The following is a 113,857-nucleotide window of genomic DNA, read 5'->3' as shown; positions in this document are numbered from 1 at the left end:
ATGCCAGAGCTTGTCGGTGAGGAAGGCATGCGACCAGCTCGACGAGGCCACCAGGGCGACCCGCTTGTCGGTCGCGGCGAACGCGCGCGCCACGGCGGCGCCGAGGTCGAAGCAACGGTTCGGGGTCGGGCCGACCGGGTCGAGCTGTTCGTCGGCGATGTCGGCGAATCGAGCGAGGCCGCCCTTGCGGGCAATCGCGTGCTGGCCATAGCAATTGACGGTGATCGGCACGATCGGATAGGGGAGTTTCGATCCCGCGTTCTCGTAGTCGAGAAAGATCTGTGTGTTGAGGATGGCGTGCGGGAAGTGAGCCTCGGCGCGCTTGCGGTACGAGTAGGCCATGTCGAAGCCGTCCTCGATCAAGGCATTTGCCAGATTCCTCGCGGCGTGCGGGTCGCCGTGCAGGGTGATGGTGAAGTCGTCGGGTAGCCCCCAGGCATTGGGGCTGCCACGCTCGTTCATCACCTCGAACGCCGGGACCTCGAGGTCGTCGTAGGCCAGCACGCAGAACGGCGGCACCACCTCTTCGCGGAAGTTCTCGTACTGGTCGTCACCCCATACCACCACGAGATCCGGTTCGAACTCGTCGAGTGCGGCCCTGCACCGGGCGAGGTGCTCGACCAGCTCGGCGCGATGCGCGGCTGCGGCGGCTGTGCCGCCGTCGGCGTCCCATTCGCGGCGCATCCGGGCCGGCCAGTTCGCCGGATCCTTCAGGTCTTCCGGGATGTCCGGGTCGGTCAGGGTCCACCGCAGTAGCCCAGCCATGTGCTCGTCGGTGCCGGCGAGCAGGGGATAGTGAGTGATCCCCAACCCGAGGAATTCTGCCATGACTCCTCCTCATGCATTCGGCATCGCTGCCGAGACAAAACATTACGGAATCATGCATGCATAATTCAAGGGCTGGAGCGCAATCGTTGGCAACTATTCCGGCGCCACCGGTGAACGAGTCGGATCCACCGCCCGCACCAGGTCCTGACGGTGCAGGTCCAGGCACTTGTCCAGCGCCTCGCGGTCGCCGCCGCGGATCGCGGCCACGATCTCGGCGTGCACGGCGATGCTGTGCTGGTACATCTCCTCGTGATCGGGTAGCAGTTCGACGCGCGTGGCCGCACCTCCGATGATCGCGGCGATCGCCTCGTACATGCCCGCCAGCACGGGGATCCGGGCGGCCCGCGCGATCGCCAGGTGCAGCCTCAGGTTTGCATCCAGGAAATCGCGCGGCGTACTCGCCGACTGCATCGACTCCAGTGCCCATTCCATGTCACGGATGTCCGTCGGGCCCGCCCGCTCTACGGCAACCCTGGTCAGGACGTCCTCCAAGTGCATGCGGGCCTCGAACAGATCCAGTGGATCCGTTCCTGTTCCGGAGAACCACAGGTCGAGCGCTCCGAGCCGGACCTGCGGCGGCCGGCTCGCAACGAACACCCCGCCGCCGGGCCCGGGCTTGACCACCACGAGCCCGCGGTCGCGCAGGATCCGCAACGCCTCGTTGATCACCGTCGGGCTGACCCTGAAGCGCTCCATGAGGTCCGTACGTCGGCCGAGGGAGGTCCCCACCGGGGTGTGCGCGGCGAGCAGCTCGTTCTCCACTTCGACCGCGACCTGTTGTGCCCGCGACAGCGACCGCTGGGCCTGCCCCTTGTCGTGGCCGTCCACTGTCCGCGGGTGATTCCTAGTCGATGACGTCATCAGGTTCGACCTCTTCTCAGGGCTGTGAGCTGCGTATATACCGGAGACGCCGGCGCGGGGCCGTAGTCCGACCACAATCGTATCTGCAGGATTGGCGAGAATCGCACGGTACGAGCCTCCGGGTACGGGGTGTAGCGGGCGGGCCGGTTCGGGAAGGTGGACCGACGTAATCATCTTGAATCCTGTAGTCATGATTTGTTACGGTGTCGACCACACCGTCGGAACATCGACCCCGCGGGCGTCGTCGAGGGAGCCAGCATGAGCACGCACGTGAACGGCGACGCCGGATTGCCGCTTCCTCTCGGGGCGATCGACGTTCACACCCACGCGATCGGTACCCGGCTTCCGGACCTGTCCGGCCGACCGGGACGCTGGCCGTCCATCGAACTCCTCGATCCCCGACGCGCCCAGCTCCTGCTCGGCGGTCGTCCCTACCGCGAGATCGACCACCGGTGCTGGTCCGCCCAGCGCCGACTCGTCGACATGGACGCCGAGGGGATTGCAGCACAGGTCGTCTCGCCAATTCCTGTCACGTTGTGTCACGACCAGCCCGCCGACGGCGCACGGATCCTGGCTGCGGCGCAGAACGATGCCTTCGCCGCACTGGTCGCCGAGGCACCGGGGCGGCTGTATGCCCTCGGTGCCGTTCCCTTGCAGGACCCCGACGCCGCGGTCGCCGAGCTCTCCCGCTGCATCGACGAACTGGGTTTCCTCGGTGTCGAGATCGGCACTCGTGTCGGCACGCGGGAGCTGGCCGACCCCGCATTCGACGAGTTCTTCGCCGCTGCGGCCGAGCGCTCGGCACTGGTGCTGGTGCACCCGGTGGACACGACGCTCGACCCGCGGCTGTCGAAGTTGGGCCTGGAGTTCGGGCTGGGGATGCCCATGGAGACAACGACCGCCGCGGCGGCACTGCTCACGGGGCGGACCCGTACTCCGGGCGTGCGCCTGTGCCTGGCCCACGGCGGTGGCGCCCTGCCTGCGATCTTGCCCCGACTCGACCGAGGCGCCGTTCTCTCCGGCACGCCCGGACCGGCGCCGAGTGTGCGGGCCCGGGACCTGTGGTGCGATTCCCTCACCTACGACGCGGCGGCACTCGGCCAGGCCGTCGCCCGATTCGGCGGCGAGCACGTCCTGCTGGGCACCGACTACCCGTTCGCCGCGCGCGAGACACCACCCGGAGCCGTCCTCGGCGCCTGCTCCGACGACCTCGCGGCCGCGATCCGCCGCGACAACGCCGCCGAGCTCATTGCCACGGTTCGCCCGCTCACCGGACCGGCAAACGCCCGCTGACGACGAACTCCCGATATCGGGGTACACAGCAGGCACACTTCCACCCAGCGCCGGCGGAAGCTGCGTCGCGGCGAGACCGTGACCACGTACTGCTGTCCGGCCATCCACCGCCTGCCACGCGTGGGCACGCCTTGGTCGTTCGTGAACCAGGAGCTATCACAATGGGATTCGGTCCCGGAGACCTGCGACGGAACCAGGACTCGTTCAGGTGCGTTCGCGCACCCCGGGGCGCTTGCAGCCCCGGGGGACGTGACTCAGGACCGCAATTCGGGGAACTGGTCGTCGCGCCATTCACCGGCACCGGCGACGCCGGATTCCTCGCGGCCACGCAGTTCCACGCGGCGGATCTTGCCGGAGATGGTCTTCGGCAGGTCGGCGAACTCCAGGCGGCGTACGCGCTGGTACGGCGCGAGGTTCGCGCGGGCGTGCCGCAGAATCGCCAGTGCCGTCGCCCGCGTCGGCTCGTGACCCGGCGCGAGGCTGACATAGGCCTTGGGCACGGCCAGCCGGACTTCGTCGGGGGCCGGCACGACCGCGGCCTCGGCGACCGCCGGATGCTCGATCAGCACGCTTTCCAGCTCGAACGGCGAGATCTTGTAGTCACTGGCCTTGAACACATCGTCCGTGCGCCCGACATAGAAGATGTAGCCGTCGGCGTCCCGGGAAGCGACGTCGCCGGTGTGGTAGAAGCCCCCTGCCATCGCCTCGGCGTTGCGTTCGGGATCGCCCAGGTAGCCGGTCATCAGGCTCATCGGTCGCGCTGTCAGATCGACGCAGAGCTCACCCTCTCCGACTCCGTCGACCCGCGCGCCGGACAGCGGATCGACCAGCACGACCGGAACACCGGGCAACGGCAGCCCCATCGATCCGGGCTTGACCGGCATACCGGGTACGTTCCCGACAGCCAGTGGCAGCTCGGTCTGGCCGAACCCGTCGCGGATCGTCAATCCCCATTGCCGCCGCACCTGATCCATGACTTCGGGGTTCAGCGGTTCTCCCGCGGAAAGCAGCTCACGCAGCTGCCCGGGGCCGCCGGAGAGGTCGGCGTTGATCAGCATTCGCCACACCGTCGGTGGAGCACAGAACGTGCTCACGCCGGCCCGGCGGATCTGTCCGAGCAACGCGGCGGCATCGAAGCGGGAATAGTTGTAGACGAAGATCGTCGCTTCGGCGATCCACGGGGCGAAGAAGCAACTCCAGGCGTGCTTCGCCCAGCCCGGCGAACTGATGTTCAGGTGGACGTCCCCGGGTGCGGCTCCGACCCAGAACGAGGTCGCGAGGTGCCCGAGGGGGTAGGACACCTGCGTGTGCTCGACGAGTTTCGGCCGGCTCGTGGTGCCGGAGGTGAAATACAGCAGCTGGGGGTCGTGCGGAGCGGTACCGGGGTGCGTTGCACGGGGAACGTCGAGCGCGTACGCGCTGGCGAAGCGCACCCAGCCGGCCGGCGCGTCATGCCCGCCGCCGACCACGAAACGCGTGTACTCACCCTCGATCTCGTCGAACTTGGCGGTGTCGGCGACGTTGGCGACGACGTGCCGGGCACCGCCCCGGCCGATGCGATCGGCCAGATCCACCGGGCCCAGCGCGGTGGTCGTGGGCATGATGACCGCACCGAGCTTCATGACCGCGAGCATGGCCTCCCAGAGTTCGACCTGGTTGTTCAGCATGAGGACGACTCTGTCGGCCCGGGCCACCCCGTGGGCGGCCAGATGGGCGGCGACCTGATCGGACCGGCGTGCGAGCTCGTCGAAGGTGTACTTCGCCTCGGCGCCGTTCTCCTCCACGATCCACAGGGCCACCCGGTCGTTGCCCCGTGCGATCGCGTCGAACCAGTCCACGGCCCAGTTGAACCGCTCCCCGAGATCCGGCCAGGTGAACTCGTCGACCGCCTTGCGGTAGTCGCGGCCGAGATCCTGGAGCAGATCGCGGGCCGACCGGTAGAGTTCGGTTGCTGTGCCGGGGGTCGACAGTGGTTCGGGAGCAGAAGCATCCGTGACACGAGATGTGTCGTCGACGTGGGATACGCCGGTCATGGCTCACCTTTCGGGGTAGGGACGCTGGGTGCGGGTCGGTCTGTGCCGCGGCGGAGCGGAGAGGTTTCAGCCCATGCTGCTGCCGCCGTTCACACTGATCACCTGGCCGGTGACGAAGCCGGATTCCGGGCGAAGGAGATAGGCGACGGCGCCGGCGACTTCGTCGGGAACGGCAGGGCGTCCCATCGGAATGAGCCGCACCGCGTCCTCGACGACCGGCCGCAGAACCTCGGGGAGGCGGTTCGCTTCGATCGCGGCGGCCAGCTCCGCGGTCAGGGTGTAGGCCGGCGCCACGGTGTTCACGGTGATGCCTGCGGGCGCGAACTCGCGCGCCAATCCGACGGCGAACGCGTGCACCCCGCCCTTTGCGGCGTTGTAGACCGCGTGGGCGGTGAGCCCGTTGCGCACGGACTCGGCGCCGATGTTGACGATGCGTCCCCCGCCGTTGTCGACGAGATGGGGGAGCAACGCCATGCTGGCCCGCAGCGTGGTCCACAGGTTGTTGTCGATGGTCGACTTCAGCGTCTGCTCGGTGTGCTGGAGCGTCGGCGCGATGACGCCCCCGCCGGCGTTGTTGACGAGTCCGTACACCGGGCCGAACGCGTCCGTGGCCGCGGTGAGCATCGCGTCCGCGGCGCCCGGGAGCGCCAGATCACCGACGAATCCGGTGGGCTCGGGAACGCCGGGGGGTGCGCTCAGCGCCCCGAGCCCGCGATGGAGTTCGTCCTCGTCCCGGGCAGCGACGAGCAACGACGCGCCGTCGGCGAGCAACCTGCGGGTGATCGCGAGACCGATGCCGGTCGCTCCTCCCGTGACGACCACGGTGCGGCCCCGCAACGGTGCCCCGTCCAGTTCGGCGTTCACAGGATGATCGCGACGTCGGACACCTGGCGCAGGCTTCCCATGCGCAGCACGCACCGCTTCGACGCGATCCGCAGGTGCCCGTCGACGACGCGCAGTCGATAGTGGTAGCGGCCGGCGTAGGTGTAGGAGCGTTCGCCGCGGAAGCGCCAGACGACGAACTCGGCGACCACCGGAAGCTCGGCTGCACCGCCGGTGCCGTCGACGACCGGGCGCAGCCGCACGTTGGACACCTGGTGGCTGGTGGCCGAGTGCGGGTATTCCCGGTGTGCCCGGCGGGAATTGAGTCGCTCCACGCGGCAGGACAGACGCAGGTGGTCGTCGTCGACGAGCACCAGGTCCCGGGCCGGGTCGGCGTCGGGGGTGTCGTTGCAGGGCACGACGTAGCGGCAGTCGTCGGTGTAGAGGGTGATCCAGGTGTCGAGGTCCCAGTCGTCGAGCAGTTCGGCCTCGAGGTAGAGCAGGTCCTCGACTCGGCTGCGGGTGACCTGCCGAAGGTCGCCGACCTGCGGGGAGGGCGCCGGCGCGGCCTTCGGGGTCTCGGGTGCGGTGGTGGTCATCGGGCCTCTCCGATCATCTGCTCGTTCCAGCGTCGCCAGAAGGCACGCATCTGCTCTTCGTCATTGGCCTCGGGCGTGCGCGCCATGCCGCGTGAGATGTCGTTCCACTCCACTCCGCCGCTGTGGAAGCCTTGCTGGCAGGACTCAAGGGCTTCGATGTCGTCCGGGGTGGCGAAGCCACCGGGCCCCAGGAAGGTGAGGAAGCTGTCGAGACGGCGCTGCCGCAGCTGGGATTGCTCCTGACTCGGAGCGAGCTCCCAGGCGGTGATCTCCATCCGGTCCGCGGAGACAGGCATGAAGGTGCGTACGGTGACAGCCATGATGTCGTTGATCACCAGGTTCGGGTAGATCAACAGGTTGCGGTTGACGTCGGCCATGCGCGCGGCGCGCTCTTCGCCGTGCTTGGCCACGAGTTCGGCGCGCAGCCGGCCGATCTCCTCGCGCGCGCCCTCACCGAACAGCGGCTCCCACTTCGCCACCGGTCGGCCCCACGGTGCGGTGTATTCGAGTACCGCGTGCCCGTTGCCGAGCGCCTTCGCCGTGCCCTGGACCCCACCTGCGAGGTCGGTGCCCAGCGCTACCAGGTACTTGAAGTAGGTGTCGTGGGTGCTGACCGCGTGGTAGCCGTCGATGCTGTTCTCCGCCAGGAGTTTCCAGTTGGCATTGATCGCGTACTCGTTGGTTCCGGAGATGATTTCCGCGTCCTCGACCGCGTCGACGACGAGGTCGAGGTACTCCGTGGCGCCCGCCAGGTAGTCGACCAGGGGCACGATGTCGGGATCGTAGGAGAGGAAGACGAAGCCGCGGTAGCTGGCGACCTTGGCGGCGGGCCGGAGCCCGAGTTTGCCGAAGTCGAGGTCGTCGCCGTAGGCCTGGCGGTCCGGGATGCCCACCAGTTCGCCGTCGGTGTTGAACGACCAGGCATGGTAGAAGCACGAGAAGATCTTGGCGTTGCCGCGTTCGGCGCGGCAGACCATGGCGCCGCGGTGGGTGCAGGTGTTGTGGAAGACGTTCACCTGCCCCGATCGTCCGCGGACCATGAAGACCTGGCGTCCGCCGACGGGGCGGCGCACGTAGTCGCCCTTCTTGCGGATTTCCGACTCGTGGCCGACGTAGAGCCAGCTGTGCGCGAAGACCCGCTCGAGTTCCATCGCATGAATCTCCGGTGAGGTCATGGTGGAGCGGTGGACACGGAAGCTGTGTGCTTCACGATCGTCCTCGACGAACGGTCCGTGGGGTGTCGGTAGCTGGGTGGTCGGGTCGTCTGTGACGGTCATCGGTGCCTCTCTGGGATTGGGCCGAGGTTGGTGCGGGGAGGGGATCCGAGGGGCCGGATCGGCGCAGTCGTGCGGTCGCTAGAACCGGATGACACCGCGGATGTTGGTGCCTGCACGCATGTCGTCGTATCCCTGGTTGATGTCGTCGAGGGCGTACTCGGTGGTGATCAACTCGTCGAGCTTCAGATAGCCGGCCTGGTAGAGGTCGAGCAGCTTGGGGATGTCTGCGCGCGGGCTCGACGAGCCGAACAGCGAACCCACGATCTTCTTCTCATAGAGGATCAATTCGAGGATCGGTACCGGGATGCCGACGGCGGTGGCGTTTCCGAGGGCAGTGACAACGACCGTGCCCTGCTTGCGGATCCCGGCGAATGCCTGCGCGATGTGGTCGCCGGTGATGACGCCGACGGTGACGATCGCGACGTCGGCGCCCTGGCCGTTGGTGAAGCTCTTCGCGGTCTCGATGGCCTCCTCGACGGTGGCGAATGCGTGGGTGGCACCCAGCGAGAGCGCCATGTCCCGCTTGAAGGCGACCGGGTCGACCACGATTACCCGTGCCGCGCCGGCGTGCACGGCACCCTGGACGGCGTTTGCGCCGATGCCGCCGACACCGAGGATCAGCACGGTGTCGCCGGGTTGCACCTTGCCGGTGTTGACCGCCGAGCCCCAGCCGGTCCCGACTGCGCAACCGAGCAGGCACGCCTTTTCCAGCGGGGTGTCCGCCGGGACTTTGATGGCGGAGTCGACGGCGACCGTCGTGTATTCGGAGAAGGTGGAGATGCCGAGCGCCTGGGCGACGGGGGTGCCGTCCTCGAGTTGCAGCCGGAAGCTCGTCGGATCTTCCCAGCGCGAGCCGACCAGGACATTGGCGCCGAGGTCGCAGAGGTTCTGGTGCCCGGTGGAGCACCAGCGGCATTTTCCGCAGGCAGGCAGGAACGAGAAGATGACCTTGTCTCCCGGTTCGAAGCCGGAGGTGTTCGGGCCGACCGACTCGACGATGCCGGCGCCCTCGTGTCCACCGCAGACCGGGTAGACAGCGACGGGGAGGTCACCGGTGGCCATGTGGTCGTCGGAGTGGCACAGCCCTGAGGCGACCATCCGGACTCGGATCTCGTTCTGTCGGGGTTCGTCGACGACGAGGTCGACGATCTCGAACTTGCCAGGGGCTTGGCGGAGAACGGCGCCGCGGCTTTTCATGAGGACTCCTCGGTTGTGGGTCGGTGTGACGGGTTCTGCTCAGGCCTGCGCGGCCGAGGCGTCGAGATAGACGGTCTTGAGGACCTGGTAGCTGTGCAGGGCCTCGGGTCCGAGTTCACGGCCGATGCCGCTGGCCTTGATTCCGCCGAAGGGGGCGACGGGGTCGTTGACGTAGCCGTTGATGCCGATGCTGCCGGTGCGCACCCGGCGGGCGACGGCCTCGCCACGCTCCGGGTCGGCGGTCCAGACACTGCCGCCCAGGCCGTAGTCCGAGGCGTTGGCGATGACAACGGCCTCGTCCTCGTCGGTGTACGGGATCACCGACAGGACCGGCCCGAAGATTTCCTCCTGGGCGATGGTGTGGTTGTTGTCGACATCGGCGAACACGGTCGGCTGCACGTACCAGCCGCGGTCGAGGCCCTCCGGCCGGCCGCCGCCGACGGTGAGCCGGGCCCCCTCGGCCTTCCCCTTGGCGATGTAGGACTCGACCCGATCGCGTTGCCGTGCCGAGACCAGCGGACCGACCTGAGTGGTCTCGGCCAGGGGGTCGCCGATCCGCAGGGAGGACACGAGTCCGCTGACGGTGTCGACGACCTCGGCGTATCGCGATCGCGGCGCCAGTACGCGGGTCGAGAGCCAGCAGATCTGGCCGTTGTTGAGAAGTGTCGAGGCGAAGAAACTCTCGATCGTCGAAGCCAGGTCGGCGTCGTCGAGGACGATCGCGGCGGACTTGCCGCCGAGCTCGAGGGTCACCGGGCGCAGCAGGCGCCCGCACGTCTCGGCGATCGTCCGGCCGGCCGCCGTCGACCCGGTGAACGAGACCTTGTCCACCTGCGGATGGGCTACCAGGTAGGCCCCGACATCGCCTCCGCCGGGCACGACGTTCAGCACGCCCGCCGGCAGTTCTGCCTCGGCGGCTGCCTCGGCCATCAGCATGGCGTCGAGGACCGTCTCCGGAGCAGGCTTGAGCACGACCGTGCACCCGGCGGCCAGGGCGGGGGCGAGCTTGAGGAAGGTGATTCCCTGCGGGACGTTCCACGGGACGATCGCGCCGACCACCCCGATCGGCTCACGGATCACCCGCGCCTGCCCGCCGAGCATGCCCTGCCGGGTCTCCTCCTGGGGGGTGTCGGCGACCAGGCCGGAGTAGTAGCGCAGCAGCAGGGCCGGGAACCCGCCCTCGAACTGCTGAGCGAGCCAGATCGGCATACCGTTCTGCGAGCTCACTCGGGTCGCGGTTTCGGGGGCGCGCTTCTCCAGTGCCACCGCGAAACGCTCGAGCGCCTCGCGGCGGCGCGCCGGATCCCAGCGGGACCAGCCCTGAGGGTCGTCGAATGCCCGGCGGGCGGCGGCAACGGCGTCGTCGATGTCCCGCTCGGTAGCCTCCGGGACGCTGCCGAGGCGTTCCTCGGTGGCCGCGGCCCGCACCTCGAGGGTGCGTGAGGACGACGGGTCGGCCCAGCCGCCGTCGATGTAGAACTGCCGATAGTCGGTGGTTCCGGTGAGTGCGGTCATTGGTGTGGTTCCTTTGTGCGGTATCTCGGGATGCGGGCAGGCAGGCGAGCAGGGTGGGCAGGGTAGGCAGCGCCGGGTCAGCCGTTGGAGTCGGGCACGATCACTCGGACGCCTTCGCATGCGGCGTTCACGATGAGCTGGCATGACAGTCGGGAGCGTTCGTCGACGTCGTCGGCGTATTCGAGTAGGTCGCGCTCCTCGTCGGTCGCCTCGCCGAACAGATCGGCGAACTCGGAGTCGACGTGTACGTGGCAGGTCGCACAGGAGCAGCTGCCGCCGCATTCGGCGACGATGCCGGGCAGGTTGTTGCGCACGGAGCCGTCCATAATGCTTTGTCCTGCAGGAACATCGACGATGTGGGTGGTTCCGTCGGGGACGAGATAGGTGATCTTCGGCATGATATTCCTCGGGTCGTACGTGGGGTTGGCGGGTGTCGTTTCAGCGGACGGCGTCGCGCAGGGCGATACCGGGGTCGGCCAGCCGAACCGGATCGACGCTGGTGCCGGCGCCGATCCACTTCTTGCCTGCCATGAAATCCGGTGAAGCGTTGGCAGACTCCACCGCCACCGGCACGCCGTCGCGTAGGTGAAACAGTGCGAATCGGCCCGTCTCCGGGTCACCGCGGCGGACGACGTCCGCTCCCGGCCGCACGACGCCGGCGATCTTCAGCTTCAGATCGAACTGGTCGGACCAGAACCATGGCGTCTCGGGCTGCGGCGACGGTGTGCCCAGGATCGCGGCTACCGCCTGCCGGGCCTGCTCCGTCGCGCTCGGGATGCTCTCGAGTCGCCCGATGCCGTCGAGTCCGGGCACACGCCGGCAGGTCACGTCTCCGATGGCGAGTATCGCGGGATCGCTTGTGCGAGCGAACTCGTCGACGACGATGCCGCCGGCCGGGCCGCGCTCGAGGTCGCAGGCTGCGGCCAACTCGTCGCACGGCAGGGCACCGATTCCGACCAGCGCCGCGGTGCAGTCGATTGTCTCGCCGCCTTCGAGCACAACGCTCTGCACCTGCCCGGCGGCGCCCTCCAGTCCGGTGACTCCGACACGGGTCCGCACTACCGTGCCCTGCTCGGTATGTCGCGCGGTGAGAATCGCCGACAGCTGGGGGCTCGCGACGCGGGCCAGCACTCGGTCCTCGCGTTCGAGAACCACGGCCTCCGCGCCCGCGGCGCGGGCCACCGCAGCGACCTCCAGTCCGATGTAGCCGCCACCGATGATGGCCAGCTTGCGCCCTTCCCCGACCCACTTGCGCAGGGCGCGGGCGTCGCCGAGATTGCGTAGCGCACCGACGCCGGCCAGGCCGGCGCCCGCCACCGGCAAGGGACGGGGACGGGACCCGGTGGCCAGGACCAGCACGTCGTAACCGATCCGCTCGCCAGAGGCCGTGACAATCCTGCCGGCTTTACGGTCGATCTCGGTGACCTGTTCGCCGAGGCGCACCTCGACGTCCTGCTCCCGGTAGAACTCCGGGGGTCGCAGCCACTGCTCGAGCTCTCCCTCGGCGAACTTCTTCGACAACGGCGGCCTGTGGTACGGGTAGTCGAGTTCCTCACCGAGCATCGTGATCCTGCCGGTGTGTCCCTCCTGTCGGAGCAGGCCCACGAGTGAGGCCGCGGCATGCCCTGCGCCCACGACCACCACATTCCGGTCGGCCGCCGACAGCGTGGTGGTCATGTGAGTTCCAATCGGACGGGAAGGTTCTTCAATCCACCGACAAAGTTGGTCTGCACGACTTTTCGCTCACCGGTGACCTCGATCGTGTGGATGCGCGGGAGCAACTCCTCGAACATGATCCGCAATTCCTGCTTGGCCAGATGCTGCCCGGTGCACATGTGCGGTCCGTATCCAAAGGCTATGTGTCGATTGGGCTTCCGGTCGAATCGAAACTCGTCAGGCGCGTCGAAGACCTCGGCGTCACGGTTGCCGGACTGGTACAGCATCATCAGCCTGTCACCGGCTTTGATGTGCCGACCCCGAAGTTCGTAATCCTCGGTGGCCTGGCGCATGAAGTGCTTCGCCGGTGAAATCCAGCGCAGACCCTCGTTGACCAGGTCACCGATCAGCGACGGGTCTCGCTGCAACGCGGCGAGTTGCTCGGGATGATGAGCAAGTGCTTCGAGGGTGCCGGCCAGGGTGGAAGCGGTGGTGTCGTGCCCGGCGGTGGAGATCGTCACGAACCAGCTGTAGGCAAACTTCTTGGGCCAGTACTCCCCATCGGCCTGCCGTGCGTTGGCGATGAGGGAGGCGAGATCATTTCGGGGATTGGCGCGGCAATCTTCTACCAGTACATCGAAATAGGCGAAGAAGTCCGAAAGGGCGTTGGCCCACTGCTTGGCCGCAGCTTCCGGGCTGAGCGGTTCGACGTCGTCTCTGGCTTCGTCCGGGTCGGCTGTTCCGAAGAACTCCTGCGTCAACGCCAGCATCCGTGGCTCGTCTTCCTCCGGAACTCCGAAGAGGGTCATGATGACGTGTAACGGGTAGAACATGGCGAAATCCTTGACGAGATCGATCTCGTTCACTCCCGGTCGCAGCCGCCGCGCAATCTCATCCACGGCCAGCGTTCGGATCCGGTCCTCCCAACGCTTGAGGTTGGCCGGACGGAACCAGTCCGCCGCGACATCCTTGACCGCGGTGTGCTCGGGCGGATCCAGGTAGGGCAGGGCATCGAAGATGCGGAGGCTCCCACCGGTGAGGCTTTTGGTGAAGGCATCGCCGGCCTGGTTGGTCAGGATCGGATTGTGCGAGCCGGGTTCGGACCCGCCCCCGTTGGAGAAGAGTTGCGGTTGGCGTTCGATCTCCATGATGTCGGCGTGCTTGCTTACCAGCCACAGCGGGTCGTAGCCTTCCACGTGCACCTTGGCGAGCGGATTGTTTTCCCGGAGCCATTTGTAGGCTGCGAACAGAGTGGTTTCGTCTCGGTGACCCTCGGGAAGAACGATCTGGCGGGCAATTTCGTCCGGTACGGGTCGGGTGGGACCCGTGATGGCCTCGATGGTGGTCACAGTTTTCCTCCGATGGGTGGCAGCAATGTCGCGGAGACGTCGCGGTCCGGCCGTCCGTTGCGTGACGCCGATCACTCGAGTCCCGATAATCTTCGATCCCGGGCGGGGTGATGCGCATCACTCCCTGGGCGCACGTTTCTCATCCCAACGGCTGACTCGGCCTCGACGACCACCTGCGCCCAAGGGGGACGAGCGCGTCGCCACGCCTATCGTTCGACGGACAGGAGGAAGATTCGAAAACATGCATCCATGTCTCACCCCGCGGTCGAGTGGCTCGGCGGACGGGCTCCTGGGCGCGGTCGGCGCGGGCGAGCGAGAAACGCCACCAGTCCGGGCTCGAACGAACTACGCCGATCGGATTCCTTCAGAAAACCCGGAGTATTGAGACATGCATGCATGATTTGCTAACGTTTCTCTTATCTGCTCTGGCAATATGGCCGGGAAGGAGCACCGAATACGTGGTACCGACGATGCCTTTCGGGTCGACCGCGGCCGGCCGCGCTTCTTCGCCTGCGCTACGCCCTGTCGGGAGTGTCGGCGAGGAGTTGGAGCGGGCCCGGGGCGTGCTGGCACTTGCCCACGAGCTCCTGGGACGGGGCGCCCCGGCGGATCCGCGCACTGCGGCCGACCTCGACGAGGCCGATATCGCCCTCGAGGTCGTCGAGGAGGCCCTCACGCGCAGGCTCGGTGAAACAGCGCCAGGCGCGGAGATCGCACGTCTGCTCGGATTGTCTCAGCAGGTCGGTCACGCGCGGGTGATGTTGCGCCAAGCCGAGTTGGCGCAGCGATCGGAGGCGATCGCCGGAGTCGGGCGGGCGCTCGATGCGCTGCGGACCGTCGGGTCGGTAGCCGACCTCGTCCGGTTCGCCCCGACCCATGTCGGCGAGCTGGGGTATCAGCGGTGCATGCTGTCCCGCGTCGAGGGCAACCGCTGGGTGGCGAAGTCGTGCTACGTGCGGAACGATTCGGCGCTCGCTGCCGAGATCCTTGAGGTCGGCAGTCGCAGCAGAACCCTGGGCCACCGGCTCATCGAAAGCGAGATCGTGCGGCGCCGTTCTCCGGTGCTGGTCCCCCGGGCGCAGGCCGACGACCGCGTGGATCCGGGCTTCAAGCAGGTCACAAGCACATCCTCCTACGTCGCCGCTCCCATCATGGTCGGCTCCGGAGTGTTCGGCTTCGTCCACGCCGACAGCCCGAGCGACGGGCGGGAGGTCGGCGAGTTCGATCGGACGCTTGTCCGCACGTTCTCGGAATGTCTCGGCTATGCCCTGGAACGTCTCTACTACCAGGAACGCCTCCGGACGATCCGGCGGCAGGTCACCGCCGTCATGGATGCCTCGCCGGACATGCTGGACGAAATGATCGGTTCCAACGAAGAGCCGGCGAACGATTCGGTCGTTGCGCTTCCGGGATATCGCCACCCGATGCAGTCTGGCCACCCTGCGGGGAATGTGGACCTGCTGACCCGGCGGGAGCTCGAGGTCCTTGCGCACATGGCCGAGGGCGACTCGAATGCCCGCATCGCGAACCGGCTGTTCATCTCGGAGGCCACCGTCAAGGCCCACGTGAGGCACATTCTGCGCAAACTCGGTGCCGCCAACCGAGCCGAGGCGGTCTCCCGCTACCTTCGGGCGGGGTAACTCCCTCCGGCGTCGAGGAATCCGACGCGAGCGGGGGCGGGGTGCCCTGCGGTCCCGGCTCCGGCTCCAGGAATCGGGGATCGCCGAGTCCGGTCTTCCGATGCTCCGGGGCCCGCTGTGACCGGACTCGAGCCGGGCGGCATGTTTTCACCGATGGTTCTGTGGCACGCCGAAATCGCTTCTCCCGTGCTGGAATTAGACAACCGCGCGATCGCCGCGCTCAGCATCGCAGGTGCCGTCGACCGATTCGGGCCCGAGCTCCACGCCTCCTCGGTCCGGGCGGGGGCAACCGGGGCGGCCGCCACCATCGCGAATCGGGCGCACATGCCGGAAGACACGTGAGATGTGGCGCCATGAGTGCGGGACGGGTCTGCTCCGACTTCCGTTACTCTCGCCGGCCTCGACTCCCGCCTCAGTCTGTGCCGGTAAGGCTAGAATGAGGAACCAACCCCAGGTAGAGCCATGAGTAACCATGATCCGACCGGAGACAGTCAGTGGCGTAACAGTCGGTGAGGACGAACCGTGTCCGACGAAGCCGTCGAGCATCCCTCGAATCAGTTCGAGGCAGAGATAGCGAACGAGCTGGCTGCTGTCGGATTCGACGAGCCTCGGGTGCTGGGCCGCGGCGGGTTCGGCATCATCTACCGTTGCCGTCAACCTGCCCTGGACCGGGTAGTGGCGATCAAGGTCTTGAGCTCGAGCCCCGGTGAGTCCGACCGCACCCGCTTCCTGCGTGAGCAGCAGGCGATGGGCCGGCTGTCGGGGCATCCGAACATCGTGCACGTGCTCGAGGCCGGCGTCACCCATACCGGGCGTCCCTACATCGTGATGCCGTTCCACCGCCGCGACTCGCTCGAAGCGTGGATCACCCGACGCGGGCCCCGCACGACCGCCGAAGTTGTCGACATAGGCATCAAGCTGGCCGGAGCCCTCGAGACGGCGCATCGGGCCGGAGTGCTGCACCGGGACGTCAAACCGGCGAACATCCTGATTTCCGAGTACGGCGAACCGCAACTCGCCGATTTCGGGATCGCCCGACTGTCGGACCGGCAGGACACCACCCGGGGGCTCATAGTGGGTTCTCCCGCCTACACCGCGCCGGAGGTGTTGCACGGACATCCTCCATCGGTTGCCTCGGACGTCTACGGGCTCGGCGCGACCTTGTTCACCGCCCTGGCCGGTCGACCGGCCTTCGCGCGCCACCGGGGTGAGGAACTGGTGGCGCAGCTGCTGCGGATCAGCACCGAACCGATCCCCGACCTGCGCGAGAACGATGTCCCGGAGGGCGTCCGGGTGGTGATCGAGCAGGCGATGGCCCGCGCCCCTGCCCACCGCTTCGGGACGGCGGCGGCGCTGGGGGAGGCGTTGCGCCGGGCCGGGACGGATCTGGGATACCTCATTGCCGACCTGCCGCTGCCGCTGGCGTGGGACGAGGAAAGCTCACCGCAGCGGGAAAAGCGTGAACCTGCGGGCACCGCGGCGTACCTGCGCCTCGATCCGTCGGCCGGGGCGTCCGGGCCCGTCCCTCCGCCCGCCGTGACCACCAAGTACCGCCCCCCCGGTCACGGCGCACGCGATGGTGCCGCGCGCCCGGCTGCTCGGCAGGCTCGGGACCGGAACCCGACCCCGGTTGATCTTGATTCATGGTCCGGCCGGATACGGCAAGACCACCGTGGCCGCCCAGTACGTGCAGATGCTCGAGCGCACCGGGGGGACGACCGCCTGGTTGTCGATCGACGAGGACGACAACACCCCGGCGTGGTTTCTCGCGCATCTCGTCGATGCGGTCACGGTGACCCTGCCCGGGTTGGGCAGAGAGCTGACCCGGGCGCTGGAGGGACACGGGGAGGGTGCCGAGCGGTTCGTGCTGACGACGCTGATCAACCGGGCGCACACGGGTGGACAGCACATCGCGGTGGTCCTGGACGACTGGCACCGGGTGACCAACCCTGCGAGCCGAGCCATCGCCCGGTTCCTGCTCGAACACGGCTGCCACCACCTGCAGCTGGTCGTCACCAGCCGGACCCGGCAGGGTCTGCCGCTGAGCGGCCTGCGGGTGCGCAACGAGTTGATCGAAATCGACTCGGCCGCATTGCGATTCGACCTCGACGAGTCCCGGGAACTACTCACCGGCGCCACGGATCTGCAACTCGAGGACGAGGAGGTCGTCGATCTGGAGGAATCGACCGACGGGTGGGTGGCGGCGCTGCAATTGGCCTCGTTGGCCCTGCGCGAACACCGCGATCCGCGTGCGGCGATCCGGCACCTGTCCGGCCGGCACCGGGCTATCGGCGAATACCTCGCCGAGAACGTCCTCGACACCCTCGAGCCGGATCTGCTCGACTTCCTGCTTGCCACGTCGATCACCGAGCGCACGTGCGCTGCCCTGGCCACCGCCTTGACCGGTCGGGGGCATACCCAGACGGTGCTCGAAGACATCGAGGCGCGGAACCTGTTCCTGACGCGTCTCGACGAGGACGGGCAGTGGTTCCGCTACCACCACCTGTTCGCCGAATTCCTACGCCGCCGACTCGAGCGTGACGATCCGGAACGCCTGATCGGTTTGCATCTCACTGCCGCCCGGTGGTTTCTCGGACAGCATCTACTCAGCCCGGCTGTGGATCACTTCCTCGCCGCCGGCAGCGACGACGACGCGATCGATGCCGTCGAACACGAGGCGATACCGCTGCTCGAGCGCTCCCAGATGAGTACCCTGCTCGGGCTGGCCGCAAAGCTCCCCGGCACATCCAGCGCGCGTCGGCTGCGCCTGCAGACCGCGCTGGCCTGGGCGCACGCCGTCCTGCATCATCGCGCTGCCGCTGCCGAGGCGCTCGGCAACATCGCGGCAACTCTGCCGTCGGCAAGTGCCGACGAAGCTGACATCCGAGCCGAAGCAGCGCTCATCCAGGCCACGGTCAACGCCTTCGACGACCGGCTCGACGGTATGGATGCGGCGGTCGAGGCCTGCAGTGCCCGTTCCGACCGGCTACGCCCCTGGGTCGTGTGCGGCACCGCTGACGTCGCGTCGTTTCGCTCGATCCATCGGTTCGACTTTGCCGACGCCCGGCGTTGGCAGCAATGGGTACGTCCATACCATCGGCGGTCTTCCGGGCCCTTCAGCGTCATCTACGGGTACTGCCTCGACGGGCTGGCCGCAAGAGAACAACTCGACCTCGACGGTGCCGAGGCCAGTTTCCGCCACGCCATGCAGCTGGCAACCGAGCGAGGAGAGGAACTGTCCTACGGCTCCCGGCTCACCGGGGCCCTTCTCGGAGACCTGCTGTACGAACAGGGGAACCTGGCCGAGGCCGAGCGATTCCTCGACCAGAGCTACAGTCTCGGGGCAGAAGGCGGCACGGTCGATTTCATGCTGTCCACCTACGTCGTCGGTGCGCGCCTGAAGCACCGGCTCGGCAGGTACGACGCCGCTGCCGAGCGATTGAACGAAGGCGAACAGCTGGCACGCACCCTGCACCTTCCGCGCCTGTCGGCGCACCTGGTGAACGAGCGCATTCGCCTGGGAATCGGATCCGGGTATTTCAGCCCGGACAGCTTTCCTCGGCAGCTCTCGCAGGAACCGCAGGACGGTATCAGTCGGGTCACCACCGAGATCGCAGAAGAATCGGTCATCCGGCTCCTTGTTGCCGGCTCGCCCGGCGCCCGGACACAAGCCTGTGACAGGGCTCGCGTGCTTGCAGAGTCGATCGACGCCACCCAGCGGCCGAGAGCATCCCTCTATGCGGGCGTCTTGCTGACCGAGTGCCTCGCCACTGCCGGGTCGAGCCGTGAGGCGGAGCGCGTGGTTCTTCCGTTGCTCGAGCAATGCGCCGGGGTGAGGATCGTCCAGCCGTTGCTGGATGCAGGATCGGCCCTCCGCGCCCTTCTACACCGCCTCGCGCAGGAGGGAAGCGCCCACGCTCTCAGTCCCGCCACGGCTCTCTACCTGGACCGATTGCTGGAGAGCCCGTACCACCCACCGGGCTGATGTGGCTGTCCCGGGTCGCGTATCGGATCCGCCGTGCATGTCACCGTCGTCGGCTGCGCGACATCGGCTTCTGCTGGACGACTGGTGGATAGCCGAGTTTGCGTGTGCAGAGGTTCTTCAGACGGCGGCGGGTCCCGGCGTCGATCTTCGGTTGCGCGTCGAGGAGACATCGCAATCGGTGGTAGAAGTCGGTGGGGACGAGTCCGAACTCGGGAAGGATATGCTCGTCGCCGCCGCCGTAAGGTGCCCACTGCACCGCGAAGTCGAGCAGCGCGACTTCATCTTTCGTCATTGTGTCTCCTTTCCTGACACCTACCGCCGCGGGCGCGGTCGCATGCACGTGCATGCGACCGCGCCCACGCCGGGGTCATCGCATGTCGAGGTAGATGCTCTTGAGTTGTTGGTAGCTTGCCAGTCCTTCGGGTCCGAGTTCCCGTCCGAGTCCGCTGTTCTTGATGCCGCCGAAGGGGGCGGTGGGATCGTTGGCGTAGCCGTTGATGCCGACGGTGCCGCTGGCGATGTTGCGGGCGAACCGGGTACCGCGGTCGGGGTCTGCGGTCCAGACCGAACCGCCGAGGCCGTAGTCCGAGTGGTTGGCGATGGCCACGGCCTCGGCCTCGTCGGTGTAGGGGATGACCGACAGCACCGGGCCGAAGATCTCCTCTTGGGCGATGGTGTGCCCGGTCTGGACGTCGGCGAAGATGGTGGGCTCGACGAACCAGCCGTGCTCCGCGCCGGCGGGACGCTTGCCGCCGGTGGTGATGCGTCCGCCGTCCGACTTGCCCTTCTCGATGTAGCCTTCGACGCGGTCGCGTTGGCGGGCCGAGACCAGCGGTCCCATCTGGGTCGTGTCGGAGAGCGGGTCGCCGACCGCGATGCCCTTCGCGAGATCGGTGATGGTGTCGACGATCTCGTCGTAGCGTGAGCGCGGCGCCAGGACGCGGGTGCCGAGCCAGCAGATCTGCCCGTTGTTGAGCAGAGTCGCCGCGTAGAAGGATTCGACGTTCGCGGCGAGGTCGGCGTCGTCGAGGATCACGGCGGCGGACTTGCCGCCGAGTTCGAGGGTGACCGGGCGCAGCAGTTCACCGCAGGTGCGGCCGATGGCCCGGCCGGCGGCGGTGGAGCCGGTGAACGAGACCTTGTCGATGCCCGGGTGCGCCACCAGGTAGGCGCCGAGTTCGCGGCCGCCCGGGACGATGTTGAGCACACCGGCGGGCAGTCCCGCCGCGATCGCTGCTTCGGCCATCAGGAAGGCGTCGAGCACCGTCTCCGGAGACGGCTTGAGGACCACGGTGCAGCCGGCGGCGAGTGCCGGAGCGAGTTTGAGGAACGTGATGGCCTGGGGGACGTTCCACGGCACGATCGCGCCCACCACGCCGATGGGGGCGCGGGTGACGAGGGTCGCTCCCCCCAGCATGCCGGGACGGATCTCGTCCTCCTGCTGGGCCGCCATCTCGGCGTAGTAGCGCAGCAGGAGGGGCGGGAAGCCGCCCTCGAACTGCCGGGCCAGGCCGATGGGCATGCCGTTCTGGCTGCTCACCCGGGTTGCGGTGTCCTCGGCGCGGGCTTCGAGTTCGTCGGCGAACCGGCCCAGGACTTCGGCGCGCCGGGCGGCGCTCCAGGACGCCCAGCCGTCCGGGCCGGTGAATGCTGCGCGGGCGGCGTCGATCGCATCGTCGAGGTCGGACTCGGTACCGTCCGGGACCGAGCCGATCCGCTGTTCGGTGCTCGGGGAGATGACCGGGATCGTGGCATCGCCGGACGGTCGTACCCATCCGCCGCGGATGTAGAGCTCGGTGTAGTCGATCGTCATCGGGGTGTCCTTCTCGGGAAGTGTGTCGGGGTGGGGTGGTCAGTCCTGCACGAGCACGGGTTTGAGCACCTCGCCCCGGTGCTGGGCCGCGATCGCGTCGTTGATTTTCGCGAAGGGGAAGGTGGTGACGAGCTTGTCGAGCGGGAACCTGCCCGCCTTGTAGAGCTCGACCAGTTCGGGGATGAACTCGTCGGGGACACTGTCGCCTTCGATGATCCCGGTGATCGTCAGTCCCATGGCGAGGGAGTTGATGATGTTCAGCGGTACGGAGGCCGCCGGGTCGGCGGGCACGCCGATGAGGCCGATCTTGCCGTGGAAGGTCATGGCGCCGACGAGCGACTCGATCACGGCCGGGACGCCGGAGGTGTCGATCGCGTAGTCGACACCGGCCGGGACGATGGCACGGACCTGCTCGACGAGGGGGCCCGCGGCCGGATCGACGACGTGGGTGGCGCCGAGTTCGAGGGCGAGGTCGCGCCGGGACCGGTGGGGTTCGACGGCGATGATGGTGGTGCAGCCCTGCACGACGGCGCCCATGACGGCGGCCAGGCCGACCGAGCCGGCGCCGGCGACCAGGACCGCGGAGCCGGGCCGGCAGTCGAGGGAGCGCATCACCGCGCCGGCACCGGTCTGGATGCCGCAGCCGAGGGGGGCGAGGAGTTCGGCCGGGAGGTCGTGGGGAACCTTCACGACATTGCGTTCGAAGGCGAGGCTGTGGGTGGCGAAGGAGGACTGTCCGAAGAACAGGCCGGTGAGGCGTTCGCCGTCGGTGGTGGACAGCGGGCCGGTGCCGTCCTCGCGCACCCCGTCGTAGGCGAGGTGCATGAACTGGTGGCAGTAGGAGGGTGCCCCCGTGGTGCACGACGGGCAGGTCCCACAGCTGTGGAAGGTGATGCCCACGCGGTCGCCGGGTGTCACCTTGGTGACGCCGGAGCCGACTTCTCTTACGATGCCGCATCCTTCGTGGCCGAGGACGGCGGGCAGCGCGGTCGGGAGGGCGCCGTCGCGCGCGGCGAGGTCGGTGTGGCAGATGCCGACGGCCTCGATCTCGACGAGGACCTCGCCGGCCCTCGGTCCCTCGATGATGATGGGCTCGAGGGTGAACTCGGCGTGCGGCTCTCTTGCGACTGCTGCGAGTGCTTCCATCGTCACGTACTCCATGTCTTGTGGGCCGGCCCGGTCGGGGCGGCGGAAATCGTGATGCTCTGCAGAACGGCGTCCCGCATCGAGGTCGCGGGATCGGCGAGTGCAGTGGGATCGAGCTTGGTGCGGTTACCGATGAAGCGTTTGCCGGCCATGAATTCGGCTGCGGCGTTCACGGTCTCGACGGCGACAGGCACGCCGTCGCTGTCGAGGTGGAACAGGGCGAAGGAGGACTCGGACGGATTCCCGCGCAGGACTGCCCGGGTCTCGGGATCGACCATCCCCGCCATCTTCATCTTGAGGTCGAACTGGTCCGACCAGAACCACGGCACCTCGTGCGGTGGCAGTGGCGCACCGGTGATGACGGCTGCCGCCTGCTTCGCCTGCTCTACCGCGCTGGGAATGCTCTCCAGTCGCACCATCTTGCCCAGTGTGTCGTGCAGGCGGTAGGTCACATCCCCGATGGCGAGGACATGCGGATCGCTGGTGCGCGCGGAACCGTCCACCACGATCCCGGTGAGACAGTCGATGCCCGCGTCCCGAGCCAGCGCGTCGTTGGGGATCGCTCCGACGCCCACCAGCACCAGGTCGCAGTCGAGGTGGGTGCCGTCGGCGAGGGTGACTCCATCGACTCGACCGGCTGTCCCGGTGATCTCCCGGACCTCGGCTGCCGTGAGGATGCGTGTGCCGCGGTCGCGGTGGAACCGGGTGAGGACGGCCGACAGCTCCGGGCTGGCGACCCGCGCCAGCACCCGATCCTCACGCTCGACGACTGTGACTTCGCAGCCGCGGGCGCGGGCCGAGGCTGCGACCTCGAGTCCGACGTACCCGCCGCCGACGATGGCCAGGGAGGAGCCGGTGTGGACCGCCGCGCGCAGTTGTGTGGCGTCGGCGAGGGTGCGCAGGCTCAGGACACCGTCGAGGTCGCTTCCGGGGAGTGTCAGTGTCCGCGGTGTGGCGCCGGTGGCGAGGACGAGCGTCGTGTACTGGAGGATCTCGCCGGATGATGTCGTCGCGGTTCGCGCGTCCCGGTCGATGTGCACGACCGGATCGCCCAGCCGGGTCTCGATGGCGTTGTCGGCGTAGAAGGAATCCGGCTTGAGCCATTGCACGAACTCGTCGTCGGCGTACTTCTTCGACAGCGGCGGCCGGTGATACGGCAGATGTGCTTCCTCCCCGCACAGGACGATGCGGCCGTCGAACTTCTGTTGCCGCAGCATGCCGGCGAGTGTGCCGCCGGCATGCCCGGCCCCGACGATCACCACGGTGGGTGACGGGTGTGGCGTGAGCATCGTGTTACCCGGTGAACTCGATCTTGACGGGCATGTTCTTGAGTCCACCGACGAAGTTGGTCTGGATCATCTTGGTCTCGTCCACCAGCTCGAGGGACTCGATGTGGGGGAGCAGTTCCTCGAACATGATGCGCAGTTCCAGCTTCGCCAGATGCTGGCCGATGCACATGTGCGGGCCGTAGCCGAAGGCGATGTGCTTGTTGGGCCGGCGGGTGATGTCGAAGCGATCGGGGTCGGGGATGACCTCCGCGTCGCGGTTGCCCGACTGGTACAGCAGCATGAAGCGGTCGCCCTTCTTGATGTCGCGGCCGCGCAGCGTGTAGTCCTGCGTCGCCTGACGCATGAAGTGCTTCACCGGCGAGGCCCAGCGCAGCGACTCGTTGACGAGGTGCGGAGCGAGCGCCAGATCGGCCTTCACCTTGGCGAGCTGGTCCGGGTGGCGGCCGAGCTCGAGCACGCCGCCTGCGAGGGTGCTCGAGGTGGTGTCGTGGCCCGCGGTCGCGATGGCGATGAACCAGCCGTAGGCCATCTCGTTCGGGTAGTACTCACCGTCCTTGTCGCGGGCCAGGGAGATGATCGTCGCGAGGTCGTCTTTAGGGTTGGCGCGGCGATCCTGGAGCAGCCGTTCGAAGTACGCGTAGAAGTCCTGGATCGTGGCCACCCACTGCTTGGCGGCGGCGTCCGGGGTGAGCGGTTCGACATCCTCACGGACGGCGTCGGGGTCGGCCGTCCCGAAGAACTCCTGTGTCAGGGCCATCATGCGGGGCTCGTCCTCTTCCGGCACCCCGAACAGGCTCATGATGACGTGCAGCGGGTAGTTCAGGGCGAAGTCCTTGACGAAGTCGATCCGGCCGTCCGTATCGAGGAGTCGGGCGACGGACGCCTTGGCGAGGTCACGGATGGTGGCTTCCCACTTTGCGAGGTTGGTCGGCCGGAACCAGTCGATCGCGATGTCCTTGATCTCGGTGTGCTCCGGCGGATCGAGGTAGGTGAGGGTCTCCAGGATGCGGAGACTGCCGTTGTTGATGCTCTTGGTGAACTCGTCGCCGGCCTGGTTCGCCAGGATCGGGTTGACGGACCCCTTGTCCTCGCCGCCCGCGCTCGTGAAGATGTCGGGCTGGCGCTCGATTTCCATGATGTCGGCGTGCTTGCTCACCAGCCACAGCGGGTCGTACCCCTCGACCACGGCGCGGCCGAGCGGGTTGTTCTCGCGCAGCCAACGGTAGGCGTCGAACAACGCGTCGTTGTCCCGGTGTCCTTCGGGAAGGACGATCTGACGGGCGACGGTGTCCGGGATCAGCTCCGTGACCTGCTCTGTAGTGCTCATCGATTCCCCTTCGTGGTGCAGTGAGATCTTCGTGGTGCGGTGAGATGTAGCGCCGTACGTTGCGGCGCTCACGCTGACTGGAGTGAGTTCAGCCTGTCAGCCGTTAGGGTGAGGGGCATCACACCAGCGAACGAAAGTTGTCCACCTAACGGGGGATGTGTGCCCGGTCACCCCCGCTGCCCCGTGCCGGTCCGGCCGCAACTTTCACCCTCGGGGAGGGGGGTAATCGGTCGATGTGGTGATGCGTACGCCGAGTGACCGGCGACACAATGTGGACATGGAGAACGCGCCGCACCTTCCGGGTACGGCACTCGGCCCCGCGAGGCGGCCGCGCAGATGTTCACCGGTCGAACCTGAAGGAGATCGCCATGCCCACTGTCGTGTACCAGCTTCCGGACGGCTCGACGTCGTCCGTCGACGTCCCGGCCGGCCAGAGCGTTATGGACGGATCGGTACGCAACAACCTTCCCGGCATCGTCGCCGAATGCGGCGGCAGCTGCTCGTGCGCCACCTGCCACGTGTACGTGGACGAGGACTCCGCCGCGGTGTTCGGGCAGCCGACGGCAGAGGAGCAGGATCTTCTCGAGTTTCTCGACGGCGTCCAGCCGTGCTCTCGCCTCGCCTGCCAGCTCGTGCTGACCCCCGAGGTGGACACCATCACGGTGACCGTGCCACCTTCGGACGCCTGACGACGCGGCGCAGTGGGCCTGCATCGCCGGGCCCACCACGCCTGGACGAGTCACGGTGTCGGAGACGCCGAGTCACCGCGGGGTGGACTGATACTTCGCGATCAGTTCGGCGCGGTTGGTAGCGCCCAGTTTTCGGAGGATGCGTTTCACATGCGACTTGACCGTGTCAACGGTGATGACCAGCTCGGCGGCGATCGCGGCGTTCGAAGCGCCGGTGAGGATCAGCCGAACGACGTCCGCTTCGCGCTCGGTGAGCGGATCGAGCAGGCGCCGGTCCACGTCGTCGTGTTCTGTGTGGGACGGCGCGCTGTCGGGCGTGTCGCGTGGGAGCAGCGCGTCGAAGTCGGTGTCGCTGCCCCACCGCCGGGCGCTCTCGCGGAGGAGAAGGTCCTGGCGTTCGCGTCGCGATTCGAGGCCGACCCGCTCGAAGCAGCCGCCGAGCATTTCCGCGAACACGCTCAGGGCGTGGCGTCGTGGACCGTCCAGCACTGTGTCGACGTGCACGAGCGCAGTTGCCTTCCCGTCGACGACGACCGGAGCGGTAGAGAAACCATTGTCGCCCAGGGCATCTCGGAACGACTCGGCAACCACTTCGTCTACCGTGACCGTGTTCGTCGCGAGCGCGTGCGCTTCGGGCGAACCCGGCACGAGGTCGAACCCGGGGGGCAGCGACGGCGACGTGCCGGGGTCGGTGCTGAAGGAGATCACGGGAACGATTCGATCTCCCTCGAGCCGAGACAGGAGGACCTTCCGCGCAGAGCAGAGTTCGGCGACACGCTCGCACGCGCGTCGCAGGAGTTCCGCACTCGAGGCGGCATCGTCCAGGGCATGGACGGCACGATCGATGCCTGACGCAAGTGCACCGATCTCGGCGGACCGCTTCTCCGCGAAGGCCTTTCTGTGATCGAGGAGAACGACGAGGCGCCGGCCGAGCTCGGTGGCGCGTTCGGTGGTCGCGGTGCGCATGTCGGTGAGGATGTCCGAGATGGCGCGATCGAGCTCGGCGTCCCCGGTGTTCATGTCCGGATGTGCATGCGCTTCGGGTACGTCAGGCGCCACCGGTCACCGTCTTGGCGTTGGCGTACAGCGCTGCCACCTCGGCGCGCGTCGATACCCCGAGCTTTTTGAAGATCCGCTGGACATGGCTCTTGACGGTGCCGTCGGAAATGCAGAGCCGCCGGGAGATTGCCGCGTTGGTCGCCCCGGTCGCCAGGAGGGTGAGCACTTCGCGCTCGCGAGTGGTCAGCGACTGCGCGCGCGGAACGCCCGGGTCCCGCGACCCACTGTCCAGGGCCGCTACGTCGGAGCGGGACAGTTCACGGGTACCAAGTTCCGGCATCGTGACGGGTGCCTGCTCGAGGTGCCGTATTGCCCGGGTGAGACGTTGGATCTCGGCCTCGACGTGCTCGTTGCGCGCATGGATCTGCTGCCGCAGGTCGGCGCGTTCCTTCGACGAGGCGCACATCGCGGCGAGCGCGCCGACGATGTGGACGTCGGTGTCGGACAGTCCGTCGCTCTGCCGGTCGACGTGGATCATCGCCACTGCGCGGGAGCCGACGACGACGGGAACGGCGATGTATCCCGCCGGACGCGACAGGTCTATGAGGGGGCGGTACGTGTGCCGGTAGGTGTCGGCCGCCTCCACTGCGTACGGCCGGCGACGTCGGACCAGTTCGGCTTCCCGCGGGGCTTCCCGCAGGGAGATCTCCCGACCGTCGATGGCCTCGAGAAGTGGGTGGAAATCCCCTGTCAGTTCCGGATGGACGGCGAGCGCGATGGGTGACCAGATGGAACCGCGGACGACGGAGAACATGGCCTTGGCGTATCCGAGGTTCGTGCACAGTTCCTGCGTCACGGTCCGTGCGATCTGGTCGGCTCCGGCGTCGATGGTGCGCATCGCGTGTTGGAGCGCCTCGAACTGCTCGGTGTGCACGCGCAGGCGACGCGCAATGTCGTCACGTTCGGCGGCGTCGAGTCGTATGACGAGTTCGGCGAGCCGCACCGCCTGCTCGGGGGAGTTGGCGCCCTCCCGGAGTGTGCGGGCTGCGAATGCGCGGATCACCGCGGGGTCGGGCGCGCCACCGGCCGGGCGAACCAGGTTCGACTCGCTTCCGAGTAGTTCCTGCAGTTCTGCAATTGCCTGCTCGGCAAGCTCGAACGAACTCGTCGAAATGACCACTCACTACTCCTCGCGCCACGGCGGCCACACGGACGGCGGCGACGCCGTCGCGCCTCCCTGTGGCACAACACACAGTATAGAGAGTTGCATCGCCGGGACGTCCGGTCGCCGTCTGCGGCTCCCCTTCAATGTATATGGTCAGTCCAATCCCGTCAACCCCTTGGCGGGAATCGCTGCGATCGGCTCTTGTCTCCATCTGATCGCGACGCTAGGGTCGAATGGTAAGACCAAAATGGAAGGATGGGCAGTATGGCTCACCCCGTGCGATACGACGTCGACGAGCACGTCGCCGTCCTCACTCTCGACCGCCCGGAAACCCGCAACGCTTTGTCCGACGACCTGTTGGACGAACTCCTGGCCGCGCTCGAGCGCGCGCGGGCGGACGACGATGTGCGGGTTGTCGTGCTGGCCTCGTCGCACGAGAAGGTCTTCTCGGCGGGCGGGGACCTGAAGGCGTTCGCGAGCGACACCCCGACGATCGTCAAGTATGCGGGCCTGGACCGCTTCCCGCGGTTGTACCGACTCATCGGCGGTCTCGGGAAACCGGTGATCTGCGCCGCCGGTGGCGACGTGCTTGCGGGTGCGTTCGGGCTCGCGCTCGCCTGCGACTTCGTGCTGGCCAAGGAGTCGGCTCACTTCGGGTGCCCGGAGATCAATGTCGGCGTCTTCCCGTTCATGATCTCCGCGCTCATCTACCGGAACGTCGGCCGGCTCAAGGCCAATGAGCTGATGATGTATGGAGAGAAGCTCACCGCCGCGGAAGCTCGCGAACTGGGACTGGTGAATCGCGTGTTCCCGAACGGCGACTTCGATGCGGAGGTGTGTGCGTGGGCGCGCCGACTGGCGAGAAAGTCACCGCTGTTGATGCGCCTGGGCAAGGATGCGATCAACAACACTCGTGACATGTCGCTGCCGGACGCACTTGCGACGCTGCAGTCTCAACTGGCCCTTGCATTCACTACCGAGGATCTCGTCGAAGGTGTCACGGCTTTTCGTGAGAAGCGTTCGCCTGTGTGGAAAATGCGATGAAGGCTCCAGGGTCGTCTCCTGCGGTGCCGCCGTCGACAGGAACCGCGCTTATTGCCGGCCCGGCGACGGCCTCGAGGGATGCGGACGGCATGCGACATCGGTTGAACAGTGTGCCGTCGATGGTGAACATCTCTGGGCCCCTTTGCTTGCCGATCGACCGACGGGTGCGATGAGCGCTCGCGAATGTCACCGAAGGTGGTTGCCACTTCGGTCTAACCATTCTAATCTTTACGTGAACGTGTGGCAGAGCAAGAAGGACGGAATCCTCCATGACGCGCGAACGAAACCTCGGCCGATACACCCCTCAGCAGGTAGAGGAGTTCTATGCCAGTGGCCAATGGGCCGACGAGAACCTCACCGAGCTTCTGCGGGCACGTGCCGAGAGCAGTCCCGACAAGATCTTCGTCACCGACGGCACGCAGGAGCTGACTTTCTCGCAGCTCTACGACAAGTCGCAGCGGCTGGCGCTCGGCCTCCACCGAACAGGGCTCCGGGCCGGCGACCGTGTCGCCGTTCAACTGCCCAACTGGGGGGAGTTCGTCGTCGTCGCAGCTGCGCTCGCTCGGCTCGGCGTGGTGACGGTGCCGATCATGCCGATCTACCGGGCGGATGAGGTGTCACACGTTGTCGCCGACGCCTCGATCCGGATGGCGATCGCGCCGGCACAGTTCAAGGGCTTCGACTATGTGTCGATGTTCGACGGTATCCGGCGGTCGTCGCAGACGCTGGAGACGATCATCGCGGTGCGCGCTTCGGACGGGAGCCGTCAGACACTTGCCGAGCGGGACATCGAGGTTCTCGAGAGCCTCGTCGTGGACGCGGACCTGGACGTCATCGACACGGAGCTCGACTTCCGTGCCCACCCCGACGATCCGTTCGTCATCGTGTACACGTCCGGAACCACGTCGCGTCCCAAGGGCTGCCTCCACACCTTCAACACCTACGCTTCGGGCGCACGTGCGCTGAAGACGGCCTTCGGGCACACCGAGGCGGATGTCCAATTCGGGCCGTCCCCGATCACGCACACCACAGGGCTCGTCACCAGTGTGCTCATCCCTCTGCTCAGCGGCGCGGCGACCCACATCATGGCGGAGTGGGACCCCGAGCGCGGGTTGGCCGAGATCAAGAAGTTCGGATGTACGGCCGCGGTCACGGCCACCACCTTCCTGCAGACGTTGTTGGCTGCGGCCGAAGAGGATCCGGACGCCGATCTCTCCTCCCTCCGGGTCTGGGTGTGCGCCGGCTCCCCGATCCCGGCGGCCGTGGTGGAGAAGGCGAAGTCCGACCTGCCCACCACCGCCATCCTGTCGCTGTACGGGAGGAGTGAGAACCTCACCACGACGACCTGCACCGTCGAGGACGACCCGAGCCGGGCGGTCACGTCCGACGGCGCCGCGCTGCCGGGGGCAGAGGTCAAGGTTGTGGGCGAGAACGGCCTCGAGGTGGCACGGGGGAGTGAGGGCGACATCGCCTATCGCGGGCCCTCGCATATGATCGAGTATCTGAACCGGCCCGAGGACACTGCGGAACTCTTTACTCCCGAAGGATTCTCGAGGTCCGGAGATCTCGGAGTCATGGATGCCGATGGGTTCGTCCGGGTTACCGGCAGAACCAAAGACATCGTGATCCGCGGCGGCATGAACATCAGTGTGCGTGAGGTCGAGGACAAGTTGGCAGAGCACCCCGATATCCTCGCTCTCGCCGTAGTGGGGATGCCCGACGAGCGGCTCGGGGAGAAGGTGTGCTGCTACGTGGTGCCCAAGGAGGAGCAGAATGCTCCCACCCTGGACCATCTCCGCAACTATCTGCTGGAGCGGGGAGTTGCGATTCAGAAGGCCCCTGAACGCGTCGAGGTGGTCGCCGAATTGCCCATGACCGCCACCGGGAAGATTCAGAAACACCTCCTCCGCAAGCGCATCGCGGCAGAGTTGGCTGCCGGTGCCCAACGCCCATGAAGGTTGAAAGGCAGGTGAACTCCTGGTAGCTCGTCGAGTGGCTTACGCCACGACCGACCAGGAGTTCACCTGCGCTCATCGCGCCATGCCCGTCCTGCCCCGACGCTGACACGGTGCCCGGACACGGGGGTGCGATGTACCCGTCGTCGCCGACCGACCCCCGGTGGCGGCAACTGCCGGTGGAATTCTCCGCCGGCGACGACGGTGTACGCGATCGTCGCCGGCTGCGTGCGGGCCGCGTCGCGGCTGCGGATCCACGACGTCGTGTGCGGGATCCGGGTCGCCGAATACGCGGCCTTGGAATCCGGTCAGCGAGCTGTCAGGCCTCGGCGACGACGACCGTCGCCGACCCGGTGACCACCGGCCCCTTCGCTCCGGAGACGACGAGATCGAGCTCGGCCCGCGCCTCCCCATCGGTCTCGGTGATCGCCGTGATCGTCCCACCGACGGTCAGGGTGTCGCCCAGGAAGACCGGCGCGACGAAGCGGACGCCGAAAGCCCGGACGTGCTCGACGCCGAAGATGTCGGAGAGCCAGCCGGCCAGGATCCCGGCCTGCATCTGGCCCATCGCGATGACGCCCGGAAAACCCGACGTCGCGACGAACTCCGGATCGTGGTGCAGGGGGTTGAAGTCGCCTCCGGCGCCGGCGAATCGCACGATGTCCGTCTGGGTGATCGGGCCGACGACACGCGTGTCGACGACCGCACCGATGCGGGCCTTCGTAGGTGCTCTCATCGTTGTTCTCCTCGTTCGATCAGCATTTCCTCCAGTCGCACCACCGGATCACCGTCGGCGTCGACGTATTCGGTCTCCAGCGTTACGACGCGCATCGATCCGCCGCGCTTGCCCTCGCGCCGCGCGTCGTCGACGACGCGCCGCGTGCCGACGACGTGGTCGCCTGCAATCAGGGGTCGAAGGTATGTCCACTTCACCGAGCCGACCACCACTCGTTCGAGCGCCAGGCCGAGCGTTTCGACAAACCTGCGCTGGTCGCGCTGGTGTCCGGCGACGACCGTGTGGGTCAAAGTCGCGGGGACATCGGCGAATCCGGCGGCGTGCGCGGCGGCCCGGTCCGTGTGGGCGGGATCGGTGGTGAACGTCGCACGGGCGAACTCACGAATCTTGCCGCGCTCGACGTCGTACTCGACTCGGTCCACCTCGCCGCAGTGGAGTGGTTCTGGCATCACGGTCCTCCTCTTTTGGACTGACCTATAGTATCATTTGGCCTAAATATGTGAGGAGGGGTTCTATGGAGCTCGCTGATTCCCCGGACGAAGCCCGGTTCCGCGCAGAAGTCCGAGAATGGGCCGAGAACGCAGTCACGACGTTGCCCTGGCCCGAACCGGTGGATCTGGTCGACAAGGTCCCGTTCTGGCGACAATGGCAGCGGTTGCTCTTCGACGCCGGCTACGGAGGAATGTCGTGGCCGAAGGAGTACGGCGGGCAGGCTGCCGACCCCATTCGCAAAGCCATCTTCACCGAGGAGATGGATCGCGTGGGCGCGCCGGAGCGACTGAACACGATCGGTGAGGACTTCGCCGGTCCCACCATCATCGACTTCGGCACACCGGCCCAGAAGGAACGGTTCCTCCGCCCGATCCTCACCGGAGACGAGATCTGGTGCCAGTTGTTCTCCGAACCGGAGGCCGGGTCCGACCTCGCGTCACTGCGCACCAAGGCCACGAAGGTCGACGGCGGATGGAAGATCAACGGGCAGAAGATCTGGACCAGCCGCGCTCACATCGCGGCTCATGCCATCCTGCTCGCGCGCACGGGCGGGGGGCCACGTCACAAGGGCATCACCTTCTTCCTCGTCCCCATGGACAGCGAGGGAATCACGGTTCGCCCGCTCGCTCATATGCTCGGTGAGGCCGAATTCAACGAGGTCTTTCTCGACGACGTGTTCATCCCCGACGATCTCGTCGTCGGCGACGTCGACGGCGGGTGGAAGGTGGCCATGGGCACGCTCGCCTACGAGCGAGTGGCGATCGCCACCGGCCGGGTCAACACCAAACGGGCCGTCGACGACATCGTCGGCGACATCGCAGAGATGACCGACGAGTCCGGCCGCCCGCTCGGTTCGGATCCGGTGATCCGGCAGAAGGTCGCGGACCTCTACGGCCGCGCGCTCGTGCACTATCTCATCGGCCAGCGCGTGATCACCTTGGCGGCGAACGACGGCCCACCCGGTCCGGTGACGTCGATCGGCAAGCTGTTCTTCTGCCCGCTCGTCGAAGAACTGGCGGATTTCCGTCTGTCCCTCGAGCCCGCCGGCGGCCAGTTCGCGCTCGACGACGAGCAGCAGCGAACGTCGCGCTGGCTCCGGCTGGCGTATCAGGCGCGCGGCACCGCCATCGCCGGTGGTTCCACCTTCATCCAGCGCAACATCGTCGCCGAGCGCATGCTCGAGATGCCGAGGAGCTGACAATGTCCGACTACACGTGGGTCCCCACTGCCGACTACGTCGACAACGCCAACGTCACGCGGCTCGCCCGCGCGCACGGCCTCGGCGGCCTGGACGAGTTGCGTGCCCGTTCCGTCGCCGACGTGCGGTGGTACTGGGATGCGGTGGTCCGTGATCTCGAGCTGCCGTTCCACGTGCCGTATCGCGAAGTTCTCGACACCTCGCGCGGCATCGAGCATCCCGACTGGTTCGTCGGCGGACGGACGAACGTCGTCGATGCGTGCCTGCGGCGCTGGGCCGCGGATCCGGTGGCCGCCGATCGGCTCGCCGTCGTGCACGAGGCGGAGGACGGCACTGTCCGCACGCTGACATATCGCGAGCTGGAGGCGGAGGTGGAGCGTGCGGCCGCGGGACTGCGGGAGCTGGGAGTGGGCCGGGGCGACGCTGTCGCCTTGTTCCTGCCGATGATTCCGGAGGCCGTCGTGTCGGTGTACGCGGTCGCCCGGCTCGGTGCGGTTCTCGTGCCGCTGTTCTCGGGGTTTGCGCCCAGCGCGATCGCGTCCCGCATTCAGGATGCGGATGCGAAAGTGGTGGTCGTTGCGGACGGCACCGTACGCCGGGGCAAGTCGGTCGCGATGAAGCCGGCCCTCGACGAGGCCCTGAGGACCTGCCCCACGGTGAAGTCGGTGGTCGTGGTCGACAACCTCGGTGCCGGAGCAGGATCGGGTGAGCACGAGATGTCCTGGACCGGACTGCGCGCGAGCCGTGATGCGGGTCCGATCGAGGCGATGGACGCCTCCGAGCCGTTCGCGCTGGCCTACACGTCCGGCACGACCGGCAAGCCCAAGGGCGCCGTTCACACCCACGCCGGGTTCCTGGTGAAGACGGCGAGCGAAGTGGCGTACTCGTTCGATCTGAAGCCGGGCGGAGTGTTCTGCTGGATCACCGACATGGGCTGGATCATGGGTCCGTTGTCGATCGTCGGCACGCATGCCAACGGGGGGACGCTGCTGCTGTACGAGGGCTCACCGGACGTACCGGACCGGGACCGGCTGTGGCAGCTGACCGAACGGCATCGAGTGACGATGCTCGGAGTCTCGCCGACGCTCATCCGGACGCTGCGCGGGCAGGGAAGCGATGTCGCCGCACGGTACGACCTGTCCTCGGTGCACACGATCGGCTCGACCGGGGAGCCGTGGGACCCGGACTCGTACGAGTGGCTCGCACGCGAGGTGTTCGGTGGCCGCGTCCCGATCATCAACTTCTCCGGCGGTACCGAGGTCGGCGGATCGTTCCTCGCACCGTATCCGGTGCAGCCGATCCGCAGCTGCTCGCTGGGCGGTCCGTCGCTGGGCATGGACGTCGACGTCGTCGACGATGCTGGCCGTCCGCTGCGCGGTGAACAGGGCGAGCTGGTGTGCCGGCAGCCGTGGCCGTCGATGACCCGCGGGGTCTGGAAGGACGAGGAGCGGTACCTCGAGGCGTACTGGTCGACGTTCCCCGGTATGTGGCGGCACGGAGACTATGCGCTTGTCGACAGCGACGGGCAGTGGTACATCCGGGGCCGGTCCGACGACGTCATGAACGTGGCCGGCAAGCGCCTGGCTCCGGCGGAAGTCGAGGCGGTCCTGACCGCGCACCCGGCCGTGTCGGAGGCCGCGGCGGTCGGTGTCCCGGACCCGAAGAAGGGGGAAACGGTCTGGGCGTTCTGGGTGCCCCGCCCGGAGGCGGACGGGACGGACATCTCGGGGGAGCTGGCCGCCAGTGTGGCCGCAGAGCTGGGTAAGCCGTTTGCGCCCAGCGTGGTTCATCGGGTGTCGCGTCTGCCGAAGACGCGGTCGGCGAAGATCTTGCGCCGCGCGGTGCGAGCGGCGGCGTTGGGCACCGATCCCGGTGACTTGTCCGGTGCCGAGAATCCGGAGGCGGTGGAGGAGATCCGCGCCGTGGTGACCGGCGCCGAGCCGGGCGCCGTACGAACGTAGGCAACACGATGGCCGCCCGTACCGAAGTGGTACGGGCGGCCATCGTTTCTGTCCGGTGAGGGGACGCCCGCGAGCCTGGGCAGGGGCGTCGCTCAGGACTCCTGGTCCAGTGGAATGTCGGTTCGCTCTTCGAACTCCCGGATCGACTCGGCGTACGAGTGGACGTGGCGGCTCATGCGACGGACCGCAGCATCGGGGTCGCGGTCTCGGATCGCTCTGGTGACCGAACGATGCGCCTTCACGGTGATCTCGCGGACCTTCTCGTCGATGAAACCCTCGTTCTCGGTGGCAGCGTAGATGGCACGGGACAGCGAGATCATCAGACCCGACAGCAGTTCGTTGTGGCTCGCGCTGGCCACGGCGATGTGCCAGTCGACGTTGGCCTGGAGGAACGCGTCGAGCTTGTCGCCGGCGGCCGCGATGTCCTCGTTCGCGGCGTCGAGCCGCGCGAGATCCTCGTCGGTCCGATGACGGGCGGCCAGTTGCGCGCAGAACGGTTCGATCGCCTCACGCGTTTCGAGCAGCGCACCCAGGCGGATCTGGCGTCCTCGGATGAGCAGCGCCACGGTGTCGGCCATCGACTGCTCGCCGGGTCGCTGGACGAAGGCACCCCCGGCGCGTCCCGCCTTGATTCGTACCAGGCCCTGTACCTCGAGGATGCGCAGAGCCTCGCGCACCGTGGTCCGGCTCATCTTCGTCTGGACGACGAGTTCGCGTTCCGGGGGAAGCGGGGTCCCTTCGGTGTATTCGCCGCTGAGGATGCGTTCGCGCAGCTCGTTGGCAAGAACATCCGACGCCTTGGGAACCTCCATCGGAGTCAGCTGGATGGAGGAACGTCCGGTCCGGGTCGTACTCGGTGCGGCTGGTGACATGACTCCCCGCCCTCTCTGGTCTAACGGTCAGACCTAATATACCATCGAATCGTCGCTGCATTCATCTTGCAGGGTATTCCCCGACTCATCGAGAGGACCAGTTCCATGCGTTGGGAGCTGTCAGAAGAGCAGGAAATGTTCACCGAAGCCCTCGGCGGCTGGCTCGAGCGATTCGCGGCACCCGCGAACGTGCGGAAGTGGGGCGAAGCGGGTGAACCTGCAGAGTTCGAGCGCAGGTTCGTGGACGAGGGGTGGTTCTCGGCCGGTCTGCCGGAGGACATGGGCGGACAGGGCGGCGGTCTGCTCGAGCTCGCGCTGACCGCCGAGGCGCTGGGCCGGTATGCCGCACCGGCGAGCGCGTGGACCGCCTCGGTGCTCGCGGCCCCTCTGTTGCCGCCTGATGTCGCCGACGCGGCACTCACCGGTGGCGAATTCGCTTCCCTGGCAGTCGATTCCAGTCGCCCCCTCGGGCTCCGCGATGCCGTGCGCGTCGACGAGCGAGGGGTGCTGACCGGTCGCGTGTCCGCCGTGCTCGGCGCCGAACGGGCCGCCCGGCTCGTCGTCCCCGCCGACGACGGCGACGGAACGGCCCTCTACCTCGTCCGGGTCGCAGACCCGGGCGTCACTGTCACGCCGCGGCGCTTCCTCGATCCGTCCCGGGGCGCGGCCGACCTCCGGTTCGAGAACGTCGTCGCGCAGCGCCTCGACGTCGACGCGCCGGCCGCGCTGACCGACGCGGGATTGCGCGCCGCCGTGCTCGTCTCCGCGGACGCGCTCGGCGCGATGGAGCGGATGCTGCACTTGGCAGTGGACTACAGCCGAACACGCCACCAGTTCGGTGTGCCGATCGGTTCCTTCCAGGCGATGAAGCACGCTGCCGCAACGATTCTCGTGTCCGTGGAGGCTGCTCGGTCCATCGCCTACTATGCCGCGGCCTCGGTGGACCTCGGGCTCGGGGAGCGCGCGATGCATGCGGCGATCGCGAAGGCGCAGGTGACCCGGAGCGCGGTCCAGGCCGCCGACAGTGCCCTCGTGATGCACGGCGCGATCGGCTACACGTGGGAGCACGACCTGCAGCTGTTCTACAAGCGCGCCAAGCTCGACGAGAAGCTGTTCGGTAGCCCGGAGGTGTGGAACGAGCGTCTCGCTCGGGATCTGCCTCTTCTGCCGGCGGCCGGCCGAGTCACCGTTGACTAAATGGTCTGTCCTTTAGTAACTTAATGCCAAACGGTAGCGACGACGACGGGACTGTGTTGTGGACTTCGATCTGACCGAGGATCAGGCAACGATCCGAGATGCGGTACGAGAACTCGCCGGCAAGTTCGACGAGCAGTACTGGGTGGAGAAGGATGCCGCCCACGAATTCCCCACGGAGTTCTACGACGCGTTCGCCAAGGGTGGCTGGCTGGGCATCACCACCCCCGAGGAGTACGGCGGACACGGCCTGGGCATCACCGAGGCCTCGATCCTGCTGCAGGAGGTCGCCGCGTCCGGCGCCGGTATGAACGGCGCCAGCTCGATGCACCTGTCGATCTTCGGCATGCACCCGGTGATCGTGCACGGCTCCGAGGAACTCAAGCAGCGCACCCTGCCGCGGATCGTCAACGGAGACCTGCACGTGTGCTTCGGGGTCACCGAGCCCGGCGCGGGCCTGGACACCACCAAGATCACCACCTTCGCGCGGCGCGACGGCGACAAGTACATCGTCAACGGACGCAAGGTGTGGATCTCGAAGGCGATGGAGTCGGAGAAGATTCTCCTGCTCACCCGCACCACCAAGTTCGAGGACGTGACGAAGAAGACCGACGGTCTCACGCTCTTCCTCACCGACCTGGACCGGACGAAGGTCGAGATCCGCCCTATCAAGAAGATGGGCCGCAACGCCGTCACCTCCAACGAGTTGTTCATCGACGGCCTCGAGATCCCCGTCGAGGATCGGGTCGGCGAGGAGGGCAAGGGCTTCAAGTACATCCTCGACGGGCTCAACCCGGAACGGATGCTCGTCGCTTCGGAGGCCCTCGGCATCGGCCGTGCCGCCCTGCACCGCGCCACCCAGTACGCCACCGACCGTGAGGTGTTCGGCCGCCCGATCGGCATGAACCAGGGCATCCAGTTCCCCCTCGCGGATTCCCTCGCCCACCTCGACGCCGCCGAGCTCGTCCTGCGCAAGGCGACCTGGCTCTACGACAACGGCCGCCCCTGTGCACGCGAGGCCAACATGGCCAAGTACCTGTGCGCCGACGCCGGCTTCCAGGCCGCCGACCGTGCCCTGCAGACCCACGGCGGCATGGGCTACTCGGAGGAATACCACGTCGCGCGCTACTTCCGTGAGGCGCGCCTGACCCGCATCGCACCGCTGAGCCAGGAAATGGTTCTCAACTACCTCGGCGAGCACGTGCTCGGCCTTCCCAGGAGCTACTGATGTTCGAACTCACCGGAAGATCCGCCCTCGTGACCGGCGCGGGCAGCGGCATCGGCGCCTCCGTGGCGCACGCCTACGCCGCCGCCGGCGCTGCCGTCCTCGTCACCGATGTCAACGAGGACGCGGCCGCCGCCGTCGCCGCGGAGATCATTGCCGCCGGCGGTACCGCCAAATCCGCCGTGCTCGACGTCCGCAACGCCGCGCAGGCCGCCGCGGCGGCGGAACAGGCCGCCGCACTCGGTGGCGGCGTCGTCCACATCCTGGTCAACAACGCCGGGGCCATCGCACCGGCGATGTTCCCGAATCTCGAGGAAGACGACTTCCGCCGCATCGTCGACATCCACCTCGTCGGCAGCTACGTGTGCAGCAAAGCCGTGCTGCCCTATCTGCCGAAGGACGGCACCGGGCGCATCATCAACGTCACCTCCGCCGCCGGCCTGCAGGGCACCATCGGCCAGGCCAACTACGGGGCGGCCAAGGCGGGCATCATCGGCCTGACCAAGTCGCTGGCCCGCGAGCTCGCCCGCAAACAGGTCACCGTCAATGCCATTGCGCCCCTTGCGGCCACGCCGATGACCGAGAACATCCGCAGCAACGACAAGCTCGCGGCCAAGACCCTCGAGCGTGTCGCGCTGAGGCGCTGGGCCGAGCCGAACGAGATCTCGGCCAGCTTCGTGTTCTTCGCCTCCGACGGCGCCTCGTACATCACGGGCCAGGTGTTGCCCGTCGACGGTGGAACGGTGATCTGATGACCAACGCAACCAACCCGTTCCAGCGCTCCGCGCGCGAGGTGATCATCGCCGAAGCGGCTCGTACCCCGATGGGCCGATCCCACGCCGAACGCGGGTGGTTCCGCGATACGCATCCGAACGAGATGCTCGGCGCGGTCTACACGGATCTGATCCGCCGCAGTGGTCTGGCCCCGGCGGCAGTGGAGGACCTCGTCGTTGGTTGCACCGCGCCCTTCGGTGAGCAGTCCCGCAACATCGGCCGCAACGCATGGCTGCAGGCCGGATACCCGCCCGAGGTGCCGGCCGTCGTCCTCGACCGCCGTTGCGGCTCCGCGCAGACCGCGGTCGAGATGGGTGCCGCCCTCGTCGGGTCCGGCACGCACGACCTCGTCATCGCCGGCGGCGTCGAGCACATGGGCCACGTGCCGATCAACTCCCCGGCCAAGATCTCCGAGCTCTACGGCGATCCGTGGCCGGCCGAGCTGCGGGAGAAGTACGACTTCGTGCACCAGGGCGAGAGCGCCGAGCTCATCGCCGACCGGTGGGGCATCACCCGGCAGGAGATGGACGAATTCGCCGTCCGATCCCATCGTCTGGCGACCGAGGCCATCGAGGCCGGGCGGTTCGACGAAGAGATGATCCCCCTCGAGCTCGACGGCGAGGTCCGCAGGACCGATCAGACCGTCCGGCCCGGCACGAGCCTGGACACCCTGGCCGGTTTGAGGACCGCGTTCCGGGAGAACGGCCGGATCACCGCCGGCAGTTCGTCGCCGATCTCGGACGGCGCGGCCGGTGTCCTGCTCGCGTCCCGGGACGCGGTCGATACCCACGGCCTGCGCGCCCGCGCCCGGATCCTCGACCAGACCACGGTCGGAGTCGACCCGATCATCATGCTCACCGGTCCGATTCCGGCAACGCAGAAGCTGCTCGACCGCAACGGGATGACGATCGACGACATCGACCTCTTCGAGATCAACGAGGCGTTCGGTTCCGTGGTCCTGGCCTGGGAGCGCGAGCTCAAGCCCGACCTGGACCGGGTCAACGTCAACGGCGGCGCGATCGCGCTCGGGCACCCGGTCGGTGCCACCGGCGCCCGTCTCATCGCGACGATCGTCGCCGAACTCGAACGTCGCGACGCCGAAATCGGGCTGGTCACCATGTGCTGCGGTGGCGGACTCGGAACCGCCACCCTGATTCAACGGATCGACTGATGATCGACCTCACGCCCCACGTCCGGGCCGGCGACGGAATCTGGTGGAGCCAGACGAGCGCGGAACCCACCCCGCTCGTCCACGCCCTGCTCGACCAGCTCCCGTCGATCGGCGCGGTCCGGGCGTTCGTGGGACTGACCTGGGACCGCCGACTCACCGAGCAGACCCCGGACGAATTGTCCGTCGTCTCCTACGGTGGGCTGGGTGAACTGCGCCGGCTCAGCCAACGGGACCGGCTCGAGGTCGTGCCCTGCCACTACGCGGCGTTGCCCCGGCTGTTCGCCGAGCACCGCCTGCCGTGCGACGTCGGGTTCGTGCAGGTCGCTCCTCCCGACGCCGACGGCAACTGCTCGCTCGGCGTCGGCGTCGACTACGTCGCCGACGCACTCGAGCACACCCCCGTCCTGATCGCTGAGATCAATCAGCGCATGCCGAGAACCCACGGTGCACCCGCGATCCCGCTGTCGCGGTTCGCGGCGGTCGTCGAGACCGACCGGCCGCTGCTCGAAGCGCCCGACCGTGAGCCCGCCGCCGTCGAGACGGCGATCGCCCGGCACGTCGCCGGCCTCGTCGAGGACGGTGACACCATCCAGGTCGGCGTGGGCACGCTGCCCTCGGCGGTGCTGGCGGCCCTGGAAGGACATCGGGACCTCGGTCTGCACTCCGGCATGATCTCCGATGCGGTGCTGCGGCTGATCGACAAGGGCGTGCTGACCGGTGCGCGCAAACAGATCGACGTCGGACGCCACGTCACCGGGGCGGCGCTGGGCACGGCCACCCTGTACGAGCGTCTGCCGCATCTGCCGGTGGAATTCCGTCCCGCCAGCTATACCCATGCGCCGCAGGTGCTCTCGCAGTTGACCGCGCTCGTGTCGATCAACTCCGCCATCGAGGTCGACCTCACCGGGCAGGTGGGGGCGGAGCAGGCCGGAGCCGCCTACGTCGGCGCGGTCGGCGGCCAGGTGGACTTTTCCCGGGCCGCGGCCCTGACCGGTGGCCGCTCGATCATCGCGCTGCGGTCCACCGCGCGCGGCCGCTCGTCGATCAAGCCGGCCCTCGAGTTCGGCTCCGTCACCACGGCGCGCGCCGACGTGGACTACGTCGTCACCGAGCACGGCGTCGCCGAACTGCGGGGCTGTTCGCTCGTGGAACGGGCCCGACGAATGATTGCGGTCGCAGCCCCGGAACATCGTGAGCACCTGGACATCGCACTGACCGAGCACGACCTTGCTTCGTAGCGGAGCGAGCGGAAACGAGGAGTGAACGCCATGACGCGTCCCCAACGGGTACAGATCCGAGAAGTCGGTCCGCGCGACGGCTTCCAGAACGAGCCGGAGACCATCCCGACCGACGACAAGGTGCGGCTGATCAACGCCCTGGGTCGTGCCGGCCTGAAGCGGATCGAGGTCGCCAGTTTCGTGCGGCCCGACGTCATTCCGCAACTGTCGGACGGGGTGGAGGTGCTCAGCCGCATCGACGTGCCCGACGACGGGAGGCTGATGGTCCTCGTGCCGAACAGCAAGGGCCTGGACAACGCGCTGAAGGTTCGCGACACCTTCCACGAGGTCGCGATCTTCGTCAGCGCGTCCGAAACCCACAACAAGAAGAACGTCAACCGCACCGTCGACGAAACCATGGCGGACAACGACATCATGGCTCGCCGGATCGTCGCCGAGGGCCTGCACTGCGCCGCGGTCATCGCGACGTCGTTCGGATGCCCCTTCGAGGGCAAGGTGGAGTTGAAGCGGGTGTTGGACCTGGCGGAGCGATTCGCCGAATCCGGAGCCACGGAGATCGGCTTCGGTGACACTACCGGCATGTGCAATCCGGCCTATGCCTCGGAGTTCTTCGCCGCGGCCATCGAACGTCTGCCCGGCGTCGAGGTCACCGCGCACTTCCACAACACCCGCGGCCAGGGCCTCGCGAACGCGTTCGCCGCGCTCGAGGCGGGATGCGCGAGCTTCGAGTCGAGCTTCGGTGAACTGGGCGGCTGCCCCGTCCCGGTGGGGTCGACCGGCAACATCGCCACCGAGGACCTGGTGAGCATGTTCCACGAAATGGGTGTGGACACCGGCCTCGACCTCGACCTGGTCATCGACGCCGCTCGCGAGGCTCAGCAGGTGCTGGGCCGCAAGCTCACCAGCCACTCGATCGTGGCCGGCCCGATCCAGTGGGCCGCGGGCGTGCGCTGACGCCCTCGTCCCCGGTACGACTTCGACATCAGAACCGACAACACGGAGTGAAATCATGAGCAATCGAGTCGCATTCGTCACGGGCGGCGCGCAGGGCATCGGCAAGGGAATCTCCGATGCGCTGGGTGCCGCGGGCTTCCGCGTCGCGGTCGCCGACCTCAACCTCGAGGCCGCGGAGGAGACCGCGGCCGCCATCCGCGAGGCCGGAGGCCAGGCAATGGCCGTTCCGGTCGACGTGACGGACACCGAGTCCGTGCAGGCGGCGGTCAAGCAGGTCGCCGAGCAGTTCGGCCCCGTCGAGATCGTCGTCAACAACGCCGGGTGGGACGACTTCATGCCGTTCGTGAAGACCGACGAGGCGTTCTGGGACCGGATTCTCGAGATCAACTTCAAGGGCCAGCTGCGAGTCGTCCAGGCGACCCTGCCGGGCATGGTCGAGCAGGGCTGGGGGCGCGTCATCAACATCGGTTCGGACGCCGGACGCGTCGGCTCGTCGCTCGAAGCGGTGTACTCGGGTGCCAAGGGCGGCATCATCGCGTTCACCAAGACCCTCGCGCGGGAGGTCGCCACGAAGGGCGTCACCGCCAACACGGTGTGCCCCGGTCCGACGGACACCCCGGCCCTGCGCAAGTTCGCCGACAACTCCGGCCAGGAAGCCGACAAGGTGATCGCCGGCATGACCCGCGCGGTGCCGATGAAGCGGCTCGGCAAGGCCACCGACATCGGCGCCGCCGTGGCGTTCTTCGCCTCCGACGAGGCGGAGTTCGTCACCGGCCAGACCTTGTCCGTCAGTGGTGGTCTGACGATGGCCTGACGGTCATCGGTCGGTTCTCACCCCGACAGCGCGGTCCGGAGCCTATCCGGCCGCGCTGTCGTGCGTCGCGGTCCGTTAACGATCGTTTGCAGGAGAGCTTATGATCGGTATATGACGAATAATTGCGATACAACGGATTTCGTGGAATGGACCTCGCTCGGCGAGTACGCGGACATTCGGTACGAGCACAGCGGCGACGGGATCGCAAAGATCACGATCTGCCGTCCGGAGGTGCGCAACGCGTTCCGGCCGCAGACGTTGATGGAGATCTCCGACGCGTTGGTCGATGCCCGAGAGGACTCCTCGATCGGTGTCATCGTGCTGACCGGGGAGGGGCCCGATGCATTCTGCTCGGGCGGGGATCAGCGGGTGCGTGGCGACACCGGCTACCTCACCGAGCCGGGCAAGGCCGGCGGCGTGGGGCGCTTCCACGTCACCGACCTGCAGATCCAGATCCGCCGACTGCCGAAGCCGGTGGTGGCCATGGTGGCCGGGTATGCGATTGGTGGCGGGCACATCCTGCATCTGGTGTGCGATCTGACGATCGCAGCGGACAACGCCCGCTTCGGCCAGGTGGGTCCCAAGGTCGGTTCCTTCGACGGCGGGTACGGCGCGGGTCTGCTCGCGGAGTTGGTCGGGGTGAAGAAGGCCAAGGAGATCTGGTTCCTGTGCCGCCAGTACGACGCGCAGCAGGCCCGGGAGATGGGGCTGGTCAACACCGTAGTCCCGTTGGCCGATCTCGAGCGCGAAACCGTCCAGTGGTGCCGCGAGATGCTCGAGCTCTCCCCCTTCGCGCTGCGCCTGATGAAGGCCAGCTTCAATGCGGCGGAGGACGGCATGGCCGGCATCCAGCAGCTCGCCCACGATGCGAATCTGCTGTTCTACTCCACGGAAGAGGCGAAGGAAGGGCGGGAGGCGTACAAGGCGAAGCGCCGGCCTGAGTTCGAGAAGTTCCCGCGTCGGCCCTGACCTTCCATTTCGGTCCAACAATTAGTATGGTTGGGTCATTGTTGGACCGAACAGGATGGTGTGCATGTCGGAAACCGCTACGCCCGCAGTCGCATGGAGTGACGTCGACGCCGGTGTCATGACGATCACGCTCCAGCGCCGGCCCGCGAACGCCCTGGGCCTGCCGATCATCGACGGCCTGAACGCGGCGCTGGACGCCGCCGATGCCGACGGTTCGGTGAAAGTGATCGTCGTCCGATCGGACATCCCCAGCTTCTTCGCTGCAGGGGCGGACATCAAGCACATGTCGTCAGTGGACGCGGAGTCGTTCACCGCCTACGGCGATCGGCTCCGCGGGGCGCTAGACCGGCTCGCGTCCGCCGACCGGATCACGATCGCCGCGGTGGACGGCCTCGCGCTCGGGGGCGGCCTCGAACTCGCAATGGCCTGCACCCTGCGGGTCGGCGGTGCGGACGCGAAGTTCGGGCTTCCCGAGGTCAAACTCGGCCTCATCCCTGGCGCCGGCGGTACCCAACGTCTCCCACGCCTCGTGGGCCGGGGCCGAGCGCTCGACATCATGCTGACCGCCCGCCAGATCTCCGCCGACGAGGCACACGCGATCGGGCTGATCGACCGGCTCGTCGACGCCGGCGGCGCGACGGACGCGGCGCTCGCCCTCGCGGCCGAGCTGTGCACGATGTCGCTGCCCGCGCAGCGCGCCGTCATCCGGACCGTCGACGCGTCCTTCGACACGCCGCTCGACGAGGGCTTCCGCTTCGAGGTCGCCCAGGAACAGGACCTGTTCGAGAGCGGGGAGGCGAAGGAGGGCATCACCGCGTTCCTCGAGAAGCGCACCCCGCGCTTCGCCTGAGCGCCGTGCCGTCCGGGTCCGCCGGGCGCGGAGCGATCGCACTCGCACTGTCGCTGGTCTACCTGATCTGGGGGTCGATCTACCTCGCGATCCGCCTGGTGATCGAGGAGGTGCCGCCCCTCGGCTCGATGGGTGCGCGCTTCCTTCTCGCCGCCCTGCTGATGGCCGTGTTCCTCGCCGTCCGTGGCGGCTGGAGGCGGCTGCTCGTCACCCGGCGTGAGGCCGGCGGGGCCGCGTTCCTCGGGGTCCTGCTGCTCGCGTGTGGAAACGGCTTGACGTCGGTGGGCCAGTTGCACGGTGTGCCCTCCGGAGTGACGGCGCTTCTCGTCGCGATGGTGCCCGTGTGGATCTGCCTCTACCGTTCCGTGTCCGGCGACCGCCCGCGAGCTCTCGAACTGGCCGGCGTCGGGGTGGGCCTCGTCGGCCTGGCCGTGCTGGTGCTGCCGACCGGAAGTGAGCGTTCGAGCCTTCCGCTGGTCGGTGTGGCGGTCATCGTGCTGTCGAGTCTGTCGTGGTCGTTCGGCTCCTGGATCAAGCCGAGGCTCTGGTTGCCGCAGGACGTGTACGTGGGCGCGACGTATCAACTCCTGGCGGCCGGTGCGGCGATGATGCTGGCGTCGGTGGTTACCCGCGAGCGCTTCGGAGGTGAGATCGGACTGCGGGCCTGGGGCGCGTTCGGCTACCTCGTGGTCTTCGGCTCGGTCGTCGGATTCACCGCGTACGCGTGGCTGCTGCACCATGCACCGCTTCCGCTGGTGGCCACCCACGCGTACGTGAACCCCGTGGTGGCCGTCGCCCTCGGATCCGTCGTCCTGTCCGAGCCGGTCACTCCTGCGCTGGTCGTCGGTGGCGTCGTGGTCCTGGTGTCCGTCGTGTTGGTGGTGAGTGCGCAGGCTCGGTCCCGGCGTGGGCGCGCTGCCGACCGCTCGGGGGAGACGAGCATGGTCCGCGACTGAGCTGGAGCATTCCGGGTGTTCTGGGAAGCTTCCCTGAACAACGCGAAGGTATTATTATCGGACCAAATTCGGGAAGGTGCAGCAATGACGCAGAACGGCACGAAACGCTCGTTCACGGGTCCGCTGTCGGGTCTGAAGGTGGTCGAAATCGGTTCGATCGGCCCGGGGCCGTTCTGCGCCATGCTGCTGGCCGATCTCGGTGCGGACGTGGTGCGGGTCGACCGCGCCACCGGCGCAGGGTTGGTCGGGCCGAATGCAGAGTTCCGCACCGAACTGCTGCACCGGGGACGTCGTTCGCTTGCCGTCGATCTCAAGCACCCGGACGGAGCGGAGGTGGTGCTGTCGCTCGTAGCGGACGCCGACGTGCTGATCGAGGGCTTCCGCCCCGGCGTCACCGAGCGGCTCGGGATCGGACCGGACGACTGTGCCCAGCGCAATCCGCGGCTGATCTACGGTCGCATGACGGGCTTCGGGCAGGACGGCCCTCTCGCGCAGCACGTCGGTCACGACATCAACTACGTGGCACTCAGTGGTGTCCTGTCGCTGATCGGACGCCACGGTCACCCGCCCACCCCGCCGCTCAGCCTGATCGGTGACTTCGGCGGTGGCGGAATGCTTCTCGCCATGGGAGTGCTGTCTGCACTCTACGAGAGGCAACGTTCGGGCACCGGGCAGGTGATCGACGCCTCGATGGTGGAAGGAGCCGCCCTCCTTGCGACGCCGTTCTTCGGCTTCACACAGAGCGGGTCGTGGAACCGTGAACGCGGCACGAACCTCGTCGACAGCGGCGCACCCTTCTACGACGCCTACGAGACCGCCGACGGCAAATGGCTCTCGGTCGGCGCGCTCGAACCGCACTTCTACGCCGACCTCGTAGCCCTGCTGGGCCTGCCCGACGATCTGCCGGATCAGAACGACCGCGCGCAATGGCCGCAGATGAAGAAGGTCTTCGCCGACGCCGTACGGGGCCGCGCCCTCGCGGAGTGGCTCGACGCGGCCGAAGGACACACGCCGTGCATCGCGCCCGTCCTCGACGTCGACGAGGCACCGTCGCATCCCCACCATGTCGCCCGCGGGACCTTCGTCGAGGTCGACGGACTCGTCCAACCGGCCCCCGCGCCCCGATTCAGCCGGACGGCGGCGGCAGTGGACCGCCGTCCGCCGACTCCGGGGGAGCACACCACCGAGATCCTGACCGACTGGGGAATCGACCCCGACCGCACCGACCAATGGCTGCGCTCGGGCGCGGTACGACACGCCCCCGCCGAAGCCTGACCGATCACACGAACTCACGGCGCCCACCTGGAACCGCCGGACCGAAGAAGGAGTGAACCCGTGACCGAGCCCACGACATGGGAAACGTTCACGCTCGAGCGACCCGAACCCGGGATCGCCGTCGTGACGCTGAACCGTCCCGAACGAATGAACTCGATGACGAACACGATGTTCGTCGAACTCGAGAAAGTGGCGTTGCACCTCGACCACGAGGACGACCTGCGGGTCGTGATCCTCACCGGAGCCGGCAAGGCATTCTGCGGCGGGTTCGATCTCGACGACGCCGAAGGGCTGTCGTCGTTGACGCCGATGGGGATGCTCGATCAGCAGGAGCTGGCGGCGCGGGCGCTCTCGGCGATCCGCAACATCCGCGTTCCGGTGATCGCGGCGGTCAACGGCGCGGCGGCCGGTGGAGGACTGTCCCTGTCCCTGGCTGCCGACATCCGGATCGGCTCGCCGGCCGCGCGGTTCAACGCGGCGTTCGTGCGAATCGGCCTCTCGGCTGGGGACCTGGGCGCCTCCTGGCACCTCACCCGGCTGATCGGCCCGGCGCGGGCCGCGGAGTTCGCCTACACGGGCCGATTCATCGAGGCCGTCGAGGCGGAGTCGCTCGGGCTGCTGAACGCGGTGGTTCCCGCCGAGTCGCTGCTCGACGAGGCGCTCGTGATGGCGCGCCTCATCTGCGCGAACTCGCCTGCCGGCGTGCAGCTATCGAAACGCGCACTGCACGCGAACATGGAGGTGTCGTCCTACGCCGCGGCGCTCGAACTGGAGAACCGTGGCCAGGCGCTGCTCACCCGTGGTGAGGACATGCCCGAAGCGCTGGCCGCGTTCAAGGACAAGCGCAGCCCGAAGTTCACGGGCCGGTGATCGACATGACGCAGATGGACACGCGGGAAAATACGTCCGTGCTGAGCAACTACGAGCCACCCCGGCTGGAGACCCTCACCCTCGAGGTGCTCGAGGGCAAGATCGCCGTTCTCACGATCAACCGGCCCGACCGGATGAACTCGATGGTCGTGAAGATGTTCGAAGAGTTCAACACGGCCGCCTACGCATTGCGCGACACCGACGCGCGGGCACTGATCATCCGCGGTGCGGGCGAGCGGGCGTTCTGCGCCGGGTTCGACCTGGACGAGATCAGTGTGATCACCGAAATGGGCGTGCGCGAGTTCCTGAAATTCCAGGAGACCGCGACCGGAGGCCTTGCTGCGCTGCGGCATCTGCCGTTCCCGGTCATCGCGGCGATCCACGGCGCTGCCTCCGGCGGCGGTATGTCGCTCGCCCTCGCCGCCGACATCCGGCTCGTCGCCCCGACCGCGAAATTCAACGCGGCCTTCGTCAAGGTGGGGTTGTCCGTCGGGGAACTCGGCACCTCCTGGCAACTGACCCGCCTTGTCGGGCCGGGCCGGGCGGCGGAGATCGCGTACACGGCGCGCTTCGTCGGCGCCGAGGAGGCGGTCCGGATCGGGCTGGCCAACCGCGTGGTGCCGAGCGAGAACCTCTTCGACGAAGCCGTCGCACTGGCCGAGACGATCGCGACGAATTCTCCCGGCGGGATCCGGATGTCGAAGCGCGCGTTGCAGCGGAACCAGGAGGTGACCTCGTACGCGGCGGCGCTCGAGTTGGAGAACCGGGGGCAGGCGCTACTGACCCGATGCGCTGACATGCCGGAAGCGCTGGCCGCATTCAAGGAGAAGCGCGCTCCGCGTTTCACCGGGGCGTAGACGTCGACGAACGACTGCGTGCAGCGATCGGGGCCGGGCGGCGCGGCCGGCGGCACAATCTGATGGAGGCGAGAATATGACCTGGGAATGGACTCCCGACACCCTCGGCGCGCTAGAACGATTTCTGCGTGAGCGGGGTATCACAGATGGACCGCTGACGACGTCGCGTATCGGTGACGGGCATTCCAATCTGACGTTCCTGGTGTCCGACGGGGTACGTCGGGTGATCGTCCGTCGACCGCCCCCGCCGCCCGTCCCGCCGGGTGCTCACGACATGCTGCGGGAGGCTCGGCTCGTCGGTGCACTCGCCGGCAGCGGCGTGCCGGTGGCGGCCGTTCTTGCCGTCGGTCAGACGGGCGACGTGCTCGACGTCCCGTTCTACGTGATGGATTACGTCGCCGGTCCGGTGGTCACCACCGAGACCCCGGCCGCGCTGAGCGCGCCGGCCGACCGTCGCCGGATCGGTGAGGCGCTGATCGACACCCTCGCGGCACTGCACGCGGTCGACTGGCGGGCCGCCGGCCTCGGTGACCTCGGCCGGCCGGACGGTTTCAACGAGCGTCATCTGCGCCGCATGGGCCGGTTGGTGGCTGCCGAGGACGGGACGCCGCCGCCGGAGTTCGCGGAGATCGATGCGTGGCTCGCCGCCCACGTTCCCGCCGAGTCCGGTGCGGCGATCATCCACAACGACTACCGCATCGGCAACGTCATCCTCGCTTCTGACCCGCCGGGACGTATTGCGGCGGTGCTGGACTGGGAGCTCGCGACGATCGGCGACCCGCTGTTCGATCTGGGGTATTTCCTTGCGTCGTATCCCGTCGAGGGGGAGGAACGCACGCCGACCGAAGATCTCGGTGTCGCGGTCCTCGAGGAGGGGTATCCGACCCGCGACGAACTGGCCCAGCGGTATGCGGCTGCCACCGGCGCGGACCTGTCGAACCTCGACTGGTACACGGCACTGGCCCTGTGGAAGCTGGCGGTGCTGTACGAGTACGGGCGGCGCCGGGCCGTGGCCGGCGTCGGGGATCAGTACTACCGCGACGGCGCCCTGGTGCGTGCCTTTCTCGACGCCGCGCACCGGGCGGCGGGGCTGACGGTAGCCGGGGTCTGATCGGGCCGGTACCAGCCGGGCTCCGACCCGGTGGCCCCTACCCGACGCCCGCGATCTCACGCCAGCGAGCGTGCGCTGCCGGCGTCCACTCGGTACGCAGGTCGCGCAGTCGCTTCGCCGCCCGCAGTCCGGCCCAGTCCGGCAGCAGGACCTCGGGCAGTCGGGGGTCCAGGTAGGGCATCCGGCGCAGGGAATCGGCCAGCTGCAGGTGGGTGATGAGCAACTCGTCGTCCGAGGCGAATCCGCGCACGTCGAACCGGGCGAGCAGCTCGTCGTAAACCTTCTCGGCCTCGTCGAGATCCCAGGACCGCCGCACGAGTTCGGCCTCGGTGATGCCCGGCTGGCCGATTGGGCCGACGAAGGTGACCGTGTTGTCGGTCAACCCCAGCGACTCGATCGTCCTGGCGGCCTCCGCGGCGCGATCGACGTGGGGGGTCACCCAGACCCCGGGGGTCGGGTTTCCGAAGCCGGCCCACCGCAATGCCGCATACAGTTTCTTGCGGCTCGAGCGGTGAGATTCGGGAACCGGGACGTTGATCACCAGCCAACGGCCGTCCCACTGGGTGACGTCGACATCGGGGGGAAAGACACGCATGTCGCCTTCGGCGAACAGTCGGTGCGCTTCGTCGGTCAGGTGCCACAACGTCTCCCGACCGACCCGCTCGGCGGCGATCAACCCGGACGATCCCGTGCGGGCCAGAGCCTGCCGTGCCGCGGGCTCACCGAATCCAAGTCCCTTCAGGACGTGGAGCAGTGCCGCGGTACGAACCGGTCGACCGTATGGTTCGACCAACTCGCCGAGCACCGTCACAAGCACGGATCGGGCGCTGCGGGTGGGGGTTGCGTCCTTGTCGGACGCGGATCCGATGTCGGGATCAATCATGGGTCCATCGTCGCGCAGGCGGTCGGAGCAACGCCACACCGGACCCCGGCGGGGCGGGGGCGGCGGGATGTCGCACATCAGTCCGCACCGTCGACACCCCAGTCGCGCAAGACGGCGTCGGTGTCCGCGCCGGGCACGCGAGGTGCCGAGTACGTGGCCGGCGCCGCGTTCGCGAAGCGTGGCGATGCCGCCGGCTGACGCTGTCCGAACGATTCGACGACTGTCCCGCGTGCGGCGATGTGCGGGTGCGCCGCGACCTCGTCCAGGGCGAGCACCGGCGTGAAACACGCGTCGAGGGGGGCGAAGTGCTCCACCCATTCGTCGCGATCGCGTCCGCGGAAGATCTCGGCGAACCGAGTGCGCACCGTAGGCCAGGCCGTGCGATCGTATTGATCGGGAAGGTGTGCCGGGTCGAGTCCGAGGCCCGTGAGCAGGTGCGCGTAGAACGCCGGCTCGACCGCGCCGACTGCGACGTACCGCCCGTCGGCACATTCGTAGGTGTCGTAGAACGGGGCCGCGCCGTCGACGACGTTGGTTCCCCGGTCGGCGGACCATAGGCCGTTTTCGGTCATCGTCCAGTACATCGTCATCAGCGTGCTGACGCCGTCGACCATCGCGACGTCGACGACGTCACCCTGCCCGGACCGCTCCCGCGCATAGAGGGCACCGAGGATGCCGGTGATCGCCAGCATCGAGCCTCCCCCCAGGTCGGCGACCAGGTTGAGCGGCGCCAGCGGGCGTTCGCCTTTCCGTCCGATCGCGTTCAACGCCCCGGTGAGGGCGAGGTAGTTGATGTCGTGCCCCGCGTAGGGGGCCAGCGGACCGTCCTGTCCCCATCCGGTGATCCGGGCGTAGACGAGTCGGGGATTGCGTGCTCGGCACACCTCGGGGCCGATGCCGAGGCGTTCCGCCGCGCCGGGGCGGTAGCCCTCGATGAGCACATCCGCATTGTCGACGAGGTCCAGCACGCGCTGCAGATCGTCGGGATCTTTCAGATCGGCGCGGACCGAGCGACGGTTGCGCAGGCCGGCGTCCTGCTCCACGGGCAGGAGTTGGCTCACCCCGCCGGGACGTTCGATCCGCACGACGTCCGCCCCGAGGTCGGCCAGCAGCATCGCGGCATGGGGGGAGGGGCCGATCCCGGCCAGCTCGACCACCCGCAGCCCGTCGAGTACACGCGTCATCTTCTACCTCCGAACGGCATCAATGTTTGACAACTCTGGATACTAACTACCAAATTAAGTATTATCTAGCTCGACGTCGCAGCGAAGCACCGACTTGTCGCTGTCGGCATCCATCGACGAATCCGAGGGCGAAACGTGAACAGACTCAGTCCAGAACTGATGGCGACGCTGCGCGCCGCGGCCGACGATCCGGTCACCTACGCGCAGACATGGAAGGCGACCCATGGCCGCAGCTTGATCGGTTCCTTCCCGATGAACTTTCCCTCCGAACTCGTGCACGCCGCCGGCGCCCTTCCGGTGCTCATCCAGGAGAACCGGACCCCGATCACCGAAGGCCGCAACCTGCTCGCCGAGTTCTACTGCGGATACACCCGCAGTGTCGCCGATCAGGCGGCGCTCGGTCAGCTCGACGTCTTCGACGCCTTCGTGGCGGCGGACCACTGCGTGCAATTGCTCGGCGCGGTGGACGTGATCCGATGGGCGCGACCCGAGAAACCTGTGCACTTCGCCCAGCTCACCAGCGCCATGGACGATACGTGGACAAGACCGCGGGTGGCGGGTCGCATCGGCGAACTCACCACCGAGATCGAAGCCGCCCTGGGTGTTTCGATCACTTCCGATACCTTGACCGCCAGCATTCGGATGTTCAACGCCAACCGGCGTCTGCTGCGCGAGTTCTATGAGCTGCGTCGCTCCGGCCGGCTCCGCATCACCGCAAGCGAAATGCAGGTGCTGGTGAAGTCGAGCATGGTGATGGACATCGTCGAACACACCGCTGCCCTCGAGCGCCTTCTCGACGCGATCGAGCCGGCTGCGGAAGCGCAGCCCGACGTGGTCAGGCTCTATCTGTCCGGCCACTTCTGCCACGCCCCGCGGCCCGAACTGCTGGACGTGATCGAGGAGACCGGGGTGATCGTGGTCGACGACGACCTGTACACCGGATACCGCTACATCTCCACCGATGTGCCCGAGAACGGTGATCCGTTCGAGGCGCTGTCGACCTGGTATCTGGAGCGAAACCTCAACACCCCATGCCCCACCCGAGTGACCACTCAGGTCGACTGGGACCGATACCTGATCGACGAACTCGCTCGAAGCAACGCGAACGGCGTGATCGTGATGATGGCGAAGTTCTGCGAACCTCACATGCTCTACTACCCGGAACTGCGGAAAGCGCTGGAGAGTAACCGAACCCCCGTGCTCCTCATCGAAACCGAACACGAGGGCAATCCTGTGGAAACACTCCGGACCCGGGTCGAGACCTTTGTGGAGCGAATCCGCCGGCTCCCCGCGCCGGTGCTGTCCTGAAACCTGCTCGACCACCCGAGGGAGATCGTGATGACTGTTGCACAACCGCGCAAGGACAAGGCCCACCGTCTGTCCAGTACCCGCGTCGGCGGCAAGCTGGTCGCCGACTACTGGGAAAACATTTTCACCGCGAAGGAGCGCGGTAAGCACGTCGTCTGGTACAACGGCGCAGCGTTGAACCCGCTCTTCCAGGCGGCCGGCCTCGAATGGTGCCACGGTGAGGCGTTCGCTGCACGACTGGCCGCCCAGCATCTCGAGGGTCCGGCTCAGGCCGCCGGGGCCGAGTACGGCTACATCAACGAGCTGTGCTCGTACGCCCGCACGCACCTCGGCTGCGCCGTGCTGACGCATCAGAACAGCGGGCGGAGCGAGACCGGCGTCGTGGGCCTGACCGATCAGCAGGAGCTCGCGAGCAAGCTGCCCGCTCCGGACTTCTTCGTGAACGGATATGCCGGCTGCAGCACCGGACAGCAGTGGGACGCCATGACGTACCGAGTGTTCGACCGCAAGTTGCCTCTGTTCAACGTCTCGCTCCCGATGCTGTGGGGCAACAAACCCGACGCGGGATACATGCGCGGGGAGGAGTGGGTCGAGGTCGGCAAGTACGTCGAGGGCCAGCTCCGGGAGCTGGTCGACTTCCTGGAGTACCAGACCGGCCGGCCGTTCGACTGGGATGCGCTCAGCGAGAGCATGTCATACATCAAGCGAGCTTCGGAGTTGCGTCTCGAAGGTATGGAACTTTGCCGGCAGGCGCCGACCCCGGCGACCTACTGGGACTGGGTGGCGAGCATCGCGCCGATCAACTTCCTGCCTGGCAACCAGGATCTCGTGGACTACTTCGCCGGGGTGAAGACCGAGATCGAACAGCGGATCGCCGACGGTGTCAGCGCCGTGGAGAACGAGCGCTACCGGGTCTACTTCGACGGGATCATGAACTGGAACAAACTCGGATTCCTGACCAGGAAGTTCGCCGAGTACGACGTGGCCGTGGTGGCAGGCCGGTACACCCACGAATCCTTCTGGCAGGAACCACAACTCATCGACGTCGACAATCCGCTGCTCGGTATGGCGCAACACTACCTGCTCTGCCCGCTCAACCACGGGCTGAAGAACCTGCAGGAGCTGTTGTTGCGTCGTCTCGACGAATATGCGATCGACGGCATCGCCTTCCACTCCACCCGGACCTGCCGGGCGATGACCAACCCGCAGTCGATGCTCGCCCGGGCCGCCGAGACCGGGCGAGGAGTCAAGTCGTTCTTCTTCGAGGGGGACGTTGCCGACGCATCGTTCTACAACGACGAGTTGTTCGACAGCCGCCTCGAAGCGATGCTGGAGGCGATCGATGTGCAGCGGATGAGGTCCGCGGTCTAGCGCGATACCGTACCGGAAGAGACGAGTGCGATGAGTACCGACAAGTGGTTCGTCATGGGCGTCGATCTGGGATCGACGACCGCGAAGGCTGCCGTCGTCGATCAGGACGGTGCGTTGTGCGGGACGGATGTCGTGCAGATGGGCGCTGTGAGCCGCGAAGCTGTCACCCGTGCGATCGAGGGTGCCGCCGTCGCGGCAGGAGTGCCACGCGAGGCCATTCGATGGACAGTGAGCACCGGGTACGGCCGCCGATTGGTTCCGGGCGCCGACCGCACCTTCACCGAGATCACCTGCCATGCGCGCGGCGCGGCAGCACTGCGTCCGGGGGTCCGGCTCGTCATCGACATCGGCGGCCAGGACAGCAAGGCGATCATCGTCGACGACGACGGATTGGTGGAACGTTTCGCCATGAACGACCGTTGCGCGAGCGGAACGGGTCGATTCTTCGATGTGCTGGCCCGCGCGCTCGAGATCGACATCGATGCGGTGGGGGATCTTGCGCTCGCCGGTGCCGACGGCCTCGAGGTCAGCAGTATGTGTGCCACATTCGCCGAAACCGAGGTGATTTCCCTGCTCGCACAGGGGCAGGACAAGGCCGACATCGCCGCGTCCGTGCACCGTGCGGTTGCGGCGCGCACCCTGGGGCTGGTCGGTCAAGTCGGCAGGGCCACACCGGCGGTGATGACCGGCGGTGTGGCCAAGAACCCGGCTGCGATCCGGTGTGTATCGCAGGCGTTGAGACATCCGATCGAGGTGCTCGACCAGCCGCAGATCGCCGGTGCCTACGGCGCGGGGCTGCTTGCACGCGACGAGTATCGCGGCGCCCGAACAGCCCTGCCCGCTCGCGATGCCGCGACGGAGACGAACATGGCATCGCGAATTCCGGGCGGTGGTCAGCACTGTGCGAGCTGCGACGGTGTCCTGGACGGTGATCATGCGCATGCCGGCCGACCGGTGATGCTCGATCTGCGGAGGAACGATTGATGATGAGAGAACCGAGTGAGTTCCGGGTGCCGGTACCGGCCGAGTCGACGATCTACATCGTCGGGGGGACGAGTGGTGTCGGGCTCGAGGTGGCGCGTCGGTTCGTGCGTGCGGGCGTCCAGCGGATCGGTCTGGTGGGGCGCAACGTCGAACGTGGCGAGAAAGCGGCACAGCACATTCGGACCCTCGCACCCGGCGTGTGGTGTCTGTTCGCTGCGGCCGACGTGAATGTTCCGGGGGAGGCCGTGCGGGTTGTGACGGAACTTGCGGATTCGCTGGGTGCTGCCGACATCCTCGTCAACAGCACGACGGGTTCGTTCAACCCGCGACTGTTCCACGAGATGGACCCCGAGGACATTCCGGGGGTGCTGTTGAGCCAGGCTCTCGGTCCGATCAACATGTGCCGAGCCGTCCTGCCCGCGATGCGACAGCAGCGCGGCGGGGTGATTGTGAACATTGCCTCCGATGCGGCGAAGCACCCGACGCCGGGCGAGAGTGTGATCGGTGCGGCCATGGCAGCGATCGTCATGTTCTCCAAAACCCTTGCAATGGAAGCCAAGAGGGACGGCATCCGAGTCAATGCCGTGACGCCGTCGCTCATCCGCGACACCGGTGGCTTCGATCGCGTCATGTCCGAGCCGTTCAGTGCGAAGCTGTTCGAGAAGGCGAGTCGGCTGGCGTCGTTGGGGGTGGCGGAGCCGGGCGATGTTGCCGACCTCGTGCTGTTCCTCTGTAGTGCGCAGGCGCGGCGGATCACCGGGCAGGTGGTCAGCCCGAACGGGGGGATTTCCGCGGGATAGTGGTTGCCGCGAGAAGCCGGCCGAGGTGGGAACCTCGGCCGGCTTCAGGTGCTTCGGGGATGGACCCGGAGGTGTCGTCTTCCAAAATGTTTGACAGATCTGTAGCGGAAGGCACCTGACGCGTACTATATTTTGTGTGACCGCGATTACAATTCGGGGTGCCCGGTCCAGGGCCCTGGTCGGTCCCTGCAGTCTTCCTTTCTTCCATCTCGCGCAGCCGAAAGCAGGAGCACACCATGTCGCTACAGATGTCCTATTGGCCGGCGGCCACGAGCACGGGCATTCGAGACATCACGTTCAGTGATCTTCTTCGGGAGGGGGCCGCGACCGTTCCCGACCGCGTCGCGCTCGTCGACGGCGTTGCCGACCCGGCGGACCGGAGAGAATGGACCTACCGCCAGTTGCTCGCCGACACCGAATCGACGGCCCACGCGTTGCTCACACGCTTCTCCCCCGGGGATCGGATCGCGGTGTGGGCGCCCAACAGTGCCCACTGGGTGATCCTGCACCAGGCCATCGCGATGGCGGGCATGGTGCTGGTCGGCATCAATCCGGCGTATCGCGCACACGAACTCGAATACATCCTGCGGCAGTCCGAGGCAGCCGGTCTCTTCTTCCGCGAGTCCTATCGCGGTGCGGATCTGTCCGCGATTCTGGACGAGGTCCGGCCGACTCTGCCCGGACTGCACACAGTGGTGTCCGGCAGCGAGTGGGCCGAGTTCGTGCGTACGGGTGATCCGAACGCGCAGTTCCCGGCCGTCGCGCCGACGGACGCGGTGCAACTGCAGTACACCTCGGGCACCACCGGATTCCCGAAAGGCGCACTGCTGCACCACAAAGGTCTTGTCAACGAGGCCGCGTTCGTGTTCGAACGGGCCGGCCGGACAGACCCGCTGGTGTGTGTCAATGCCATGCCGATGTACCACATCGGGGGCGGTGGCGTCACCGAGCTCGGTACGTTCGCCGTCCATGGAACCTACGTGATCTTGCCGGCCTTCGAGCCGGCCGCGATGCTCGAGATGATCGAGACCTGCCGGGGCACCCACTCGTTGATGGTGCCTACGATGCTCATCGCTTTGCTCGACCACCCGGACCGGCACACGCGTGACCTGTCGAGCATCCACACCGTCATGTCCGGCGCGGCGGCAGTACCCGAGGCGCTCGTCGAACGGGTGACCCAGGAACTCGACTGCAACTTCACGATCCTGTTTGGCCAAAGCGAGATGCACGGAGTGATCAGCCAGACGCGGATCACGGACGATGTCGTCGACCAGGCGACCACGGTGGGACAGCCGCTGCCGGAACTCGAGGTCAAGATCGTCGATCCGTTCTCCGACGAGGTCGTTCCCGTCGGTGAGCAGGGCGAGGTGTGCTGTCGCGGCTACCAGGTGATGCTCGGGTACTCGGACATGCCCGACGAAACTGCCGCCACCATCGATGCGGACGGATGGCTGCGCATGGGCGATCTGGGTGTGATGGACCGCCGTGGGTTCCTCCAGATCACCGGTCGTCTCAAGGAGATGATCATCCGGGGCGGCCTCAACATCTATCCCCGCGAGATCGAGGAACTGCTCTACCGGCATCCCGCCGTCGCCGAGGTGGCGATCATCGGTGTGCCGGACGAGAAATGGGGTGAACAGATCGGCGCCGTCGTACGGGTGAAGGACCCCGACTCGCCCCCCAGCGCGGCGGAGCTGAAGTCCTGGCTCCGCGAAAGGCTCGCCGCACACAAGACGCCCGCCCTGTGGTACTTCACCCGGTCCCTTCCCATGACCCCGTCGGGCAAGATCCAGAAGTTCCGTGTGCAGGAACAGATCGCCGCCGGGACGCTGACCGCGGCACCGATGGCCGAGGGCGACGCGGCCGAGCAGTCCTCGGCCGATCTGGTGTCGTGACGACGTCCGCCGCGGCCGAGAACCGACCCGTGACCGGCGGAAGGACCACACCTTGACACAGTTGCTGAACTCCGATGTGCGCGGGATCCGTGACGCGGTGCGGGCCTACGCGGCGAAACGCCCGGCACCCGGTATCTCGAGTGCACGGAATCCGCCACGTTCCCATGGGATCTGCATCGCGAGATCGCCGGCCTGGGACTCAACGGTCTGCTCGCGGGGAAGGGGTACAACCCTCTCGAGCGGGAGGACTTTGTTGCGGCCGGCGTCGCCGTCGAGGAACTCGCCTACGCGGACTTCAACGTCGCCAACATCACGATCCCCGTCATGCTGATGAGCACGTTGATCCGGCACCACGCATCCGAGACGATCGCCGAGGCGTGGCTGCCGCGCCTGATTGCGGGTGAAACGTACGTCGCGTTCGGCTCGACGGAACCCGAGACCGGATCCGACGCCGCCAACATCAAGACCGTCGCGCGAGCTACCGCAGATGGGTACGCCATTTCCGGCGAGAAGACGTCGGTGACCATGCTCGCCGACGCGGAAGCGATCATCCTCGCCGCACGGACCATCCGGGACGGCAAGGATGCCGGCGTGTCGACGTTCCTGGTGCTGCTCGATGCGCGTGGCATTGCCACGTCGACGGTTGCGGATACGGGATGGGGCATCCTCGGTCGCGGGGTCCTGCATCTGGACGGAGCCGAGGTGCCACCGGAGAACCTGATCGGCCTCGAAGGCCGTGCGTTCTCCCGCGTGCTGAACGGGTTCGACTTCACTCGGCCGCTGCTCGCACTGACCGGACTCGGCGCGGCCCGGGCGTCCCTCGACGAGACAGCCGAGTACGTGCGCCGGCGCACGGCGTTCGGTGCTCCGCCGGCGAAGTTCGAGGGCGTGTCGTTTCCCATGGCCGAACACCTCACCAAGGTCGAGGCGGCGCGGATGATCTGCTACGCGGCGCTCGAGAAACGCTCCCTCGGTCTGCCCCACACCATCGAGGCGGCGATGGCGAAGTGGTACGGCCCGCTCGTCGCGAGCGCAGCGGTCAAGGAATGTCTCCTCCTGCACGGCAACTACGGTTACTCGCAGGAACTTCCGTTCGAGCAACGCCTGCGTGATGTGATGTCCGTCGAGATCGCCGACGGTACGGCACAGATCCAGAAGATCATCATCATGCGGGAGAAGTATGGGACCGACTTCGTTCCCTACGAGAGGCGCGGCAGCGACGCGGCCTCGTCGTGGCAGAGAGGAGCGGCCCGCCCCGCGCCCGCGACACAGTGAGTTCGTCGAGTGTCCATCACCTACCGACAGGCGAAGGGGGACCCGAATGGCCGGGCCTGCCGATCTCATGGTGCGGATGCGAGCTCGAGTCTGAACGTGATTCCGCCCTGGGCTACCCCTGCACCCTCAGATAGGCGCAGGGGTAGTCACGGGCTCGGCGTGTTACGCCAAGGAGGGGCGGTAGGCGTACGACGACGACCGCGACAGGGCGAATTCGAAAATGCCGTATCCGGTCTGTCCGTTCCAGCCGAACGTGCAGCATCGGTCCGTCAGGGCGGAGTCGAGAGTCGTCGGTCCCACCGTCCCGTCGAGGGGATAGACGTCGAACTCTTCGAAGTCGCGACCGCGAACCTTTCCGTGGTGTCCGCCGTAACCGCCACCGGCCATGTATCCACCGCCGGCCGAGGCGTCGGCGTCGAGGCGGTAGGTCGCGCCGGCGGCGGTCACGATCTCCACGGTGCCGCTGGTCAGGTCGTTGCCTGCCGTGAACGCCAGGTTGTGCCGGACGCCGGTGATGTCGTCGAGTCGGCCGTCGTCGTGCATGACGGCGCCCTCCAGCAGGATCCGTCCGCCGTTTCGGCCCTCGACGAGGAGGAATCCGAACGTGCGGTCCGGGAACTGGGCCTGGTACCAGATGTGCAGGCCCTGGCCTCCGGACATGGTGCGTACTCCGCGGGAGCGGTCCCGCAGTCCGTACCATCCGGCGACATCGGTGGTGGTGCCGTCCAACGTGAGCGTGCCTTCGTAGCGGCCGGGCTGGAAGAGGTGGTCGAACGAGGTGACGTTTCCGTCGGTGTTCGCCACATCCACCGACCCGAGCCAGTAGGGCGCCCGGGCGTGCCAGAGGAGGTCGAGTTCGAGTCCGGTTTTGTTCTCGTCGAGCTGGATTCGCCACGCCGTGTTGTCCGCGACGGTCTCCCAGCGCAGGGGTCCGACGGACGCGGCGTCGGTGGTGTTGTGCTCTGTGGAGAAGCGGAGGTTGCGTTGCTCGGACCCGGTGGTCAGCACCACGAAGCCGTCTACGACGTTGCGCGGCGGATAGACTCCGGCACCGAGGATCACCGACGGTGCGGTGCTGCCGTCCGGATGAAGATTGAACATGAACCGGTCGAAGAATTTCTCCGGCATGTCCGGGGTGGCCCGGGTTACCAAGGCGTCGTGGAATCCGTCGGTCATTCGTGCTCCTTCTGGTCGACGGGTTATCAGTTGGAAACCGGTGATGTCATTGTCTCCTGGGCCTCATCAGCAGCGTCGACCTGCTTGTGGTCGAGGGTGAAGCGGTAGGAGCCCATCATCAGCAGGCAGGCGATGCCGATGCCGACCAGCACGATGATCGGTATCGCGCCGGCACGGTAGGAGCCCGTGGCGCCGTAGATCTGTCCGAGCAGGAAGATGCCGAATGCCGCGCCCTGGGCGTAGAGGAAGTAGATGAATCCCAGCACGCGGCCGTACGAGTGCTTGGGGAAGTATCGGCTCACCATGTAGGCGGCGAGGTCGCCCTCGGATCCCAAACCCAGGCCGATCAGCAGGGAACCCACGAAGAGCAGGCCGATCTCCGACGAGGTGATCATGAGGAAGACTCCGACTGCGCACAAAGCGAAGATGATCGAGCCGATGACTGGAGCGTAGAACCGGTCGAGCAGATAGCCGACGAGTAGACGAGCGGAGATCGACGCCAGGCTGAGTACGGACAGGATGGAAACGGCAGTCCCCTGGCTGATGCCCTTGTCGGTGGTCATCGGCACGACCTGCGACATCAGACCGAAGGTGGCCGAGGACACCACGAAGATCGCGACGGAGAGCAGCCAGAACTGTCGATATTTCCGCGCCACGGTGAGGAGGGACTCCCCGGCCATCCGGCCCTGCAGACGTGCGGCCGTGCGCTCGGCATCGTGTTCGGCGGGCATCCGGGTGACGAATGCGTAGACCGACGCCGGGATTACGGTGCACACGGCGCCGATGACGAGGAAGGCGACGCGCCAGCCGCCCATACCCAACACCCAGTTCGCGAGATAGGGCATCAGTACCCCGCAGGCGCCGAGACCGGCCATGAGGACGCCCAGCGCCATGCCACGGCGATCCTGGAACCACGCGCTGACCACGGTGGAGTGCGCCACCGGGTTCACGGCGCCCGCGCCGGCACCGATCACGATGCAGAGGGCAAAGAAGAGCATTTCGTTGTTCGGAAGTGCGGACATCAGCATGAGGCCGATTCCGAACGCCAAGGCCATCGGTACCGAAGGCATCTTCGGACCGTAGCGGTCGATGAGGAAGCCGAGGATGACGATGCTGACTCCGACCATCACCGTCTCGAGGGACAAGCCGTTGGCGATGACACTGCGGTCCCATCCGAACTCCTCGGTCATGGGCTTGCCGAGGACGTTGAACAGAACGTTGACCGTGCTGGTGCCGAACAACAGGGTGACAAAGCCGGTGATGACGTACCACCAGCGGTTCAAGTGCCGCGAGGGCGCCTGCAACCCAGTCGTGCCGACTGCGCTCATGGAAGCTCCTGTGATTGATATCGGTGGTCGGGGCGGCGATGCTGCGCACGAATCCACGAGGAGTGGTCTCCGTCACACGATGAGAGCATACGGACAGTCCAATGTAAAGGACAGTCCAAAGTGTTCGGATGAGCGGGCGGGGCGACAGCGTGCTGCACGTGCGGCGCAGCGTGATCCCGTGAGCGATGGGTCATACCATTGGACTGTAGGTCCCCGTCTGGGTACCATCGATCGGTGATTTCAATCACAAAGAGGTGGGAGTGCCGTGGACAACGAGGTCGGGATGCGAGACGAAGGTGAGTCGGATGACTTCACGCATCTCGTAGAGCGAGCCGCCGAGTGCCTCGGTACGGCCGGCAAACTGCTGGGCGACCGAACCTGCGACATGCGCTCTTCCGCGCTGTCGGTGTCGCTGGCCATGGCACGGCGTCGACTCGCCAGGGCGCTGACCGAGGGACGGGTGACCGGAACGGACATCGAGGACGCGTGTCGAGTTCTCGTCCGCATCGAACACCTCGAGGAGCAGTTCGCCAAGGCCGAGGCGATTCGTCCTGTCGCCGAAGTGGTCGAGGTGCACGACGCGGCACTCCAACTTCGGGAGCTTCCGCCGCGCGAGATCATCGAGTCGGCTCCAGAGATCGTCTGCACCGCGTTGCCGTTCGCACGCTCGTTGATTTCCGCGGTATCGGGCACTCGGTGGCAGCCGCGCCGCCTCTATCTGCGGCCCGAACTCGACGGCTCCCCCCTCGACTTCTCCGACTACGTAGACTCCGCCGAACTCTCGTTGGTGGAGGCACCTCTGGAAACCGAGCTGGTACGTCGACGGGTTCCGGCGCTGGTTGCGGCCCCGGCCGATGACAACCGCACACACAGGGAGATGGTCAGTGCGTCCCGGACGTCGGCGTACGTCGCTGCGCCGGTCATGTCCGGGGGAAAGGTCATCGGGCTGCTCCATGCCGATCGTCCTGGCTCGACCGAGGCGCTCGACCCGGGGGATCGAGACCGATTGGACACGTTCGCAACCATCCTGGCGATCATTTACGAACAGGCCGTTCTGAAGCATCGGCTACAACTACAGCGTGCACGGATCGAGAAGTCGTTCGACGCAACTCAGGCCATGCTCGATCGGATCTCGAAGGCCGACGCGATTCTCTCCCGCCGTGCCGACGGTCCGGCGGACGGTGCCGTTGGCAAGCCCGACGACCACCATGTGGTCGAACTGGCCTCGGTACTTACCCCCCGCGAACGCGAGATCCTCTCCCATCTCGCCACCGGAGCAACGAACAGCCAGATCGCCCGAGCACTGGTCATTTCCGAGGGCACCGTGAAATCGCACGTGAAAGCGGTACTCAAGAAGCTGCACGCACCTACGCGCGCTGCCGCGGCTGCTCTCTACTCGAGCCAGGCTCGACGACCGCGATGAAGGAGAAATCTCAGGGGCAAAGAGCCGCCCGGGCGGCCGTCGACCGCGAATTGTCACACGCCGTGATCGCCCTCCTCGACCATCTCCGGAACACCTACGGCGTCGGTCCGCGTCCCTGCACGACTCGGTCGGATTCACTCGACACTCGAATGACACTGCTGGACGAAGCCACCGAATCTGCGTTCGCCGCGCTTGCCGACCTCGACCCGGAGCGGCAACGGGCACTCGGTCGCCTCATCGTCGACCTCCAGGACTTGCGCCGGCGAATCCGCACGGAGCATTCCGGACCGGTACATGCGTTCTCGCCCCACGACTTCGCCGGCGCGATCCGTCGTCTTCGCGGAGCCGAGTCGGTCGCCGGTCTCCGCAAACTCATCTGCCGAGAAGTGGCGCACACCGCCCACCTCGACCGAATACTGTTGTCCGAGGTACACAAAGGAACGTGGACAGCGCTCGAACTCTACAGCGCGTCAAGGACGGAGGAGGTACTCCAGTTGCCGCACGCCCTACCCCTAACCTCCGAATCGGCCGAGGGCAGGGCCTGGGAGACACGGTCGGCGGTACTCGCCGGCTCGGGCACCGACGTCGGACCGACGCAGGAGGCTGCGCAGATGCTCGCCTCGAGCTCGTACGTGGTGGCTCCGATCGCCGTGTCGACCGGTGTGATCGGGCTCGTGCACGGAAGCCGCACCACCGGTGAAGCGTTGGACGCGGTGGTACGCGATGTGGTCGGCGAATTCGCGCGAAGTTCCGGAACGCTGTTCGAACGGCTGATGCTCGCCGATCGCCTCAGCGAACAGAAGAACCTGATAATCCAACGATTGCAGCAGGAAGCCAGGGAAGCCGAGCTTCTCGAGCATGCCGATGTGCATTTCGTCGACGAGAACTCCACTCGGTGGGCCGTCGCGTCGGCGGGGGGCTCGAACGAAGACCTGGATATCCCGGCGCTCGGCTCTCTGACTGCTCGTGAACGTGAGGTCTTCGCATTGGTTGTCCGGGGTGCGTCCAACGCCGACATCGCCGAGGAGTTGGTGATCAGCATCTTCACGGTGAAGACACACGTCAAGAAGATTCTCCGAAAACTGGGCGCGATGAATCGGTCCGAAGCCATCTACCGCTACCTCGAGATGACAGGCTCGCGGTAGGCAGCTCGAATCCTTTCGCTGACGGACAGATACGCGGTGGCCGGCGATCTCGAAGTGCACAACTCCTTCGTGGCCTGCCGTCCGAGGCCGGCTCCCGATGAGCCGCCCCGGGCGGCGGTAGCCGATCAGGCGTCGGTAACCGATTCGGCTGCCTGCTTGCGGAGGAGGAACTTCTGGATCTTTCCGGTCGCGGTGGTAGGGAGTTGATCCACAACCACAAGCTTTTCCGGAATCTTCTGCATCATGGCCTTGCGTTCGTTCCGGAGGAAGTCGGCCACCTCCTCCAAAGTCGGCGCGGAGTCGTTGACGACGATGAAGGCGCACACCTTCTCGCCGAGGCGGGCGTCGGGCATCGACACCGCAGCTGCCGCGACGATCCGCGGATGCGCCAAGAGGTGCTCCTCCACCTCCCGTGCCGAAATGTTCATGCCTCCACGGATAATGAGGTCCTTGATTCGTCCCGTGACCCGGAGATAGCCGTCCGCATCGACGCGGCCGAGATCACCGGACGCGAGGAACCCACGGCCGTCGACCGACGCGGCCGTGCGCTCGGAATCACGCCAGTATCCGAGGAAGATGCCCGGTCCTCCGTAGAAGATCTGACCTTCCTCGCCTGCCGGCAGGACGGTCCCCTCTTCGTCGCGGACCTCGAGATCGACGCCGTCGAAGGCCCGCCCGTCGGAGGAGAGCACCCTCTCGACGGGATCGTCGATGCGCACGGCTGTCACCAGGAGTCCCTCACTGCTGCCGTACACCGGAAGGAGGGTGCAATCGGGGAGCGCCGCCTTCCAATTCCGCAGTAGGGTTTCCGGGATCGGGGCCCCGGCGCTCACCCAGAGTCGCATCGAGCTCAGGTCGTGAACTGCGCCGGCCTCGATCGCCCCGAGCCCCATCTGGAGGAACGGCGTCGCGGCCATGCTGACGGTCGTCCTGTACTCCGCGATACGTCGAAGTCCCTCGTTGGGCTCCCACACGTCGAGAAGGTGAATTCCGCTTCCGAGGATCAACGGTGTCGCCACGCCCACGGCGAGCCCGGTCGCATGCGTCACCGGGGAAGGCATGAAGACCACATCGTCGGAATTCAGGCCCATCACCTCACGACCGAGACCGTAAACGGTGAAGGACAGGGTGTTGAACGTGTGCTGGCAACCTTTCGGACGTGATTCCGTCCCGGAGGTGTAGATGATCGCGTGGGCGGCATCGGCCGACGGTGGCGATCCGAGCTCGTCGTTACCGGGCACATGGTTGCCGGCGATCAGCGAATCGAACGAGAGCTCTCCGACGCCTACCGCCCCGCGTACGACGACGACGTGCTCGAGGCCGGGCACTTCCCGACGGACGTCGGTCAACATGTCGGCATAGCGGAACTTGCGAAACTCCTCGGTGACGAAGGAGATCTTGGCACCGGAGTGCTCGAGGACGTAGCGCACCTCGTCATGTCGGTAAACCGGCATCGTCGGCACCAGAACGGCGCCGATCCGGGCCACGGCCACATAGATGACGACGAATTCGTTCCAGTTCGGCAGCTGCACCTGCACCCGGTCGCCAGCGGAGATTCCGAGTCTTCTCAGAGACGCCGCCAGTCGGTACGCCTGTGCGCGAAGTTCGCTGCGGGTGAGCGCTGCATAGCCGTCGGTGACGGCGACGAAACCCGGGTCGACCTCCGCCCAGCGGTCGACGTGTTCGGTCAGGCTCTCGTCACGCCAGTAGCCGTTCGAGCGGAACGCGTGCAGAGTGCTCGCGCTGTAGCGGTCCTCGGGAAGGATTGCCCGTCTGTGCTCCACGACGTCCATGTGCGGATCCTTGCTTTCAGGTGCCCCTCCGCAGGGCGGAAGCGGGCCGAAGTTGTCAGTCGAACCATGATGTCGACCGGGAATGGGGAAGAGAACGATTCGGACGCGATCTCAGCCTCGAGGGGGAAGAAGTTGCCCCGATGGGATGAGAGGCCGGGAGTGGCGCAAACGCGCCCTACCCCCAGCGGCGTGGTTGATGGTGAAACAGGGTCGGGTCTTCGCTTCGGAGGTAATTTTCAGGCCGCGGATATCCCCCCGTTGACGCTGATCGCCTGTCCGGTGAGCCGCCGTGCGGCGGGGGAGGCGAGGAAGACCGCGAGTGCTGCCAGGTCCTCGGATTCGGGGACGCCGAGGTGGGCCTGCTGGGCGGCCTTGGCGAACAGTTTGGCGCTGAATCCGTCGGAGGTGATCCGCTCGGTCGAGCCGGTTCCGGCGACCAGTGACGGGGTCAGGACGTTGACTCGGATCCCGTTGCGCTTGGCTTCGATAGCCAGGGTTCGGGTGAACATGACGATCGCCGCCTTGGCTGCTCCGATGACCGCTTCGCCGGGCGTGGCGGTCTTCGCGGCATCCGAGGCGACGTTGATGATCACCCCGGACTTCCTTGCCGACATGTGCGGAACGATTTCGCTCGCAAGGTACATGCACGGCAGTGCGAGTTGGTTGAAGATGCGTGCGATGTCGTCGGTGGGGATGTTCGCGAAGAGTTCCGGCCGGGTGTCGGCGGCTGTCGTGGAGACCAGGATGTCGACGCCGTCCAGGACCCGTTCGGCCTCGGACGCGATGTGCGCGGCGCCGTCGACGGTGGTCGCATCGGCGGACAGGAAGGTCACGTCGCACGACGAGTTGGCGGACGAGATACGTTCTCGGGCAGCAGCTCCACGTTCCGATCCGCGACCGACGATCATGATCCGCGGTACCCCGGACTGGGCGAGACCCACGGCGGTCGCCAGGCCGATTCCGGCTGTGCCTCCCACGACCAGGGCGCTGCTGTCCTTCAGTTCCTTCGGTGCTGCAATGTCAGGCGTGCTCATTCGTGTATTCCGTTCGGGAGTGGTGGGTCAGAGAGATACCGTGCCGCGGGCGAAGATGTCCTTGGCGATGACGCGCTTCTGGATCTCGGCCGTGCCGTCGGCGACGAGGTAGGCGGTGACGTCGCGGTATCTCTGCTGCAGAGGTGATTCGGTCGAGTAACCGAGGTTTCCGTGGACCCGCATGGCGAACTCGATCGCGTTCTTGGCCACGACGGGCGGCCACCACTTGCTCATCGACGCGAGGGCGGTGTGCGGTTGAGCGGTTTCCCGCAGCCACAGCGCCCGATAGCAGATCCAGCGGGCACCCTCGAGGTAGGTGGCGTGTTCTGCGAATTGGAATGCGAGGCCTTGGTGTTCGGAGAGAGGATGCCCGAAGGTTTCCCGATGCCGGGCGTAGTCGGCGGCCTCCTCGAGGCTCTGCTTCGCGGCTCCGAGACACATCAGCCCGAGGGCGGCACGGCTGAAGTCGAAATGCTCCATGACCGAGTGGAAGCCTTTGCCGAGTTCGCCGACGAGATGCGATTCGGGGACGAAGACGTCGGACAGGTGGATGCTTCCCCAGCCCAGCGGGAGGCAACCCATGCCCGGCATGTGGCTGACGGTGACTCCGTCCGCGTCGAGCGGGACGACGAAGCAGCTGACGCCCCGCGCCCGCTCCGATCCGGGCTCGCGGGCATAGACGAGTGCCGCGGTGGCGTTCATCGCCCACGAGATCGCGGTCTTCTCACCGGTCAGGCGCCACCCGCCCGCCACGGCGGTGGCGGTGGTGCGAAGGGCGCTCGCGTCGGATCCGGACCCCGGCTCGGTCAAGGCTATGGCGACGGTCTGTTCGCCGCGAATCAGTGGTGGAAGGTAACGCTCCTGGACCTCGTCCCGGCACAGCGCCAGCTGGGAGGCGACCAGACCGATCTGTACGGGAGCCGATGCCATGTTCACGTCGCCGTATGCGAGAGTCTCGGTGGCGATTCCGAGCAGAATCGGATCTTCGGTGCCGGTCCCGCCGTACTGCTCGGGTAGCCCGATGCCCAGTAGGCCGATGTCGCCGAGTCTCTTCAGGATGTCGAAGGGAAAGTCCGTCGATGCTGCTCGGTCGCGGTAGCCGGGGAGGAGAACGCGGTCGCTGAACGCTGTCAGCGTCTTTCGGAACTCCTCGTGCTCGTCGGTGAATGCGAAGGAAACCATCGGAGAGTGCTCCTGTGCGTGATTCGATCGGGGGTGATCACGGCGAGGGAAGCGTTGACGCGCAATGTGAAGGCGGGTGGACCTGTTCCCTGCCGGGAAAGAACTCTAGATTTGAATAGTAGGTCGATAGAGTTGTTCTGGCAAGGGGTGTGGGGCGGGAGCCGGAGAAGCGCGGCACACGACTGCTACTGCCGCGAAAGGTTCAGTCGCTCAGTGGCCGGTCTCGATGTCGCCGACGGCGCGGCGGACGAGCTGCAGGTGTGCGATCAGGGATTCCAGTGTCTCGGTGTCGACCGAGGCGAGACCGAACCGGGCGCCGGCGAGTCGATCGTTCGCTTCCTCGACCACGTCCATGCCGGCTGGGGTGAGAGTGGCGAGAACGGTCCGGCGATCCGTCGCATGAGCGTGGCGTTCGACGAGGCCGGCCTTTTCGAGTTGGTCGACGGCCATCGATACCGTGGTGGGATGGACCATGAGGTACTTGCTCAGCTTTCCGAGCGGGCGGGTTCGGTCCTCGGAGAGTTGCAGCGACGTCAGAATGAGGTAGGCGTTGCGTGACAATCGGAGCGAGCGCAGTTCCTGATCCATGGCGCGGACGATCCACTGGTGCGTACGCAGTAGGGCCATCGTAGTGGCGAATTCCAGTTCGCCCGAATCCCGCCGTTCCGTCCACTCGGCGCGCATCCAGTCGATCACGTCGCGGCTGTCGTCGGCAGGGGCCGGCCGTTCACTCGCCACTGCGCGTCCTCTCGTCGTCGCCGAATCGCGTCTCGGACCGACAGCCGGTCGTATCGGGATTCGATGATAGCGACATGGGCATGGACTGCCGGCGTGCGAACGGCTCTCAGCTGTTCGAGAGAACGATCTTCCCGAACCCGCTTCCCTGTTCGAGGTGCTTGTGTGCGGCGGCCGCTTCGGCGAGAGGGAACACCGCGCTGATGGGCAGTGGGGGAACGGTTTCGGCGTCCAGCAGACGTAACAGGCCCCTGAAGTCGTGCGGGCTGCCCATCGTGGTCCCGATCAGTTCGTACTGCCCGAAGTAGAACGGGCGGACGTCGAGGGTGGCGCGTTCGCTGCGTGATGCCCCCAGCACGACCAATCGACCACCCGGCCGCAATGCTGCGACGGACTGTTCCCACGTCCCGACGGAATCCAGGACGAGATCGAAGCCCCGGCCGCGGGGTGAGAGTCGGCGCGCGGCGTCCGGCCATGCCGGGTCGGTGTACAACACGCCGTTCGTCGCACCGAGCTCTTGCGCCTGCGCGATCTTGGAGGTGGACGAGGAGGTGACGGTGACGCGCGCACCCACGGCGGCCGCGAGCATCACGGCCATGGTCGCGACGCCGCCACCGGCGCCGAGAACCAGGATGTTTTCGCCGGCGCGGAGTCGGCCGCGTGTGAACAGGGCGCGGTACGTGGTGAGTCCGACCAGGGGCAGTGCAGCGGCCTGCTCCCAGGTGAGGTTGCGGGGCTTGGGAGCGACGCAGTCCTTCGGGACTCGGACCAACTCGGCGTAGGTGCCGCGCTGGTGATCCCCGAGGATCTCCCACTGCGCCCCTGGGGCCGCTTCACGATCGCCCCACCACAGCGACGGGAGCACGAGGACGTCCTCGCCGGTGTCCGTGCGGATACCCGCGCCGTCCGCGCCGAGAATGTGGGGCAGGGGTGACGAGTATTTGCCCTGTCGCACCAGGACGTCGTGCCAATTGAGTGCGGCGGCCTTCAGTCGGACGGTGACCCACCCCGGGCCGGTTGTCGGATCGGGGACCGACTGCCACCTCAAGACATCGGGTCCCCCGAACTCCTGCATCACCACGGCGTCCATAAAGATCCTTTCGGTCGTACCATTTGCACGATACTGCACACCCCTGCGTTGTGGCGACGGGCAGGCCGCGCTCCTCACCGGCGCCGATCCGAGGGACGAGCCGGTGGGCGCCGTCGGGATCGGTTCGTTCCGGCCTCACCCCCGCTGGCTACGAGGATCTCCACAGCGGTCGTCGGTGTCGCTTGCGGTCGATCTCGGTCAGGCCGCCCCAGATGCCGTACTGCTCGAAGTGGGCCAGTGCATGCTGTCGACATCGGAGAAGCACGGGGCATGGCTGACACACGCGCTTCGCCTCGGTTTCGCGCAGCGCTCGTTCGTGACCGGATTCGTTCTCCGGTCCGAAGAACAGCGAGGGGTCCGCATCCCGGCAGCGGCCGTCCCGCTGCCAGTCCGCGACGGCGACGACGACCGAGGCTGTCATGAGCACTCCCTGGGGCTGTTGCGGGTCGGAAGGGGTGTCCTCCGCCGGTCAGTGGACCGCACTGCAGGTGATGGTGGCGGTGGTGCACGTCTTTCCGGCTGTGGTGCGACTGGAGACCTCGACGATCCCGAGGCTGCGACCCCGGTGCGCAACCTTCGGCGCGAAGGTGACGGGTTCGTCCGACGGACACGGGCGCAGATACGAGATGTGGATCGAGGTGGTGCGGAACTCCGCGTCGGTGGGTAGCGCGGCCGAACCCGTGATCTCGGAGGCGCACAGGAGCACACCGCCGTGGATGTTGCCCATCGGATTCGCGAGCGTCGGAGACGGGCCGAACTCGATCCCATTGGCCCCCCGCGCGTGCTCTGCCCCCAGCAGGTCGATGATCGAGTGGGCACGGAGTCGAGAGTCCAGGTCGTCGGGGGAGACCACGGGTGCGCCCGGTGGGTCGGTGAGCGGCACGGTCTGAAGGCGGGTGGACCCGCACGCAATCAGACGGCCGTGCGCGTCGACGACCCGACCACCGGCCAGCCCCGTCTGCGCCCCTCGACCGAGAACCCAGCTCTCGGCGCGGAGAACCGATCCGTCGACCGGTGGGTCCGCTACGAAGTCGAGATGGATTTCGGTGCTCACGGCCCAGAATCCTTCGGGGGTCATTCCATTGACGAGATGTCCCATCACGTCGTCCATCGCGACACCGAGAGTTCCTCGGCACGGTCGTCCGAGTTCGTCGGCAAGCCATGGCCCCGTGACCATTTCGGTGTACCCGTTGGTGTCGTCCCCGGTCACGTCGGCGACTCGAAACAGTCTTTCGGCGCCGGTGGAAAAGAATCGGAGCGCGGTGGGGTTGTCGGTGGTCATGGCTCTCCTGACGGACGTGCGGTGTCGCCGAGTGCGGGAACGCGCCCGAGGGCCTGACCGCCGGAGAGTGGTCTCCGGCGGTCAGGCCCGTCGGGGTGGGAAGCTCAGACGCCGCGTTGAGCCTTGGCGGTCTCGCTTGCGGCCTTACTGCGTTCGCGTGCGGCGGCCCAGTCCGCGTCGGTCATGGAGGTCAGACCGGCGAAAGTGCCGGGGCCGGCGAGCATCTGGCCGCCGTCCATGGCGATGGTCTGGCCGGTGAGGTAGTCGCAGGCGTCGGACAGCAGGAAGATCGTCAGGTTGGCAAGTTCCTCGATGGTGCCCATCCGCCCCATCGGGACCTGGTCGGCCTGAGTGGCGCCGACCGCGCTCTTGTCGGTGGGGTTGAGCATCTCCCAGGCATAGTCGGTGGGGATCGGACCCGGGGCCATAGCGTTGAGGCGGATTCCGTAACGCGCCCATTCGACCGCGAGGGACATCGTCATCGAATGCACGGCCGCCTTGGCCATCGCGGAGGGGACGACGAACGCCGAGCCGCTCCACACCCAGGTGGTCAGCGTGGACAGGACCACGCCTTTGGTGCCGCCCTCGATCCAGCGGCGACCGGCGGCGTGGGTGGTGTTGAACGACCCGTTCATCACGGTGGAGGTGACGGCCTCGAAGGCTCGCGGGCTGAGTGATTCGGTGGGGGCGATGAAGTTGGCGGCGGCGTTGTTGATCACGCCGGTGAGCGGGCCGTGCAGGGTCCAGATCTCGTCCATCGCCGACGACACCAGGTCGGCGTTGCGGACGTCGACGGTCTGCCAGTGGACCGAGCCGGGTCGCGAGACGGACGCCTCGGTGGCGGCTTCTTCGAGGACGGCGGGCCGGCGACCCCAGAGGTGGACGTCGGCGCCGTGGTCGACCAGGTGGCGGGCGACGCCGCGACCGAGGCCGGTTCCGCCGCCGGTGATGAGGATTCGCTTGCCGGCGAGAGCCTCGGACGTGAACGGGGAGGTGGTCATGCCAGGGGTCCTATCGGTCGGGGGATCGGGAATCACAGTCCCAGGCTCTTGCTGATGATTTCGCGCTGGATCTCGTTGGTGCCGCCGTAGATCGTCGGTGCGAGGGATCGACGCACCTGCTCCTCCATCCCGTATTCGCGGGTGTAGCCGTAGCCGCCCATCATCTGCATGGCTTCGAGGGTGGTCTTCTTCGCGATCTCGGTGCACTTGAGCTTGGCTATCGAGCCCTCACGGTTGAGATTGTCCTCCTCACCGGCGTCGATGCGTTCGGCGACCTCGTAGACGAAGGACTTCGCGAAGGCGATCTCGGTGGCGAGGTCGGCGATGCGGTGACGGATCGCCTGGAAACTGCCGACCTTGCGACCGAACTGCTCGCGTTCGGTGACGAACGCGATGACGTCGTCGAGCGCGCGTTCGGCCGCACCGAGCGACATCGTGGCGATGATGAGCCGCTCGACGCTCAGGCCGCGCATGAGGTGGCGCCACGCCTGGTTCGGAGTGCCGACCACTGCGGTGACCGGGACGGCCACGTCGGTGAAGTAGAGGTCGTTGCAGGTGCGGGCCTCCATGGTGGCAATACCGTGGATCTCGAGGCCCGGAGTATCGGTGGGCACCATGAACAGGGTCAGACCCTCGTGCTTGGAACCGGAGGAGTCGGTGCGGGCGAGCAGCAGGACGTGCTCGGCGACGTGGGCTGCGGAGATCCACGTCTTCTGGCCGTTGATCACGTAATGGTCGTCGACGAGTTCGGCCTTGATGCGGACGCCGCCGAGGTCGGATCCCGCCCCGGGCTCGCTCAGGGCGATCGCCTCGAGCTTGCCCGCGGCCATATTCGAGACGATCGTGCGCTTCTGCTCCTCGGTCCCGTAGCGCAGGTACGTCTGGGCGGCGGTCAGGCCGGTCGAGTAACCGGTGATGGGGGCGAGGCCGCGAGAGGTCTCCTCAAGGAAGATGCACTCCTCGATCATCCCGGCGCCGCCACCGCCGAATTCCTCGGGCAACGACACCGCGAGCCAGCCGAGCCCCGCAAACTTGTCGAGGATGACCTGGCTGTTGGCCACGGTGCCGTCCGCGGTGAGAGCATCGCGTTGTTGAAGAGTTTTGCACTCGGCGTCGCAGAACTCGCGGACCGCGAGTGCAAACTCCTGTTGTTCTCGGCTGAAGCGCATGTCGACAACTGCTCTCTGTGAAGGACCGGGGAGGACGACAGAATCGGGAAGGTAGGTCACCGGGCGGCGGGACGGTGGTGTCCCGCCGCCCGGGAGCTGGGGGCGGTCAGGCGCCGCGGAACTTCGAGAAGTCGGGCTTGCGCTTCTCGTTGAACGCGCTGATGCCCTCGAGTGCCTCGGCGGACTCACCGAACAGCTTGAGCGTGGAGTAGGCCATGTTGCCCTGGGCGATGAAGTGCTCGGTGTCGGCGTTGAGCGACTGCTTGAGCACCTTGAGCGAGGTGGGGGAGAGCTGCAGGATCTCGTCGGCCCACGCCCGGACCTCGGCGCGGAGCTGGTCGGCGGGCACGACCTTGTTGACCAGACCCCATTCCAGGGCCTGCTGGGCGCTGTAGCGGCGGCACATGAACCAGATCTCCCGCGCCCGCTTCTCGCCGATGGCGCGGGCCAGGTAACCGGTGCCCAGGCCGGCGTCGAAGGATCCGACCCGCGGGCCGTTCTGTCCGAAGATGGCGTGCTCGGCGGCAATGGACATGTCGCACAGCAGGTGCAGCACGTGTCCGCCGCCCACGGCGACACCGTTGACGGCGGCGATGACGGGCTTCGGGGTGTCCCGGATGACACGGTGCAGGGCCTCGACCTCGAACAGGCCGCTGTCGGACGGGCCGTAGTCACCGGTCTCCATGCGCTGCTTCTGGTCGCCGCCCGAGCAGAAGGCCTTCTCGCCGGCGCCGGTGAGTGCGACGGCGCCGACCTCCGAGCTGCCCCAAGCCGCCTTGAAGGCCTTGACGAGCTCGTCGACCGTGCGGGCGCGGAAGGCGTTGTAGCGATCCGGCCGGTTGATCGTGATCCAGGCGAGCCCGTTGTCGACCTCGTACGTCACGTCCGTGAATGCGGTGAAATCAGTCATCGACCTGCTGGTCCCTTCCTGCTCTGGTGGCTCGCCGTCGCCGCGAGAACAGGTCGCGGGGACGGGGTCGTCGGGTTTGGTCCGACCGTATGACAAATGTATCCGCGTTAACGATCGTTTTCAAGGGGTGGGTTGCGAGCTGCGGCCCGAGGCCGAGGGGGGAACCGCGCAGTATGCCCACGGCTGAACCGGGGCGGAGGACGATCCCGGTCGAATCCTCGCGGGAGTTACCTGCAGGAATCGACATTCGCGACCGGTTCGAGGTGCGTCGCGGGGGACCGACCGACCGTAGGGTTCGCTCGTCGCTGTGCTCCCGACCGGGCGCGTTCCGCCATGCCCTCATCCACGGAGAATGAACTTCATGGAATTCGACGTCACGACACTGCACGCCCGCTACGCGGATCAGCGTTGGAATCGGATGGCCGTGGGCGACCTGCTCGACCGGCGGGTCTGGCCGCCGGCGAACGCGTTCTGCTCTACTACGCGAACTCCGTCGAGGCTGTGGTGACGATGTTCGGTATCGCCAAGGCCGGTCTCGTCGTGGTGCCGGTCATCGACCGGCTCGATTCCGCCGCGACCTGATCCCCATCACTCCGCACAGCGGCGCCGGCCAGCCGACCTCCTCGGTGGCCGCGAGTTCCCGATCGACTGCCTCCGCGACGTCCGGGGCGAACGGAACGACGCGCCGGGTGGTGAGGTCGACATGGGGTGCGACGACCTCGAGTGTGTTCGCCAGCGCCTCGGCCGTGTCGTCGACGGGCAGGGCTATGCCGTGGATGATCTTGTCGGAGCGTTCGACGACCCGGAAGTAGGCCGAGATTCGGTGGCCGACGTGCACTTCCGCGTAGTACTTCAGGTGATGCTCCGCGGTGAAGAAGCCCTGCCTGCGTGTGGCCCGGTAGTCGTCGGTGAGACCGATCCTGCGGAACGCGGTGTCGATCGCTTCGGCACCCAGATCCAGGTAGTGCCGGATGTTCATGTGACCGTTGGCGTCCTCGAAGTCCGGCGGGACGACGAACGGGCCGTACTCGCGAGGAAGACGAACGACCTGGTCGTAGGTGGGCAGGGTGACGGTGGCGGTCATCGGTCTCCTGACGGGTGCATCCTGACGGCGGTCGGTTGCCGGCGCGTCCATGCCTTCGAGGCGCGACCGTCGGCATGCGCCGTCCCTGTCGCTCGGCCCGCGTCGCACGGCCGGAAGCGTTCCCGCAGTATAACGATCGTTCACACATCGTGCTAAACTCGGCGAGTGGACAGGAGCCGGAAGATTCTTGACATCGCCGCAGAACTGTTCTACGAAAAGGGATTCCACGGAACGAGCGTTGACGAGCTGGGTGCTCGTGCGGGACTCACCGGGCCGGCGATCTACCGGCACTTCTCCGGCAAGGACGAAATCCTGGCCACCCTGTTCGACGAGGCGATGGACGAGCTGATCCGCGCCGCGGAGCCCATGGACGAGGACGCCGACAGCGACTTCGAGCGTCTGGTCCGCCATCATGTCGAGTTCGCGATCCGGCACCGACACCTGGTCAATGTGACCCAGCGTGAAGACCGGTCACTCGTGGACCCCTGGCGCCGCAAGGTCAATCGCCGGCGCAAGCTCTATGTCGGCTGTTGGGAAACCGCGGTGGCCCGGTGTCTCCCCCGGGCGACACCGGCGGAGGTCGCCGTGGCGACCCAGACCTGCCTGGGCACGATCTTCTCGATCGCCTACTGGCCGACCAAGGTCAGCCGCACCCCCGGGCTGGCCGACCTGATCGTCCGTCTCACGAACGAGGGGCTCGACGCCTTCCGTGGCTGACCACCGTCGCTGCCCGACTCCCTGGGGCCGATGCTCGTCGGCGATCGGCGCGGTGGTCGGCGAGGTGGTTCCGCCGCCGAACGATCACGTTGTCACGGCGCTCGTATCTTTGTCGTCCAGGTCGGCTTCACCGACGAACTGCGCTGCGAGGCGGTGTGTGCGGAGTCGGATCCCGAGGTGCGGCGATCAGCTCTCGACGAGCAGCTTCCGCACGGCGGCGGCGTGCTCGACGGATGCCTCCATCGAGGTTGCGGCGGGGATGAGCGTGATGCTGTCCGCTCCTGCGTCGACGAACGGGCGCAGCCACTCGGCGACCTGTTCGGGCGTGCCGGCCGGTGCCAGGTGCCGGAACTTGTCCCGGGGAAGGTGGTAGAGGGCCTGCATCTGCTCGCCCACCAGGCGGTCGGCCGTGGCGGCGTCGTCGTCGAGTCCGCACCACACGTTGACTCCGAAGGTGCTCAGCGTGCGGTTCTCGCGGGCGGCAGCGTCGAGAATCGCGGTGCGTGTCTCGCCGAATCGGCGGGGCGTCGAAAAGATGGCGAGCCATCCGTCGCCGTACTTCGCGGTTCGACGGATCGCGGCGTCGCCTCGGCCGCCGATGACGATCGGCACGGTCGGTTGGGGCGCGGGCAGGATCCGGGCACGGTCGAGGGTGAAGAACTCTCCGGTGTGGGTGACCTCTTCGCCGGACAACAATGCCCGGAGAACCTCGAGTGTTTCGTCCAAGCGGCGACCCCGGGTGCGTGGGTCCACTCCGGAGTTGGAGATCTCCGATCGGTCCTCGCCGCCGACTCCCGCGCCGAGGATCAACCGCCCTGGGGCGAGCTGCGCGATGGTCGAGATCTGTCGAGCTGCGAGCATCGGATGCCGCAACCCAAGCAGGTAGACGCCGATGACGACGGAGAGCGTGTCGTGGGCTGCGAGCACCGAGGTGGCGGAGACCGTCCCGTCGAAGCCGGTACCGCCGTGGAAACTGATGTGATCCCCGACCGTGATGTGGTCCAACCCGGCATCGGCGACGGACGCGAGCAGTCGTCGCCGGGCGAGCGGGTCGGGAACCAGTATGGAATCTGTGATCGACAAACCGACTTGGACGGTCACGCGACCCCCTTCCGAAGTATTGGACTGACCATAGGTCCGAAATCGTCGAGTGGCAAGAGGGCGCCTCGCGGGTGTCGATCGACGTGTCGATCCCCGGCTCGGCATCAGCGCGGTTCGACAGGAGCAAGCACTGCGTGCCGACCGATCGCCGTTCCCGACGCTGCGGCCGAACTTGTCCGCCCCTCCGGCATCCGCACATGGCCTGGCGTGGGCCGATTCCGAAGATGCGAGCAAGTCCGCGCGCCCCCTATTGCCTCACGTCAAGATGCGCGCGAGGTGCGCTTCGTTGACTCATTCAAGGATGCGCGCCTGGAGGAGGGCTCGACGATGGGGGTACGCCCCGGGCCGGCCTTGGCGGTGGTGAGCGTGAGCAGCTCGGCGGTCAGGGCCTGAATCTGCCGCTGGATCGCTGCCGGGTTGAGCGTGACGTAGGTGCCGGCGAGGATCGCCTTGTCCTCGGCGGTGACGGCATCGTGCCGCTCGACGCGACGATGCGGAGTGGTCGCGGTGTCGTACTTCTTGGTCACCTTCGCCCCGTCACGTACCTTCGATATCAGCTTCTGCTGCGGGCAGAAGAAGTTCGACAGACTCGATTGAAGAACCCAAATACCGTTGAGCACCAACAACTCTGCCGATGTGTCGTAGCGGTGGTAGCCGACCACGGTCCGTACAATCGCCCAGTTCTTCTGCTCGACGTGCGCGCCGTCGTTGGAGTTGCCGGGCCGGGACCGGGTGAAGGTGATCTGCCGCTGCGCGCACCAGGCGAGCAGGTGATGGTTGATGAACTCGCTGCCGTTGTCGGAGTCGACCCCGCGGATCGGGAACGGCAGGATGCCGGCGATCTCCTCGAGGGCGGCGAGCACCCACTTGCGCGCCTTGTTCGGCACGCTCCGGTTCTCCGTCCACCCGGTGGCGATGTCGGTGACCGTCAACGTGTAGGCATGGTCGCCGACCGCGTTGCCGCCCTCGTGCCCGACCAGGTCGATCTTGCGCGTTCCCGGGCACGGCGTCGCCCCACTGCGCCCACGTGCGGATCGGGATCTGCGACTCGAGCACCCGACCCCGGCTTGGTGTGCGCTCTGCCTTTCGGATCGAGCCTTCGCCGGTCCTCGGCAAGCCGGCGGTCGATGGTCGCCGCCGACATCGACACCAACAACTCTGCGGTGGCGTCGTCGATGCTCAACTCGCCGAACCGACGCAGGATCGGCACCAGGTCCGGCAGCACCGCCGCGAGGCGCTTGCCCGCCGGCGCACCGAGCACCGCCCAGCAGAACCGCAGCGCCGCAATCACGTCGGAGCCGTACTTCGGTGATCTCGGGGTGCGTCGCCTGACCGCGGTGGGCCGCAACGCCTGCATCAACGCCTTGCGGGCGTGATTGCGGTGCCAGCCGGTCGTGGCACACAACTCGTCGAGGATGACACCCTTGGTGGCCTTGTCGGCCCGGGCGTACCGCGTCGCGATCGTCTTGGTCACGGCCTTGCGTTGACTCATCGACAGCCCCATCGTCCGGGCCTACCGCCCGGCCCAGGCCGGACACGGCAGGCGCACCGTACGCGCGCATTCTCATTTGAGGCAACGACTACCTCTACGCGCGCATTTTGGATGAGTCAACGCGCGCCCTTGACACCCTCCGTGCCCCGCCCTCAAACTGACAACGTGCGTAGTCAAACTGAGCTCGTGCCGCTCGGGCCCGACAACCTGACGTGGAAGTACTTCGGCGGCTGGCGCGGAATGGTGTTCGGGCCGTGGGCCGGATCGATGCAGAACATGCACCCCGGTCTCGGCGCGGCCGTGGAGGAGCACTCCCAGTTCTTCGACGAGCGCTGGGAACGCCTGTACCGCTCGCTGTACCCCATCTACGGGGTCGTCTTCGACGGGCCGCGCGCCCCGGAGACCGCCACGCGGGTGCGCGGCTACCACGACACGATCAAGGGGATCGACAAGCAGGGCCGGCGCTACCACGCCCTCGACCCCGACACGTTCTACTGGGCGCACTCGACGTTCTTCTACAGCCTCGTCGTCTCGATCGAATGGTTCGACGGCCCGCTCCCGCTCGCCGACAAGCACCGGCTGTTCGACGAGCACGTGCAGTGGTACCGGCTCTACGGGATGTCGATGCGGCCCGTCCCCGACAGCTGGGAGGACTTCCTGCGCTACTGGGACCGCATGTGCCGCGAGGTGCTCGAGGACAACAAGGCGACCCGCGACGTGCTCGACCTCTCGCACCTGGGCCGGCCGCCGTTCCTGCGGTGGATGCCCGCGAGCGTATGGGCGGTGCTGCGGCCGCCGGTGACCCACGGGTTCCTCTGGCTGACGATCGGCCTGTACGATCCGGCGGTGCGCGACCTGCTCGGGTATACCTTCTCACGCCGGGAGCAGCGCCTGCACCGCCTCGTCGGCCGATCGATCGGGCTGGGGGAGAAGCTCGTTCCCCGGCGCTACCGCTACCATCCGCGCGCTCGCGCCGGCTGGGACCGGGCCCGGGGCCGCGTCCCGGCGGACGCACCCGTCGTGCACACCCCCGACCGCAACCTGCCGCCGGCGCACCGGTTGGACAGCCCCATGCACTACACGGGGACACACGAGACCGTGGGCAGTGCCCGGCACTGACCCGCAGCGCCCGACATCCCCGCTCGGTCTGGTGCTCGGCGCCCCGATCACCCTCGTCCTGCGGTCGGTGTCCCCGGCGCGCGGCCGCACGATCGGCCGCGTACTGCGCTCCTCGCCCGTGCACCTCGTCGCGAATCCCTTCGTCGCCCTGGCCCTCAACGTCGGCGGTCTGGCGGTTCTGTACTTCTCGCCGCTCTACGTCGCGACCACCCGGAACGAGTTGCTGCACGTGCTCGTCCACGTCCACTTCCTGCTCGCCGGCTGCCTGTTCGCGTGGGTCGTCGCCGGCCCGGATCCCGCCCCGCGCCGTCCCTCCGTGCCGGTGCGGCTCGTGGTGCTCGGTCTCGCGATCACCGCGCACGCCGTCATCTTTCAGGTGATGTACGCGGAACTGTTCGTCCAGGTTCCGGTTCCCGCGGCGCAGCTGCGGGGAGCCGGCGAGCTCATGTACTACGGCGGGGACATCGCTGAACTGCTCCTCGCCGTCGCGCTGCTGTTCACGTGGCGTCCTCGGCCGGTTCGTGACGAGACGGCACGCGCCGTCGATCCTGACGGACGTCAGCCCTTGCCGACCCGGTCGGTCCTCTCCGTGCGCGCGCCCTCGGCGCGAAGATTCAGCACCCGCCACAACTGATTTGGTAAAGTGCAAGTAATGCACCAATGGCACGCGCTCGACACCACCGCAACGCTGGATCGTCTGGGCACCTCGCCGACCGGGCTGAGCTCGGACGAAGCGGAGCGGCGGCTGACCGAGCACGGTCCGAACGAGCTGCCGCGTCCCCCGTCGGACCGCTGGTGGTGGCGGCTGCTACGGCAGTTCCACAACGTCCTGCTCTACGTGATGCTCGGCGCCGCGGTCATCACCGCGTTCCTGCAGCACTGGATCGACACGGCGGTGCTGCTCGCCGCCGTCGTGATCAATGCGCTCCTCGGATTTGTGCAGGAGGGGCGGGCCGAATCGGCGCTCGACTCGATCCGGGCGATGCTCGCACCCCGCGCCCGCGTGCACCGGGACGGACGGATCGTCGATCTCCCCGCGGCCGACCTGGTGCCCGGCGACGTCGTCCGGCTCGTCTCCGGAGACCGGGTGCCCGCCGACCTGCGGTTGATCCGCGTGCGCGAACTCCGAGTCGACGAGGCGGCCCTGACCGGGGAATCCGTCCCGGTGGACAAGACGTCCCGCCCGGTGCACGCGGACAGCGAACTCGGGGACCGCCGGTCGGCCGCCTACGCCGGAACCGTTGCCGTGTTCGGGCAGGGTGACGGCGTGGTCACCGCCACCGGTGTCCACACCGAACTCGGCCGCATCAATGCCCTCCTCGCCGGAATCCCGAAGACCACGACGCCGCTGCTGCGGCAGATCGGCCGGTTCGCCCGGTGGCTGGCCGTGGTCATCCTGGTCGTCGCTGCGGCGACGTTCGTACTCGGAATCGCGTGGCGCGGCGAATCCCCGGCGCAGATGTTCACCCTCGTCGTCGCGCTCGCCGCCTCGGCCATCCCCGAGGGGCTGCCGGCGATCATGACGGTCACCCTCTCGCTCGGGGTGCAGCGGATGGCCCGGCGCAACGCGGTGATCCGGCGACTACCGGCGGTCGAGACGCTCGGTTCGGTCACCGTGATCTGCTCCGACAAGACCGGCACGCTCACCCGCAACGAGATGACCGTGCAGAAGGTGTTGTGCGCGCACCACCGCATCGACGTCGGCGGGATCGGCTACGCCCCGGTCGGGGCGCTGACCGCCGGCGAAGGCACCGTCGCGGATCGGGCATCCGTCCCCCCGCTGGATCTGGCCGTGCGGGCCGGTGTGCTGTGCAACGACGCGCGCCTGCTCGACGTGGACGGGGCATGGCAGATCGAGGGCGACCCCACCGAGGCGGCGCTGCTCGTACTCGGACGCAAGGCGGGGCTGACTCAGCAGGACGCCGAGCACGCCTGGCCGCGTCTGGACGTCGTGCCCTTCGAATCCGAACACCGATTCATGGCCACCCTGCACCGCGCCGACGACGATGTGCACGAGCGGATCTTCCTCAAGGGCGCGCCGGAGAAGGTGCTCGCGGCGTGCACCCATCAGCTCGAGAAGGACGGCTCGCGGACCGTCGTCGACACGGCCTACTGGAGCACCCGCGCGACGGAGACCGCCACGCAGGGACTGCGCGTGCTGGCCCTGGCCTACCGGGACCGCGACGCCGTCGGTGCCACCCTCGACTTCGAGGACGCCGAGCACGACTTCACCCTGCTCGCGCTTGTCGGGATCATCGACCCGCCCCGCGAGGAAGCCGTCGTCGCGGTCCGCGAATGCCACCGGGCGGGCATCACGGTCAAGATGATCACCGGCGATCACGCCGACACGGCCGCTGAGATCGGCACCCAGATGGGACTGGGCATCGGCTCGCGGCCCGTCACCGGCGCCGAGATCGAAGCACTCGACGAACCTGCGCTGCGGCGCGTGGTCGCCGACACCGACGTGTTCGCCCGGGCCAGCCCCGAACACAAGTTGCGCCTGGTGCGGGCACTGCAGGAGAACGGCCACGTGGTGGCGATGACCGGCGACGGCGTCAACGACGCCCCGGCCCTCACCCGCGCCGACGTCGGTGTGGCGATGGGTGCCGGCGGCACCGAGGCCGCCAAGGAAGCCGCCGACATGGTGCTGGCGGACGACAACTTCGCGACGATCGCCGCGGCGGTGCGCGAGGGTCGCGGCGTCTACGACAACCTCAAGAAGTTCGTGCTGTTCATGCTGCCCACCAACGGCGGCGAAGCACTCGTGGTGATCGCCGCGATCCTGTTCCAGCTGACGCTGCCGCTCACCCCGGCCCAGGTGCTGTGGATCAACCTGGCCACGGTCAGCACCCTGGGCCTGGCACTCGCGTTCGAACCGACCGAGGCGTCCGTGATGCGCAGGCTGCCGCGTCCGCCCACCGAGTCGCTGTTGTCGGCGTTCTTCGTGTGGCGCGTGGCGATGGTGTCGGTGCTCATGATGGCCGGCGCGCTGGGGCTGTTCCTGTGGGAGCTGGAAGCGGGTACGACTGTGGAGGTGGCCCGCACGATCGCGGTCAACGCGATCGTCGTGGCCGAGATGTTCTACCTGATCAACAGCCGCCGCATCGAGGGCTCGGTCCTGAACCGGGAGGGGCTGTTCGGCAACCGCTACGTGCTGGGTGCGATCACCGCCTGCATCGGGCTGCAGCTGCTCTACACCTACACGTCGTTCTTCCAGACCGTGTTCGGCTCCGCGGGACTGACGCTCGTGGAGTGGGCGAAGGTGCTCGGCGTCGGGCTGACGGTCTTCTTCGTCGCCGAGGCGGAGAAGTGGGTGGTCCGCCGCATCCGTGCCCGACGTGCCGAGTCGTGAGCACGATGGACACGTCCCCTCTTCGGCACATCCTGGTCGCCACCGACCTGTCCGACGGCGCGGCCGACGCGGTGCGCCGCGCTGCACAACTCGCCCGCGAGCACCACGCGCAGCTCACCGCCGTGCAGGTCGTGCCGTCCCCGGCCGCACCGGAAACAACGCGGCGCGCGCACACTCTCCTGACGGACCATCTGCGCCGCTGCGGCGGGGACATCGAGGGCGTGGTCCGGGCCGGTGAGGTCGCCTCCACCGTCGGCGCCCTCGCCCGGGAACGCGACACCGACCTGCTGGTCGTCGGCGCGCACGGAGCCCGCCGGCTCGCCGGAGCGTTGCCGGGCAGCACCGCCGAACGTCTCGTCGGCACCAGCACCGCGCCCGTACTGGTGGTCAAGAATCCACCGGCCGGCCCCTACCGGACCGTCCTCCTGGCCGTCGACACCTCTCGTGCCGCCACCTCGGCCGCCCACACCGCCGCAGCCTGGACCCCCGAGGCCGACCACGTTCTCGTACACGTGTCCGTCGTGATGGGCGAACAACTCATGCGACTGCACGGCGCCGACGACGCCGCGCTGGCGCAGCTGCGGCACGTCAGCACCGAACAGATCCGCCTCCACCTCGACGAACTCGCCGCGACCCTGATCCCCGAGCCCGCCGACACCCGCATCGAATCCGGCCATGCGCCCTCGATGATTCCGGAGATCGGAGCCGAGCATCGCGCCGAGCTGATCGTCGTCGGAACCGGGGAGCGTTCCGCCCTCGAATACGCAGTGCTCGGCAGCGTCGCCCAGCACGTGCTGCGACACGCCACCACGGACGTCCTGGTGGTGCCGGACACCGGTGCTCGCGCCAGGTGATCGGGCCCCGTCCGTAGCGTTGGCGCCCAATGTTCCGGCAAGCGTGCACTTCTCGTGCCACCGCCCGGCGTGTCGTCACGAGAAGTGCACGCTCGGGCGCGGGGGGCGCGCCCAGCCTCACACAGACGCGAGCACCTCGTCGAACAGTGCGGCGTAGCGTTCCTGTGCGGCGCGGCGCCGCGTGGGCACGTGCTCGGTGGGAATCCGGTCGGCCGGCGCCTCGTAGTCACGCAGGATCAGCTTGGCGACGGTGTCGCGGTGCACCTCGTCCGGGCCGTCGTAGAGCCGCGCGGCGCGCGCCGCGCGGTACATGAAGTCGAGCGGCAGGTCGGAGCTGTAGCCGAGGGAGCCGTGGGTCTGCACGGCCCGGTCGATGATGTCGTGGAGGATCTTCGCGCCGAAGTACTTGATCATGGCGATCTCCTTGCGGGCCGCCTTGGTGCCCTGGGTGTCGATCACCCAGGCGGCCTGCAGCGTCATCAGCCGCAGCGCCTGCATCTCGGCGGCGGAGTCGGCGATCCAGTTGCGCACGGTCTGCTTCTCGCCGAGGACGCTGCCGTGCGCGAAGCGGTAGGTGGCGCGTTCGCACATCATGTCGAAGGCGCGGTTGGCCTGGCCGATCCACCGCATGCAGTGGTGAATGCGGCCGGGGCCGAGCCGCTTCTGGGCGATGAGGAAGCCGTCGCCGGGATTGCCGAGCAGCGCGTCGGCACCGACCCGCACGTCGCGCAGGGTCACCTCGCAGTGCGAGCCGTAGGTGTTCTCGCGCGGCGACGGGTTCTCCATCGAGGCGATGTCGCGCACCACGTCCAGGCCGGGGGTGTCGATGGGGACGATGAACTGTGAGGCGCGGCGGTGTCGCTCGGCGTCGGGATCGGTGACTGCGACGACGATGACGAAGTCGGCGGTCGAGGCGTTGCTGATGAACCACTTGTCGCCGCTCAGCACCCAGTCGTCGCCGTCGCGGACGGCGGTGGTCTGCAGGTTGGTCGGGTCGGCGCCGGCGTTGTCCGGTTCGGTCAGGGCGAAGGCCGAGTACTTCTCACCGGCGAGCAGCGGGTCGAGCCAGCGGCGCTTCTGGTCGTCGGTGCCGACCGCGGCGAGGATCTCCGCATTGCCGGAATCCGGTGCCTGGCAGCCGAACACGATCGGACCGAGGGGTGACGAACCGAGGATCTCGTGCATCAGACCGAGCTTGACCTGGCCGTAGCCCTGTCCGCCGAGTTCGGGGTCGAGGTGCGCGGCCCACAGCTGCTGCGCCTTGACCTTCTGCTGCAGCGGCGCAATCGCGGTGAGCAGTTGCGGCCAGGTCAGCTCGAGGGTTTCGAGCGGACGGATCTCCTCGCGCACGAAGGCGGTCATCCAGTCCAGCTTCTGCTGGAATTCGGGTTCGGTGGAGAAATCCCATGCCATGTGTGTCTACCTCCGGGGTCGGCGGGTCAGTCGAGGAAGCGCAGGGTGCGCTCGAACAGGTGGAGGGCGTACCGGTGCAGCCGGTCGCCGACCGGGCGGGGGGCCTGCCCGGAACAGGCGCGGGCGTAGGTGCCTTCGAGGATGATGCCGAGTTTGAACGCGGCCAGCGCGGTGTACCAGTCGAGGGCGGCGAGATCGCGGTCGGTGTTCTCGGCGTACCGCCGCACCAGTTCCGCACGGGTGGGCAGTCCACCGGCGTCGGCGAGGCGGCTTTCGAGCAGGTCGGGCTCGCCGTCGGTCTCGGGCCAGATTGCGAGCATCCAGCCGAGGTCGAGCAGCGGATCGCCGACGGTGGCCATCTCCCAGTCGACGATCGCATTCACCGTGGGGGCGATCCGATCGAACATGACGTTGGAGACGTGGTAGTCGCCGTGCAGGATGCCGGGTGTCCACTGCCGGGGCCGGTTGTCGTCGAGCCACGACGCGAGGCGGTCGACGCCGGGCAGCAGCACCGTGGGATATCCGGACAGCAGCGTGTAGGACTCGAGTTCGCTGGTCCAGCGGCCCACCTGCCGTTCGAGGAACCCCTCCGGGCGTCCGAATCCCGTCAGACCGATCGCGGCAGGGTCGACCCGGCCGAGTTCGGTGAGCGCGTCGACCATTGCCAGGCCCATGCGACGGCGGGTGTCCCGGTCGGCGGCGTGGGCGGGGGACAGGCTCTCCGCTGCGTTGTAGCCGTCCACAGCGTGCATCAGATAGAAGACGGCGCCGAGGACGTCGGTATCCTCGCACCCGGCGATGAAGCTCGGGTGCGGCACCGCGGTCCCGGCCAGGGCACGCAGCAGGGTCATCTCCCGCAGCATCATCCGGTTCGAGTGCGGGCGAAGGTGTTTCGGTCCGCGGCGGAGAACGTAGCGGGTTCCCGCCCGCTCGAACGCGAGCATGATGTTCTGCGTTCCGCCGCCGATCGGGGAGACCTCGGTGAGGTCGCCGGCACCGAGGCCGCTTGCGTCCATCCAGTCGCGCAGCGCGGGGAGATCGATCCCCGTCAGTTCGCTGTCTGTCGTATCGGTCGGCATACCACGACGGTATCGGCCGGGTCCGGTGGGGGCAGTGCGGCTTTCGTCGCTCGTTGTGGGTTTCCACAACCGCCGTGGGAGTAGGGTCCGCGCTGGTCAGCGGCCGGAGAAGTCGAGGATCTGGAAGGCGAGCCGCGCCGAGAGCATGACGTCGAGACTGGCCGGATCGAGCCGGGTCAGTTCCTTGATCTTGCCCATCCGGTAGCGCACCGTGTTCTCGTGCACGTCCAGCGTCTGTGCGGCGCCCTGGACCCGCCCCTCGGCGGTGACGAACGCGCGCCACGTGTCGAGCAGGACGCCGTCGTCGGCCGTCTGCACGGCGTGCAGGTACTCGTGCGCGAAGTGCACCGCCTCCTTGACCCGGCCGGAGCTGACGACCAGCCGGAACAGTCCGAGCTCGGTGACGTCGAGGACCCCGGCGGACCATTCGAACGACCGCGCGATCTCGGCGACCTCCCGCATCTCCCGGGCGGCCTGCGAGAAGTCGGTGACCTCCCGGCACACACCGGAGATGACGGTGGCGCCGGTCGCCAGCTGCGGCTGCAGCGACGCGCGGATCCGCGACACCGCGTCGCGCACCCGCTGCAGTTCCTCCGCGCAGCCACCGTCGGGCAGCGGCACGAGGACGATCACGCTGCCGGGCAGTTTCACCGCCGCCGGCTCGTCGATCCCGAGCACCTCCTGGAAGCGGCGGGTGACCAGACGCTGCGCGGCGGAGGCGGACATCCGCTGGTTCGCCGCGAGGGTGAACCGGACCAGCACGTGCGGATACGTGAGGTCGATACCGAACTGCGGGCCGCGCCGCACCAGGTGTTCCTTGTCGCGGGTGTTGCGCAGCAGATCCGACAGGTAGTCGTCGCGGGCCTGGCCCTGGGTCTCGATCTGCCGGCGTTCGGAGAGGATCTGCAGGGACAGCACCGTCGCGCCGTGTTCGGCGATGTTCGCGTCGACCTGCTCGAGCGAACGGCCGACCTCGACGATGCCCAGGTAGCCGTTGGGTTTGCCCTCGATCATCAGCCGGCACAGCAGATGCCGGCGGCCGAGGCCGACGGACAACGTGGGCGGCACCACGGCCGACGGCCGGTCCGGGCTCAGGCCGGCGAGTTCGGCCTCGACCGAGGGCATGCGCCGGATCTGCTCCGAGATCACCGGGGCGCGGTCCAATCCGAGGGTGACCGGCGCCGCCCAGGCGAGTACCCGGAAGTCCTCGTCGTAGAGGACGACGGGCTTGGTCGACAGGTCGCTGAGCAGCCGCACCACGCGCTGGATGTCGGCGCCCTCGAGCACGGCGTTGGTGAGCTTGCGGTGCACGTCCGCGAGGTAGGCGAGCGTGTTGCGGCTGCGGGTGATCTCCGAGGCCTGTGCCCGCAGCCGCGAGTTGAGCATCGCCTGGGTGAGGAACAACGCGCTGAGCTGGGCGAACATCTCGGCGATCTCGATGTCCTCGGCGGTGTAACGGCGGGGAAGATCCTTGTTGTCGACGAAGAGCAGGCCGATGACCTCTCCGTCGAACACCAACGGCACCCCGAGCATGGCGCGGACCCGCCAGTGCTCCATGGTCCGGCGATGGGGGCGCGGGTCGTTGGGGACGTCCTCGATGAGCACCGACCGGGCGGTCTCGATGATCTCCCGGCTGAAGTGGTCGCCGGCGATCCCGGATTCCTGGCGCTTGACGGCTTCGGTGATGTCACCCTCGTCGGCGCAGTGTCCCGCGGCGCCGCGGAACCGGCCGTCGGGGCGTCTGAGGTAGAGCGAACTGCGGGACACCCCGAGCACGGTGCACAGTTTCACGCACACCGAGCGCAGCAGCTGTTCGAGGTCGGCGTCGCCGATGGCTTCCCCGGTGATCTCGGCGAACGCGGTGATGACGTCGCGTTCGCGGGGCCGGGTCGCGGGGTGGGCCACCAGGGTGGGCGCGTGGGCGGCGGTCGGGACCGTCGCACGGGCGGGGCCGTGCTCAGGCGTCGTCGGCTCGACGTTCCCGCTCGGCAGCGCCATGCGTCTACCTCATCTCCCGGCGCCCGAGGGTGCGGCGCCGCCACGTGTCGATGTTGTTCATTATCACAATCTACGGGAAATCAGGTCGCGATCACAGTCGCCAGTGCGCCGTCGAGCTCGTGGCCCATCCGGTCCCGCTTGGCCCGCAGGTAGCGCACGTTGTGTGCGGTGACGACGGTCGGCAACGCCACCCGGCCGACGATCTCGATCGAATAGCCCTCCAGCCCACCGAGTTTGCCGGGATTGTTGGTGATCAGCCGCATCCGCCGCACGCCCAGGTCGGCGAGAATCCGGGCGCCCACCCCGTAGCTGCGCGAGTCGTCGGGCAGACCGAGCGCCCGGTTCGCATCGACGGTGTCGAGGCCCTGCTCCTGCAGCGAGTACGCGCGGATCTTGTGGGCCAGCCCGATGCCCCGGCCCTCGTGGCCGCGCAGGTACACGAGCACCCCGCACCCTTCCCGGGCGATCTCGGCGAGCGCACGCTCGAGCTGCGCCCCGCAGTCGCATCGCAGCGAACCGAGGATGTCGCCGGTCAGGCACTCGCTGTGCACCCGCACCAGCACCCCGTCGGAGGTGCGTCCGGCGGCGGCGACGTCGCCCATGACCAGCGCGAGATGCTCGGTGCCGTCGAGCACCGACCGGAACGCCACGGCCCGGAACTCCCCGAACTCGGTGGGCATCGTCGCCTCGGCGACGAGCTCGACGAACGGCTCCGTCGCAGCCCGGTATCGCACCAGGTCGGCGATCCGCAGCAGGGGCAGGCCGTGCTCCCGGGCGAACGCGACGAGATCGGCGCCGCGGCGCATCGAGCCGTCCTCGGCGACGATCTCCCCGATCACCCCCACGTCTCCGGCCCCGGCGAGACGCAGCAGATCCACGGTCGCCTCGGTGTGCCCGGCGCGGGCGAGCACCCCGCCCTCGCGGGCGCGCAGCGGGAAGACGTGGCCCGGCCGGCGCAGATCCGCAGGTTCGGTCGTGTCGTCGGCGAGTGCCCGCACGGTCGCGGCCCGGTCCTGCGCGCTGACCCCGGTCCCGGTGGAGACGTGGTCGACGGTGACGGTGAACGCCGTGCCGTGCGCGTCGGTGTTGTGTTCGACCATCAGCGGCAGGTCGAGGGTGTCGGCGCGGTGCGCGGTCATCGGCGCGCAGACGATGCCGGTGGTGTGCCGGACGATGAACGCCATCTGCTCGGCGGTCATCGTGGCGGCGGCCGCGACGAGGTCGCCTTCGTTCTCCCGGTCGTCGTCGTCCACGACGACGACCATGCCGCCGGCGGCGAGGGTCTCGACCGCGAGTTCGACGTCCTGAGCGGGGCTGGTCCGTGGCATGGCGACTACTCCTGTTCTGCGCTGTGGGTGCCGAAGGTGCGCCGGTGGTACGTCAGCGGCGGATGGTCGACGCGGGCGGCGGCTTCGACGTGCCCGAGGACGACGACGTGGTCGCCGCCGTCGACGAGGTCGGCGACCCGGCACGCCAACCACCCCGGCGCCGCGTCGACCCGCGGCACCCCGGCCGACAGCGACCAGTCGACCCCGTCGAACTTGTCGGTGCCCTTGCGGGCGAACGTCAGGGCGAGGGCGTCCTGGCCGTGGCCGAGGACGTTGACCCCGAACCGTCCTCCGGACCGCACGACCGTGAGCAGGTCGGACCCGCGGTCGAGGGCCACCAGGACCATCGGAGGATCGAGCGACAGCGAGGCGAAGGCGCTGACGGTGGTGCCGTGCGGGCGGGCACCGTCGAGTGCGGTCACCACCGTCACCGGGGTGCACACACTGGCCATCACGTCCCGGAACTCGGCGGTGAACTCTTGGGCGGCAATTGGATTCATCTCGTCCTCCGACGGGGTCGGCCGGAGCGGTGCCCGTCGGGACCGGGCACCGCCCCGAACGGCTCAGGCGTTCGCCGGAACCGGCGCCTTCATCTTGTGGAGCTCGGGGACGACCTTCTCGCCGTAGAGCTTCAGGGCCTTCTCCGCCTGCTCGATCGGCAGGCCGCCGAACGCGAACGCCGCATTGGCGAAGAAGTCGCCGATCATCTCGTGCCGGGCGGCGTACTTCTCGACGATCTGCTCGGGCGTGCCGTACACGTTGGCCTCGACGTAGGCGTCGGCCGCGGCTTCCATTCCGGCCTCGCGGATCATGTCGGCGCCGACCTGGTAGGTCTCGTAGCCCTTCGTCTCGCGCCAGTGCTCGCCGGCGAAGTCGTAGTGCTTGATCACCGACAGGAAATACCGCGCGACGTGCTCGTAGGCGAGGCGGCGAGCCTCCTCCGCGTCCTCGTGGCAGATCACGAAGTCCTGGATGACCGGCGGCAGCGGCTCGGTGTTCCAGCGCTCGCGGTACAGGTCGCGCCACCGATTGATCGCCTCGGCGTGCTTGCCGAACTCGAACTGCATGAACGTCATCATGCGGACGCCGAGATCGGCGATGACCGGAACCGAGTCGGGCGACATCGCGGCGCCGAACAGGCGGTCGCGTCCCCACTCGTAGGCCGGGTTCGGGGCCGGACGGATCTCGACGCGCTGCTGCGGGTAGAACTCGCCGTCCGGCTGGTCCACCACACCGGTGCGCAGCCCCTCGATCGCGAGGTTGGCGGCTTCGATGAACCGTCCACGCGCTTCGTCCATCGGGATGCCGAACGCGTCGTACTCCATCTTGGCCAGTCCGCGGCCCATGCCGAACAGGGCGCGACCCTCGGACATCATGTCGAGCATCGTCATCTTCTCGACGACGCGGACGGGATTGTTCCACGGCAGGATCACCGCGCCGGTGCCCAGCTTGACGGTCGACGTGCGGGCCGCGAGGTACGACATGATCTGCATGTTGTCCGGGCACATCGAGTAGTCGTCGAAGTGGTGTTCGGCGGACCAGACGGCATCGAAGCCGTACTTCTCCGCGGCGACGCCCATCTCGAGTTCGCGGACGAACACTTCCTGGTCGCTGACGTTTTCGTGGTAGTTCTGGAACACGAGCAGCATGCCGACGTCCATGGACGTAACTCCTTGTGTGAGGGGGGATGGAGGGAGACGGGAAGCGGATCAGGGTGCGAGGAACACGGCCCGGGTGTGTTCGGTGTCGAGGTACTCCTTGACCGACTGGATCAGGCCGTCCCGGATCTCGAAGACGAAGTGGTAGAGGTTGTTGTAGACGCGGCCGTTGGCCATCTCCGAGTACGACTCGGTTTCGACGGCGACCCGGTCGCCCTCGGCCGTCCACGCCCGCGGGGTCAGGGCGATCGCCCCGGTCCTGGTGGTCGCGGACAGGCCCGAGAGCATCTCGCGGAACTCCTCCTTGGTCTTGGTCCCGGAGATTCCGTCGATGGTGCCGGCCACCCACCACGTGGCGGTGGGGGCGAGGTAGCCGAGGATCGCCTCGACGTCGCCGGAGGTGAACACCTCCATGAACTCGGCGACGAGCTTCTTGTTGGCCGCTTCGAGGCTTCCGGCGGTCGCGACGTTGTCCATCTGAGCTCCTTCGAGTGAGGACGAATCAGGGAGCGGGGGAAGAACTTCCCAACTGCTGCCTCCGACGGTATCCAGAAGACTGTGGTGTGGGTCACGCCGGTTTTCCGGTCGTTGTAGGCCGCTACAACGACCGGACGGTCACGCCCGCGAGCTGAACGAGGACATCAGCCCACCGTCGGTGGCCACCACCGAGCCGGTCATGTACGGCGCGTCCGCGACACCCACGACGACCTGCGCAATCTCCTCGGGGCGGCCCGTTCGGCCCATCGGGATCGCCGCGACGACCCGCTCCCGGGCCCGGCCCGTCAACGCCGAGGTCATGTCGGTGTCCACGAAACCGGGGATGACGAGATTGACGCGGATGTCCCGCGGTGCCAGCTCGACGGCGAGCACCTGGGTCAGCCCACTCAGCCCGGCCTTCGCCGCACCGTAGGCGACGTCGCCCGGGAATCCCCGGAAACCCACCACCGCACCGACATTGACGATCGCCGCCCCTGCGGACAGCCGCGGGACGACGGTCCGGGCCACCTCGAACGCGCCGGTGAGGTTGGTGGCCAGCACCTCGTCCCAGTGGGCGCGGGGCAGATCGTCGATCCGGCCGCCGCGGTGCACACCCGCGGCGTTGACCACGACGTCGAGCGCCCCGAACCGGTCGAACACCGCGTCCACCCCGAGCCCGACCGACGCCGCATCGCTGATGTCGGTGTTGATCTCCACTACCCGGTCGGGGTGCGTCCACGGCGCCGTCGCCGGCTTCCGGGCGAACACCGCCACGTTGTCGCCGCGGGCGGCCGCGGCCTCCGCCACGGCCCGCCCGATGCCCCGGGAACCGCCGGTGACCAGCCACGTCCTGACGCCGCTCATCGGTTCAGGAATCCTGTCAACGCGGCGAGGTAGCGGTCGCGCTCCTCGAGGAACGGGGCATGCCCGCTCGACGGGAACTCCACGACCTCGGCGCGGTCGTTGAGCGCCGGCACCGCCTCGGCGCCGGAGAACGGCACGAACGCATCGAGCCGCCCGTGGAGCAGCAGGATCGGCACCTCCAGCGCCGCAATCTCCTTGCGCAGATCGATCGTCGCCAGATCGCGCAGCGAGTCGTCGCCCCGCGGCCCCATCGACATGAACATGTCCCAGATCGACTCGAGCACGGCCTCGCCGGGATCCTGGGCGCACACCGCCGCGGCGACCCCGCGGAACGTCTCGGCCCGGTTCGCGGCGGCGCCGGCGAGCACACCCTCGACGTCGGCGACCGTCCCCCCGTGCGGCCAGTCGTCGGTGGCGGTGTACCGCGGCGACGCCCCACCGGTGAGCACCAAGGCCGACGCCCGCTCCCCGAGCTGCGCGGCGGCCGCGGTCGCCACCGCCCCGCCGAGCGACCAGCCGTTGATCACCGGCCGGTCCAGGTCCAGGTGCTCGACCAGCGCCACCACGTCGGCGGCCAGCGCGGCGATCGACACGTCGTCGAAGTCCTTGTCGGACCGGCCGCAGCACCGCAGGTCGAGCGTCACGACCTCGTTGCCGTTGGCGCGCAGCGCCGGCAGTGTCGTGTCCCAGGCGCGGGCCGTGGCACCCCAGCCGTGGATCAGCACGATCGGCCGACCCTCCCCGCGGTGGTGTTCGAAGTAGATCCGGCGGTCGTTCTCGACGGGCAGATAACCCATGATGTCCTCCTGTGCGAGTGGGGAAGTGGGATCGAGCGGATGGGAAAGCAGAGGGGTGGCCGGGTCGGGCCGCAGGGCCCTCGGCACCACGGCCGGGCGATCCCGGAACCGGGGCATGACGTGTTCGGCGAACAGCTCGAGCGACCGCATCACCTTCTCGTGGGCCAGGCCGCCGAACCGCATCCAGCAGATCAGGTGCTGCAGGCCGGTCTCGTCGTGCAGCGACTCGAGCTGCCGGGTCAGGCCGTCGGGATCACCGACGTACACGACGCCGCCGTCGCGCAGCCCCTCGACGGTCATGCCGCCGGCCTCGTCGGCCGCGGCGACCAGCTCGGCGTAGCGTTCGTAGGTCGCCGGCACGTCCGGGCCCTGCGGCACCGCCGCGAGCGCCGCATCGAAATACCAGGTCAGGGCGTCCCGCGCGTTCTCGACCGCGACGTCCTCGGTGTCGGCGAGGTGGATCTGCCAGTTCATCGGGAAATCCAGGCTCAGCACGTCCCGGCCGAGGTCGCGCAGCCGTCGTTTGGCGTCGACGACGAACGCGTTCAGCTCCGGCATCGTCATCAACGTCGGCGTGACCAGCATGTTGTAGCCCTGGTCGGCCGCCAGATCCAGGGTCTCCGGGCTGATCGAGGCAATGTAGATCGGCGGGGTCGGCCGCTGCACCGGGGTCGGGCGGCAGTCGACGTTGTCGAGGTCGAAGTGCTTGCCGTGGTAGGAGAACGGCTCGCCGGGCTTCTTGCTCCACAGGCCCCGCACGATCTCGAGCGCCTCGACGAACACCTCGCGACTCTCGCCCTGTAGATCGGCGACGCCCATGTTGTGGAACTCGTCCGGCTGGTAGCCGCGCCCCACCCCGAAATCGAGGCGGCCACCGGAGATGACGTCGACCATCGCGTAGTCCTCCGCGATGCGCACCGGCCAGTCGAACGTCAGGTTGCTCACCGCGATGCCGATCCGCATCCGTTCGGTGCGGGCGGCGATCGCCGCCGCCGCCACCTGCGGCGACGGCATCGACCCGTAGTCGCTGCCGTGATGCTCGGCCAGCCACACCTCGTCGAAGCCGAGCTGCTCGGCGTAGGCGATCTGTTCGAGCATCTCGCGGTAGGCCCGGGAGAAGTCCCGGTCCGGGCACTCGAGGACGTAGAAGATGCCGAACTTCACGGTGTGCCTCCTTGCGACGACGCCTCCGGCGGGGCCGCCCGCGCCGCACCGGTGGACCCGACGCTAGAGCGGTGCCCGGTTCAGGCGGGGAATCTGGCTCCGCCGCCGTTGTGGGAGTCCACAAACACCCGGGCGTCGACGGTGCTGCGCAGGCGTTTCTTGTCGACCTTGCCGACACTGGTGCGCGGCAACGACTCGACGACCACCACCTGCTCGGGCACCCACCAGCGGGGTGCGAGGTCGGCGAGCGCGGTACGCACCGCCTCCGGGTCGAGAACCTGCCCTTCCTCGGCGACGACGAACGCCAGGGGCCGCTCCTGCCACTTCTCGTGCGGCACGGCCACGACCGCGGCGTCGGCGACGTGCGGGACCTGCACCAATGCCTGTTCGAGCGCGACCGAGCTGATCCACTCGCCGCCGCTCTTGATCAGGTCCTTCGCCCGGTCGACGATGGTGAGGTAACCCTCCTCGTCGATGGTGGCGATGTCGCCGGTGCGCAACCAGCCGTCGACGAACGCCTCCGGGTGCTCGTCGCGGAAGTATCGTTCGGCCACCCACGGGCCCCGCATGAGCAGCTCGCCCCGATCGACACCGTTGTGGGGAACTACAGCGCCATCGTCGTCGACGAGCTTCCACCGCAACCCGGGCAGCAACCGCCCCTGCCGGCGGATGTACTCGTAGCGCCTGCCCGGATCGTCGTCGGCGGCGCGGGGAGGCCGGGCGAACGTGCCCATCGGCGACATCTCCGTCATACCCCAGCCCTGATAGGCCGCCACCCCGAGGTCCTCCTCGATGCTGCGGATCAGTTCCGGGGTCGGGGTCGAGCCGCCGAGCACCAGTGCGCGCAGACTCGTCAGGTCCGCTCCCGTCGCCAGGGCGTGGCGCACCAGCTCGACGGCGACCGTCGGCACCATCCCGACGTAGGTGACGCGTTCGGCCTCGAGGATCCGGGCGATGTCCGGCACCGCGGGGTGCGGTCCCGGCAGCACCTGGTTCGCGCCGGTCATCAACGCCGCGAACGGAATTCCCCACGCATTGGCATGGAACATCGGCACGACGTGGCAGACGGTGTCGCGCTCGCAGATCGCGTGCCCGTCGGCCAGGCACGCGGTGAACGTGTGCAGGTACAGGCCGCGGTGCGAATACCCCACCCCCTTGGGGAAACCGGTGGTGCCGGACGTGTAGCACAGTGCCGCGAGGTCGTTCTCGTCGCGGGGAACCGGCTCGGTCAAGGGTGCGGCGGCGTCGGTGAGTGCGTCCTGGGCGGGCAGGTCGATCCCGTCGCCGTCGGTGGTGACGACGAGCATGCCGGGCCGCCGGGCGCGGGCGGTGTCGAGCAGCGGCAGCAGCGCGGTGTCGACGAAGATCATCCGGTCGTCGGCGTGGTCGACGATGTAGGCGATCTCGTCGGCCTCGAGCCGCAGGTTGACGGTGTGCAACACCGCACCCGCCAGGGGCACCGCCAGGTACAGCTCGAGGTGCCGGCGATGGTTCCAGGCCAGTGTCGCCACCCGGTCGCCGGGCCGCACCCCGAGTTCGATCAGGGCCGCCGCCAACCGGAACACCCGGTCGGTGTAGTCGCGGTACGTGTACCGCGAGATCGCCCCGCCGTCCTGGTACTGCGTGATCGTCTTGGCCGAGAACAATTCCCGCGCGCGATACAGGAAGTCGGTGATCACCAGCGGGCTGCCCGGAGACGGGGTCATGCAGGCACCTCCTGCCGGGCGGCGGCCACCGCCGACCGGACCTCGGGCATCACCTTCGAGGTGAGCAGCTCGATCCGGGCCGAACCGCTGTCGACGGATTCGCCGGGCAGCTGCGCCCAGAAGTGCACGTCCTTGACCTGCGGCCGGGCCACGAGCAGGGTGGTGAGTTCCCGCACCGCGGTCGCCGCGTCCCACAGCTGGAACGCCCCCGCGTCGACGAGTGCCTGCGGCGAGTCGAACAACGGGGTGGACTCCGGCGGCCCGAACGCCCCCATCCGGATGTAGCCGTTGATCTGGTACAGCGCGTGCTCCCCGATCCGGGCCCATTCACGTTCCGGATCGTCGGCGATCACCGCCCACTGCCCGGCGTAGATGCGGCCGGCGTCGCGGGGGCGCCCGTGCCGCTCGAGTGCGTCGAGGTACGTCTCGTGGTGCGCGTTCTGGGTGCTGAGGAACCCGTCGGCGATGCGTGCCGCCCGGTCGATGGCCGGGTCGGCCATCGCGCCGACGAGCACCTGCGGGGTGCGTTCCGGCTGCGGCGTCACCGGCAGTGCCGGGAAGTCGAAGCGGCTGCCCCGGAACTCGACGCAGTCGCCGTCCCACGCCTGCCGGATCAGCGCGATGCCCTCCTCGAGCAGGCTCGGCCGGTGCCGCAGCGAGCGGCCGAACGCTTCGAACTCCGGCTGCCAGTACCCCTGCCCGACTCCCAGATCGAAGCGGCCCGCCGTCAGGAGCGACACGGTGGCCGCGTCCTCGGCGAGCCGGATCGGGTTGTGCAGCGGGGCGACGATCAGATTGGTGCCGATGCGCAGCTGCTCGGTGTGCGATCCGATCGCGGCGGCGAGCACGAACGGCGACGGGGTGTAGCCGTCCTCCATGAAGTGATGCTCGGTCAACCACACCGAGCCGATCCCACAGCGTTCGGCCCAGGCGATCTGTTCGAGGCTCTGCCGGTAGAAGTCGGTGAAGCTGCGCGGCCATCGCGTGGGGTTGCGGAAGTCGTACCACAGGCCGAAAGTGCAGTGCTCGTCGTTCACGGTGCGCGTCCTTCGAGTCGGATCGGGCTATGTCGCAGATCACACCCTGGTGGCATGAGGCCCGACGGTGAAGAGGGGGATGGGAGGGCGATTGTGGGTGAATCCAACCGTGCTGCCGGATCCACCCACGCTCGCGCGGCGGTCCGTCAGAAGTTGCCCTTGGCGGCCCACCCGCCGTCGACCGGGTAGATCTCGCCGGTCAGGAAGCTGCCCTCCCGCATCAGGTAGGCGACCATCGACGCGATCTCCTCCGGCCGGCCCAGACGCCGGACGATGTGGGCGTTGGCGTTCGCGGCGCGCATCTCGTCGGTGATGTCCGCCAGGATCGGGGTGTCGATCGTGCCGGGGCAGATCGCGTTGATGAGGACGTTCTTGTCGCCGTACTCGAACGCTGCCTGCTTGGTGAGGGAGACGACGCCGCCCTTCGCCGCCGAGTACGAGGCGAGGTTCGGCAGGCCGCGCAGCGCCGCCATCGACGCGATGTTGACGATCCGGCCGCCGCCGCGCTCGATCATGTTCGGGATCACCGCCTGCATCCCGAGCCACACACCCTTCAGGTCGGTGCCGATGACGTGATCCCACGCCTCCTCGGTGAGCCCGACGACGCTGTCCTCGCTGATCATGTTGACGACACCGGCCACGTTGGCGAGCAGGTCGACGCGGCCGTGCCGCTCGATCACCTCGCGGACCGTGTCGGCCCAGCTGCTCCGGACGCGCACGTCGAGGGCGTGCGCCTCGGCCTTGCCGCCGGCGGTGAGGACGGCGTCCACGGTCGCCCCGGCGTCCTGGATGTCCGCCGCGATCACCGTCGCGCCTTCGGCGGCCAGCCGCTGGGCGGTGGCTGCGCCGATTCCCTGCGCGGCGCCGGTGACGATCGCGATCTTCCCGTTCAGTGTCATCGTCGACTTCCTTCTGTTCGATGGAGGCCCGACGTCCTCGGTGTGATGCAGGACACGTCGGTGCCGCCGACAGTAGGGATCGGATGTCCCCGGCGACACACCGTTGCGGGGAGGTGTTTGGAGGCATGCACAACGGACGGGGTCCGGGGGCTGCGAGCGCGCACGCCACCGAACCGCACGGCGAGTGAGCACTTCTCGTGCCACTGCCCGGCGTGTCGTCACGAGATGTGCGCAGTCGGCGCTCGCGTCAGTCCGGGTGAGCCTCGTGCCACGCCTGCCACACCTCGGGGCGGAGCCGGCCGCGGTCCGGCACGGGTAGGCCCTGCGTGCGGGCCCATGCTCGCACCTCGGCTGTCGACGGTGTCGTGGGGGCGGGTGCGGCGATGCGGGCGATCGCCGGGCTCTCGGTCTCGGCCCAGACGTACGCGGCCGCGAGGTACCGGTAGGTCCACTGTTCCGCGAGGGCGCGGGTGTCGCAGAACACGATCGGCACGTTCGGCCAGCGCACCTGCAACTCGGCCAGACCGTCGGCGACGGTCGCGGGCCGCACCCGGTCGAGGGCGAAGATCGCCGAGTAGCGGTCCTCGACGACCACCGCGGCGCGCGGCAGCGCGGCCAGCTCGGCCAGTGCGTAGCGCAGCGTGCCGTTGGTCAGGCTGCCTACCAGGTCCGGCACCGACTTGCGCTCGACCGAGGCCACGAGTCGGTCGTCGTGGAAGACGCCGTAGTCGCCGCACGGCAGCGCCCGCTTGGTGAGGACGACCTGCTGGTCGGCGAACCGGTAGGCGTAGCGCTCGTGCGAGTCCACGACGATCGGCAGGTCGGCGACGCCTGCGGCGCGGGCGGTGGGGGTGCGCACATTGGGGCGGGCCTGTTTGCGGGTGCGCGGGGACTGCCAGAACACGACGTCGCGTCCGCGGGCGGTGGTGTACACGATCTGCGACCGGTTCTCCCGGCCGCGGTCGAGCACCAGGTCGATCGCCGCGCCGCGGCGTGCGCACGACCGGACGGCGACGCGTTCGACGACCTCGGGGTCGGCGGGCCATTCGTCGCTCGGCACGGGGTGGCAGTAGAGCGCCTTCGTGCGCGGCCAGGTGCCGGAGGTGCGGAACACCAGTCCGCCGTCGAGGGGCACGCGCAGCAGGTAGCCCAGCTTGGACGCCGGGTCGGGGTTCACCGCGATCACCATCTCCACAGGTGTCAGGTTCTCACTCCGGGCGAGCACGCGGAGATGTTGCCTGCCGCTTCGGCCACGCTCTTTGCTCCGAATTCGAGCTTCCGACTCGGCCGCGACTGCGCAGTTGTCGTCGCCCGCATCGGCGTGGCGCCACGACAACTGCGCAGTCGGCGAGCGATCAGTGGGTGGCGAGCGCGACCCGGCGGCGGTCGTCGGCCCGCACACCCCCGCCGGGGGGAAGATCGATCCGGACGTGATGGAGCGTTCCGGTGAACGCGAACCGGCCGAACTCGGCGGTCTCCTCCGCGACCGGGCTTTCCGGGACCACTGCCGCGTAGAGGGGGACCAGCGCCGTGACGTAGACGGCGAGGAACGAGCACGACTTCGTGCCGTCCTTCGGCCGGAGCACGACCGCCGAGCGCCTCGAGCAGATGAGGGAGCAGTACCCGCCGGTGCTTCCCGCACCGGCGCGTGATGGAGCGGGTGTCGATCCTCGGCGACGTTCCGCGCTGACCCCCGGCACTGCGAGGCCGGTGACCGCGATGCCGGTCACCGGCCTCGTCACATGTTCGGGCGCACGATGCAGCGGAAACCGATGTGGCACGTCGACGTCTCGACCGACTCGCCCTGCCGCGCCGCCGGGCGGTAGCGGAGGCAGTAGTTCGGCGCGCACAGGTGCGACCCACCCTTGATCACGCGCCGCGGGTACGGGCCGGACCCGTCGCCGGCACCCGTGCGGGGATTGCTCGGGATGCAGCAGGCATGCGCGGGGGCGGTGTCCCGTCCGTCGGCGCCGTGGTGCGCGGTGTAGTGGTCCGTCGTCCACTCCCACACGTTGCCGGCCATGTCGACCAGTCCGTACCCGTTGGGACGGTAGGACCCGACGGGCGAGGTCCCCACGAAGCCGTCCTCGCCGGTGTTCTCCCACGGGAAGCGGCCCTGCCAGGTGTTGGCGCGGTAACGGCCACGCGGAGCGAACTCGTCGCCCCACACGAACCGCGCCCGATCCAGGCCGCCGCGCGCGGCGAACTCCCATTCCGCCTCGGTCGGCAGCTCCTTACCGGCCCACTGCGCGTAGGCGAGCGCATCGAAGTACGACACGTGCGCGACCGGGTGACGGTCGCGTCCGGCCACGGTGCTGCCGGGCCCCTCCGGGTGCCGCCACTGCGCGCCCGGCGTCCACGCCCACCAGCGGCGGTAGTCGTCGAGCGGCACCGGCCCGGGCGGCGGCACGAACACCAGCGACCCGGGCACCAGCAGGTCGGGTTCGGCGTCGGGGTAGTCCTTCGGATCGGGTGCCGTCTCGGCGGTGGTGACGTGCCCGGTGTCCTTCACGAACCGCCGGAACTCGGCGACGGTCACCGGGTGCTCGTCCATGAAGAACCCGTCGACCCGGACCTGGTGCACGGGACGCTCCTCGGGATAGAACTCCTCCGACCCCATCCAGAACGTTCCGCCGGGGATCCAGGTCATGTTCTTCGGCGGGGCGGACGTCGCTGGGTGAGTGGCCATGTACTCCAGGTTCGCAGAGTTGCGAGCCGAGTGGGCGGGGTGTCCCGCCGGCAGGTACTTCGTGTGCCGGCGGGACTTGGTATGTCGCCGCTGGTTGTCAGACCGGCGCGGCCGCCGAACGTCCCTGCAGGGCCGACTCGACCAGATTGCTCGTGGGCAGCGTCGCGCCGGACTTCACGGCGGCGATCCACTCGGAGGTCGTGGTGACCGCGGCGAAGTTGGACTGCAACAACACCATCAGCGTGGCGTGCAGGGACTGAGCGGAGACCTGCCCCGCCTGATTGGCGAGATGGATCGCGCCGGTGGCGTCGGAGAGGATCTCGGTGGCGAATCCGAGCGCCTCGGCTTCCGCGGCGGTCGCGAGGTCGCAGTTGTTGGTCATGAAGCCGACGATGGTGACGGTGTCGACCTCGCGGGCACGCAGCCACTCGGCCACGTCGGTGCCTGCGAAGACGCTCGCGTACTGCTTGTCGACCCGCTTGCACGCCGGGTCGATGCGTCGCTCGATCTCCGGATGCAGCGACCACCCGGTCGAGCCCTCGACGAAGACGGGGGCGCCGTCGGGCATGCGGTGCTGGACGACGACGATCGGCACGTCGTGGGCCGCGGCGGCGTCGAGAGCGGCGGCGATGTTGGCGAGCGACTCCTCACGCGGCGGATGCTGGATCTCGAGCGGGCCGTCGAAGTATTCCTGCTGGACGTCGACGACGACGAGGGCGCGGCGGGGTGCGGTCACAGTGTTCTCCCGGGTGTTCGAGGGGGTTTCGCGCCCCGGCGGGGCGCCTCCCGTTCGATTGTTCCCGCGCGCTACCCTGACCGTGAGTGGCACTAATGCACACTTTCGATGAAGTCGGGCCAATTCGGGAGGATCGGATGCGCATCGCCGTCTACGCCTTCGACGGCATCACCATGTTCCACCTCGCCGCACCGCTGATGGTGTTCGGCGAGGTGAGCCGGCTCGATCTCGCTCCGGACTGGCAGACCCGATTGTGGAGCGACCGGGCCGGGTCGGTCCGCACCGCCGAGGGGTACCCGATCGGAGAGGTCGCCGGGCCGGAGGCGGTCGACTGGGCCGACATCGTGATCGTCCCGTCGTGGTCCCATCCCCCGGAGCCGGTCGGGGACACCTTGAAAGAGATTCTGTACCAGGCACATGCGCGGGGCGCCGTGATCGCCGGCTTGTGCCTGGGCGCCTTTGCCGTCGCCGAGGCCGGACTGCTCGACGGTCGCTCGGCGGTCACCCACTGGGAGGCGATGCCGCTGCTCGCCGAACGCTGCCCCGGCACGGAGGTGGACTCGTCGGTGCTCTACATCGACCACGACGACGTCCTGACCTCCGCGGGGACCGCCTCGGCGATCGACGCCTGCCTGCACCTGGTGCGCAAGCACCTCGGCTCGGCGATCGCCGCCCGCGTGGCCCGGCACCTGGTCGTGGCTCCGCACCGGGAAGGCGGACAGGCGCAGTACATCGAGCGTCCCCTCGCCCGGCCCGCCACCGACACCGCGATCGCCGAGGTGCTCGAGTGGGCGCTGACCCGGCTCGACGAACCGCTCACGGTCGACCGTCTCGCCGACCACGCGAAGATGAGCCGGCGCAGCTTCGTCCGCCACTTCCGGCAGGCCACCGGCACCACACCGGCACGCTGGATCCTCGAACGTCGCCTGCAGGAGGCGCGCGTTCTGCTCGAGACGACCGACTGGAGCATCGACGCCGTCGCGTCCGCGTGTGGCTTCCCAAGTCCCGTCACCTTCCGGCAGAACTTCGGTGCCGCCTTCGCGGTCACCCCGACGGCCTATCGGAGGCAGTTCGCATCGACCCCGCCGGTGCGCACGAAGTCACGGCTGTGACACCGGAAACCGATCCGCCGTCACCGCGGTGAGCCGGCCGCCGTTCGTCACCCGCACGATACGGCGGCTCGGAACGGTGGTGGGGGAGCGGCGACCGGAGAATACTCGAAGGTGTGCGGCTCGGAGTCCTCGACATCGGCTCGAACTCGGCGCAACTGCAGATCGTGCAGGCGCTGCCGGGGGCCCCGCCGCTGCCGATCCACGCGGTCAAGACCTCCACGCTGCTGGGGGAGGCGATCGGCGACGACGGCTGCCTGGAGGAGGCCGGTATCGAACGCGTCTGCCAGGCCGTGAGCCGCACCCTCGCGGCGGCGCACCGGTACGAGGTGGAACAGCTGTACCCGTTCGTCACCGCGGCGATTCGTGACGCGGCGAACCGGGATGCGGTCCTCGAACAGATCCACGCCGAATGCGGGATCCGTCCGCAGTACCTGTCCGGGTTGCAGGAGGCCCGGTTGACGTATGTGGCGGTGCACCGCTGGTACGGATGGTCCGCGGGCCGAATCCTCATGCTCGACATCGGCGGCGGATCGATGGAGATCGCGTTCGGGCGCGACGCCGAACCGGAGTTCGTCCTGTCGCTGCCGCTCGGCGCCGGGCTGCTCACCCGCACCTATCTCCATTCCGACCCGCCGCGCCGGCGCCAGGTCAGGGAGTTGCGTCACTTCGTGCGCGACACGCTGAGCGAGTCGGCGGAGCGGCTGCGCTGGGAAGGAGAGTTCGGACGGGTGGTGGGCACGTCCAAGACGTTCAAGCAGCTGGCCCGGCTGACCGGCGCGGCGCCTCAGCGACGAGGCCCGTTCGTGCGCCGCACCCTGCGCCGCAGCGACGTGCACCGCTGGGCGGGACGGCTGACGCAGCTGCCGACGAGCGAGCGGGCGCGGCTGCGCGGCATCTCGCCCGCACGGGCCCGGCAGATCCCGGCCGGTGCGATCGTCGCCGACGAGGCGATGCGCGCGCTCGACGTCGATCTGCTCGACGTGAGTCCGTGGGCGCTGCGCGAGGGCGTGATGCTGCAGCACCTGGCGACGGTGACCGCCCCGGACGCCGCGTTGCCGCTGCAACCGCTGGTGCCCTCCGAGCCGGAGAAGGCGCAGCTGGTGTCGTTGCCGACGGAAGCGTCGAGGCGAACGGGATTCGCGTGACGGGACACTACTCGCGGAGCATCGCCCACGTGCGCGGCCCGTCGCCGGGCAGGTCCACCGCCCCGACGACGTCGAACCCGAGCCTGCGGTAGAACGCGACGTTCCGCTCCGACGACGTCTCGAGATACGCCGGTACCCCCGCCCCGCGGGCTTCCCCGAGGCCGGGACCGAGGACCGCGCCGCCCAGACCCGAGCCCTGCCGGTCCGGATCGACGGCGACGGTCGCGAGGAACCACGCCGGCTCGGTGGGCCGCAGCGGCGCCAGCGCCTCCTCCGCGGCCGCCGCCGCGCCGGCCCGATCGCCGGACAGTTCGGCGACGCGGCCGGCGATGCGTGCGAAAGCCTCTGGCATGCCGGTGGATTCGGGGATGGTCCACACCGCGACGGCCGAGGCGTCGTCGGACACCCACACCCGCCCGCAGCGCAGACCGATCTCGGTCAGGTACAACCGCTGCAACTCCTCGACGCGGCGCAGGTGGTCGCGGGCATCGACGGTGTGGCGGGTGAAGGGATAGTCCGCGAAGGCGCGCGCCAGGGTGCGGGTCGCGCGGTCGACGTCGGCGGGCTCGGCGGGGCGGATCTCGGTCATCGCGCCGAGCGTAGAGGCACGCCTGCGGCGGCCGCGAGTTCTTTTCAGTTCCTCACAGTCGCGTGACGGGGTGCTTTCCGGTCTCCGGCCGCTCGGCATCGCGTCCATGCCGGAGCCGTGGGGACACGCCCTGCCCGGCCCCGACTGATCGCACCCGACTCCGCGGATCGCATCATGTGCACCAGTCATACTTCGGTCATGCTTGCAGTATGACCGTCAAGTTCACGATCAGTCTCCCGGACGAGGATGTCCACGTCCTCGACGAGTACATCCGGGATCATGGGCTCCGCGGCCGGTCGGCGGGCGTCCGAGCCGCTGTCCGCCTGCTCGCGGCAGCCGGACTCGAACGGGACTATGCCACGGCCTTTGCCGAGGTCGACACGGACGACGCGTGGGACGTCACCACGGCCGACACCGAATGATCCGCCGAGCGCAGATCCACTGGGTCGATCCGGACCCGGCGCAGGGTGGCGAAGCGGCCGAGCGTCGGCCGGCAGTGGTGGTAAGCAACGACCGCGCCAACGCGACCGCCGAGAACCTGGGCAGAGGAGTGGTCACCGTCGTTCCTCTGATCGCCAGCACCTCACACGTCTTTCCGTTCCAGGTACTCGTGGAACCCGACGAGTCGGGTCTGACCAGAGCGTCGAAAGCTCAGGCAGAACAGGTACGTTCGGTGTCCGTGCGCCGCCTGGACGCCGAACCTGTCGGAAAACTCGGGGTGAGAACACTCGCAGCGCTCGACGAAGCTCTACGGCTGCATCTCGATCTGCGCTGACGGCCACGATGTCTGGCCGGGCGATCGCGGGGAGTTGCGGTCGCATTGCCGGTCGAGGTCCGTCACCCTGGTTCTCATCGCCTGACCGGGGCGGTGGGGCGGATCTCGAACCGCTCGGGGATCCGCAGCCATGCGGTGCTCACCGTCGACCAGTCCCCGACGCCGGGCCACGGCCCGGACTGGCTGTGCCGGTAGCCGCCCGCCTCGTACCGGTCGTACGGCACTTCCGACAGCCGCGGATGGGCGCACAGCAGGCCGAGGGCCGACAGGTGCACCGCGTCCCACCGCTCGGCGATCGACGGCCAGTCCGGGACGTGCGCGCCGCGGTACTCGAGCGGATGCGCGGCGATCAGCTCGGCCCAGTCGTCGGCGGTGTCGATCCGGACGATCCGCGCGACGTCCGGGTCGAAGTGCACCGTGTAGCGGGCGGGGTCGGTCGCGCTGCGCAGGTTCTCGCCGCTGGTGCCCCACGTGTCGGATGTCCCGTCGTCGAGGGGTGTCGCGGTCCAGAACGCGCCGTCGGGCAGCGCGCCGGGCCGCGCGCGGTTGCGCACCCGTGGCACGCTCAGTTCGGTGACGGCGCCCTGATGCACCTGCGGGCTGACCAGCGTGTCGCGGCTCGGCGCGCGCAGGGCTGCGCAGATCGCCTCGCTCATCTCACGGACGGCGGGGGAGGCGACAGCCAGATCCAGGATCTCGTTGGCGCCGTTGCCGTAGAGGTACTCGCCGATGATCCGCAGCGTGTCCTCGACGAAATCCTCGAGCGAGCCGGCCTCGACGAACTCGGTGACGGACGGCTGCGGATCCGCGGTGCGGTAGGCACGCAGATACCGCTGGACGAGCATGCGGCCCGGCACCGTGTCGAGCAGGTTCGCCGCCACATCGGAACACATGATCGACATCGTGCCGTACCGGGCACGCTGTCGGCGCAAATCGATCGGACCCCGGACGCCGAGGCGGAGCGCCGTGGGTTTCGGCGCGTGTCACACCGTACGCGTCGGAGGGTCCCCGGCGGTCCTGGCGGAGACGCCGGGCTGCCGGTTTCTGGCAGCGACGCCCACGGTCCGGCGCGAACCGGACGAGGCCCTCGTCGTCGAATGGCCCGCCCGATGCGTCTTCGATACGGACGAACAAACCTGACAGAAGGTGTCAGGGTATCGGTGCGATCATCGTTCCGCCGATCGGCGCTGACCGTACAGACCGGCCAGCCCGGCGAGACGAGACGACGACACAGACGGGAACCTGCATGCAAGAAACTCCGGAAGAGCTCCAAGAACTCCAAGCCCTCCTCGATGTCTCGCTGTCCCGATCCACCCCGCATCTGCGTTCGATCATCAACTCCGAAAGCACTCTGGCCGCAGGGCAACTCACCCAGATCCTCAGCGGCATGTGCACCCTCGCTCTGTCCACTGTTACAGCAGGAGGAGAACCGCGCATCAGTGGCGCGGACGGGCACTTCCTGCACGGAAAGTGGCACTTCGGCACGGCGCGCAGCGCCGCCAAGGCCCGCCATCTCGCCGCCCGGCCCGCCGTCAGCGCTGCGCACATGCGCGGCGAGGACCTGGGAGTGTTCACACACGGCACGGTCGAAATCCTCAACCCCCAGGACGGCAAGCCGGCGGCGGGTTGGCTGGACCTGCTCGCATACTTCAAGGACTACTATGGCGACGACCTCTTCGACTGGGACAACGACGTGGTCTACTACCGGCTTCATCCGCACTGGATGACCGTCTACGCCGCCGACATCACGAAGCTCACCGGGGCGTCCCGGTCCTGATTCGGACCGGCCCTCACCTGCCGTCGACAGAGCGGACGGTCTTCCTGCCGGGTCGGCAAGAGGCTACCGTTCGCGCATGCGTGCAGCCGTGGTCGTCGCCTGTCTGATCGCGGCGACCGCATGCGCGCCACCACCGCCACCCGAGGCGCCGGAGCCGCCGCCACCGGCGCGCGTCGCCGTCGACCACCGCGGCCTGACCCTGGACGGAAAACCGTGGTGGCCGGCCGGGCTCAACGCGTACCAGCTCGCGTCCGACTGGGACGTCAACGGCGGCTGCGGCGCGCAGGTGGACCTGGATGCGTACTTCTCGTCCCTGCCCTCGACGTCGCTGACCCGGTTCAACGCCTTCCAGGCGCTCGCCCTGAACCGGGTGACGGGGACGCTGGACTTCTCCGCGATCGACGCCGTGTTCGCCGCGGCGGAACGAAACGGGCAGCTCGTGATGCCGGTGCTGTCCCCGCAGGACGGCGCGTGCGGCAACGAGCTGTACAAGGACCGGGCCTGGTACGAGCACGGCTGGACCACGCGTCGGGCACCCTTCGCGGTGAGCTTCGCGGACTGGGTGCGGCTGGCAGTGGACCGATGGCGAGTCTCACCCGCGCTCGCCGCGTGGGACCTGCTGGGCGAGCCCGAGCCGGGCGTGTGCGGCGACGAGGCGTGCAGCCTGCCGCGACGTTCGTGCCCGGCCGACTCGGCGCAGCTGCTGCGGTCGTGGACCGACGCGGTCGGCCGCATCGTGCGCGAGACCGATCCGCGGCACCCGATCACCCTCGGCCTGATCGGCGGGGACCAGTGCGGCAGCGCCGGGGACGGCTACGCGCAACTCGCGCAGTCGCCCTACCTCGACGTGCTGCAGTACCACGACTACGACGACGCGGCGTGGCTGCCGGTGCGCCTCGGCCAGGTCACCAAGCCGATCCTGGTGGCCGAACTCGGCATCGAAGCCGGCAGTTGCCTGTCGCTCACCGAACGTGCCCGGCGGGTGGACGAGGTTCTGACCGGCTACCGCGAGGACGGTGCCGCCGGCGCGTTGCTGTGGGCGTTCGTGCCCGATCCGCGCACCGGCGAGTGCACGTACGACATCGGCCCCGGCGATCCGGTGCGTGACGTGCTGGCGCGGCACGGGAGCCGCTGACCTGGCCGTCGAGTCGTTTGTCGAGTCCGGGCGGTCAACCACTCGAGGTTTGAAGAGGCTGCTCCGGAGGCGAATACAGTTGATCAGCGCAATGCACTCGACAGCGAGCGCGCTTCGTTCCTGGCCGGTCGTCGTGGCGAACCCGCATTCCTCCTTCAGTGGTCCGGCTACTTCACGGAGGACGGAACTTGTCGTCTCTGGGGAGCAGGTCCTGCCGGTCTCCGTCCCGACCGTTCGGCCTCCACGAAGAACCGGAGAACCAGCGCCCCCGCGTGTGCGACACCGGGGTCGACCCGGATCCGCGCAGAGCCGGCCTCGATCCGACAGCGGCCCCGGCGTCCGGTGCGGGACGTGCTCCCGGCACGGATCCGCTGAAATGCGCCGTGTCGTCCCACGAGTGCACGGACGTGCGCCCGACCGTCGTCTAGCATCGAGCCACCGTGCGCCGGGTCGCTCGAACGGACGTGTCCGCCAGACGGATACGACCGAGACCCGGGACGGCGAGCCCGCGGCCGCGGTGCTCCGGCGAAGGGGAGGAACTGCGGTATGAGGCGATCCCGGGGGTTCTGGTCGGTGGCGACGTTCCTGGCGGTGTCGATGTCGGCGTGCTCCACCGAGTCGCCGCCGTCCGAACCGGCGGCGCCCGATTCCGCGCCGGCGCACCTCGCGTCGGCGCCGGTGGAGGCCGGCGGGGTCGAGCTCACCGCGGAACTACCGGAGGGGGCGGTCACGGTTGAAGGGGCGGCCGGGGTGGCGCCGGTCGGCACCGAGCTGGTCGTCGATGCGCTCGACCCCGTCGACACCGGCGACGACGCGGCACTGCGCTTGAGTCGGCCGGCCGCGTCGATCACCCTCGGAGACGGGCAGCAGCCCGAGTCGGCGCTGACCGTCCGATTCCGGATTCCGGACGGTGACGACACGTTCGACGGCCTGACCGACGATCAGCAGCCCGTCGTGGTCGCACGGAGTGATCGCAACCCGGACGTCTCCGAGCTGCTGCCCGCGACGTGGGACGAGGCCACCCGGACACTCTCCGCCGAGACGACGCACCTGTCGGAGTTCCGTGGCGGACTCGTCGACTTCTCCGAGATCCGGCAGACCGTCGAGGAGAACGTGGAGGGCTTCTTCGGCACGTCGATCGACGAACCGGCGTGCCACGGTCAGCCGGTGACGATCGGCGAGGTCACCTACGATGCGATCACCCCGGGTGAGAAGGTCGTCTACCCGTGCCTGGCCGAGGAGAACGGCAAGCTCGTGGTGTCGCTTCACTCGAACTCTTCCCTCGGCTGGATCGCCCGGTCGACGCCGTCGCCCACGGAGCGGGCGGAGACCACCGAACTGTCGGTGGGTGCAGCCGGTAACTCGATCGTCTACGGGTCGATCCTTGCGTCCGACGTCGGCGACGGCGCGTTGCTGCACCCGCTGGGCGTCACCGATCTGGTGTACGACACCGCCGACGTGCCACGCACGATCGACCTGCGCGTGCACGCCGCGATGTCGCTGGTCGACGCCGCCGCGCACGGCCTGTCGATGGTGTGGGGTGGGAACACACTGCTCGAGATGACCAACCCAGGTGACATCGTCGCCACCTTGGACTGCATGGGCGACCCGATCACGATGGAGGGCATCGTGTCGGCAAGCGACCGGGAGGCAGGGGACCTGAGCCGCAAGGCGATCGAGTGCACCACCACCGCCGGTGGGTGGGCCGTCAAATCGCCCAGCTTCTCGCCGGCCGGCACCGCGCGGGAGGCGTTGGGCAGCTTCGTCACCGGGATCGGTTCGCTGCCGAAGAGCGCCGGCTTGCTGGGGTCGATGGTGCAGGGGCTCGGCGGCGAATTCACCGGCCGCAACTCGGCGACGGTCGTCCTCCGCGCCCGCGGCGGCGATGCGGTGGACATGTCGGACGTGCCCGAGGAGGTGTACGCCATCGACCGTTTCGAACTCGACAACCAGATGACCGAACCGGTCCGCGCGGGCCGCAAGATCGGACCGTACCTGTATCAACTGTCGACCGGTGCGGACCCGGCCGTCGAGGTGTCGTACGGGTGGTCGGCCCGCACCGGTGACGATCGGTACAGCGGGGAGCACTGCCAGATCACGGTCACTCTCACCGGCCCGGACGGGGAGCGTCACGAGGACCACAAGTCCGCCCGCTGCTCCGACGGGTACGCGTCGTCGTTCGGTGGACTGACGAAGTTCCGGGTCACCACCCCGGGTCAGTACACGCTGCGGCTGCAGGATGCCGTCACCGGTCTGAGCGCGGAGTCGACGTTCAGTGTGGAGCGGTGAGACGGGCCGACGCACTCGACGCGACGGCTCGGGTCAGCTGGACGGTTCGCTCGCCGGGTGGGCCGGCAGGTGCGTCGCGGCCCAGCTGGCGAGCAGCTTGAGCCGGTCCTCGGAGTCGGTTGCGGGTTCGGCGGTGTAGATGGTCAGGTCCAGGACCCAGTCGTCGTCCGCGGCCAGATCGAGGGAGTGGTAGACGAGGTCGAGCGTTCCGACCACGGGATGGTTGAACTGCTTGTTCCCGGCGTGGTGGATGCGGACGTTGTGGGCCGCCCACCGGGTGCGGAATTCCTCACTGAGCGTGGACAGTTCGCCGACGAGCTGGCGCAGGTCCTTGTTGTGGGGATCGCGGCCGGCTTCGGCGCGCAGCAGCGCCACGGTGACGCTGGCGGCGCCGTCCCAGTCCGGGAAGTAGTCCTGGGCGCCCGGGTCGAGGAACTGGAACCGGGCGATGTTGGCGGGTCTGCGGTCGTCGGTGAACAGCGGCGAGTACAGGGCACGGCCGAGCGCGTTGGTGGCGAGGATGTCCATGCGTCCGTTGCGGACGAATGCGGCGGAGGCGGTCATCGAGTCGAGCATCCACTGCACCCGCGGCCGCACCTGGGCCTGCTTGCGGGCGCGGGGTGCGCGGTGGGTGGGCCGGGCGGCGCGGGCGAGGTCGAACAGGTAGGTGCGTTCGGCCTCGTCGAGCTGCAGTGCCCGGGCGACCGCCTCGAGGACGTCTTCGGAGACGCCGCCGATGTGACCCTTCTCCAGGCGGGTGTACCACTCGGTGCTCACCCCGGCCAGCACGGCCACCTCCTCGCGCCGCAGCCCGGGGACCCGGCGGCGCCCGCCGCCGGCGGGCAGCCCGACCTGCTGCGGGGTCAGCCGGGCCCGCCGGGTGGCGAGGAAGCTGCGGATGTCGGCGCGGTTGTCCACGCCGTCCACGGTACGTCCGGTGCGTCGCCGAGGGAGGTTGCGCTTGTACCCCCCATGAACGCGACCTCCCGCGCGGGCGGTGCGCGGGGTTTCATGGAAGTCGGCCCGGAGACATGCCGGACCTCGAGTTCGACCATCAAGGAGCACCGTCATGCGAGGAGCAGTTCTGCACGCCCCCGGCGACGTCCGCGTCGAGGAACGCGACCGTCCGTCCCTCGTCGAACCCACCGACGCGATCATCCGGCTGTCCGCGACCTGCGTGTGCGGCTCGGACCTGTGGCCCTATCGCGGGGTCGAGACCTACGACGGCCCGATCCCCATGGGCCACGAGTACGTCGGCGTCGTCGAGGAGATCGGCGAGGACGTCACCAGCATCGAGGTCGGCGACTTCGTCGTCGGGTCGTTCTTCGCGTCCGACAACACCTGCGAGATCTGCCGCGCCGGCTATCAGAGTTCGTGCGTCCACCGGGTGATCATGGGCATGCTCGGGTCCCAGGCCGAGTTCCTGCGGGTTCCGCTCGCGGACGGGACGCTGGTGGCCACACCGGGCATGCCCGACCCCGACCTGATCCCGTCGCTGCTGGCTGCCTCGGACGTCCTCGGCACCGGATGGTTCGGTGCGGTCGCCGCCGAAGCCGGACCGGGCAAGACCGTCGCGGTCGTCGGCGATGGCGCCGTCGGCCTGCTCGCGGTGCTCGCGGCGAAGCAGCTGGGTGCCGAGCGGATCATCGCGATGAGCCGCCACGAACCGCGCCAGCGGCTGGCCCGCGAGTTCGGTGCCACCGACATCGTCGTCGAGCGCGGCGACGCGGGCGTCGCCCGGGTCAAGGAGCTCACCGGCGGGCTGGGGGCACACTCGGTGATCGAGGCCGTCGGCACCCAGGAGTCGATGATGCAGGCCATCCGGTCCACTCGGCCCGGCGGGCACGTCGGCTACGTCGGCGTCGCGCACGACGTGCAGCTGCCCGGCGACGAGCTGTTCTTCTCCCACGTGCACCTGCACGGCGGTCCGGCCCCGGTCCGGCAGTACCTGCCCGAGCTGATCGACCTGATCTGGAATCGAACGATCGATCCGGGCAAGGTGTTCGACCTCGAGTTGCCCCTCGGGAAGGCCGCCGAAGGCTACAAGGCCATGGACGAGCGAAGCGCCATCAAGGTCCTGCTCCGCCCCTGACCTCGACCGCCACCGACCGGCGGCCACCACCTCGAGTCTGCCGCACGGCCGACTCACGACTCATCAGGAGCCGTTCGCTCATGCCTGCCTCCCTGACCTCGGACCGCCACGACGACCGCCGGGTCGCCGTGGTCAAGGTCGGCAGCGTTTCGGGTCCCGGAACCGGGCGTCGGGCGCTGGGCGTCGTGCTGAGCCTGCTCACCGTCTTCGGCCCGATCTCGATGGACCTGTACCTGCCGGTCCTGCCCGCGCTCACCGCCGACCTCGGGGCGAGCACGTCGGCCGCGCAGCTGACCGTCACCGCGTGCCTGCTCGGGCTCGCGCTCGGGCAGGTCGTCGCGGGTCCGCTCTCGGACCGGTTCGGCCGCCGTCGCCCGCTGCTGCTCGGCGTCGCTGCCTACATCGTGGCGTC

102 protein-coding genes and 2 pseudogenes (2 of these 104 cut by a window edge) are annotated in these 113,857 nt (G+C 68.0%); 47 read left to right on the top strand and 57 right to left on the bottom strand.

What is annotated here, in order from left to right; all coding sequences use genetic code 11:
- Both ACWPQI_RS20030 and ACWPQI_RS20025 read right to left on the bottom strand, forming a co-directional pair.
- Positions 1 to 828 carry the 5' portion of a DODA-type extradiol aromatic ring-opening family dioxygenase gene (locus ACWPQI_RS20030; protein ID WP_010593413.1) on the bottom strand. 294 nt of this gene lie to the left of the window's left edge, so only the first 828 of its 1,122 coding nucleotides appear in the window; the start codon lies at positions 826 to 828; its stop codon lies beyond the left edge, outside the window.
- 93 nt (positions 829 to 921) lie between these two features.
- A complete protein-coding gene (locus tag ACWPQI_RS20025) occupies positions 922 to 1,689 on the bottom strand; it encodes a FadR/GntR family transcriptional regulator (RefSeq protein ID WP_064065718.1) in 768 nt (255 codons plus the stop codon).
- A gap of 258 nt (positions 1,690 to 1,947) precedes the next feature.
- Between ACWPQI_RS20025 and ACWPQI_RS20020 the strand changes: the two genes are divergently transcribed.
- Positions 1,948 to 2,982, top strand: coding sequence for an amidohydrolase family protein (locus tag ACWPQI_RS20020; RefSeq protein ID WP_099528047.1), 1,035 nt, complete (start codon positions 1,948 to 1,950; stop codon positions 2,980 to 2,982).
- Between the two features lie 254 nt (positions 2,983 to 3,236).
- On the opposite strand, the gene ACWPQI_RS20015 is transcribed toward ACWPQI_RS20020, so the two are convergent.
- The 9 genes from ACWPQI_RS20015 to ACWPQI_RS19975 form a co-directional block, all read right to left on the bottom strand.
- Positions 3,237 to 5,015, bottom strand: a complete 1,779-nt coding sequence (locus ACWPQI_RS20015) for an AMP-binding protein (protein WP_234574751.1) — start codon at positions 5,013 to 5,015, stop codon at positions 3,237 to 3,239.
- 66 nt (positions 5,016 to 5,081) lie between these two features.
- A complete protein-coding gene (locus ACWPQI_RS20010) occupies positions 5,082 to 5,879 on the bottom strand; it encodes an SDR family NAD(P)-dependent oxidoreductase (protein WP_010593409.1) in 798 nt (265 codons plus the stop codon).
- Positions 5,876 to 6,436, bottom strand: coding sequence for an aromatic-ring-hydroxylating dioxygenase subunit beta (locus ACWPQI_RS20005; RefSeq protein WP_010593408.1), 561 nt, complete (start codon positions 6,434 to 6,436; stop codon positions 5,876 to 5,878). The genes ACWPQI_RS20010 and ACWPQI_RS20005 overlap by 4 nt, the downstream gene beginning before the upstream one ends.
- Entirely contained in the window at positions 6,433 to 7,713 is a 1,281-nt protein-coding gene (locus tag ACWPQI_RS20000) for an aromatic ring-hydroxylating oxygenase subunit alpha (RefSeq protein ID WP_010593407.1), read from the bottom strand. Before ACWPQI_RS20000 ends, ACWPQI_RS20005 begins: the two co-directional genes overlap by 4 nt.
- 78 nt (positions 7,714 to 7,791) lie before the next feature.
- Complete coding sequence (locus ACWPQI_RS19995) at positions 7,792 to 8,910, bottom strand: NDMA-dependent alcohol dehydrogenase (protein WP_064065720.1); 1,119 nt, start codon at positions 8,908 to 8,910, stop codon at positions 7,792 to 7,794.
- Positions 8,911 to 8,949: 39 nt separating this feature from the next.
- A complete protein-coding gene (locus tag ACWPQI_RS19990; protein WP_010593405.1) occupies positions 8,950 to 10,425 on the bottom strand; it encodes an aldehyde dehydrogenase in 1,476 nt (491 codons plus the stop codon).
- Positions 10,426 to 10,502: 77 nt separating this feature from the next.
- A complete protein-coding gene (locus tag ACWPQI_RS19985; RefSeq protein ID WP_010593404.1) occupies positions 10,503 to 10,823 on the bottom strand; it encodes a 2Fe-2S iron-sulfur cluster-binding protein in 321 nt (106 codons plus the stop codon).
- A 40-nt stretch (positions 10,824 to 10,863) separates the two neighbouring features.
- The gene (locus ACWPQI_RS19980; RefSeq protein ID WP_010593403.1) at positions 10,864 to 12,102 is read right to left on the bottom strand and encodes an NAD(P)/FAD-dependent oxidoreductase; all 1,239 of its coding nucleotides are present in this window, start codon (positions 12,100 to 12,102) and stop codon (positions 10,864 to 10,866) included.
- Positions 12,099 to 13,430, bottom strand: coding sequence for a cytochrome P450 (locus ACWPQI_RS19975; RefSeq protein WP_064065721.1), 1,332 nt, complete (start codon positions 13,428 to 13,430; stop codon positions 12,099 to 12,101). The genes ACWPQI_RS19980 and ACWPQI_RS19975 overlap by 4 nt, the downstream gene beginning before the upstream one ends.
- 563 nt (positions 13,431 to 13,993) lie before the next feature.
- On the opposite strand from ACWPQI_RS19975, the gene ACWPQI_RS19970 reads away from it, so the two are divergent.
- The 4 genes and pseudogenes from ACWPQI_RS19970 to ACWPQI_RS19955 all read left to right on the top strand — a co-directional run bounded on the left by ACWPQI_RS19970 (position 13,994) and on the right by ACWPQI_RS19955 (position 19,055).
- Positions 13,994 to 15,070: a LuxR C-terminal-related transcriptional regulator gene (locus tag ACWPQI_RS19970; RefSeq protein WP_010593401.1), complete on the top strand. Its 1,077-nt coding sequence runs from the start codon at positions 13,994 to 13,996 to the stop codon at positions 15,068 to 15,070.
- A 117-nt stretch (positions 15,071 to 15,187) separates the two neighbouring features.
- The gene (locus ACWPQI_RS19965; protein WP_010593400.1) at positions 15,188 to 15,412 is read left to right on the top strand and encodes a hypothetical protein; all 225 of its coding nucleotides are present in this window, start codon (positions 15,188 to 15,190) and stop codon (positions 15,410 to 15,412) included.
- A 180-nt stretch (positions 15,413 to 15,592) separates the two neighbouring features.
- Positions 15,593 to 16,366 (top strand): annotated as a pseudogene (locus ACWPQI_RS19960) (serine/threonine-protein kinase); the annotation flags it as partial.
- Positions 16,367 to 16,646: 280 nt separating this feature from the next.
- Complete coding sequence (locus ACWPQI_RS19955; RefSeq protein ID WP_474738462.1) at positions 16,647 to 19,055, top strand: winged helix-turn-helix domain-containing protein; 2,409 nt, start codon at positions 16,647 to 16,649, stop codon at positions 19,053 to 19,055.
- 40 nt (positions 19,056 to 19,095) lie between these two features.
- On the opposite strand, the gene ACWPQI_RS19950 is transcribed toward ACWPQI_RS19955, so the two are convergent.
- The 5 genes from ACWPQI_RS19950 to ACWPQI_RS19930 form a co-directional block, all read right to left on the bottom strand.
- Positions 19,096 to 19,347, bottom strand: a complete 252-nt coding sequence (locus tag ACWPQI_RS19950) for a DUF3263 domain-containing protein (RefSeq protein WP_010593398.1) — start codon at positions 19,345 to 19,347, stop codon at positions 19,096 to 19,098.
- A gap of 75 nt (positions 19,348 to 19,422) precedes the next feature.
- Positions 19,423 to 20,868 (bottom strand): aldehyde dehydrogenase, encoded by a 1,446-nt coding sequence (locus ACWPQI_RS19945; RefSeq protein WP_010593397.1) that lies wholly within the window; start codon positions 20,866 to 20,868, stop codon positions 19,423 to 19,425.
- 39 nt (positions 20,869 to 20,907) lie between these two features.
- On the bottom strand, positions 20,908 to 22,014 hold the full coding sequence (locus ACWPQI_RS19940) for an NAD(P)-dependent alcohol dehydrogenase (RefSeq protein ID WP_029539947.1): 1,107 nt from the start codon (positions 22,012 to 22,014) through the stop codon (positions 20,908 to 20,910).
- Between the two features lie 2 nt (positions 22,015 to 22,016).
- The gene (locus ACWPQI_RS19935) at positions 22,017 to 23,303 is read right to left on the bottom strand and encodes an NAD(P)/FAD-dependent oxidoreductase (protein ID WP_099528045.1); all 1,287 of its coding nucleotides are present in this window, start codon (positions 23,301 to 23,303) and stop codon (positions 22,017 to 22,019) included.
- Between the two features lie 4 nt (positions 23,304 to 23,307).
- Entirely contained in the window at positions 23,308 to 24,630 is a 1,323-nt protein-coding gene (locus tag ACWPQI_RS19930; protein WP_099528044.1) for a cytochrome P450, read from the bottom strand.
- A 368-nt stretch (positions 24,631 to 24,998) separates the two neighbouring features.
- Here ACWPQI_RS19930 and ACWPQI_RS19925 point away from each other — a divergent pair, with 368 nt between their 5' ends.
- On the top strand, positions 24,999 to 25,319 hold the full coding sequence (locus ACWPQI_RS19925) for a 2Fe-2S iron-sulfur cluster-binding protein (RefSeq protein WP_010593392.1): 321 nt from the start codon (positions 24,999 to 25,001) through the stop codon (positions 25,317 to 25,319).
- A gap of 72 nt (positions 25,320 to 25,391) precedes the next feature.
- On the opposite strand, the gene ACWPQI_RS19920 is transcribed toward ACWPQI_RS19925, so the two are convergent.
- Complete coding sequence (locus ACWPQI_RS19920; protein WP_010593391.1) at positions 25,392 to 26,339, bottom strand: helix-turn-helix transcriptional regulator; 948 nt, start codon at positions 26,337 to 26,339, stop codon at positions 25,392 to 25,394.
- Positions 26,340 to 26,367: 28 nt separating this feature from the next.
- Positions 26,368 to 27,498 carry a LuxR C-terminal-related transcriptional regulator gene (locus ACWPQI_RS19915; RefSeq protein WP_234574749.1) on the bottom strand — a complete coding sequence of 377 codons (1,131 nt, stop codon included), beginning with the start codon at positions 27,496 to 27,498 and terminating at the stop codon, positions 26,368 to 26,370.
- Between the two features lie 249 nt (positions 27,499 to 27,747).
- Here ACWPQI_RS19915 and ACWPQI_RS19910 point away from each other — a divergent pair, with 249 nt between their 5' ends.
- Positions 27,748 to 28,527: an enoyl-CoA hydratase/isomerase family protein gene (locus ACWPQI_RS19910; protein ID WP_234574747.1), complete on the top strand. Its 780-nt coding sequence runs from the start codon at positions 27,748 to 27,750 to the stop codon at positions 28,525 to 28,527.
- 269 nt (positions 28,528 to 28,796) lie between these two features.
- A complete protein-coding gene (locus ACWPQI_RS19905; RefSeq protein WP_099528043.1) occupies positions 28,797 to 30,482 on the top strand; it encodes an AMP-binding protein in 1,686 nt (561 codons plus the stop codon).
- Positions 30,483 to 30,801: 319 nt separating this feature from the next.
- Here ACWPQI_RS19905 and ACWPQI_RS19900 read toward each other — a convergent pair whose 3' ends face one another.
- Positions 30,802 to 31,218: a MaoC family dehydratase gene (locus ACWPQI_RS19900; protein ID WP_010593387.1), complete on the bottom strand. Its 417-nt coding sequence runs from the start codon at positions 31,216 to 31,218 to the stop codon at positions 30,802 to 30,804.
- On the bottom strand, positions 31,215 to 31,667 hold the full coding sequence (locus ACWPQI_RS19895) for an FAS1-like dehydratase domain-containing protein (protein WP_010593386.1): 453 nt from the start codon (positions 31,665 to 31,667) through the stop codon (positions 31,215 to 31,217). Before ACWPQI_RS19895 ends, ACWPQI_RS19900 begins: the two co-directional genes overlap by 4 nt.
- A 65-nt stretch (positions 31,668 to 31,732) precedes the next feature.
- On the opposite strand from ACWPQI_RS19895, the gene ACWPQI_RS19890 reads away from it, so the two are divergent.
- Together ACWPQI_RS19890 and ACWPQI_RS19885 are read left to right on the top strand one after the other, a co-directional pair.
- A complete protein-coding gene (locus ACWPQI_RS19890) occupies positions 31,733 to 32,908 on the top strand; it encodes an acyl-CoA dehydrogenase family protein (protein WP_010593385.1) in 1,176 nt (391 codons plus the stop codon).
- A gap of 2 nt (positions 32,909 to 32,910) precedes the next feature.
- Positions 32,911 to 34,869 carry an AMP-binding protein gene (locus ACWPQI_RS19885; RefSeq protein ID WP_099528042.1) on the top strand — a complete coding sequence of 653 codons (1,959 nt, stop codon included), beginning with the start codon at positions 32,911 to 32,913 and terminating at the stop codon, positions 34,867 to 34,869.
- Positions 34,870 to 34,961: 92 nt separating this feature from the next.
- On the opposite strand, the gene ACWPQI_RS19880 is transcribed toward ACWPQI_RS19885, so the two are convergent.
- Positions 34,962 to 35,681 carry a FadR/GntR family transcriptional regulator gene (locus ACWPQI_RS19880; protein ID WP_006934213.1) on the bottom strand — a complete coding sequence of 240 codons (720 nt, stop codon included), beginning with the start codon at positions 35,679 to 35,681 and terminating at the stop codon, positions 34,962 to 34,964.
- 165 nt (positions 35,682 to 35,846) lie between these two features.
- On the opposite strand from ACWPQI_RS19880, the gene ACWPQI_RS19875 reads away from it, so the two are divergent.
- The 14 genes from ACWPQI_RS19875 (at position 35,847) to ACWPQI_RS19810 (ending at position 49,999) form a co-directional block, all read left to right on the top strand.
- On the top strand, positions 35,847 to 36,938 hold the full coding sequence (locus tag ACWPQI_RS19875) for an acyl-CoA dehydrogenase family protein (RefSeq protein ID WP_029539944.1): 1,092 nt from the start codon (positions 35,847 to 35,849) through the stop codon (positions 36,936 to 36,938).
- A 58-nt stretch (positions 36,939 to 36,996) separates the two neighbouring features.
- Complete coding sequence (locus ACWPQI_RS19870) at positions 36,997 to 38,163, top strand: acyl-CoA dehydrogenase family protein (protein WP_010593382.1); 1,167 nt, start codon at positions 36,997 to 36,999, stop codon at positions 38,161 to 38,163.
- Entirely contained in the window at positions 38,163 to 38,912 is a 750-nt protein-coding gene (locus tag ACWPQI_RS19865) for an SDR family NAD(P)-dependent oxidoreductase (protein ID WP_010593381.1), read from the top strand. The genes ACWPQI_RS19870 and ACWPQI_RS19865 overlap by 1 nt, the downstream gene beginning before the upstream one ends.
- Positions 38,912 to 40,105: a thiolase family protein gene (locus ACWPQI_RS19860; RefSeq protein ID WP_010593380.1), complete on the top strand. Its 1,194-nt coding sequence runs from the start codon at positions 38,912 to 38,914 to the stop codon at positions 40,103 to 40,105. Before ACWPQI_RS19865 ends, ACWPQI_RS19860 begins: the two co-directional genes overlap by 1 nt.
- Positions 40,105 to 41,343: an acetyl-CoA hydrolase/transferase family protein gene (locus ACWPQI_RS19855; protein ID WP_099528041.1), complete on the top strand. Its 1,239-nt coding sequence runs from the start codon at positions 40,105 to 40,107 to the stop codon at positions 41,341 to 41,343. Before ACWPQI_RS19860 ends, ACWPQI_RS19855 begins: the two co-directional genes overlap by 1 nt.
- A 30-nt stretch (positions 41,344 to 41,373) precedes the next feature.
- Complete coding sequence (locus tag ACWPQI_RS19850; protein WP_010593377.1) at positions 41,374 to 42,297, top strand: hydroxymethylglutaryl-CoA lyase; 924 nt, start codon at positions 41,374 to 41,376, stop codon at positions 42,295 to 42,297.
- A gap of 55 nt (positions 42,298 to 42,352) precedes the next feature.
- Complete coding sequence (locus ACWPQI_RS19845) at positions 42,353 to 43,111, top strand: SDR family NAD(P)-dependent oxidoreductase (RefSeq protein WP_010593376.1); 759 nt, start codon at positions 42,353 to 42,355, stop codon at positions 43,109 to 43,111.
- Between the two features lie 111 nt (positions 43,112 to 43,222).
- Positions 43,223 to 44,080, top strand: coding sequence for a 1,4-dihydroxy-2-naphthoyl-CoA synthase (gene menB / locus ACWPQI_RS19840; RefSeq protein WP_029539943.1), 858 nt, complete (start codon positions 43,223 to 43,225; stop codon positions 44,078 to 44,080).
- 64 nt (positions 44,081 to 44,144) lie between these two features.
- Positions 44,145 to 44,930, top strand: coding sequence for an enoyl-CoA hydratase-related protein (locus ACWPQI_RS19835; RefSeq protein WP_010593374.1), 786 nt, complete (start codon positions 44,145 to 44,147; stop codon positions 44,928 to 44,930).
- A gap of 5 nt (positions 44,931 to 44,935) precedes the next feature.
- Positions 44,936 to 45,886: an EamA family transporter gene (locus tag ACWPQI_RS19830; RefSeq protein WP_474738461.1), complete on the top strand. Its 951-nt coding sequence runs from the start codon at positions 44,936 to 44,938 to the stop codon at positions 45,884 to 45,886.
- A gap of 84 nt (positions 45,887 to 45,970) precedes the next feature.
- Entirely contained in the window at positions 45,971 to 47,161 is a 1,191-nt protein-coding gene (locus tag ACWPQI_RS19825; protein WP_064065740.1) for a CaiB/BaiF CoA transferase family protein, read from the top strand.
- A 60-nt stretch (positions 47,162 to 47,221) separates the two neighbouring features.
- Positions 47,222 to 48,031, top strand: a complete 810-nt coding sequence (locus ACWPQI_RS19820) for an enoyl-CoA hydratase/isomerase family protein (protein ID WP_010593371.1) — start codon at positions 47,222 to 47,224, stop codon at positions 48,029 to 48,031.
- A 5-nt stretch (positions 48,032 to 48,036) separates the two neighbouring features.
- The gene (locus tag ACWPQI_RS19815) at positions 48,037 to 48,888 is read left to right on the top strand and encodes an enoyl-CoA hydratase/isomerase family protein (protein WP_051009371.1); all 852 of its coding nucleotides are present in this window, start codon (positions 48,037 to 48,039) and stop codon (positions 48,886 to 48,888) included.
- 76 nt (positions 48,889 to 48,964) lie between these two features.
- The gene (locus ACWPQI_RS19810) at positions 48,965 to 49,999 is read left to right on the top strand and encodes a phosphotransferase family protein (RefSeq protein WP_010593369.1); all 1,035 of its coding nucleotides are present in this window, start codon (positions 48,965 to 48,967) and stop codon (positions 49,997 to 49,999) included.
- Between the two features lie 37 nt (positions 50,000 to 50,036).
- Here ACWPQI_RS19810 and ACWPQI_RS19805 read toward each other — a convergent pair whose 3' ends face one another.
- Both ACWPQI_RS19805 and ACWPQI_RS19800 read right to left on the bottom strand, forming a co-directional pair.
- A complete protein-coding gene (locus ACWPQI_RS19805) occupies positions 50,037 to 50,882 on the bottom strand; it encodes a PaaX family transcriptional regulator (protein ID WP_010593368.1) in 846 nt (281 codons plus the stop codon).
- Between the two features lie 77 nt (positions 50,883 to 50,959).
- Entirely contained in the window at positions 50,960 to 52,066 is a 1,107-nt protein-coding gene (locus ACWPQI_RS19800; protein WP_234574744.1) for a CaiB/BaiF CoA transferase family protein, read from the bottom strand.
- 159 nt (positions 52,067 to 52,225) lie between these two features.
- On the opposite strand from ACWPQI_RS19800, the gene ACWPQI_RS19795 reads away from it, so the two are divergent.
- The 6 genes from ACWPQI_RS19795 to ACWPQI_RS19770 all read left to right on the top strand — a co-directional run bounded on the left by ACWPQI_RS19795 (position 52,226) and on the right by ACWPQI_RS19770 (position 59,699).
- Entirely contained in the window at positions 52,226 to 53,374 is a 1,149-nt protein-coding gene (locus ACWPQI_RS19795) for a 2-hydroxyacyl-CoA dehydratase subunit D (protein ID WP_234574743.1), read from the top strand.
- A 30-nt stretch (positions 53,375 to 53,404) separates the two neighbouring features.
- A complete protein-coding gene (locus tag ACWPQI_RS19790) occupies positions 53,405 to 54,745 on the top strand; it encodes a 2-hydroxyacyl-CoA dehydratase subunit D (RefSeq protein ID WP_010593365.1) in 1,341 nt (446 codons plus the stop codon).
- A 30-nt stretch (positions 54,746 to 54,775) separates the two neighbouring features.
- A complete protein-coding gene (locus ACWPQI_RS19785; RefSeq protein WP_474738460.1) occupies positions 54,776 to 55,729 on the top strand; it encodes an acyl-CoA dehydratase activase in 954 nt (317 codons plus the stop codon).
- Positions 55,729 to 56,529, top strand: coding sequence for an SDR family NAD(P)-dependent oxidoreductase (locus ACWPQI_RS19780; RefSeq protein ID WP_010593363.1), 801 nt, complete (start codon positions 55,729 to 55,731; stop codon positions 56,527 to 56,529). Before ACWPQI_RS19785 ends, ACWPQI_RS19780 begins: the two co-directional genes overlap by 1 nt.
- A 236-nt stretch (positions 56,530 to 56,765) precedes the next feature.
- Positions 56,766 to 58,424 carry an AMP-binding protein gene (locus tag ACWPQI_RS19775; RefSeq protein ID WP_474738459.1) on the top strand — a complete coding sequence of 553 codons (1,659 nt, stop codon included), beginning with the start codon at positions 56,766 to 56,768 and terminating at the stop codon, positions 58,422 to 58,424.
- Between the two features lie 171 nt (positions 58,425 to 58,595).
- Positions 58,596 to 59,699, top strand: coding sequence for an acyl-CoA dehydrogenase family protein (locus tag ACWPQI_RS19770; RefSeq protein WP_325051603.1), 1,104 nt, complete (start codon positions 58,596 to 58,598; stop codon positions 59,697 to 59,699).
- Positions 59,700 to 59,861: 162 nt separating this feature from the next.
- Here ACWPQI_RS19770 and ACWPQI_RS19765 read toward each other — a convergent pair whose 3' ends face one another.
- On the bottom strand, positions 59,862 to 60,875 hold the full coding sequence (locus ACWPQI_RS19765) for an Rv3169 family protein (RefSeq protein ID WP_010593360.1): 1,014 nt from the start codon (positions 60,873 to 60,875) through the stop codon (positions 59,862 to 59,864).
- A gap of 26 nt (positions 60,876 to 60,901) precedes the next feature.
- A complete protein-coding gene (locus tag ACWPQI_RS19760; protein ID WP_010593359.1) occupies positions 60,902 to 62,203 on the bottom strand; it encodes an MFS transporter in 1,302 nt (433 codons plus the stop codon).
- 265 nt (positions 62,204 to 62,468) lie between these two features.
- Here ACWPQI_RS19760 and ACWPQI_RS19755 point away from each other — a divergent pair, with 265 nt between their 5' ends.
- Together ACWPQI_RS19755 and ACWPQI_RS19750 are read left to right on the top strand one after the other, a co-directional pair.
- On the top strand, positions 62,469 to 63,626 hold the full coding sequence (locus tag ACWPQI_RS19755) for a LuxR C-terminal-related transcriptional regulator (RefSeq protein WP_010593358.1): 1,158 nt from the start codon (positions 62,469 to 62,471) through the stop codon (positions 63,624 to 63,626).
- Between the two features lie 149 nt (positions 63,627 to 63,775).
- Positions 63,776 to 64,771 (top strand): helix-turn-helix transcriptional regulator, encoded by a 996-nt coding sequence (locus ACWPQI_RS19750; protein WP_234574738.1) that lies wholly within the window; start codon positions 63,776 to 63,778, stop codon positions 64,769 to 64,771.
- 125 nt (positions 64,772 to 64,896) lie between these two features.
- On the opposite strand, the gene ACWPQI_RS19745 is transcribed toward ACWPQI_RS19750, so the two are convergent.
- From ACWPQI_RS19745 to ACWPQI_RS19700, 10 genes are all read right to left on the bottom strand, one after another.
- Positions 64,897 to 66,564 carry an AMP-binding protein gene (locus ACWPQI_RS19745; protein WP_010593356.1) on the bottom strand — a complete coding sequence of 556 codons (1,668 nt, stop codon included), beginning with the start codon at positions 66,562 to 66,564 and terminating at the stop codon, positions 64,897 to 64,899.
- Positions 66,565 to 66,800: 236 nt separating this feature from the next.
- Positions 66,801 to 67,598 (bottom strand): SDR family NAD(P)-dependent oxidoreductase, encoded by a 798-nt coding sequence (locus ACWPQI_RS19740; RefSeq protein WP_010593355.1) that lies wholly within the window; start codon positions 67,596 to 67,598, stop codon positions 66,801 to 66,803.
- A 27-nt stretch (positions 67,599 to 67,625) separates the two neighbouring features.
- Positions 67,626 to 68,780, bottom strand: a complete 1,155-nt coding sequence (locus tag ACWPQI_RS19735) for an acyl-CoA dehydrogenase family protein (protein WP_064065744.1) — start codon at positions 68,778 to 68,780, stop codon at positions 67,626 to 67,628.
- Between the two features lie 210 nt (positions 68,781 to 68,990).
- The gene (locus tag ACWPQI_RS19730) at positions 68,991 to 69,518 is read right to left on the bottom strand and encodes a MarR family winged helix-turn-helix transcriptional regulator (RefSeq protein ID WP_010593353.1); all 528 of its coding nucleotides are present in this window, start codon (positions 69,516 to 69,518) and stop codon (positions 68,991 to 68,993) included.
- Positions 69,519 to 69,624: 106 nt separating this feature from the next.
- Positions 69,625 to 70,605 (bottom strand): quinone oxidoreductase family protein, encoded by a 981-nt coding sequence (locus ACWPQI_RS19725; protein ID WP_010593352.1) that lies wholly within the window; start codon positions 70,603 to 70,605, stop codon positions 69,625 to 69,627.
- Between the two features lie 148 nt (positions 70,606 to 70,753).
- The gene (locus ACWPQI_RS19720; RefSeq protein WP_010593351.1) at positions 70,754 to 71,026 is read right to left on the bottom strand and encodes a WhiB family transcriptional regulator; all 273 of its coding nucleotides are present in this window, start codon (positions 71,024 to 71,026) and stop codon (positions 70,754 to 70,756) included.
- A 48-nt stretch (positions 71,027 to 71,074) separates the two neighbouring features.
- Positions 71,075 to 71,887, bottom strand: coding sequence for a PaaI family thioesterase (locus ACWPQI_RS19715; RefSeq protein ID WP_010593350.1), 813 nt, complete (start codon positions 71,885 to 71,887; stop codon positions 71,075 to 71,077).
- A gap of 104 nt (positions 71,888 to 71,991) precedes the next feature.
- Positions 71,992 to 72,888, bottom strand: coding sequence for an SDR family oxidoreductase (locus ACWPQI_RS19710; protein ID WP_010593349.1), 897 nt, complete (start codon positions 72,886 to 72,888; stop codon positions 71,992 to 71,994).
- A 32-nt stretch (positions 72,889 to 72,920) separates the two neighbouring features.
- Complete coding sequence (locus ACWPQI_RS19705) at positions 72,921 to 74,057, bottom strand: acyl-CoA dehydrogenase family protein (protein ID WP_474738458.1); 1,137 nt, start codon at positions 74,055 to 74,057, stop codon at positions 72,921 to 72,923.
- A 106-nt stretch (positions 74,058 to 74,163) separates the two neighbouring features.
- Positions 74,164 to 74,967, bottom strand: a complete 804-nt coding sequence (locus ACWPQI_RS19700) for an enoyl-CoA hydratase-related protein (RefSeq protein ID WP_010593347.1) — start codon at positions 74,965 to 74,967, stop codon at positions 74,164 to 74,166.
- Positions 74,968 to 75,375: 408 nt separating this feature from the next.
- On the opposite strand from ACWPQI_RS19700, the gene ACWPQI_RS19695 reads away from it, so the two are divergent.
- Positions 75,376 to 75,549 (top strand): AMP-binding protein, encoded by a 174-nt coding sequence (locus tag ACWPQI_RS19695; RefSeq protein ID WP_202637488.1) that lies wholly within the window; start codon positions 75,376 to 75,378, stop codon positions 75,547 to 75,549.
- Here the strand turns inward: ACWPQI_RS19695 and ACWPQI_RS19690 are convergent.
- Entirely contained in the window at positions 75,518 to 76,051 is a 534-nt protein-coding gene (locus tag ACWPQI_RS19690; protein ID WP_474738457.1) for a thioesterase family protein, read from the bottom strand. The two genes, ACWPQI_RS19695 and ACWPQI_RS19690, sit on opposite strands and share 32 nt — an antisense overlap.
- A gap of 165 nt (positions 76,052 to 76,216) precedes the next feature.
- On the opposite strand from ACWPQI_RS19690, the gene ACWPQI_RS19685 reads away from it, so the two are divergent.
- The gene (locus tag ACWPQI_RS19685) at positions 76,217 to 76,768 is read left to right on the top strand and encodes a TetR/AcrR family transcriptional regulator (protein ID WP_010593345.1); all 552 of its coding nucleotides are present in this window, start codon (positions 76,217 to 76,219) and stop codon (positions 76,766 to 76,768) included.
- A gap of 186 nt (positions 76,769 to 76,954) precedes the next feature.
- Here ACWPQI_RS19685 and ACWPQI_RS19680 read toward each other — a convergent pair whose 3' ends face one another.
- The gene (locus ACWPQI_RS19680; protein ID WP_010593344.1) at positions 76,955 to 77,869 is read right to left on the bottom strand and encodes an LLM class flavin-dependent oxidoreductase; all 915 of its coding nucleotides are present in this window, start codon (positions 77,867 to 77,869) and stop codon (positions 76,955 to 76,957) included.
- Positions 77,870 to 78,129: 260 nt separating this feature from the next.
- A pseudogene (locus ACWPQI_RS19675) lies at positions 78,130 to 79,373 on the bottom strand (integrase catalytic domain-containing protein).
- A 228-nt stretch (positions 79,374 to 79,601) separates the two neighbouring features.
- On the opposite strand from ACWPQI_RS19675, the gene ACWPQI_RS19670 reads away from it, so the two are divergent.
- The 4 genes from ACWPQI_RS19670 to ACWPQI_RS19655 are packed head-to-tail and all read left to right on the top strand — an operon-like array spanning position 79,602 to position 84,686.
- Positions 79,602 to 80,480 (top strand): oxygenase MpaB family protein, encoded by an 879-nt coding sequence (locus ACWPQI_RS19670; protein ID WP_235593916.1) that lies wholly within the window; start codon positions 79,602 to 79,604, stop codon positions 80,478 to 80,480.
- Positions 80,467 to 81,114 (top strand): cytochrome c oxidase assembly protein, encoded by a 648-nt coding sequence (locus ACWPQI_RS19665; RefSeq protein WP_017679948.1) that lies wholly within the window; start codon positions 80,467 to 80,469, stop codon positions 81,112 to 81,114. Before ACWPQI_RS19670 ends, ACWPQI_RS19665 begins: the two co-directional genes overlap by 14 nt.
- A gap of 18 nt (positions 81,115 to 81,132) precedes the next feature.
- Positions 81,133 to 83,832 (top strand): cation-transporting P-type ATPase, encoded by a 2,700-nt coding sequence (locus ACWPQI_RS19660; protein WP_474738456.1) that lies wholly within the window; start codon positions 81,133 to 81,135, stop codon positions 83,830 to 83,832.
- A gap of 5 nt (positions 83,833 to 83,837) precedes the next feature.
- Positions 83,838 to 84,686 (top strand): universal stress protein, encoded by an 849-nt coding sequence (locus ACWPQI_RS19655; RefSeq protein ID WP_225223195.1) that lies wholly within the window; start codon positions 83,838 to 83,840, stop codon positions 84,684 to 84,686.
- A gap of 117 nt (positions 84,687 to 84,803) precedes the next feature.
- On the opposite strand, the gene ACWPQI_RS19650 is transcribed toward ACWPQI_RS19655, so the two are convergent.
- The 16 genes from ACWPQI_RS19650 to ACWPQI_RS19575 form a co-directional block, all read right to left on the bottom strand.
- Positions 84,804 to 86,099: an acyl-CoA dehydrogenase family protein gene (locus ACWPQI_RS19650; RefSeq protein ID WP_474738455.1), complete on the bottom strand. Its 1,296-nt coding sequence runs from the start codon at positions 86,097 to 86,099 to the stop codon at positions 84,804 to 84,806.
- 26 nt (positions 86,100 to 86,125) lie between these two features.
- Entirely contained in the window at positions 86,126 to 87,178 is a 1,053-nt protein-coding gene (locus tag ACWPQI_RS19645; protein WP_040270257.1) for a phosphotransferase family protein, read from the bottom strand.
- Positions 87,179 to 87,274: 96 nt separating this feature from the next.
- Complete coding sequence (locus tag ACWPQI_RS19640) at positions 87,275 to 89,176, bottom strand: helix-turn-helix domain-containing protein (protein WP_053085926.1); 1,902 nt, start codon at positions 89,174 to 89,176, stop codon at positions 87,275 to 87,277.
- Between the two features lie 80 nt (positions 89,177 to 89,256).
- A complete protein-coding gene (locus tag ACWPQI_RS19635) occupies positions 89,257 to 90,504 on the bottom strand; it encodes a bifunctional 3,4-dihydroxy-2-butanone-4-phosphate synthase/GTP cyclohydrolase II (protein WP_040270261.1) in 1,248 nt (415 codons plus the stop codon).
- 5 nt (positions 90,505 to 90,509) lie between these two features.
- Positions 90,510 to 91,004 (bottom strand): flavin reductase family protein, encoded by a 495-nt coding sequence (locus tag ACWPQI_RS19630; protein WP_017679952.1) that lies wholly within the window; start codon positions 91,002 to 91,004, stop codon positions 90,510 to 90,512.
- A 63-nt stretch (positions 91,005 to 91,067) separates the two neighbouring features.
- Complete coding sequence (locus ACWPQI_RS19625) at positions 91,068 to 92,165, bottom strand: LLM class flavin-dependent oxidoreductase (RefSeq protein WP_017679953.1); 1,098 nt, start codon at positions 92,163 to 92,165, stop codon at positions 91,068 to 91,070.
- A gap of 48 nt (positions 92,166 to 92,213) precedes the next feature.
- On the bottom strand, positions 92,214 to 92,639 hold the full coding sequence (locus ACWPQI_RS19620) for a nuclear transport factor 2 family protein (protein ID WP_017679954.1): 426 nt from the start codon (positions 92,637 to 92,639) through the stop codon (positions 92,214 to 92,216).
- Positions 92,640 to 92,777: 138 nt separating this feature from the next.
- Positions 92,778 to 93,503, bottom strand: a complete 726-nt coding sequence (locus ACWPQI_RS19615) for an SDR family NAD(P)-dependent oxidoreductase (protein ID WP_017679955.1) — start codon at positions 93,501 to 93,503, stop codon at positions 92,778 to 92,780.
- Positions 93,500 to 95,464, bottom strand: a complete 1,965-nt coding sequence (locus ACWPQI_RS19610) for an LLM class flavin-dependent oxidoreductase (RefSeq protein ID WP_072786563.1) — start codon at positions 95,462 to 95,464, stop codon at positions 93,500 to 93,502. The genes ACWPQI_RS19615 and ACWPQI_RS19610 overlap by 4 nt, the downstream gene beginning before the upstream one ends.
- An 80-nt stretch (positions 95,465 to 95,544) precedes the next feature.
- Positions 95,545 to 97,170, bottom strand: a complete 1,626-nt coding sequence (locus ACWPQI_RS19605) for a long-chain-fatty-acid--CoA ligase (RefSeq protein ID WP_474738454.1) — start codon at positions 97,168 to 97,170, stop codon at positions 95,545 to 95,547.
- Positions 97,167 to 98,207, bottom strand: a complete 1,041-nt coding sequence (locus tag ACWPQI_RS19600; RefSeq protein WP_064065753.1) for an LLM class flavin-dependent oxidoreductase — start codon at positions 98,205 to 98,207, stop codon at positions 97,167 to 97,169. The genes ACWPQI_RS19605 and ACWPQI_RS19600 overlap by 4 nt, the downstream gene beginning before the upstream one ends.
- Before the next feature lie 146 nt (positions 98,208 to 98,353).
- A complete protein-coding gene (locus tag ACWPQI_RS19595; protein ID WP_040270267.1) occupies positions 98,354 to 99,106 on the bottom strand; it encodes an SDR family NAD(P)-dependent oxidoreductase in 753 nt (250 codons plus the stop codon).
- Positions 99,107 to 99,353: 247 nt separating this feature from the next.
- On the bottom strand, positions 99,354 to 100,301 hold the full coding sequence (locus ACWPQI_RS19590; protein WP_017679959.1) for an ERCC4 domain-containing protein: 948 nt from the start codon (positions 100,299 to 100,301) through the stop codon (positions 99,354 to 99,356).
- Positions 100,302 to 100,461: 160 nt separating this feature from the next.
- Positions 100,462 to 100,692: a hypothetical protein gene (locus ACWPQI_RS19585; protein ID WP_017679960.1), complete on the bottom strand. Its 231-nt coding sequence runs from the start codon at positions 100,690 to 100,692 to the stop codon at positions 100,462 to 100,464.
- Positions 100,693 to 100,844: 152 nt separating this feature from the next.
- Positions 100,845 to 101,756 (bottom strand): formylglycine-generating enzyme family protein, encoded by a 912-nt coding sequence (locus ACWPQI_RS19580; RefSeq protein WP_017679961.1) that lies wholly within the window; start codon positions 101,754 to 101,756, stop codon positions 100,845 to 100,847.
- Positions 101,757 to 101,892: 136 nt separating this feature from the next.
- Positions 101,893 to 102,531, bottom strand: a complete 639-nt coding sequence (locus ACWPQI_RS19575; RefSeq protein WP_048774002.1) for an isochorismatase family protein — start codon at positions 102,529 to 102,531, stop codon at positions 101,893 to 101,895.
- A 137-nt stretch (positions 102,532 to 102,668) separates the two neighbouring features.
- Between ACWPQI_RS19575 and ACWPQI_RS19570 the strand changes: the two genes are divergently transcribed.
- Both ACWPQI_RS19570 and ACWPQI_RS19565 read left to right on the top strand, forming a co-directional pair.
- Entirely contained in the window at positions 102,669 to 103,643 is a 975-nt protein-coding gene (locus tag ACWPQI_RS19570) for a GlxA family transcriptional regulator (RefSeq protein WP_040270285.1), read from the top strand.
- A 113-nt stretch (positions 103,644 to 103,756) separates the two neighbouring features.
- On the top strand, positions 103,757 to 104,788 hold the full coding sequence (locus ACWPQI_RS19565; protein ID WP_040270287.1) for a Ppx/GppA phosphatase family protein: 1,032 nt from the start codon (positions 103,757 to 103,759) through the stop codon (positions 104,786 to 104,788).
- Between the two features lie 7 nt (positions 104,789 to 104,795).
- Here ACWPQI_RS19565 and ACWPQI_RS19560 read toward each other — a convergent pair whose 3' ends face one another.
- Positions 104,796 to 105,377 carry a GNAT family N-acetyltransferase gene (locus ACWPQI_RS19560; RefSeq protein WP_040270289.1) on the bottom strand — a complete coding sequence of 194 codons (582 nt, stop codon included), beginning with the start codon at positions 105,375 to 105,377 and terminating at the stop codon, positions 104,796 to 104,798.
- A gap of 209 nt (positions 105,378 to 105,586) precedes the next feature.
- Here ACWPQI_RS19560 and ACWPQI_RS19555 point away from each other — a divergent pair, with 209 nt between their 5' ends.
- Positions 105,587 to 105,799: a ribbon-helix-helix protein, CopG family gene (locus tag ACWPQI_RS19555; RefSeq protein WP_040270291.1), complete on the top strand. Its 213-nt coding sequence runs from the start codon at positions 105,587 to 105,589 to the stop codon at positions 105,797 to 105,799.
- The gene (locus ACWPQI_RS19550) at positions 105,796 to 106,152 is read left to right on the top strand and encodes a type II toxin-antitoxin system PemK/MazF family toxin (RefSeq protein WP_474738453.1); all 357 of its coding nucleotides are present in this window, start codon (positions 105,796 to 105,798) and stop codon (positions 106,150 to 106,152) included. The genes ACWPQI_RS19555 and ACWPQI_RS19550 overlap by 4 nt, the downstream gene beginning before the upstream one ends.
- Positions 106,153 to 106,226: 74 nt before the next feature.
- Here the strand turns inward: ACWPQI_RS19550 and ACWPQI_RS19545 are convergent, their stop codons facing one another.
- Entirely contained in the window at positions 106,227 to 107,045 is an 819-nt protein-coding gene (locus tag ACWPQI_RS19545) for a hypothetical protein (protein WP_234420110.1), read from the bottom strand.
- A gap of 353 nt (positions 107,046 to 107,398) precedes the next feature.
- On the opposite strand from ACWPQI_RS19545, the gene ACWPQI_RS19540 reads away from it, so the two are divergent.
- From ACWPQI_RS19540 to ACWPQI_RS19530, 3 genes are all read left to right on the top strand, one after another.
- Positions 107,399 to 107,929, top strand: coding sequence for a pyridoxamine 5'-phosphate oxidase family protein (locus ACWPQI_RS19540; RefSeq protein WP_059174978.1), 531 nt, complete (start codon positions 107,399 to 107,401; stop codon positions 107,927 to 107,929).
- A 76-nt stretch (positions 107,930 to 108,005) separates the two neighbouring features.
- On the top strand, positions 108,006 to 109,064 hold the full coding sequence (locus ACWPQI_RS19535; RefSeq protein WP_048774008.1) for a glycoside hydrolase 5 family protein: 1,059 nt from the start codon (positions 108,006 to 108,008) through the stop codon (positions 109,062 to 109,064).
- Between the two features lie 546 nt (positions 109,065 to 109,610).
- Positions 109,611 to 111,353: a hypothetical protein gene (locus tag ACWPQI_RS19530; RefSeq protein WP_059174979.1), complete on the top strand. Its 1,743-nt coding sequence runs from the start codon at positions 109,611 to 109,613 to the stop codon at positions 111,351 to 111,353.
- Between the two features lie 33 nt (positions 111,354 to 111,386).
- Here ACWPQI_RS19530 and ACWPQI_RS19525 read toward each other — a convergent pair whose 3' ends face one another.
- Positions 111,387 to 112,280: a helix-turn-helix transcriptional regulator gene (locus tag ACWPQI_RS19525; protein ID WP_040270298.1), complete on the bottom strand. Its 894-nt coding sequence runs from the start codon at positions 112,278 to 112,280 to the stop codon at positions 111,387 to 111,389.
- Positions 112,281 to 112,422: 142 nt separating this feature from the next.
- On the opposite strand from ACWPQI_RS19525, the gene ACWPQI_RS19520 reads away from it, so the two are divergent.
- Positions 112,423 to 113,445 carry a zinc-dependent alcohol dehydrogenase family protein gene (locus ACWPQI_RS19520; protein ID WP_048774012.1) on the top strand — a complete coding sequence of 341 codons (1,023 nt, stop codon included), beginning with the start codon at positions 112,423 to 112,425 and terminating at the stop codon, positions 113,443 to 113,445.
- An 80-nt stretch (positions 113,446 to 113,525) separates the two neighbouring features.
- A protein-coding gene (locus tag ACWPQI_RS19515) for a multidrug effflux MFS transporter (protein WP_474738452.1) crosses the window boundary here: on the top strand, positions 113,526 to 113,857 show its start. Its footprint extends 949 nt past the window's final position; only the first 332 of its 1,281 coding nucleotides appear in the window; the start codon lies at positions 113,526 to 113,528; its stop codon lies off the right edge, out of view.

Source organism: Rhodococcus sp. LMD (assembly GCF_056108245.1).
The sequence above is the reverse complement of the archived record's forward strand: the minus strand, read 5'-3'. Positions and strand labels throughout refer to the sequence as shown.

Excerpts from the sequence above, each read along its gene's own strand:
- ACWPQI_RS20025 (WP_064065718.1), bottom strand. The coding sequence starts at position 1,689 with ATGACGTCATCGACTAGGAATCACCCGCGGACAGTGGACGGCCACGAC.
- ACWPQI_RS20020 (WP_099528047.1), top strand. The coding sequence starts at position 1,948 with ATGAGCACGCACGTGAACGGCGACGCCGGATTGCCGCTTCCTCTCGGG.
- ACWPQI_RS20015 (WP_234574751.1), bottom strand. The coding sequence starts at position 5,015 with ATGACCGGCGTATCCCACGTCGACGACACATCTCGTGTCACGGATGCT.
- ACWPQI_RS20005 (WP_010593408.1), bottom strand. The coding sequence starts at position 6,436 with ATGACCACCACCGCACCCGAGACCCCGAAGGCCGCGCCGGCGCCCTCC.
- ACWPQI_RS20000 (WP_010593407.1), bottom strand. The coding sequence starts at position 7,713 with ATGACCGTCACAGACGACCCGACCACCCAGCTACCGACACCCCACGGA.
- ACWPQI_RS19995 (WP_064065720.1), bottom strand. The coding sequence starts at position 8,910 with ATGAAAAGCCGCGGCGCCGTTCTCCGCCAAGCCCCTGGCAAGTTCGAG.
- ACWPQI_RS19990 (WP_010593405.1), bottom strand. The coding sequence starts at position 10,425 with ATGACCGCACTCACCGGAACCACCGACTATCGGCAGTTCTACATCGAC.
- ACWPQI_RS19985 (WP_010593404.1), bottom strand. The coding sequence starts at position 10,823 with ATGCCGAAGATCACCTATCTCGTCCCCGACGGAACCACCCACATCGTC.
- ACWPQI_RS19980 (WP_010593403.1), bottom strand. The coding sequence starts at position 12,102 with ATGACCACCACGCTGTCGGCGGCCGACCGGAATGTGGTGGTCGTGGGC.
- ACWPQI_RS19955 (WP_474738462.1), top strand. The coding sequence starts at position 16,647 with ATGGTGCCGCGCGCCCGGCTGCTCGGCAGGCTCGGGACCGGAACCCGA.
- ACWPQI_RS19950 (WP_010593398.1), bottom strand. The coding sequence starts at position 19,347 with ATGACGAAAGATGAAGTCGCGCTGCTCGACTTCGCGGTGCAGTGGGCA.
- ACWPQI_RS19945 (WP_010593397.1), bottom strand. The coding sequence starts at position 20,868 with ATGACGATCGACTACACCGAGCTCTACATCCGCGGCGGATGGGTACGA.
- ACWPQI_RS19940 (WP_029539947.1), bottom strand. The coding sequence starts at position 22,014 with ATGGAAGCACTCGCAGCAGTCGCAAGAGAGCCGCACGCCGAGTTCACC.
- ACWPQI_RS19935 (WP_099528045.1), bottom strand. The coding sequence starts at position 23,303 with ATGCTCACGCCACACCCGTCACCCACCGTGGTGATCGTCGGGGCCGGG.
- ACWPQI_RS19930 (WP_099528044.1), bottom strand. The coding sequence starts at position 24,630 with ATGAGCACTACAGAGCAGGTCACGGAGCTGATCCCGGACACCGTCGCC.
- ACWPQI_RS19925 (WP_010593392.1), top strand. The coding sequence starts at position 24,999 with ATGCCCACTGTCGTGTACCAGCTTCCGGACGGCTCGACGTCGTCCGTC.
- ACWPQI_RS19920 (WP_010593391.1), bottom strand. The coding sequence starts at position 26,339 with ATGAACACCGGGGACGCCGAGCTCGATCGCGCCATCTCGGACATCCTC.
- ACWPQI_RS19910 (WP_234574747.1), top strand. The coding sequence starts at position 27,748 with ATGGCTCACCCCGTGCGATACGACGTCGACGAGCACGTCGCCGTCCTC.
- ACWPQI_RS19905 (WP_099528043.1), top strand. The coding sequence starts at position 28,797 with ATGACGCGCGAACGAAACCTCGGCCGATACACCCCTCAGCAGGTAGAG.
- ACWPQI_RS19900 (WP_010593387.1), bottom strand. The coding sequence starts at position 31,218 with ATGAGAGCACCTACGAAGGCCCGCATCGGTGCGGTCGTCGACACGCGT.
- ACWPQI_RS19895 (WP_010593386.1), bottom strand. The coding sequence starts at position 31,667 with ATGCCAGAACCACTCCACTGCGGCGAGGTGGACCGAGTCGAGTACGAC.
- ACWPQI_RS19890 (WP_010593385.1), top strand. The coding sequence starts at position 31,733 with ATGGAGCTCGCTGATTCCCCGGACGAAGCCCGGTTCCGCGCAGAAGTC.
- ACWPQI_RS19885 (WP_099528042.1), top strand. The coding sequence starts at position 32,911 with ATGTCCGACTACACGTGGGTCCCCACTGCCGACTACGTCGACAACGCC.
- ACWPQI_RS19880 (WP_006934213.1), bottom strand. The coding sequence starts at position 35,681 with ATGGAGGTTCCCAAGGCGTCGGATGTTCTTGCCAACGAGCTGCGCGAA.
- ACWPQI_RS19875 (WP_029539944.1), top strand. The coding sequence starts at position 35,847 with ATGCGTTGGGAGCTGTCAGAAGAGCAGGAAATGTTCACCGAAGCCCTC.
- ACWPQI_RS19865 (WP_010593381.1), top strand. The coding sequence starts at position 38,163 with ATGTTCGAACTCACCGGAAGATCCGCCCTCGTGACCGGCGCGGGCAGC.
- ACWPQI_RS19860 (WP_010593380.1), top strand. The coding sequence starts at position 38,912 with ATGACCAACGCAACCAACCCGTTCCAGCGCTCCGCGCGCGAGGTGATC.
- ACWPQI_RS19855 (WP_099528041.1), top strand. The coding sequence starts at position 40,105 with ATGATCGACCTCACGCCCCACGTCCGGGCCGGCGACGGAATCTGGTGG.
- ACWPQI_RS19850 (WP_010593377.1), top strand. The coding sequence starts at position 41,374 with ATGACGCGTCCCCAACGGGTACAGATCCGAGAAGTCGGTCCGCGCGAC.
- ACWPQI_RS19845 (WP_010593376.1), top strand. The coding sequence starts at position 42,353 with ATGAGCAATCGAGTCGCATTCGTCACGGGCGGCGCGCAGGGCATCGGC.
- menB (WP_029539943.1), top strand. The coding sequence starts at position 43,223 with ATGACGAATAATTGCGATACAACGGATTTCGTGGAATGGACCTCGCTC.
- ACWPQI_RS19835 (WP_010593374.1), top strand. The coding sequence starts at position 44,145 with ATGTCGGAAACCGCTACGCCCGCAGTCGCATGGAGTGACGTCGACGCC.
- ACWPQI_RS19825 (WP_064065740.1), top strand. The coding sequence starts at position 45,971 with ATGACGCAGAACGGCACGAAACGCTCGTTCACGGGTCCGCTGTCGGGT.
- ACWPQI_RS19815 (WP_051009371.1), top strand. The coding sequence starts at position 48,037 with ATGACGCAGATGGACACGCGGGAAAATACGTCCGTGCTGAGCAACTAC.
- ACWPQI_RS19810 (WP_010593369.1), top strand. The coding sequence starts at position 48,965 with ATGACCTGGGAATGGACTCCCGACACCCTCGGCGCGCTAGAACGATTT.
- ACWPQI_RS19805 (WP_010593368.1), bottom strand. The coding sequence starts at position 50,882 with ATGATTGATCCCGACATCGGATCCGCGTCCGACAAGGACGCAACCCCC.
- ACWPQI_RS19800 (WP_234574744.1), bottom strand. The coding sequence starts at position 52,066 with ATGACGCGTGTACTCGACGGGCTGCGGGTGGTCGAGCTGGCCGGGATC.
- ACWPQI_RS19795 (WP_234574743.1), top strand. The coding sequence starts at position 52,226 with ATGGCGACGCTGCGCGCCGCGGCCGACGATCCGGTCACCTACGCGCAG.
- ACWPQI_RS19790 (WP_010593365.1), top strand. The coding sequence starts at position 53,405 with ATGACTGTTGCACAACCGCGCAAGGACAAGGCCCACCGTCTGTCCAGT.
- ACWPQI_RS19785 (WP_474738460.1), top strand. The coding sequence starts at position 54,776 with ATGAGTACCGACAAGTGGTTCGTCATGGGCGTCGATCTGGGATCGACG.
- ACWPQI_RS19780 (WP_010593363.1), top strand. The coding sequence starts at position 55,729 with ATGATGAGAGAACCGAGTGAGTTCCGGGTGCCGGTACCGGCCGAGTCG.
- ACWPQI_RS19775 (WP_474738459.1), top strand. The coding sequence starts at position 56,766 with ATGTCGCTACAGATGTCCTATTGGCCGGCGGCCACGAGCACGGGCATT.
- ACWPQI_RS19765 (WP_010593360.1), bottom strand. The coding sequence starts at position 60,875 with ATGACCGACGGATTCCACGACGCCTTGGTAACCCGGGCCACCCCGGAC.
- ACWPQI_RS19760 (WP_010593359.1), bottom strand. The coding sequence starts at position 62,203 with ATGAGCGCAGTCGGCACGACTGGGTTGCAGGCGCCCTCGCGGCACTTG.
- ACWPQI_RS19750 (WP_234574738.1), top strand. The coding sequence starts at position 63,776 with ATGACACTGCTGGACGAAGCCACCGAATCTGCGTTCGCCGCGCTTGCC.
- ACWPQI_RS19745 (WP_010593356.1), bottom strand. The coding sequence starts at position 66,564 with ATGGACGTCGTGGAGCACAGACGGGCAATCCTTCCCGAGGACCGCTAC.
- ACWPQI_RS19740 (WP_010593355.1), bottom strand. The coding sequence starts at position 67,598 with ATGAGCACGCCTGACATTGCAGCACCGAAGGAACTGAAGGACAGCAGC.
- ACWPQI_RS19735 (WP_064065744.1), bottom strand. The coding sequence starts at position 68,780 with ATGGTTTCCTTCGCATTCACCGACGAGCACGAGGAGTTCCGAAAGACG.
- ACWPQI_RS19725 (WP_010593352.1), bottom strand. The coding sequence starts at position 70,605 with ATGGACGCCGTGGTGATGCAGGAGTTCGGGGGACCCGATGTCTTGAGG.
- ACWPQI_RS19720 (WP_010593351.1), bottom strand. The coding sequence starts at position 71,026 with ATGACAGCCTCGGTCGTCGTCGCCGTCGCGGACTGGCAGCGGGACGGC.
- ACWPQI_RS19715 (WP_010593350.1), bottom strand. The coding sequence starts at position 71,887 with ATGACCACCGACAACCCCACCGCGCTCCGATTCTTTTCCACCGGCGCC.
- ACWPQI_RS19710 (WP_010593349.1), bottom strand. The coding sequence starts at position 72,888 with ATGACCACCTCCCCGTTCACGTCCGAGGCTCTCGCCGGCAAGCGAATC.
- ACWPQI_RS19705 (WP_474738458.1), bottom strand. The coding sequence starts at position 74,057 with ATGCGCTTCAGCCGAGAACAACAGGAGTTTGCACTCGCGGTCCGCGAG.
- ACWPQI_RS19700 (WP_010593347.1), bottom strand. The coding sequence starts at position 74,967 with ATGACTGATTTCACCGCATTCACGGACGTGACGTACGAGGTCGACAAC.
- ACWPQI_RS19690 (WP_474738457.1), bottom strand. The coding sequence starts at position 76,051 with ATGACCGCCACCGTCACCCTGCCCACCTACGACCAGGTCGTTCGTCTT.
- ACWPQI_RS19670 (WP_235593916.1), top strand. The coding sequence starts at position 79,602 with ATGGTGTTCGGGCCGTGGGCCGGATCGATGCAGAACATGCACCCCGGT.
- ACWPQI_RS19660 (WP_474738456.1), top strand. The coding sequence starts at position 81,133 with ATGCACCAATGGCACGCGCTCGACACCACCGCAACGCTGGATCGTCTG.
- ACWPQI_RS19655 (WP_225223195.1), top strand. The coding sequence starts at position 83,838 with ATGGACACGTCCCCTCTTCGGCACATCCTGGTCGCCACCGACCTGTCC.
- ACWPQI_RS19650 (WP_474738455.1), bottom strand. The coding sequence starts at position 86,099 with ATGGCATGGGATTTCTCCACCGAACCCGAATTCCAGCAGAAGCTGGAC.
- ACWPQI_RS19645 (WP_040270257.1), bottom strand. The coding sequence starts at position 87,178 with ATGCCGACCGATACGACAGACAGCGAACTGACGGGGATCGATCTCCCC.
- ACWPQI_RS19640 (WP_053085926.1), bottom strand. The coding sequence starts at position 89,176 with ATGGCGCTGCCGAGCGGGAACGTCGAGCCGACGACGCCTGAGCACGGC.
- ACWPQI_RS19635 (WP_040270261.1), bottom strand. The coding sequence starts at position 90,504 with ATGCCACGGACCAGCCCCGCTCAGGACGTCGAACTCGCGGTCGAGACC.
- ACWPQI_RS19630 (WP_017679952.1), bottom strand. The coding sequence starts at position 91,004 with ATGAATCCAATTGCCGCCCAAGAGTTCACCGCCGAGTTCCGGGACGTG.
- ACWPQI_RS19625 (WP_017679953.1), bottom strand. The coding sequence starts at position 92,165 with ATGGACGTCGGCATGCTGCTCGTGTTCCAGAACTACCACGAAAACGTC.
- ACWPQI_RS19620 (WP_017679954.1), bottom strand. The coding sequence starts at position 92,639 with ATGGACAACGTCGCGACCGCCGGAAGCCTCGAAGCGGCCAACAAGAAG.
- ACWPQI_RS19615 (WP_017679955.1), bottom strand. The coding sequence starts at position 93,503 with ATGAGCGGCGTCAGGACGTGGCTGGTCACCGGCGGTTCCCGGGGCATC.
- ACWPQI_RS19605 (WP_474738454.1), bottom strand. The coding sequence starts at position 97,170 with ATGACCCCGTCTCCGGGCAGCCCGCTGGTGATCACCGACTTCCTGTAT.
- ACWPQI_RS19595 (WP_040270267.1), bottom strand. The coding sequence starts at position 99,106 with ATGACACTGAACGGGAAGATCGCGATCGTCACCGGCGCCGCGCAGGGA.
- ACWPQI_RS19580 (WP_017679961.1), bottom strand. The coding sequence starts at position 101,756 with ATGACCTGGATCCCCGGCGGAACGTTCTGGATGGGGTCGGAGGAGTTC.
- ACWPQI_RS19570 (WP_040270285.1), top strand. The coding sequence starts at position 102,669 with ATGCGCATCGCCGTCTACGCCTTCGACGGCATCACCATGTTCCACCTC.
- ACWPQI_RS19560 (WP_040270289.1), bottom strand. The coding sequence starts at position 105,377 with ATGACCGAGATCCGCCCCGCCGAGCCCGCCGACGTCGACCGCGCGACC.
- ACWPQI_RS19555 (WP_040270291.1), top strand. The coding sequence starts at position 105,587 with ATGACCGTCAAGTTCACGATCAGTCTCCCGGACGAGGATGTCCACGTC.
- ACWPQI_RS19550 (WP_474738453.1), top strand. The coding sequence starts at position 105,796 with ATGATCCGCCGAGCGCAGATCCACTGGGTCGATCCGGACCCGGCGCAG.
- ACWPQI_RS19545 (WP_234420110.1), bottom strand. The coding sequence starts at position 107,045 with ATGTGTTCCGATGTGGCGGCGAACCTGCTCGACACGGTGCCGGGCCGC.
- ACWPQI_RS19540 (WP_059174978.1), top strand. The coding sequence starts at position 107,399 with ATGCAAGAAACTCCGGAAGAGCTCCAAGAACTCCAAGCCCTCCTCGAT.
- ACWPQI_RS19535 (WP_048774008.1), top strand. The coding sequence starts at position 108,006 with ATGCGTGCAGCCGTGGTCGTCGCCTGTCTGATCGCGGCGACCGCATGC.
- ACWPQI_RS19530 (WP_059174979.1), top strand. The coding sequence starts at position 109,611 with ATGAGGCGATCCCGGGGGTTCTGGTCGGTGGCGACGTTCCTGGCGGTG.
- ACWPQI_RS19520 (WP_048774012.1), top strand. The coding sequence starts at position 112,423 with ATGCGAGGAGCAGTTCTGCACGCCCCCGGCGACGTCCGCGTCGAGGAA.